Raw genomic sequence first — 115,343 nt, 5'->3', positions numbered from 1 at the left:
CGCTCGCCGATATGCGTCAGAATCTCTGGCGCTACGCCAGGGCCATTATCTCTGACGGTGAAGCTGCGGGCATGTAAGGTAACGTCGACGACGCTGCCCTGCGGACTGTAGCGAATCGCATTATCCAGCAGGTTACGCACTAACAGGCTTAAGAGTAGCGGCTGGCCGGTACGTATGACGTCATGGGCGTTAAGCTGTAAACGCACGTCGATATTCGCCTGCTGCGCCGGATGATAAATATCCATTACCGCGGACTGCAGCAGCTCTTCCAGCGAAATCTCCGCCACATCCTGCAAATTATTGAGCGAGTCGAGGCGCGATAATGTCAGTAGCTGATCGACCAGCCGCGTGGCGCGATCGATCCCCGCATGGAGCTGGGTCAGCGCTTTATCGCGTGAGAGCGGATCGTCGCCCGAGAGCTGCGCCACCTCGGTTTGTACTTTCAGCGCGGCCAGCGGGCTGCGCAATTCATGGGCAGCGTCGGAGGTAAATCGCCGTTCGCGCACCATCATGGAGTGGATGCGGCTAAAAAGCTGATTAAGCGCTTCGACCAGTGGGCGAACCTCGCTCGGTACGCCTTTGGCGTCGAGCGGCGTTTCCGATTCCGGCGACCGGAAGCGCAGCGCCTGCGCCAGTTTTTTCAACGGTCTGAGCTCGCGGTGAAGCAGGAGTAATAAAATCAGTAGCATGAAGGGAAGGGCGAGCAGCCACGGCGTTAATTGCGCCGCCACGATCGCCAGCGCCATATCTTCGCGGTAATCCCACTCCTGACCGACGACGATACGATACTTACCGTCCGCCGAGTTCAACCACAAAAAACGCCAGAGGTCGTTGTCATCCTTCAGATAGCCATTGTCGAAACCTTCCCGGCGATAGCGATACGGAATATCCTGGCCGTTGTCGCCATCATGCAGCAACATTTTGCCGTCAGCGGAAAAGATGGCGAATGCCAGCGCATCGTCATCGATATGCCCATGTTTTAATTTCTTTGGCGTATGCGCCATGCGCTGCGGGGCGTTGATCTCGTTAAGATCGAGGGTGCTAAGCCGTCTGGCGAACAACATCAACTGTGTGTCAAACAGCTCGTCGACATTATCCGTCGTCTTTCTCCAGGCCACAAAACTGGAAATTGCCCAAGTGATGGAGACCAGAATCAGAAAAATAAGCGTCAGCCTGACGCGCAGGCTGAGACGTTGCGTCAATTTCATGCGTCACCCAGGGTATAGCCGATGCCGTGTACGGTGCGAATAAATTCGCTGCCGAGCTTGCGGCGTAAATGATGAACATGGACTTCCACTGCATTGCTGGACACGTCGTCATCCCAGTTATACAGCTTCTCTTCAATAAGCTTGCGCGGCAGCACGCGACCTTTGTTGCGCAGTAAGAGTTCCAGCAACGCGAACTCTTTTGGTTTTAAGGCCAGCGGTTCGCCGGCAAGCGTCGCGACGAGATTGCCTGGATTGAGCGTCACCTGGCCGTGGCGCAATTCGCTACTGGCCTGACCGCTGGCGCGGCGTACCAGCGCCTCCAGACGGGCGGCGACCTCAATGAGCGCGAAAGGTTTACATAAATAGTCATCGGCGCCCAGACGTAGCCCCTCGACGCGCTCTGCTAACGCGTCGCGCGCCGTCAGGATCAGTACCGGTTCCTGTTTACCCTTTTCGCGCCATTCGCGCAAAATATCCCGTCCGTCCATTCCTGGCAGCGTCAAATCTAAAATAACCGCATCATAAGGCGCGCTGTAAAGCGCCTCTTTGCCCGGACGTCCCTCGGTAAACCAGTCGACGCTGAAACCCATTTTACTCAGGCCCGCTTTTATGCCATCGCCAATAAGTGTGTCATCTTCTACCAGTAAAATTCGCATCTGTTCTTCCTTGCGGTAACTCGCGTTGCCGTCAGTTAACCTTGTCGCCGCAGGCGATGTACAGAAAAAAAGATTCTTTTTTTGCCTTAAGAAGTTGTTAAGGATTACCTTATTAAATGGATCTGAAACGACATGAAAGGGAAAAGTAATCATGAAAAAATTAGCTGCAATCGTTGCCGTTATGGCACTGTGTTCTACCCCGGTTCTGGCGGCTCAGCAGGGCGGTTTCTCCGGCCCGTCGGCAACGCAAACGCAAGGCGGCGGATTTGTCGGCCCGAACGGCAGCAGCACGACGGTAGAGAGCGCTAAATCGCTGCGTGACGATGCGTGGGTAACGCTGCGCGGGAATATCGTCGAGCGCATTTCCGACGACCTGTATGTGTTTAAAGATGCGACCGGTACTATCAATGTGGATATTGACCACAAGCGCTGGAACGGCCTGACCGTAACCCCGCAGGATACCGTTGAAATTCAGGGCGAAGTGGATAAAGACTGGAACTCTGTCGAAATCGACGTAAAACAGATCTCTAAAGTTGCCAAATAAACTCCATCAGGGCCGCGCTCGCGGCCCTTTTCTTTGTGACTCAACGCGCCAGATAGGGTAGTATCTGCGGCAATATTGCCTGAGAGATACCGGGTATTATTCGGGCTAACAGTTGAGGAATCACAATCAATGAGCGATATGGCAGAGCGCCTTGCGCTACATGAATTTACGGAAAACGCCTACTTAAACTACTCCATGTACGTGATCATGGATCGTGCGTTGCCGTTTATTGGCGACGGCCTGAAGCCGGTACAGCGTCGCATCGTCTATGCGATGTCAGAGCTGGGGCTGAACGCCAGCGCTAAATTTAAAAAATCCGCCCGTACCGTCGGTGACGTACTGGGTAAGTATCATCCGCACGGCGACAGCGCCTGCTATGAAGCCATGGTGCTGATGGCGCAGCCGTTCTCTTACCGTTACCCGCTGGTCGACGGGCAGGGAAACTGGGGCGCGCCGGATGATCCGAAGTCATTCGCGGCAATGCGTTATACCGAATCTCGCCTGTCCAAATACGCCGAGCTGCTGTTAAGCGAACTCGGCCAGGGGACGGCGGACTGGGTGCCAAACTTCGACGGCACGATGCAGGAACCGAAAATGTTACCGGCGCGTCTGCCGAACATCCTGCTGAACGGCACCACCGGTATTGCGGTGGGCATGGCAACAGATATTCCGCCGCATAACCTGCGCGAAGTCGCGAAAGCGGCGATTACGCTGATTGAGCAGCCGAAAACGACGCTGGATCAGTTGCTGGATATCGTCCAGGGGCCGGATTACCCGACCGAAGCGGAGATCATTACCCCACGTGCGGAAATTCGTAAAATTTACGAAAACGGGCGGGGCTCTGTGCGTATGCGCGCGGTATGGACCAAAGAAGACGGCGCCGTGGTAATTTCCGCGCTGCCGCATCAGGTGTCTGGCGCGAAAGTGCTGGAGCAGATTGCTGCGCAGATGCGTAATAAAAAACTGCCGATGGTGGACGACCTGCGCGATGAATCGGATCACGAAAACCCGACGCGTTTAGTGATTGTCCCGCGCTCCAACCGTGTGGATATGGAACAGGTGATGAACCATCTGTTCGCCACCACCGATCTGGAAAAAAGCTACCGTATTAACCTGAACATGATCGGTCTGGATGGTCGTCCGGCGGTGAAAAACCTGCTGGAGATCCTCACCGAGTGGCTGGTGTTCCGCCGCGACACGGTGCGTCGTCGTCTGAACTATCGTCTGGAGAAAGTGCTTAAGCGCCTGCATATCCTCGAAGGTCTGCTGGTGGCGTTTCTCAACATCGACGAAGTGATTGAGATTATCCGTAACGAGGATGAGCCGAAACCCGCGCTGATGTCGCGTTTCGGCATCAGCGAAACCCAGGCGGAAGCGATTCTCGAACTGAAACTGCGTCATCTCGCCAAACTGGAAGAGATGAAAATTCGCGGTGAGCAGGACGAGCTGGAAAAAGAGCGGGACCAGTTGCAGGGCATTCTCGCGTCCGAACGCAAAATGAATACCTTGCTGAAAAAAGAGCTACAGGCAGATTCCGATGCCTATGGCGACGATCGCCGTTCTCCGCTGCGTGAGCGCGAAGAAGCTAAAGCGATGAGCGAACACGATATGCTGCCGTCCGAACCGGTGACTATCGTGCTGTCGCAGATGGGCTGGGTGCGCAGCGCCAAAGGTCATGATATTGATGCGCCGGGGCTTAACTATAAAGCGGGCGACAGCTTTAAAGCCGCGGTGAAAGGTAAGAGCAATCAACCGGTGGTGTTTATTGATACCACCGGTCGCAGCTATGCTATTGATCCCATTACGCTTCCGTCGGCGCGCGGGCAGGGCGAACCGCTGACCGGCAAACTCACGCTGCCGCCGGGGGCGACCGTAGAGCATATGCTGATGGAAGGCGATGACCAGAAACTGCTGATGGCGTCGGATGCGGGCTATGGCTTCGTTTGTACGTTTAACGATCTGGTTGCCCGTAACCGTGCCGGTAAAGCGTTGATTACACTGCCGGAAAATGCGCACGTCATGCCGCCGCTGGTGATTGAAGACGAGCACGATATGCTGCTGGCGATTACCCAGGCCGGACGGATGTTGATGTTCCCGGTTGACTCTCTGCCGCAGCTGTCGAAAGGCAAAGGGAATAAGATCATTAATATCCCCTCTGCGGAAGCGGCGAAAGGCGATGATGGACTGGCGCACCTGTACGTGCTGCCGCCACAAAGCACTCTGACTATCCATGTCGGGAAGCGCAAAATCAAACTGCGCCCTGAAGAGTTACAAAAGGTGGTCGGCGAACGCGGACGCCGTGGCACATTAATGCGCGGCCTGCAGCGTATCGATCGCATTGAGATTGATTCACCGCATCGCGTAAGTCATGGCGACAGCGAAGAGTAAGACAGGGGCACCCGTAGGCCGGACAAGGCATTTAAGCCGCCATCCAGCGCTCTGCCGTTGCCGGATGACGACGCAGTAGCGTCTTATCCGGCCTACGGTTTCAGATCGGATTAACATTAAAATTTCCCGTAAAACCGTTGTTTATTCGTGCATTGCGATTAACAATACGTTTTTCCAGAGAGCCACACTTACCAAAATCCTAACCTGAATTTCAGGTGACGTAGAATGCCGGGCTCTTAGGCCTTCAGAGGTTGTTATGCTATATATTTTTCGTCTTATTGTTACCGTTATTTACTCCATTCTGGTCTGTGTTTTCGGTTCTATTTACTGCCTTTTCAGCCCACGTAACCCAAAACACGTGGCGACGTTTGGACATATGTTCGGTCGTTTGGCCCCGCTGTTTGGCCTGAAAGTGGAGTGCCGCAAACCCGCCGACGCGGAAAGCTATGGCAATGCTATCTATATCGCTAACCACCAGAATAATTATGATATGGTCACGGCGTCGAATATTGTGCAGCCGCCAACGGTGACGGTGGGGAAAAAAAGCCTGCTTTGGATCCCGTTTTTTGGGCAACTGTACTGGCTGACCGGTAATCTGTTGATTGACCGTAATAACCGCGCCAAAGCGCATAGCACCATTGCGGCAGTGGTTAACCATTTTAAAAAGCGCCGTATTTCTATCTGGATGTTCCCTGAAGGTACGCGTAGCCGGGGACGCGGTCTGCTGCCGTTTAAAACCGGCGCGTTTCATGCGGCTATCGCGGCTGGTGTGCCGATCATTCCTGTCTGCGTTTCCAACACCTCTAACAAAGTCAATCTAAACCGCCTGAACAACGGACTGGTTATTGTGGAAATGCTGCCGCCAGTCGACGTCAGCGAATATGGTAAAGATCAGGTTCGCGAGCTGGCGGCCCACTGCCGTGCGTTAATGGAGCAAAAAATCGCGGAACTTGATAAAGAGGTTGCGGAACGTGAAGCGACCGGTAAGGTTTAAGCAGCCTTACTCTGTTATTGTAGAAATCATTTTTTCAGGCACAACTCTTTAGCCTGTTTTACATGGAGCTTATATGTCATTCAGTCGGCGTCAGTTTCTTCAGGCATCGGGAATCGCACTATGTGCAGGCGCGATTCCCTTCAGGGCGAATGCTGCCGGTCAGCAACAGCCGTTGCCTGTTCCGCCGTTGCTGGAGTCCCGTCGCGGGCAGCCGTTGTTTATGACGCTACAGCGAGCGCACTGGTCCTTTACGCAAGGCACGCGCGCGCCGGTCTGGGGAGTGAACGGTCGTTATCTGGGGCCGACAATCCGCGTCTGGAAAGGCGATGACGTTAAACTCATCTATAGCAACCGCCTGGCGGAAAATGTCTCCATGACGGTTGCTGGTTTACTGGTGCCGGGGCCGCTGATGGGGGGCCCGGCGCGTATGATGTCGCCGAACGCGGACTGGGCGCCGGTGTTGCCGATTCGTCAGAGCGCCGCCACGCTGTGGTATCACGCTAACACGCCTAACCGTACCGCGCAGCAGGTGTATAACGGCCTGGCCGGAATGTGGCTGGTCGAGGACGACATCAGTAAAACGCTGCCCATTCCGAACCATTACGGCGTGGATGATTTTCCCGTCATTATCCAGGATAAGCGGCTGGATAACTTTGGGACGCCGGAGTACAGCGAACCGGGAAGCGGTGGTTTTGTCGGCGATACGCTGCTGGTGAACGGCGCGCAAAGCCCCTATGTCGAAGTGTCCCGCGGCTGGGTGCGGTTACGGTTGTTGAACGCCTCGAACTCGCGGCGCTATCAGCTTCAGATGAGCGATGGCCGGGCGCTGCATGTGATTTCAGGCGATCAGGGCTTTTTACCTGCGCCGGTTTCCGTCAAACAGTTGTCACTGGCGCCCGGCGAGCGACGTGAAATCCTGGTTGATATGACCAACGGCGACGAAGTCTCGATCACCTGCGGGGAGGCGGCCAGTATAGTCGATCGGATTCGCGGTTTCTTTGAGCCTTCCAGTATTCTGGTTTCTACCCTGGTGCTGACGTTACGACCAACCGGATTGCTGCCGCTGGTGACCGATAATCTTCCGATGCGTCTGTTGCCGACGGAGATCATGAGCGGCGCGCCTGTCCGCAGCCGGGACATCAGTCTTGGTGACGATCCGGGGATTAACGGCCAACTATGGGATGTGAATCGCATTGATATTACGGCCCAACAAGGCACCTGGGAGCGCTGGACGGTACGCGCCGATATGCCGCAGTCGTTCCATATTGAGGGCGTCTCTTTCCTGATTCGTAACGTCAACGGCGCTATGCCGTTCCCGGAAGATAGAGGCTGGAAAGATACCGTCTGGGTGGATGGGCAAGTCGAACTGCTGGTCTACTACGGTCAGCCGTCCTGGCCGCACTTCCCGTTCTATTTCAATAGCCAGACGCTGGAAATGGCCGACCGCGGCTCGATTGGGCAAATGCTGGTGAATCCAGCGTCGTAAAGGCGGACCAGTGATATTCGATGATAATCAGTGAGGAGGGATGGCGGCTGCTGACGTTCTGGATGTTTACTGCAGGCGGCTATCTTATTCTGTTCTTCATTGTTATTTGCCTGGCTTTTTTGTTCCAAACGCCTCGTCGCGTGTTGCTGTGGATTGCTTGGCCACAGATTACGCTGGTTCTTTTGCTATGGTTTGCTGCGGGTGATGAAACGCTTTTCTTCCCGATTGGCGCAGGGTGGATACTGGGGCTTAGTTTATTGCTGGCGCTACTGTTTAGCCACCGATTACGCCAACCACACCACCTTTGGGCCGGGTGCCATGCGGTCGTATTGCTGCTGTTGTTAGCGCACATAGGGGATATTCTCGAGAGGCATCATCGGCGCGATGCCTATCAGGCACAGCAGGCGGCGGAAGAAACGCTGTTACAAAAAATCGATACGACCGATGACCGCTCTTTTTTAAATCATTTGATGTCGCAAGCAATGCAGTCGCAAAACGCATTTCCCCTTTTGATATTGCGGACGGAACTGAAAAAATTTGGTTGGTTTTGGCCATCGACCGGCTTAATCGTCCTGCCGTTGGGGCGTTTGCCTCCTGGTTTATTGGCGATTCTGTACAGGCAAAGCAATATCGGCATCAGCTCTTACAAAACAATCCATTATTGGACCTACTGAATCGTATTTTTAATGATAGTATGGCTGACGAACAAATTTTTCTGCAACAACAACTTTTGGCGCGAGATATTTGTACCAGTTTGATTAGCGTCGTGCCGGAATTATTGACGGACGAACTGTATGCGCAAGCCGTTGCCTTTGATAATAGCAACAAACCGAAACCTTTCTCATGGCAGTTTGAATTCGATGTATTTTATCATCAGAAAAAAATAACGGGCAATAATGAATTTGGGAAACGGATAGAATTTGTTGTTGATGATAATATCCACCGTGCTGGGCAATATATACAATCATCGTATTGGCTATAGTTATTAGTGCGTTTAGCTCGCTGTGTTATCAGAAAATAGAAACGAGAGATTTGAATTCGGTAGTGAGCATGGAAAGTAAGGGTGCTTTATGGTTGAATCATTTGCGTGGATGATGTGGGACTCAGTAATATTGATGAGCGCGTGGGGGATTTATGGCGTCGTATTATTGAGGTTAATTGTCGGTGCATTTGATTCTTTGCGCTATCGGCGGGTTTTCTTGCGTGTTGTTCTTCCGCAGGTGAGCGTTGTTTGTATATTGTGGGGAGGATTATTCTGGATCGATTCAAAAAATATTTATATCGTATATTTATTGATATTAGGATTGCTGCCCTCGATAATAATTGCTATTTTTTCTAGTCGAGAGTCTCCATTTTTTATTCTGGGAACTATCGTGTCCCATACTATTTTTTTGTTCGTTTTCGTTTATGTGATGGACGGCCCGCGATTATGGCATCACATTGGTGAAGACTGGAATAACTATAAAATTACCCGACTGTTTGAGCGCGCGAAGGGGGATGTTCAGGTTTTGCAGGATGCCTCTTGTTATCAATTGGCAAGTGTTTTGACGCTGGCTGCAGAACACCGCGATACACCGGAAAATTTATTGCGTTATCTGGCTAAAATACGAGGTATTTCGCCATTTTTGACAGCGGCAGAATCTTGCCCTGAAGCGGCGATCCCGAATGCCGAATTTCTTTATACGCCATTTGTTACCGCTCTTCGCCAACATAACGTACCGATAGTACGCTTTTTTAGCCAGCAACTGGTGGGCGAGACATCTTCCGCCAGAGAGAATCGCAACATTGTCGCTCGTAAAGAAAATCCACTGCTGACGCTTTATAAATCTAACTATATATCACAGTATCGCGAGCAGTACAGGCTAGAAATTAGTCATCTATTGCTGAATATTATGCCAGAACTGTTGAATGATGCTGTCTATATTTATCCCATTATCCAACGTAACACCGAGTTGGTTGCTTATTTTTGGCAGAAACATCCGCCCACTATTCCTCTACGCAGGCTCGAAGCGATGGTGTTGTTAGCCAAAACGGAACCGCTAATGAGCGAGGTAACCCATAATCCAGAAATATTGATCACACCGCCGATTGAGAGGTGGGATCGTGAAAACCTGCTCACTTTCATACTGAGCAATGGCAATCTGGTAATGATTCAGTCGCTTATTGATGCAAACGTAGTGGACTGGAAACGAGCAATGGAAGACGGAAATAATGAGCCTCTGCATCAGGCCATATTGCGACTGCGTGGTGGAGCGTTAGAGAACGCATTGCTGATACAGATCATTAAGGCGATGCAAGCGCAGAAAGCGTTATCCAACGAGCAAATCGCCCACTATCTTCCCTGGACACCGACGTTTCCTGCCGCTTTTTTACAGGCTGGGCTTTCCTGTGAGCAATTGCGTGAGGTGTTGAATGCTTCAGTGGCGGGGGGCGAACAAGCACGAAACGATACGCGGCAACGGCTGAATGCGCTATGTCCAGTCGCGAAGTGACTAAAGGAATAGTAAATGGATTATATTAATCGATGGCTTGGCTCTGAACTGCTGATGTTTTGTATTCTACCGTGGGGGTATGCCGCTGCGGTGGCATCACTGCTGATCCTGATGTTTTCCAAAAAACGCAGCCGACAGATTTTGCTGTGGGTATTACTACCACAGTGGGCAGTCGTGGTATTGCTGTTACTCACGTTGCAGTACACCCAGTTGTTGAGCCAAACAGGCACGGTATGGATGTTGATGCTCCTGTTGCCGATTCTGAGTTGGGCGGGCTTGCTGCCCGCGCTGCTGCTGGGAGCCTGGCTGCGCAAGCCGTGTGCCATATTGTGTTCATTGGGGTGCTGTGCCCGGTGATGCCGGAGCTGTGGCGTGCTATTAGCCATCAATGGCAACAGCAAAATATTGCGCAGTTGCTCAGACAGGTTCAGGCAGGCGACTTGGGTCAGTTAGAGAGCATTCATGATAACAGTATGTTGGAACAGACACTGGTTCAGGCGGTAAAAGCGCCAGGCATATCAGAAAAAAACTTGCGCGCTCTGACTGCACGTGTGGCATCGCCTTTTAGTGTTTCGCGGGAAGATGGCTATTTCGTCAATGCGCCATTTTTTGCAGCTTTTGAGAGTGGCAATATCACTGCGGTGCGTATTTTTAGCGAGCAGCTCACGGGCGACTCTCAGCAGGCGCAGGCAAATCGCACCATCGTACGGCAGCAAAATCCGTTGGAATATCTCCCCACGCCCCATTTTAAGCCTGAGGGATTTCGCCAGACTTTTTTTGAGATGGCCGACGTTCTACTACGGGTCATGCCCGATCTCCTCACCGATGAAGCCTATTCGGGGGCGATACAGCTTCAGGATAAAGAGACTCTGGCCTTTTTCTGGCAGCGGCGTGAAGCGCAAAATCCGCTGTATCGCGCATATTATTTCTTGTTGCAGGGGCAAACTAAAGCGCTGCTTGCCCAGATAAAACTGACGCCGCAGGTGCTGGGACAATCACTTTATCCGAATAAAAATCTGCTGGCGTCGCTGTTTAGTGATGCGGATGGCGAGACGCTGCGTGCGTTGGTGAAAGGGCAGATGCTGAACTGGCAGCACATCCCTCAGGATAAGTTGACGGACGGCTGGAATTTCCTGATTTCACGCACATTGCATACAGCCTCGAAAGAGGACGCGCTGCCGCCGGATATTCTGGCGGGGATACTGCAAAGTATGCAACAGCAACATACGGCGTTGCCGGAAGCCCTTATTGTAGCCAGCCTTGATTACCAGGATGAAATACATAGCCTGATGACTGCCTACCGGATGGCTTGGTTGGACTGTAACAAGCTTAACGCAATGATCGATAAGGTGTATCCACCAGAAGATACGCGGCGTACCAATGCGTGTATAAAATTAGCACAGCAGTGCGCCGATTTAGACTGATATGCCGTGCTCTGATAATTGAAATTACATTGATTGTTAATAGAAATACAGGGAGTGGTAAATAATGAAAAAATGTTTTTTATTTATATTTGTGTGCCTGTTTATCTTCTCAGCTAATGCGGAACTAAAATTCCGCCCTGAGTTCGAAAATAAAAAAATCTATTTTCAGGACAAGGTCACAGACTACACACTAAATGACTTTACCTTTTTCGGTGACAGTCGCGAACCCTTTTATGGCAGCGAAAACGATGATTATACCGCCACTGCAGATGAGTGGCTCGGATTTTACGCTGAGTTGCCCGACGTTCGAAAATGGCAGCGCGTGGTTCCTGACGATTTTTCTACGATGAGTGGCGCGCCGTGGTGTGATATCCAGTTTTTTGAACAAGAGAATGACCATTCGGTGATTACTGGAAGTGAACATATGCGCTGTATCGATTTTCTCGTGACGCCTAAAAGAAAAGGGCTCATTCCTATGGGGACAAAGGGAACGCTGATGGATTACGGCAGCTATCTTGCTTTCGCACCGCAGATAGAGCACATCACGCTGGAAGGCCGATTTCCTGAAGCCTCGCGGACCTGGCTTCCTGTAAGAAGCGTGCAAACCAGGGCAACCTCGATAGCCGATCTTAAAATTATGCTTAATGAGATTTATGCTCGCCACGGTTATATTTTCAGACCGGGCGGTGAGATGGATCGGTACTTCCGACAGCAGCCGTGGTATCGCCCACGCTATGCGAACGTTGATTACCTAATTACCAAGACAGAGCATCGTAATATCAAACTCCTCAAAGAGCTGCTTTCTCCTGAGTCACAGCGTAAAAAGGCGCTGTATATTCAGAACACAACCGATTTTTGTGAGGCGCTGAAAGCGAATAATATCAAATATGTCATGGACAATACGGCAGAATACCTTACGACTGGCGCAGATCAGCCAATCAATTTAGAAAAAGTATGGCAAAAATACAGAGACTTAATGATCAATGGCGGCGGAAACTGTCAACGCGATATCGAGAGCTATAAGCGCTACTCCTTTTTATACAGCGAACCTTTAGGTATTTATTACAATTCCACTTTTGAGTTTGATGAAAAGAAAGGGAAATATGTTCTCACTTATGTGAACTTTGATTCTTCCTGCAACAAAGAGGGTGACACGATTGAACTGGAAGGTATGATGGTCAAACGCGAGCACGTCATTGAAGATAACCAAGGCCAACACTCGGATAAAGATCTCGAATTAAAAACAATAAACCTTCAGTGTGTGGCAGGGGCCATGATGGACCAACCTGACTGGGATCGCTATGTCCAGCTCATTCTTCCTCCTGAAAAATACAATTATTATCAACGGTTTATAGGGGAGAGAATCACCCTGCGAGGGAAAGTCATGATTGCAGAATCCATGTATCATGTCACGCCGGTACTGTTGAATTTGCTCGAAGAACAAAATCCTATTATCAAAGTAGCAGATATGCCTGCTCGTCCATAAGTACGATAACCGGCGGGGCAGGCAATCGGCCCCGCTACAGAGTGCTGCCTCACCAATCAATTCGATTTCTCTTCCATTCCGGCTTATAATCCCCGACCTTTGATTATTTTTTTGCCAATTTTTTGGAAGCATTATGAGCGCTATCTCCCTGATCCAACCGGATCGCGACCTTTTCTCCTGGCCGCAGTACTGGGCCGCCTGCTTTGGGCCGGCGCCGTTTTTGCCGATGTCACGTGAAGAGATGGATCAACTTGGCTGGGATAGCTGCGACATCATTCTGGTAACCGGCGACGCCTATGTCGACCATCCGAGCTTCGGCATGGCGATTTGCGGTCGTATGCTGGAAGCGCAGGGCTTCCGCGTGGGGATCATCGCCCAGCCGGACTGGAACAGCAAAGACGACTTTATGCGTCTGGGTAAACCGAACCTGTTCTTCGGCGTGACCGCTGGCAACATGGACTCGATGATCAACCGTTACACCGCCGATCGTAAGCTGCGCCACGATGACGCCTACACCCCGGATAACGTCGCGGGCAAACGCCCGGACCGCGCCACGCTGGTCTATACCCAGCGTTGCAAAGAAGCATGGAAAGACGTCCCGGTGATCCTCGGCGGCATTGAGGCCAGTCTGCGTCGTACCGCGCATTACGACTACTGGTCTGATACTGTGCGTCGTTCAGTGTTAGTCGATTCCAAAGCCGACATGCTGATGTTTGGCAACGGCGAGCGTCCGCTGGTGGAAGTGGCGCACCGTCTGGCAATGGGCGAAACCATCGATCAGATTCGCGACGTGCGTAACACTGCGATTATGGTTAAAGAAGCTCTGCCTGGCTGGAGCGGCGTCGACTCCACTCGTCTGGACACGCCGGGTAAAATCGATCCAATTCCCCATCCCTATGGCGAGGATCTGCCGTGCGCGGATAACAAGCCGGTCGCGCCGAAAAAGCAGGAAGCTAAAGCGATTACCGTGCAGCCGCCGCGTCCGAAGCCGTGGGAAAAAACCTATATCCTGCTGCCATCCTTTGAAAAGGTGAAAGGCGACAAGGTGCTGTACGCCCATGCGTCGCGTATTCTGCATCACGAAACTAACCCTGGCTGCGCGCGGGCGCTGATGCAAAAACACGGCGACCGCTATGTCTGGATCAACCCACCCGCCATACCGCTCTCCACTGAAGAGATGGATAGCGTGTTTGCGCTGCCGTATCAGCGTGTGCCGCACCCGGCTTACGGCAATGCCCGTATTCCGGCCTATGAGATGATCCGCTTTTCGATCAATATCATGCGCGGCTGCTTTGGCGGCTGCTCTTTCTGCTCGATCACTGAACATGAAGGGCGCATCATTCAGAGCCGCTCGGAAGACTCTATCATCAACGAGATCGAAGCGATCCGCGACACGGTGCCGGGGTTTACCGGCGTGATCTCCGATCTGGGCGGTCCTACCGCGAACATGTATATGCTGCGCTGTAAGTCGCCGCGTGCGGAGCAGACCTGTCGTCGCCTGTCATGCGTCTATCCGGATATCTGTCCGCATATGGATACTGACCATACGCCGACGATCAATCTTTATCGCCGCGCCCGTGAGCTGAAAGGCATTAAGAAAATCTTAATTGCCTCCGGCGTGCGCTACGACATCGCTGTAGAAGATCCTCGCTACATTAAAGAGCTGGCAAGCCATCATGTGGGCGGCTATCTGAAGATTGCGCCGGAGCATACTGAAGAAGGTCCGTTGTCGAAAATGATGAAGCCGGGTATGGGCAGCTACGATCGCTTTAAAGAGTTATTTGACCTTTACTCTAAACAGGCCGGAAAAGAGCAGTATCTGATCCCGTATTTTATCTCCGCACATCCGGGCACGCGGGACGAGGATATGGTGAATCTGGCGCTGTGGCTCAAGCGCCACCGCTTCCGTCTGGATCAGGTGCAGAACTTCTACCCGTCGCCGTTGGCGAATTCGACCACCATGTATTACACCGGCAAAAACCCGCTGGGTAAAATTGGTTATAAGAGTGAAGATGTGGTGGTGCCGAAGGGAGACAGGCAACGTCGCCTGCATAAGGCACTGCTGCGTTATCACGATCCGGCGAACTGGCCGCTGATTCGCCAGGCGCTGGAAGCGATGGGGAAAAAGCATTTGATTGGCGGTCGCCGTGAGTGTCTGGTGCCTGCGCCGACCATTGAAGAGATGCGCGAAGCGCGTCGCCAGAACCGCAACACGCGCTCGGCGTTGACCAAACATACGCCAGTGGAACATCAGCGGCAGGGGCTTGCCGCTAATAAGAAGCGCGGGAAAGGCGCGGGGCGTTAATTACCTTTGAATCTGTTGCTTCTGGAAGCTAATATTTCCGGAAGTAACAGATATCTAAATATATTGTGTCGGTCTTTAGTAATTGCTAAATTACGGGGGGCTTTATATTTTATTTCAATGTTATTGATTGTATAAATTAATTATATATTACCTTAATGATTAAGGCATGATGCTTTTATACAGCCCCAGAGGAGGGGATATCATGGGTATGATTATTATTCCCTGTTTTATCGTAATTGCTATAATAGCTGTTGTTATATTCATAATGGCTATTAAAGCATGTAGTATGGAAAAACGTGAAGACAGGCAAATGACTCTTGCAGGGATAATTTTAATGGGTGTTATTGCCGCTATTCCTGGATGGTTTTTGTACGAAATATTTAGCCACGCGCCGTAATATTTAACCTACCAGGGTTGATATATTAAAATAGATAAGAAGTATATAATCTAAGGTATAATGCCTGATGGCGCAGCGCTTATCAGGTCTATGAATAGCACAGTTTTGTAGGCCGGATAAGGTGCTTACACCGCCATCCGGCAGAAGTGCTCCGTATTTATGCCTCACGAATTCTGGCCGCCAGCGCGGCCAGTTTTTCATCATCCGCCCGTTCATGATCGTGTGACGACAGATATCCTTCATACTGTTCGAAAAATTTATTCTGCCGCGATTCAATCGGTTTCCAGTGGGTTAAATCGCCAGTACCGTGCATGGGGCTTAATTTACTGTGCACATGGTCTACGCCGAAACCTTCGAAGAACATTCCCGTACGACTGACATCCGGGAAAGCCTTATCCAGTTTCTTAGCCACTTTTTGGGTCGCCAGCATCAGGTCCGCTAACGCCTGCGGTGGTAGATCGAACGCGTAGCTGGGGTAATGTTTTTTCGGGATCACTACGGTAAACCCATCGGTATTCGGAAAAATCGACAAAAAAGCCAGGTGATGCTCATCTTCCCAAACTTTATGACAAGGTGCTTTACCTTCAACTATTTGACAGAAAATGCAGGTCATTCCATTTCTCCGTTAACCGAGGGCTTATCGATGCGTTAAGCGTTTAATACAACCCTAACACTTTCCACCATGCGAGGCCGACTGTCAAAAAGACCGCCTGATTAAAGAGGCTGATAATAAATCCCGTTCGCCACCAGACGCCCGTCGGTACATAGCCGGCGCCAAAAAGAATGGGGCCGCGTGCGTGGGTATACTGCGTAAGAGAGCAGTACAGGCTGCTGGTAAACGCCAGCATAAGCGCCATCGGCGCTGCCGGTATATTCAGATGCAGACCGACACCCAGAAACACCGCATACAGCGCGGCGATTTGCGCGTTGCCGCTGGCGAAAAAATAGTGGGTATAAAAATAGGCTGCGTTAAGCAGCAGCAGGATGATTATCCAACTGGTTCCATGCATCGTACTGCCGATGCTGTCGCCAATCAGGTTGCCAAACCAGCTGGTGAATCCTAGTTTCTTCAACTGGTTAGCCATCATCAGCAGCGCGGCAAACCAAATCAACGTATCCCAGGCGCCTTTTTCGCTTTTAACGTCTTCCCAGGTGAGCACGCCGCTCAGTAATAAAATCGAGAGACCGACAAAAGAGGCCGTCGTGGCATCCACGCCGAGCGTATTGCCAAAAATCCATAGCACCAGCAACACGCCGACGGTTGCCAGCATGAGCCACTCGCCGCGCGTCATACTGCCCATTTGCGCCAGCTCTTTGCGCGCCAAATCCGGCGCATCCGGCGTATGTTTAATTTCCGGACGCGTCAGCCAGTAGACCAGCAGCGGGACGATAAGAAAAGAGACCAGGCAAGGCAGGAGAGCGGCGATAAACCAGCTTCCCCAGCTCAACGTAACGCCGGCGTTCGCCGCCAGTTTTACCGCCAGCAGGTTACCCGTATAACCGGTCATAAACAGTGCGGCGGTGACGTCGTTAACATTGCCAATACAGGTGATCAGAAAGGTGCCGATTTTGCTGCGAGACTCATCTTCCGGATGTGAATCAAAGCTGCGCGCCAGCGAGTCGGCGATCGGGTAAATCACGCCGCCGCAGCGCGCGGTGTTACTGGGCATCGCGGGGGAGAGGATCAGATCGGCAAACGCCAGGCCATAAGCCAGGCCCAGCGTTCGTTTACCTAACAGACGGATCATTTGTAGGGCGATACGCCGACCCAGCCCGGTTTTGATAAACCCACGGGCAATCATAAAGGCGACGACGATAAGCCAGATCAACGAACTGTTAAGCTCGCTCAAGGCCGTGGTAATCGCGCCGCTGGCCGTTTTGTCGCCGGCAGCATAGGCGAGCGCAAAGACGGTGATGCCGATAATACCGACCGCGCCAATAGGCAGCACTTTCGCCACGATAGAGGCGATCGTCGCGACAAAAATAATCGCGGAATGCCAGGCCGGCGCGCTTAACCCGGAAGGGGGCGTTAGCTGCCACAGTCCGGCGGCGATAACCAGAATAAGAATGAATGGGAGCCATTTGACGCCCTGAGATTTTTTTTCCGCCACAATCACACATCCATAAATATTTTATATACATTAAGTAAATTGATAATAATCATGAATAAATATTCACAAAATCAGAATAATTCTGCACTTGTGTGTGGGGGAAATATACTGTTAAATGCGCGTAATTGTTTCTTAATATTTCGAAATGAAAAAAAGCCCGACGACATCGTCGGGCATGGCGTGCGATAAATCCGGCTTAACCGCCGAACTGATCCGGATCGGGGCCGAGGCGTTTGCCTTGATCCAGTTTTGCGATCTCGCCTAATTCATCTTTATCGAGACGGAAATCCCAGACAGCAAAGTTTTCCGCGATACGGGAAGGGGTGACGGATTTCGGAATGACGACCAGCCCGCAGTCCAGATGCCAGCGAATAACAATCTGGGCGGGCGTTTTGCCGTATTTATCCGCCAGTTCGCGAATCACTTTCTGATCGAATACGCCTTCGCCGCCCTGCGCCAGCGGGCTCCAGGACTCGGTCTGGATTTTATGCGTCGCATTCCACGCATGTAGCTGGCGCTGTTGCATCAAGGGGTGAAGCTCGATCTGGTTGATCACAGGGGTAACGCCGGTTTCATCGATCAGACGCTGGAGGTGATGGATCTGAAAGTTACAGACCCCGATACTCTTTACCAGCCCCTCTTTTTGCAGCGCGATCATGCCTTTCCAGGCGTCGACATAGTGATCGATAGCCGGTACGGGCCAGTGCATCAGATAGAGATCGAGATAATCAAGCTGCAGTTTTTTCAGGCTCTCCTGCAGGGCTTCGCGGGGACGTTTTTGATCGTCATTCCACAACTTGGTGGTGATAAACAGCTCTTCCCGCGCTACGCTCGCTGCTTTTAGCGCTTTGCCGACGCCTTCTTCATTCTGATATGCTGTGGCGGTATCAATCGATCGATAGCCCACCTCCAGCGCTTTATGAATCGCCGCGATCACCTCTTCATTGCTTGCTTTCCAGACTCCCAGCCCAAGTTGTGGCATTACGTTGCCATCCTGTAGCCTGATAATGGTTGGATTAGCCATGATGTGTTCCTCTTTTAATTGGCTCGCCGGAGTCGGGTCCGGCGAGACTAAGTGACTTAAGTCTGGACGAAATGGCCAAAAACGAAAGTCAGAGGCGAAAAAACCTTAGCGCGCCGCTTCATAAATCCGACGGCTGACATCCAGCGTAATATCCTGATTTTCACCTAAATTTGTGCATCCATGCGCCTCAAGTTTAGCCAGTAGCGCCGGAATAGTGCTGCCATCCAGACCGTAATCGGACAGACGGGTAGGCACGCCCATCTGTTCAAAGAAACGGCGGGTGGCGGCAATGGCGGCATCAATACGCTCGTCGTCGGAACCGTCGGTGATATTCCATACACGTTCAGCATATTGCAGGAGTTTTGCGCGTTTAACGTCTCGTTTTTCGTTCCATAGCGCAGGCAGAATGATAGCCAGCGTCTGGGCATGATCGAGACCGTGCATCGCGGTAAGCTCATGGCCCAGCATATGCGTCGCCCAGTCCTGCGGAACACCAGCGCCAATCAGGCCATTTAACGCCTGAGTAGCGGCCCACATCACGTTAGCGCGGACGTCATAGTTTTCAGGCTCTTGCAGCGCTTTGGGACCTTCTTCGATCAGTGTGAGTAAAATACCTTCGGCGAAACGATCCTGAATTTTGCCGTTAACCGGGTAAGTGACGTACTGCTCAACGGTATGGACGAAAGCATCCACGACGCCGTTCGCAACCTGGCGCGGCGGCAATGTATAGGTGTAGACCGGGTCCAGTACGGCAAACACCGGTTGCACGAACGAGGAGTGGAAGGCTTGTTTGTCGCCAGTGGTTTTACGGGAAATGACTGCGCCGGCGTTCGATTCTGAGCCGGTTGCCGGTAGGGTCAGCACAGACCCCATCGGGATTGCGCTACGAATCTCAGTACCGCCGGTTTCCAGAATGTGCCACGGATCGACGCCGTCCGTATATTGCGCCGCTGCGGCGATAAATTTGGTGCCGTCCAGTACGGAACCGCCGCCAACGGCCAGCAGAAAGGTAATATTTTCGTCGCGCACAAGCTGCACGGCCTTCATCAGCGTTTCATAGGACGGGTTCGGTTCAATACCGCCAAACTCCCGAACATCCAGTCCTTTTAACGCTTCCTGAACTTGCGCCAGTACGCCGGTCTTTTTCACGCTACCGCCGCCATAGGTAATCAGCACGCGGGCGTCCTGCGGGATCTGATCGCGGAGATCGACGATAGCGCCTTTACCAAACAGAATGCGGGTAGGGGTATGTAATTTGAAATTGTTCATTGCTCATTCCCTTATGTGGGTAAAAAGAGGGCAGGCGGCTGTCTGCCTGATGGCCATCATTGTGGTCTTGTGAGGGATGTCTCTCAATGCACATTTCTGCCAATGTTTTGCCTATTTCTCCAGAATGCTGGAGAAAATCGCTAAAAATGCGCACAATCCAGCGGAGTGGATTTGATGAAAAAATGGCGCGTTATGAATCGTGAAGCAATTTGCTTACAGTTGGCTGATAAAATTAATCATTTAAAAAATAATGATAAAATAATCAGCGAGCAGCTGGCGGGCATTCGTCTGTTGTATGGTGTTGAACCGGGGCCGCGCACGCCGGTCATGTATCAGCCTGGCATCATATTTCTCTTTTCCGGTCATAAAATTGGCTATATTAACAAGCGCAAGTTTCGTTATGACGCTAATGAATATCTCTTACTGACCGTGCCGCTCCCTTTTGAATGCGAGACCTGGGCGACGCCCGAGGTACCGCTGGCCGGTATTCGGCTCGACATTGATGTGCTGCAACTGCAAGAGTTGCTCATGGACATTGGCGAAGATGAGCGTTTCCAGTTGCCGATGGCGGCCAGTGGGATTAACTCCGCCACGCTGTCGGACGAGATTTTATGTGCGGTGGAAAGATTGCTGGATGTGATGGAGCGCCCGCTGGATGCGCGGATTCTGGGAAAACAGATTATTCGCGAAATTCTTTATCATGTGCTGATGGGACCGCGCGGCGGGGCGCTGCTTGCACTGGTTAGTCGCCAGACGCACTTTAGCCTGATCAGTCGCGTACTTAAACAGATCGAAATGAAATACACCGAGAACCTGAATGTTGAGCAACTGGCGGCAGAAGCGAACATGAGCGTGTCGGCGTTTCACCATAATTTTAAGGCGGTCACCAGCACCTCGCCGTTGCAGTATTTAAAAAGCTACCGACTGCATAAAGCGCGAATGATGATGATTCACGACGGTATGAAGGCCAGCGCCGCGGCGATGCGGGTCGGCTATGAGAGCGCATCGCAGTTTAGCCGGGAGTTTAAACGTTATTTTGGCGTTACGCCGGGCGAAGATGCGGCAAGAATGCGGACAATGCAAGGGAGCTAAGTGGGGCATCCCGCCACGGGTCAACGAAGCGTAACCGGGCCATCCTGGCCGATTATGGATACGTCAGGCGTTACAGTATTTCTTTTTAATCACCACGACCAGCGTACCTAACACTCCGGCGACCAGTAGCGCGACGGGAAGGATCATTAAAAATGTCATTACCTGGTCTTCATGGCGCTTAACAAACGGGATCATACTGAGCGCGTAGCCGAAGCTGGTCACGACAGTCACCCACAGCAGGCCGCTTAACCAGTTAAAAAACTGAAACCGGCGGTTGGACAGGCCGGAAATACCCGCCATTGTTGGCAGCAGCGTGCGGACAAACGCCAGAAAGCGCCCGGCAAGCAACGCTAACAAACCGTGACGGTCAAACATGCAGGTAGCGCGCTGATGATATTTTGCCGGAAGCTGCGCCAGCCAGCCTTTGACGGTACGCGTATTACCGAGCCAGCGTCCCTGGATATAACTTAGCCAGCAGCCGAGACTGGCCGCGGTGGTGAGAATGCCAATCGTCGGCAAAAAATGCATTACATCCTGGGCGATCAACGCGCCTGCCAGCAGCAGCAGACTATCGCCGGGTAAGAATGACGCTGGCAGCAGACCGTTTTCTAAAAATAGCGTGGCGAACATGACAAAGTAGACGACGCTAACAACGTGTGGATTCGCCAGCGCGGCAAAATCATGTTGCCAGAGCGCAGCGATAATATCTTGAATGACAGCCATGAACTTTCCTGTGGAACAGCATTTACGCTTTTATCTGCCTATTGTACTCCTGAATCGTCCGGGATGCCTTGATCCCGGACGCAACAAACGCAGACTTTTCCACGGAAATTGTCTGCATATATGTCCATCCCCGGCAACTTTACACAATTCTGGCGAAGCCGGCGGCTAAATCAGCGATCAAATCATCAACACTCTCTAAACCAATATGCACCCGAACCAGCGTACCGGTAAAATCTACGCCGCCTGCGGGACGAATCGCGGCGATCTGTTCCGGCTGATTAGCAATAATCAGCGATTCGTAGCCTCCCCAGGAGTAGGCCATACTGAACAGCGAAAAGTTATCCAGATAGGCTGATAATTCTGCCTCGGTCAGCTTTTTATTGAGCACAAAGGAGAACAGACCGCTGCTGCCTGTAAAGTCTCGTTTCCAGAACGCATGACCTTTGCTACCCGGCAGGGCCGGATGATTAACGCGCGCGACCTGAGGATGGTTCGCCAGCCATGCGGCGATTTTGAGGCTGCTTTCTTGATGCTGGCGCAGTCGGACGCCGAGCGTGCGCAAACCGCGGCTGGTCATATAAGCCGTGTCGGCGTCGAGCATTTGCCCCATCAGATAGGCGTTTTCCCGCAATTGTTCCCAGCAACGCGCATTTGCAACGGCAGTACCGACCATCGCATCAGAATGACCAATCAGATACTTAGTGCCCGCCTGGATAGAGATATCAATATCGAACTCCAGAGCTTTGAACAGAACGCCAGCCGCCCAGGTATTATCAATCATGATGACGGCTTCTGGCGCGACGCGTCTGACCGCACTGACAATGGTCGGAATATCATGTACCTCCATGGTAATGGAACCGGGGGATTCCAGAAATACGACTTTCGTGTTCGGCTGAATATGTTGCGTGATATCAGCGCCGATGAGCGGGTCGAACCAGCTTGTCGTCACGCCCAGTTTGCCGAGAATTTTGCTGCAGAAATCCTGGCTGGGTTCATAGGCTGTGTTGGTCATCAGGATGTGGTCGCCCTGCTCAACGAACGCCAGAATGGTGTTGGCGACCGCCGCCGCGCCGCACGGGAAGAGCGCGCATCCGGCGCCGCCTTCCAGTTCACACATGGCTTCCTGGAGCGAAAAGTGGGTCAGCGTTCCCCGGCGTCCGTAAAATAATTCGCCGTTGGCGCGATTGCGGGTAGCGTGTTTTTTGGCCTCGACGGTGTCAAACACCAGTGAAGAAGCGCGTTGAATCACACTATTCACTGAGCCAAGCGTGTATTTTTTGCTGCGTCCTGCGTTTACCAGTTTGGTATCCAACTGTTTATCCGTCATGTTGCGTTTCCTGATTTTAACCGTCTGGATGTCTAAACTAGCATGAATATAACCATCTGCACCCTGGCGACGTGTGATACAGATGAAAATTTTGCCAAAATAAAAACAGGTGGCTTTTTTAATGCGTAAGCGCAAAGAAAAAGCAGTAAAGGTGCGGCAGTATGTAAATAGTAATGAGAACGACTATCAATTCGACGTCGTTTTGATATTATTATGCTCAGATTTTGTGATTTGCGTCCTGGAGATACAGAGTGGGTAATAATTTGATGCAGACGGATCTCTCCGTCTGGGGTATGTATCAGCACGCCGATATTGTCGTGAAGTGCGTGATGATTGGTCTGATTCTGGCGTCAGTCGTCACCTGGGCTATCTTCTTCAGTAAAAGTGTTGAATTTTTCACTCAAAAGCGCCGCTTAAAGCGCGAACAACTGCAATTAGCCGATGCGCGCTCTTTAGATCAGGCTTCCGACATTGCGGCAGGTTTCAGCGCAAAAAGCCTCAGCGCACAGCTCATCAATGAAGCGCAGAATGAACTGGAACTCTCTCAGGGCAGCGAAGATAACGAAGGGATTAAAGAACGTACCGGCTTTCGTCTGGAACGTCGCGTCGCGGCAGTTGGCCGCTACATGGGACGAGGCAACGGTTATCTGGCGACGATCGGTGCCATTTCCCCCTTCGTCGGGTTGTTTGGCACCGTATGGGGCATTATGAATAGCTTCATCGGTATTGCGCAAACGCAGACCACCAACCTGGCGGTGGTCGCTCCTGGTATTGCGGAAGCGCTGCTGGCGACGGCGATTGGGCTGGTGGCTGCGATCCCGGCGGTTGTCATTTACAACATCTTCGCACGTCAGATAGGCAGTTACAAAGCGACGCTGGGCGACGTGGCGGCGCAGGTATTGCTGCTGCAAAGCCGCGATCTCGATCTGAATGCGAGCGCCAGTGCGCAGCCGGTACGCGCCGCGCAGAAATTACGGGTAGGGTAATGCGTCATGGCAATGCGTCTTAACGAGAACCTGGATGACAACGGCGAAATGCATGAAATCAACGTGACGCCGTTTATCGATGTCATGTTGGTTCTGCTGATTATCTTTATGGTGGCTGCGCCGCTGGCGACGGTGGACGTCAAGGTGAATCTGCCCGCTTCTACCAGTACGCCACAGCCGCGCCCGGAAAAACCGGTTTATCTGTCGGTGAAAGCGGATAACACCATGTTTATCGGTAACGATCCGGTGACGGATGATACGATGATTGCCGAGCTAACGGCCCTGACGGAAGGGAAAAAGGATACTACGATTTTCTTCCGCGCGGATAAAACCGTAGAGTATGAAACCCTGATGAAAGTGATGGATATGCTGCATCAGGCGGGCTATCTCAAGATTGGTCTGGTCGGCGAAGAGACCCCGAAAGCGAAATAAGTATTCTGCTGACGCTGTAGGCCGGGTAAGGCGAAGTCGCCACCCGGCTTTTTTATTGCCTAAGATGGCGCCTTGCTTAACAGAAGTGCGCCATCTTAATCGACTTCATGCGTTAGCCTAAATGTTCCCCGCCGCACACGCCGTGCACTTCTGCGGTAACGTAACTGGATTCCTGGCTTGCCAGATAGACATACACCGGTGCCAGCTCTGCCGGTTGGCCGGCCCGCTTCATTGGCGTCTGCTGACCAAACTGCGGAATTTTATCCTGGGTTTGACCGCCGGAAATTTGCAGCGCTGTCCAGATAGGGCCAGGCGCGACAATATTCACACGAATTCCTTTTTCCGCCACCTGTTTCGCCAGGCCACGGCTGTAATTGAGGATTGCCGCCTTGGTTGCCGCATAATCCAGCAGGTGCGGACTGGGCTGATACGCCTGGATAGACGACGTTGTGATAATACTGGCGCCTTTTGGCAGCAGCGGAATCGCTTCCTGGGTTATCCAGAACAGAGCAAAAACGTTAACGGCGAAGGTTTGCTGAAATTGCTCGCTGGTCAGATCTTTTATCTCCGGGATTGCCGTCTGTTTACCGGCCACCAGCGCCAGAATGTCCAGCCCGCCCAGCGCTTCACGCGCCTTATGGACCAGCGAACGGGCGAAAGATTCGTCGCTAAGATCGCCTGGCAATAACACCGCTTTACGGCCGCACTCCTCAATCAGCGCTTTAACCTGCTGGGCGTCCTCTTCTTCCGCTGGCAGATAGTTGATCGCGACATCTGCGCCTTCACGCGCGTAAGCGATAGCGGCAGCACGCCCAATCCCGGAGTCGCCCCCTGTCACCAGCGCCTTACGATCTTTAAGGCGACCACTGCCGACATAACTTTTTTCACCACAGTCAGGAACAGGCGTCATTTTCGCCTGGACGCCGGGCGCCGGCTGTTTTTGCTTAGGATACTCGCCGGTGTAATACTGCGTGGTAGGGTCGTATAGATGAGACATTGAGCTTCTCCCTTCAGGTTGAACACCCTTTAAGCGTAGACACTTTTACTACCGTAAGAGGGAGAATCAGAACGATCCTTATGCTTCGCCCGTATTCACAACAGAGTTAACTAGCCATGAAGGTTATTTTTCTTGCCGTGCGACGGTGGTGACGTTGCGCGTCCGGTAGTCGCCATCGGAAAGCTTACGCGTCAGACGTAAGGTTGCCGTCTCGCGAGCCAGCAGATGCTGCCAGTCACTTTCAAGACGAGACATAATTTTGTCTCGTAATTCAGGATGCTGCTCGATAATGGCATTGATGGTCGCGCCATAAATCTCCTCTTTGACCTGTAACGCATACATCTCCCGTCGGTTTTGCCACTTCAGGCGTACTAACGCCGCCGGTATGGATACCACCTCCTGCGTTACCTTTTCCAGGGTGGCATTTTTACTGGCGATTAGCGCTGCAAGATTTTGCTTTAAGATAAATTCATCACTTTTATGGTTGTCTAAAGCCAAATAAACGTTATTGTCTTCAACTTCTTTCATCTTTATCTTCCAGTGAATAAAATAGCGGCATATTGGTTTCGCGAGTGATTAAATTAAGCCAAATGGCATTGCCTTTTTCATTTATCATTGCGGTTTTATCCGCCAGTATTTTACTTAGCATTTGGGCATCAATATCGCCTTCTGCCTGTAGTGCGTTTATCAGGCGGGCAAACGTTTCAATTTTAGCCACACAATACAGACGTTCTTTAATATGACGGTCGCGTTCTTCAAATAATACGTTTCTGTGTTGCCCGGCAGCGTTAGCGCTAATTAAAATATCGGGCTCGTAATCGCTGAGTTTTGTCTTTCCCTTAGGCAAATTTTTACTGTTTTCTGTGGCTTCAGGGGGCGGCGATGACAGGCGAAAATGAGAGGAAACCAGATGCTCAGGAAGCATGACTAAATATCCTTTACGATCAGTGGCATACTATTTTTAATAGTGTAGGTTTCGTTGACAATAACATGGTGTAATTTTAAAATCAAAAAAAATGGAGCCTGCTATGAACAGTATTTTTTATTCTGTTATTATATTGCTATTACTGACCGGCGCGATACTCTTCCTGATGTGGGAGGTTAATAAAAAACGTCCTGGTGGAAAAATCGTAAATTTAAATCAAACTGAACCCATGACAAAGGAAGAGGGCGAAGATCATTTTTCAGTATTAATGAATTCGATAACGCCGGTATGGTACTGGCGCGTTAACCATGAATATATCGATTTCCTTCATGCAACGATAAAACGAATGACAATGACTGAGTTGAATGAAACGCCTGGATTATTTGACGCACAGCGTCGTTGCAGCGACCTTAACTCTGCCGTTTATAAGTATTACGACAATATTAAGAAGCGTTGTCTGAACGGAGAAAGGGTGCCGTATTCGGATTTGGACGTCCTGAATTTACGTCAGTGTTTTCGGGAGTTCAGTCTTGAGGCCTACCCGGCATTGGTCGCGCTGGTATGGCCGGAATATCAGCGCCCACAGGTTAAACCGGATGAGATTTAACTGGCATGTTGATCTGATGTTGCATGGTTGAGATATACTGTTGCTGGTTTTAGTTACCTGACAGGTCCCTATGGAACGCTTTCTTGAAAATGTAATGTATGCGTCTCGCTGGCTGCTCGCGCCGGTGTATTTTGGCCTCTCTTTGGCGCTGATCGCTTTAGCGCTAAAATTTTTCCAGGAAATTCTACACGTTCTGCCGAACGTTTTTGCCCTGGCGGAAGCCGATCTGATCCTGGTGCTGTTATCGCTGGTTGATATGACGCTGGTTGGCGGATTGCTGGTAATGGTCATGTTCTCCGGGTATGAAAACTTTGTCTCTCAGCTGGATATCTCTGCGGGCAAGGAGAAGCTGAACTGGCTGGGGAAAATGGATGCGACGTCGCTAAAAAATAAGGTGGCGGCATCGATAGTCGCTATCTCTTCCATTCACCTGTTACGCGTGTTTATGGACGCGAAAAACGTCCCGGATAACAAATTAATGTGGTATGTCATCATCCATCTGACCTTTGTCCTGTCGGCATTCGTGATGGGCTATCTGGACAGATTGACGCGGCATAACCATTGAGCCGCCGTCAACGGCGGGGCAGTCGGGCAAAGGATACTGAGCCCGGCTGTAAAACAGCACTTCTTTAATGGCGGATAACCGTCTCCCTGCAGCCTTACGCAATATTTTTACTACATCTATTCATTTACCCAGTAATAAGACTAAAAGATTTTCTCTGCGTTCACAGATATATAACATCTGCGGGTACGTGAACGGCGATAACTGTAAAAAAATGGAGAATGCATTATATATTCTCCGCGCCTTGCCGATAACGAGAGTGCGTCATCGTCTGATGACTAATCTCTTATATTCAGCAAGGAAATTCATATGCGTTTGCTGCAAAACTTTACTATTCGTATGGTCATGCTGACGATACTGGGACTTTTTTGTCTACTCTGGTCGGGGGTGGGGTTATACAGCGTCCATGCTTTATCCGAAGTTTCGGAAGGAAATGATATTGACCGGCATCTTGTGCGGCAAATGACGGTGCTAAGCCAGGGTAACGATCAATATTTCCGCTTTGTTACCCGCCTTAGCCGCGCGATGGATGTAAAAATCGGCGGCGGCACGCCCGATTTTGCGCCCGCCCGGCAGTCGCTCGAGAATATGCGTCAGAAGCTGGAGGAGATGAAAGCGCTATCGCCGGGGCCGATGAACCCTGATATCTCAAGGGAGGTCTTGTCCAACTGGCAGGCCTTGCTGGAGAAAGGCGTCGTTCCTCAAATGCAACTGGCGCAGCAAGGATCGCTGACCGCCTGGAGCGAACATGCCAGTACGGTCACGCCCGCACTCAGTCGCGCGTTCGGTGCCAGCGCGGAACGGTTTAGTCATGAAGCTGGCGCCATGCTGGATAACACACGTGTGATGGTCGATGGTAAAACCTATACCATCCGCATCCTGCTTATCACGGCGGTGATTCTGGGCATTGCTATCCTGATTTTTACCGATCGCTATCTGGTTGCAATGATGGTGAAACCGCTGGAGCGCATCCGTCAGCAATTTCAGCGCATCGCGCAAGGCGATCTTAGCCAGCCGATTGAAGCGTTGGGGCGTAACTGCGTAGGCCGGTTGGTGCCGCTACTGCGCGCGATGCAGGACAGTTTACGCGAAGCCGTGAGTACGATCCGCGCCGGAAGCGACAATATCTGGCGCGGCGCGACGGAAATTTCTACCGGTAATAACGATCTCTCTTCCCGAACGGAAGAACAGGCCGCTGCGCTGGAAGAGACGGCCGCCAGCATGGAACAGCTTACCGCAACGGTGAAAATGAACGCCGAACACGCTCGCCAGGCGAGTCAGCTTGCGGATGCCGCCTCGCTAACGGCAGGAAAAGGCGGTGAACTGGTTTCCGATGTGGTAGAAACAATGAACGGTATTTCCGCCAGTTCGCAGCAGATCGCCGAAATTACTACCGTGATTAATAGTATTGCTTTCCAGACCAATATTCTGGCCTTGAACGCAGCGGTAGAAGCGGCCAGAGCGGGCGAGCAGGGACGCGGCTTCGCGGTGGTCGCCGGTGAGGTACGTAACCTGGCCAGCCGCAGCGCGGGGGCGGCGAAAGAAATTGAAGCCTTAATTGGCGAATCGGTACGTCGCGTAGCGCAGGGCGCGCAGTTGGTCCAGGAGACCGGCGCGACGATGGAAGCCATCCTGCGCGGCGTCACGGAAGTGACGACGATTATGAAACAGATCGCATCCGCCTCCGAAGATCAGAGTAAAGGTATCTCTCAGGTTGGCGTGGCGATCACGCAAATGGATAGCGTTACGCAACAAAACGCCGCGCTGGTTGAGCAGGTTTCCGCGGCGGCGGCGGCGCTGGAACGGCAGACGGAGGATTTGCAACGCTCCGTACAGCAGTTCCGGCTTTCCGCTAGTGAGCCGCAACAACGCGTAACGGCGAAAGCGGCGCCTGGCGTTCAGAGAATGGCGTCGGCTCCCGCACAGTCTACTGATGAATGGGTTTCTTTCTGATGTGAAGCAAAAAAGCGCGTAATGCGCTGGTCTTCATTTAATCAATCGCTATATAATTTATTATATAGCGATTGAGGAGGTCAGATGAATAATCATTTTGGGAAAGGCTTAATGGCCGGGTTGCACGCGCCATATGCATATAGCGCGCATCATGCGGTGAATTTCTGTTCTGAGTATAAACGTGGCTTTGTATTAGGTTTTACACACCGTATGTTCGAAAAGACCGGCGATCGTCAACTTAGCGCGTGGGAGGCCGGAATTCTGACGCGTCGCTATGGTCTGGATAAAGAAATGGTGATGGATTTCTTTAAAGAGAATCATTCCGGGATGGCGGTTCGCTTCTTTATGGCCGGTTATCGACTCGAAGGTTGATCCAACAGGGGTATTATCTTGCTTTAATTAATTACACTATCGCCTCTTCCCTTCGTTTTACTGTTCCGTCGAAGTATTATGGCGCACATAACCATAAAAAAAGTGTGGTAAATGGCGTACCGATCGCAATAACTTCTTCGCGAACAGTGCAAAATAAAAGCCAGGTCTTCGTAACGGAATAACTATAAAATGACTGGAGATAATACTCTCATCACTTCTCACGGCATTAACCGTCGTGATTTCATGAAGCTTTGTGCAGCACTGGCCGCTACTATGGGGCTCAGTAGCAAAGCCGCCGCAGAAATGGCAGAATCGGTATCCAATCCACAGCGTCCGCCCGTTATCTGGATTGGCGCTCAGGAGTGTACCGGTTGTACCGAATCACTGCTTCGTGCTACACACCCAACCGTTGAAAACCTCGTTCTGGAGACCATCTCTCTGGAATACCACGAGGTACTTTCCGCCGCATTCGGTCACCAGGTCGAAGAAAACAAACATAACGCTCTGGAGAAGTATAAAGGGCAATATGTTCTGGTGGTGGATGGTTCTATCCCACTAAAAGATAACGGTATCTACTGCATGGTTGCCGGCGAGCCGATCGTGGATCACATCCGCAAAGCCGCCGACGGCGCAGCCGCGATTATCGCTATCGGTTCCTGCTCGGCATGGGGCGGCGTTGCTGCGGCTGGCGTAAACCCAACCGGCGCTGTCAGTCTGCAGGAAGTCTTACCGGGCAAAACGGTTATCAATATTCCAGGTTGTCCGCCAAACCCGCATAACTTCCTGGCGACCGTCGCGCATATCATCACTTACGGCACGCCGCCGAAGCTGGATACGAAAAATCGTCCAACCTTTGCCTATGGCCGTCTGATTCATGAGCATTGCGAACGTCGTCCACACTTCGACGCAGGCCGTTTTGCCAAAGAATTTGGCGACGAAGGCCACCGTCAGGGCTGGTGTCTCTACCATCTTGGCTGTAAAGGGCCGGAAACCTGGGGCAACTGTTCTACGTTACAGTTCTGTGACGTTGGCGGCGTTTGGCCAGTGGCGATCGGTCATCCTTGCTATGGCTGTAACGAAGAAGGTATCGGCTTCCATAAGGGCATTCACCAGCTTGCTCATGTCGAAAACCAAACTCCGCGTTCAGAGAAACCTGACGTCAATATGAAAGAAGGCGGCAATATCTCTGCGGGCGCTGTCGGTCTGCTTGGCGGCGTAGTCGGTCTGGTTGCCGGCGTCAGCGTGATGGCGGTACGTGAACTGGGGCGTCAGCAAAAGAAAGATAACGCTGACTCACGGGGAGAATAACCGTGAACAGACGTGACTTTATTAAAGCAGCCTCCGGTGGAGCATTGCTGTTGGGCGCCGCGCCGTCTGTCAGCCATGCGGCTGCAGAAAACCGTCCGCCGATTCCAGGTTCGCTGGGCATGCTGTATGACTCCACTCTGTGCGTGGGCTGTCAGGCCTGCGTCACAAAGTGTCAGGATATCAACTTCCCGGCGCGTAACCCGGAAGGGGAGCAGACCTGGTCGAACAACGACAAACTGTCGCCGTATACCAATAACATTATCCAGGTATGGCGTAGCGGCACGGGCGTGAACAAAGATCAGGAAGAGAACGGCTATGCCTACATCAAGAAACAGTGTATGCACTGCGTCGATCCTAACTGCGTTTCCGTTTGTCCGGTGTCGGCGCTGAAAAAAGATCCGAAAACCGGCATCGTCCACTATGACAAAGATGTCTGCACCGGCTGCCGTTACTGTATGGTCGCCTGTCCGTACAACGTACCTAAGTACGACTACAACAACCCGTTTGGCGCGCTTCACAAGTGTGAGTTGTGTAACCAGAAAGGCGTTGAGCGTCTGGATAAAGGCGGTTTGCCTGGATGCGTGGAAGTTTGTCCGGCAGGGGCCGTCATTTTCGGTACTCGTGAAGAGCTGATGGCGGAAGCGAAAAAACGTCTGGCCCTCAAACCAGGCAGTGAATATCACTATCCGCGCCAGACGTTGAAAACGGACGACACCTATCTACATACGGTGCCTAAATACTACCCACACCTCTACGGTGAAAAAGAGGGCGGTGGTACTCAGGTGCTGGTGCTGACAGGCGTTCCTTATGAAGATCTGGATCTGCCGAAGCTGGATGACCTTTCAACCGGAGCGCGCTCCGAGCATGTTCAACACACGCTTTATAAAGGCATGATACTACCCCTGGCTGCGCTGGCGGGCTTAACCGTGCTGGTTCGTCGTAATAGCAAAAACGACCATCACGATGGAGGAGACGATCATGAGTCATGATCCAAAACCGCTGGGCGGAAAAATCATCAGTAAACCGGTCATTATTTTTGGACCGTTAATCGTCCTGTGTATGCTCCTTATCGTGAAGCGTCTGGTCTTCGGGTTGGGCTCCGTTTCCGACCTGAACGGCGGTTTCCCGTGGGGCGTCTGGATTGCCTTTGACCTGTTGATCGGCACCGGCTTTGCCTGCGGCGGTTGGGCGTTGGCATGGGCGGTGTATGTCTTTAACCGTGGACAATACCATCCGTTAGTGCGCCCGGCATTGCTGGCAAGCTTGTTTGGTTACTCGCTGGGCGGCCTGTCGATCACTATCGACGTCGGTCGTTACTGGAACCTGCCGTACTTCTACATTCCAGGTCACTTCAACGTGAACTCGGTACTGTTTGAGACGGCGGTCTGTATGACCATCTACATCGGCGTGATGGCGCTGGAGTTTGCGCCTGCCCTGTTTGAGCGTCTGGGCTGGAAAGTGTCGCTCAAGCGTCTGAATAAGGTGATGTTCTTTATTATCGCGCTGGGCGCGCTGCTGCCGACGATGCACCAGTCCTCAATGGGGTCATTGATGATCTCGGCGGGCTATAAAGTGCATCCGCTATGGCAAAGCTATGAAATGTTGCCGCTGTTCTCGGTTCTGACCGCGTTTATCATGGGCTTCTCCATTGTCATATTTGAGGGCTCGCTGGTTCAGGCAGGCCTGAAAGGAAACGGTCCGGATGAGAAAAATTTGTTTGTTAAGCTGACGAATACCATCAGCGTGCTGCTGGCGATTTTCGTCGTCCTGCGCTTTGGCGAACTGATTTATCGCGACAAGCTGTCCTATGCGTTTGCCGGCGATTTTTACTCCGCTATGTTCTGGATTGAAGTCGTCCTGATGGTCTTCCCGTTAGTGGTGCTGCGTGTGGCGAAACTGCGTAATGACTCTCGTATGCTGTACCTGTCGGCGCTGAGCGCGCTGTTGGGCTGCGCGACGTGGCGTCTGACCTATTCGCTGGTGGCATTCAACCCGGGTGGCGGCTACCACTACTTCCCAACCTGGGAAGAATTGTTGATTTCTATTGGTTTTGTGGCCATTGAGATTTGTGCATACATCGTACTCATTCGTCTACTGCCGATACTTCCTCCTTTAAAACAAAACGATCATAATCGTCATGAGGCGAGCAAAGCATGAGCCAGAGAATTACTATTGATCCGGTAACCCGTATTGAGGGTCATTTACGCATTGACTGCGAAATTGAGAACGGCGTCGTATCCAAAGCATGGGCGTCCGGCACCATGTGGCGCGGTATGGAAGAGATCGTGAAGAACCGCGATCCGCGCGATGCGTGGATGATTGTGCAGCGTATTTGCGGCGTTTGTACGACAACTCACGCGATCTCCTCCGTTCGTGCGGCAGAAAGCGCGCTGAATATTGATGTTCCCGTCAACGCGCAGTATATCCGTAATATTATTCTGGCGGCGCATACCACCCATGACCACATTGTCCATTTCTACCAGCTCTCTGCGCTGGACTGGGTGGACATTACCTCTGCGCTGAAAGCCGATCCGGAAAAAGCCTCCGCGATGCTGGATGGTGTGTCGAGCTGGCACCTGAACAGCGCGCAAGAGTTCACGAAAGTTCAGAACAAGATCAAGGATCTTGTCGCCAGCGGTCAGTTAGGTATTTTCGCCAACGGCTACTGGGGGCACCCGGCAATGCAGTTACCGCCGGAGGTCAACCTGATTGCGGTCGCCCACTATCTGCAGGCGCTGGAATGTCAGCGTGACGCTAACCGCGTGGTGGCGTTGCTGGGCGGTAAATCGCCGCATATCCAGAACCTGGCGGTCGGTGGGGTGGCGAACCCGATCAATCTCGACAGCATCGGTACGTTGAACCTTGAACGTCTGATGTACATCAAATCGTTTATCGATAAGCTGAGCGATTTTGTCGAGCAGGTGTATAAAGTGGATACCGCAGTCATCGCGGCCTACTATCCGGAATGGCTGGAGCGTGGCAAAGGTGCGGTGAACTACCTGAGCGCGCCGGAATTCCCGACCGACGGTAAAAACGGCAGTTTCTTGTTCCCGGGCGGTTACATTACCAATGCCGATCTGTCGACATACCGTCCGATCACCTCTCACTCCGACGAGTTCCTGATTAAAGGTATTCAGGAGAGCGCGAAGCACGCCTGGTATAAAGATGAAGCGCCGCAGGCGCCGTGGGAAGGCACTACGATCCCGGCTTACGACGGTTGGTCGGATGACGGTAAATACTCATGGGTCAAGTCGCCGACATTCTACGGCAAAACCGTCGAAGTCGGGCCGCTGGCGAACATGCTGTGTAAACTGGCTGCAGGCCGTGAATCCACGCAGACCAAACTCAATGAAATCATTGCGCTTTATCAGAAGCTGACCGGCAAAACGCTGGAAATGGCGCAACTTCACTCTACGCTGGGTCGTATCATCGGGCGTACCGTTCACTGTTGTGAACTGCAAAACGTATTGCAGGATCAATACAATGCGCTGATTGTAAATATCGGCAAAGGCGATTACACCACGTTTGTGAAGCCGAACATTCCGGCGACGGGCGAGTTCAAAGGCGTGGGCTTCCTGGAGGCGCCGCGCGGTATGCTGTCTCACTGGATGGTGATTAAAGACGGCATTATCAGTAATTATCAGGCGGTGGTGCCATCGACCTGGAACTCAGGTCCGCGTAACTTCAACGATGACGTGGGGCCGTACGAACAGTCGCTGGTCGGTACGCCGATCGCCGATCCGGCGAAGCCGCTGGAAGTGGTACGTACCATCCACTCCTTCGACCCTTGCATGGCGTGCGCGGTACACGTGGTGGACGCCGATGGCAATGAAGTGGTCTCGGTGAAGGTTTTGTAATGCGGATATTAGTCTTAGGGGTCGGCAATATTTTGCTGACCGATGAAGCCATCGGGGTACGTATTGTTGAAGCGTTAGAGCAACGATACACCCTGCCGGATTTTGTTGAGATTCTGGATGGCGGTACGGCGGGAATGGAACTTCTTGGCGATATGGCGAATCGTGATCATTTGATCATTGCCGACGCCATCGTGTCGAAAAAGAACGCGCCGGGAACCATTATGGTACTGCGCGACGATGAAGTTCCGGCGCTGTTCACCAACAAAATCTCCCCCCATCAGCTTGGACTGGCCGACGTATTGTCGGCCCTCCGCTTTACCGGCGAGTTTCCGAAGAAACTGACCCTGGTCGGCGTTATTCCACAGTCGCTGGAACCGCACATCGGCTTAACGCCAACCGTCGAGGCGATGATTGAACCTGCGCTTGAGCAGGTTCTTGCTGCGCTGCGTGAATCCGGCGTCGAAGCAATTCCTAAGGAGACGGCGCATGTCTGAAACGTTTTCCGGATTCGACACGGCGCCCGTCGCCCGGGTTCAGGCGGCGTTTGAAGAGATAGCCCATCGTTCGATGCACGATCTTTCGTTTCTGCATCCGACTATGCCTGTGCATGTCTCTGATTTTACGTTGTTTGAAGGACAATGGACGGGCACGGTAATTACGCCGTGGATGTTAAGCGCATTAATCTTCCCTGGCCCGGACCAGATCTGGCCCGGGCGTACCGTCGGTGAAAAACTCGGTCTGCAACTGCCTTATGGCACGATGACCTTTACCGTTGGCGAACTGGAAGGCGTTTCGCAATATCTTGCCTGCTCGTTGATGTCGCCGCTTTCCCGTAGCCTGTCGCCGGAAGAGGGCGTCCGGCTGGCGGATGACTGCGCGCGGATGCTGTTATCCCTGCCGGTAAGCAATCCTGATGCACCGCAGACAAGCCGGCGTGCGTTGCTGTTTGGCCGTCGGAGCTGTGAGAATGCATGAGCTGTCTCTTTGCCAAAGCGCCGTTGAAATTATTCAGCAGCAGGCAGAACAGCACGGCGTGGCGCGCGTCACCGGCGTATGGCTGGAGATAGGCGCGCTTTCGTGCGTTGAAGAGCGCGCGGTTCGTTTCAGCTTTGACATCGCCTGCCAGGGGACTTTAGCGCAAGGGTGCGAATTGCACATCGACTACAGACCGGCCCAGGCCTGGTGCTGGGATTGCAGTCAGGTGGTGGAAATTCTCAGGCATGACGCGCAATGTCCGCATTGTCATGGCGATCGCCTGCGGGTGGATACCGGCGATTCGTTGAAAGTAAAAAGTATTGAGGTCGAATAACCCGCATTTTATTCCAGGTGGTTAATTATGTGTATTGGCGTCCCCGGTCAGGTGCTGGCCGTCGGAGATGATATTCACCAGCTTGCGCAGGTGGAAGTGTGTGGCATCAAACGTGATGTCAATATTGCTCTGATTTGTGAAGGTAAGCCAGCCGAGCTGATAGGGCAATGGGTATTGGTACACGTTGGTTTTGCGATGAGCATCATTGACGAAGACGAAGCGAAAGCCACGTTAGATGCGCTGCGCCGCATGGAGTACGACATCACCAGCGCGTGATCCCTTAATCACCTCTATTATATCGCTCTACAATCGTTGTATAATTATTTATATATCGATTGTGGGGCGAAACCTATGAATAAATTTTTGCGCCAGCTCTCTCTGCTGGCGTTGCTTTTTTGCTGGTCGTTAATGTCACAGGCGGCGCGTACTTTTACCGATCAAATTGGCCGCCAGGTCACGGTTCCCGACACCGTCGACAGAGTGGTGGTGCTCCAGCATCAAACGCTCAATCTCCTTGTACAGATGAATGCCACTGACAAAATCGTTGGGGTCATGGCGAACTGGAAACAGCAATTAGGCGACGGCTATGCGCGTCTGGCGCCGGAACTGGCGCAAAAAGCCTCGCTGGGCGATCTAACGCACGTTGATCCTGAAAAACTGGTGGCGCTGCGCCCGCAGGTGGTGTTTGTCACGAATTACGCTCCACAGGAGATGATCGACAAGATCAGCCGTCTTGGCATTCCGGTGGTGGCGATTTCGCTGCGCCATGATGTTGTTGGCGAGCAGGCTAAAATGAACCCGACCCTGGCCGATGAAGAGCAGGCTTACAACCGCGGGCTGCGTGAAGGAATAACGCTGATTGGCGATATCGTCAATAAACCGCAGGAGGCGAAAGCGCTGATTGAGGCGATGGATAAAGGTCGCAAAATGGTCAGCGACCGTTTGCAGTCGGTTCCTGAAAATGAGCGGGTTCGCGCCTATATGGCGAATCCGGAGCTGACCACCTACGGTTCCGGTAAATATACCGGTCTGATGATGGCCCATGCGGAGGCGCTGAATGTAGCGGCATCCTCGGTGAAAGGCTTTAAGCAGGTGACAATGGAGCAGGTGATCGCCTGGGATCCACAGGTGATCTTTGTCCAGAATCGCTATCCAAAGGTCGTCAATGAGATCCTGCACAATCCCCAGTGGCAGGTCATTGACGCGGTGAAGCATCATCGGGTTTACCTGATGCCGGATTATGCCAAAGCCTGGGGATATCCGATGCCGGAGGCGGTGGGAATCGGCGAACTGTGGATGGCGAAAAAACTCTATCCGGAAAAATTCCACGATATTGACATGCAAAAGGCCGCTAACGACTGGTATCAACGTTTTTACCGTACTGACTATCAGGGCGTACAGTGATGCGAATACTGGCTGCGGGGAGCTTGCGTGTCGTCTGGCCGCAGCTAATGGCGGCGTTTCAGGCGGATGCGGTATGTGATTTCGGTCCGGCGGGGTTGTTACGTGAACGCATCGAAGCGGGCGAAGCGTGCGACTTTTTTGCTTCGGCGAACCTGGCGCATCCGCAGGCGCTGCTGGAAAGCGGGCGGGCGCTGCGGGTCGCGCCTTTTACGACGAACCGTTTGTGTCTGAGCGTGCGGGCACAGGCGATGCGTGAAGGCGAGGACTGGCTGTCGCTGTTAACCCGGCGGGATCTGCGGATCGGCACCTCAACAGCAGGTTGCGATCCTTCCGGCGATTATACGCAACAGCTTTTTTCGCGGATGGGCAAGGAAGGCGAAGCGGTCCGAAAACGCGCGGTAGCGCTGGTTGGCGGCAGGCAGACTTTGCCGTTACCGGCGGGCCGGCTGGCGGCGGAATGGCTCATCAATCATGATTACACCGATATCTTTATCGGCTATGCCAGCTATGCTCCCAGGCTACGGCTGGTTAATTCGCTGCGAGTGGTTGATATCCCGGAACCTTATAATCCCGTGGCTGAATATGGCTTTGCCTGCCTGAGCGAGCAGGGAAAAACGCTTGCCGACTTTTTACTATCAGCACGGGCGAGGTCGATTCTCATGCAACATGGGTTTAGTGAAGCGCCGCATATGACACGCTCGCAGAACTGATAAGCGAAGCGTCAGCAGGGAATACCATGCCGGATGACGACATTACTACCCCATCCGGCATTATGGTTTAACTTTGACGTTTATCTTCGGTATGGTTTTCGAAGTCGCTGGCGTCATGGCGTTCGTGAAGCTGTTCGTTCAATGGGCCGTTGGTCCGGTTGACAATGCGCCCCCGCTTTACCGCCGGACGTTCGGCTACCTGTTTCGCCCAGCGTTGTACGTTTTGATAACTTCCGGCATCCAGAAACTCCGCTGCATCATAGACATTCCCCAGCACCACGTTGCCGAACCACGGCCAGATGGCCATATCGGCAATAGTGTACTCTTCTCCCGCGACATACGGGTGATGAGCTAACTGCTTATCCAGCACGTCCAGCAGACGCTTGGCTTCCATGGTGAAGCGATTAATGGCGTACTCAATTTTTACCGGCGCATAATGATAGAAATGACCGAAACCGCCACCGAGGAACGGCGCCGCGCCCTGTAGCCAGAACAACCAGTTAAGGGTTTCTGTGCGCTTAGCCAGATCCTGCGGCAGGAAATGGCCAAACTTATCCGCCAGATAAACAAGAATTGCGCCCGACTCAAAAACTCGAATCGGCGGGTTGTGTGAGTTATCGCGCAGCGCCGGGATTTTTGAGTTCGGATTGATGTCAACAAAGCCGCTGGAGAACTGATCGCCCTCGCCGATGCGAATCAACCAGGCGTCATATTCGGCGCCGGTCACGCCCAGCGCCAGGAGCTCTTCCAGCATAATGGTCACTTTCTGGCCGTTAGGCGTCCCCAGCGAATAAAGCTGTAACGGATGTTTGCCGACGGGCAGCGTTTTGTCGTGCGTCGGGCCGGAAACCGGGCGATTAATGTTAGCGAACGCGCCGCCGCCGGATTTATCCCACGTCCAGACTTTTGCGGGTTGATAAGTATTATCTGCCATATTGACCTGCCTTCACAGTGGTGGTGTTGAAGCAGTGTAGCAGCTTGCTAACCGGACATTTAACCGATTGGGACATTCCGGCGAGTGAAATTTTAACCTTCTGGCCTCAGTGTGCCTTATTGAGGTGTATGATTATGTCGACCTCTGTCCGGTTAGTGTCACAGAGCAGACAATCAGAGCGAAATTACGCCAGGCTGCTCAGGCGGTCTTGTTTTGAGGTAAGTGCATGAGCAAAGGAACCACCAGTCAGGATGCCCCCTTCGGGACATTATTGGGTTACGCCCCCGGCGGCGTAGCGATCTACTCTTCAGATTACAATTCCCTCGATCCGTGGGACGACGACGACGCAGCTTTTCGTAGCTACATCGACGATGAATACATGGGGCATAAATGGCAGTGCGTGGAATTTGCCCGCCGTTTTCTCTTTCTGAATTATGGCGTTGTTTTTACTGACGTCGGCATGGCCTGGGAAATCTTCTCGCTGCGTTTTCTGCGCGAGGTCGTGAATGACAATATTTTGCCTTTGCAGGCCTTCCCGAACGGTTCGCCGCGCGCGCCGGAGGCCGGGGCGCTGCTCATCTGGCAAAAGGGCGGCGAGTTTAACGAAACCGGGCACGTCGCGATTATCACCCAACTCCTGGATAACAAAATTCGTATTGCTGAGCAAAACGTTATCCACACGCCATTGCCGCCAGGGCAGCAGTGGACTCGCGAACTGGAAATGGTCGTAGAAAACGGGTGTTACACCCTGCGCGACACCTTTGATGACACGACGATTTTAGGCTGGATGATCCAGACCGACGACACGCAATACAGTTTGTCACAGCCTGACATCGCGAATCAGTCGCTGGCGATTCGCGGCGCAAGACTGCCAGAGAAAGGTCAGTTTGACGGTCAGTGGTTGGATGAGCGCGATCCGTTACAAAAAGCCTATGTACAGGCGAACGGACACGTTATCAATCAGGACCCGTACCAGTATTTTACCATCACCGAGAGCGCTGAACAGGAGCTTATCAAAGCGACCAATGAGTTGCATTTGATGTACCTGCACGCCACGGACAAAGTTTTAAAAGACGATAATCTGCTGGCGCTATTCGATATCCCCAAAATTCTTTGGCCGCGCCTGCGTCTCTCCTGGCAGCGCCGTCGTCACCATATGATCACCGGTCGTATGGATTTCTGCATGGATGAACGCGGGCTGAAAGTCTATGAATACAATGCCGATTCCGCATCATGCCATACCGAAGCGGGATTAATTCTCGAAAAATGGGCTGAGCAGGGCTATACCGGTAAAGGGCATAACCCGGCAGAGGGCTTAATTAACGAGCTGGCAGGCGCCTGGAAACACAGTAAAGCGCGTCCTTTCGTCCATATCATGCAGGATGATGATATCGAGGAGGACTATCACGCGCAGTTTATGCAGCAGGCGCTGCATCAGGCCGGCTTCGCGAGCAAAATTCTCCGCGGGCTGGGCGAGTTGCGCTGGGATGACGCCGGGCAGTTGATCGATGGCGACGGACGGCTGGTGAATTGTGTCTGGAAAACCTGGGCGTGGGAAACGGCGATGGAGCAGATACGCGAAGTCAGCGAGACGGAGTACGCCGCAGTGCCTATTCGTACCGGGCACCCGGAAAATGAAGTCCGGCTGATTGATGTATTACTGCGCCCGGAAGTGTTGGTGTTTGAACCGCTGTGGACGGTGATCCCGGGTAACAAAGCGATCCTGCCCATCCTGTGGTCGCTCTTCCCACATCATCGCTATTTGCTCGACACGGATTTTACCGTTAACGATGAGCTGGTGCAGACCGGCTATGCGGTAAAACCGATTGCCGGACGTTGCGGTAGTAATATTGATTTGGTGAGTCATCAGGAAGAACTCCTGGATAAAACCAGTGGCAAGTTCGCCACGCAGAAAAATATCTATCAGCAGTTGTGGTGCCTGCCGAAGGTCGCCGGGAAGTATATTCAGGTCTGTACGTTTACCGTGGGCGGTAACTACGGCGGTACGTGCCTGCGCGGCGATGATTCATTAGTCATTAAAAAAGAGAGCGATATTGAACCGTTAATCGTCATCAAAGCGTAACGGGGTCATTCTCGTCGGGATATCGGCGTTGGTGCCGATATCCCGCCTGTTGTGTTTACCAGCGAACGGCTGTCAGCCTGACATTTACTGGTAACATATGAGAAATAATATCACAAATTATTCTTAACTTTTCTGACGCAGGCGGTGACGCTCGCCGCGTTGGCGCATCCGTTTCCTGATTTTCGACTACTCGATACTTTTTGCGGCTGGTTACGCCGCCCCTATCCCTTTGGATTTAGGTCATGCCTGTTTGGTTGGTAAACGGACAGCATAATATATTGATGAGTCCAAATGATATTATTGGTCATATAAAAAGTTTACGTTAGGTTATTTTTCTATTGCAAAAATTTGCGTTTAAACCCTGTCTGCAATCTTCGGGCTGAGATATAGATACACCTAAGTAAATGCAGTTAATTATTATTCAACTATTATTGTCAGCCTTGTAAATAATATTTCCGTATAAAGTGAAGCGACTTCCATTATGACTATTAATAGTATTGTTGAATAGTTTGCTCTGTAATTATTTAAGTTTAGTGGACGTTTTGTCTTATTCTGGTGAACGTATGGTTATGGCAGATGACAGCCGATTTTTCATTATGTTAGCATGAGTTGATAATACTTTATCCAGGCATAGATCAGGATGTCCACATATAATAAGGAGAATGGTATATGTTTAAAAAAGTATTAGGCTTGCGCCACTGGAATAATAATGTTGTAAAAATACCGCCGCCAGCAGAATCTGGCGCTAATGCGTCTGACGTGGTGGTGGATACTCCTGAGCCTTATGAGCGGATATTGTGTCAAAAAATTCTGATGGGGATCTCGACGATCGATATCATTCGTAATGCCATCATTAAGTCCTGTGAGCAGCTCAACATTGAAAAAGAACGCATTAATGAACTTAACGAACAGAATGATAAAGCCAGAAGTTCATTAAAATCGCTCGTGGAATTTATCACCGAAATTGGCACGACTTCATCGGATATTGGCTGTCGTATGGGCGACTTAAATACCTCCTTAACGCAAATTAATGCGTGTATTAAAGAGATACAGAAGATCGCTAACCAGACCAATTTGATAGCGATTAACTCCGCGATCGAGGCCGCGCGCGTAGGGGATGCCGGGCGTGGTTTTAGCGTTATTTCGAAAGAGGTGAAAAACCTGTCCGAAGATGTTAAACACAGTTCGAAAAGCGTCAGTACGTTAACCTCTGTAATCAAAGATAATACGGCCAGAGTGAGTGAGGTGCTGGATAACCAACAGCCGGTTATTGATAATATTACGACTAACATAAATCAAATTGTGGAGTCTATTGGCATCGTCATCGATAAATCGCTGAGCATGAAATCGGTCATGCAGTACATCTCTACGGTGCAGTTTTTGAATATTGTCAAAGTTGACCATGTTATCTGGAAAATGGAAGTCTACAAATTACTCTTAAATAAAGACATAAACAGTAAAATAACGATGCACGATCAGTGTCGGCTGGGGAAATGGTACTATGGTTTCGAAGGGCAGCAGTTTAGCAATTACTACAGTTTCCGTAGTCTGGAAGCGCCGCATAAAGAGGTGCATACCGCTGGTCACTCTGCGCTGAACTATTTTGCCGCAGGCGATATGAATGCGATGTCGCAAGAACTTGACAGAATGGAGCGATCCAGTAATGAGGTGGTTAACCAGCTGGAAATGCTGGCTGTCGATTTGTTAAAAGAAACCACACTGTGAAGTCATGAGTTATTACCGTATAACCAACAGGAGCCATCATCAACAGGACTGATGTATCGCACTTTCTGCACTGGAGTTATTCCGGACAGAGAAAAGAAGCATGACGCAGAAGATGGCTGTGTTTGTTCACCCGAATCACTTACCTTAGTAAGTGATTCGGGATTAATCAGCAACCTCTTTGCTTTTTATCGGCGGCCAGACTTTGGCTGGAAAAGTGCGTTACTGCTAAATTTCTCACTCTCTTACCGCCTTCCTGCCCCTCGGAATACCTGAAACCTGTGCTCACAGATTAATAGCGATTATTTAATCGTGAAATAACGTTGGGCATTATTGAAGCAGATATCCTGAACCATACGGCTTAGCATCGCTTCATCATCAGGAATCTCTCCGTCCTGCGCCCACTGTCCCAGCAGGTTACAGAGAATACGACGGAAATATTCATGTCGCGTATAAGAAAGGAAACTGCGGGAGTCGGTCAGCATCCCGACAAACTGACTTAACAGGCCCATTTGCGACAGTTGCTCCAATTGGCGCAGCATCCCGTCTTTCTGATCGTTAAACCACCAGCCGGAACCAAACTGCACTTTTCCGGCAATTCCCGGCCCCTGGAAGTTACCGATCATGGTCGCCAGGACTTCGTTATCACGTGGGTTCAGGCAATAGAGGATAGTCTTGGGCAGTTCATTGGTCACATCCATACTGTCGAGCAAACGGGAGAGCGCCCAGCTAATGTTATTATCGCCAATGGAGTCAAAGCCGGTATCCGGCCCCAGCAGGCGGAACATACGGGTATTATTATTACGGATCGCGCCAATATGTAGCTGCATCACCCAGCCGCGCGCGGCGTACTGACGGCCCAGCCAGACCAGCACCGCCGTGGTAAACTGGGCGATCTCAAGTTCGCTCAACGTTTCGCCAGCCAGACGTTTGCCCAGAATGGCGTCAAGCTGCGCGTCGTCGGGCACCGGCGCAAATCGCAGCGTTTCAATGCCATGATCGGACGCGCGACAGCCGCAGGCGGCGAAATGGTCGAGACGGCGAGTGAGCGCCTGACGTAAATCGTCGAAACGGGTAATGCTGACATCTGCCGCCGCTTCCAGTTTCCTCAGGTAATCGACAAAGCCGTCCAGTTCGATTTTGAAAACTTTGTCGGGGCGCCAGCTTGGCGCGACTTCAATATCAATGCTGTCGTCGGCGGCTATCTGGCGGTGATATTCCAGAGAATCTATCGGGTCGTCGGTGGTTCCGACCATCCGCACATTCATCTGCTGCATAATACCGCGCGCGGAAAAGGCCGGCGTCGCCAGTTTCTCATTACACTGCGTCCAGATACTTTCCGCGGTATCCGGTCCGAACAGCGTACCTGTAATGCCAAATGGACGGCGTAGTTCAAGGTGCGTCCAGTGATACAGCGGATTGCCCAGCGTTTTTGGTACGGTATTGGCCCAGGCCATATATTTTTCATAATCGCTGGTCTCTTTGCCGGTGATCAGCGACTCATCCACGCCTGCGCTTCGTAGCGCTCGCCATTTATAGTGGTCGCCTTCCAGCCAGATCTGACCGAGGTTATCGAAACGGCGATCGTCGGCGATTTCCTGCGGACTTAAATGGCAGTGGAAGTCATAAATCGGCATGGGCGCGGCGTATTTATGGTACAGCGTGCGGGCAATGTCGTTTTTAAGTAGAAAATCTTCAGTCATAAACGTAGCCATGATTTATCTCCTTACTTAGCCAGCGCTTCTACCGTGGCTTTCGCGCCGTTCTGCAATAGCTGTTGGTAAGCGTCGGTAACGGCTTGCACAAATTCGTGGTTCTTCGGCAGGTCGCTGCCAAAGATAGATTCGATGGCCAGTAGCCCGCGAACGCGTTCTTCCGGCGTCTGATATTGCTGATGAATCGCCTGATACTGCGCGAGCAGCGGATCGACGACATCAATGGTTTTACCTTGTTCATCGACACCGCCGACGTAACGCATCCATCCGGCGACGCCCAGCGTCAGGTGGCGATAGTCATCGCCCTGTTGTAAGTGCAGACGTACCGGGTCCAACAAACGCTGCGGCAGTTTCTGACTGCCATCCATCGCGATCTGCCAGGTGCGGTGTTTCAACGAGGGGTTAGTGAAACGCGCAATCAACAAATTCGCATACCCTTCCAGATCGGTGCCTTCCGGCATTGACAACGTCGGCGCTTGTTCATCAAGCATCAGCGCCAGCGCCGCGCGACGGTAAGCCGGGTTGGTCATGGTATCGGCGATAGTGTCATACCCGCCGAGATAACCCAGATAGGCGAGGAAAGAGTGACTGCCGTTAAGCATACGCAGCTTCATCATCTCAAACGGTACGACGTCTGCAACGAATTGCGCGCCGACGGTGTCCCAGTCCGGGCGACCATTCACAAAGTTATCTTCGATGACCCACTGGCGGAAGGGTTCGCAGGCGATAGCGCAGGGATCATAAACCCCTAACTGGTCGGCAACCAGTTGTAGCGTCTCTTCGGTCGCCGCCGGAACAATGCGGTCAACCATGGTACAGGGGAAGGTCACATTGTCGGCAATCCATGCGGCGAGGGCGGCATCGCGAGCTTTTGCCAGACCGAGGACGGCAGCCTTCGCGACGTGACCATTCTCGCGCACGTTATCACACGACAGCACGGTAAAAGCTTTCAGTCCTTGCTCCCGGCGCATGTTTAGCGCTTCGACAATATAGCCAATGGCGGATTTAGGCTGCTGTGGATGGGCAAGATCGTTTTGGATCAGCGGGTTATTGACATCAAGCTCGCCGCTGGCGGGGTCGGTGCAGTAGCCTTTTTCGGTCACGGTTAAGGAGACGATGGCGGTTTCCGGGCGCGCCATTGCCGCCAGAATCCCTGCATGACCGTCGAATTCAGGGTGTAGCGCTTCTTTCATTGAACCGATAATTTTCAGTTCGGTACTTTCTGCGCCGCGTTCTGCAACGGTGTACAGCAGATTTTGCGCTTTCAGGTTCGCGATCAGCCGCGCGTCGTTACCCGGCATCAGGTTCACTTCACAAATGCCCCAGTCGCTGTCGCTCTTTTCCAGTAAATGATGGGTAAAGAGCGCCTGGTGCGCGCGGTGAAACGCCCCGCAGCCCAGATGCACAATACGGGATACCAGACGTGATTTGTCCCAGTTTGGGCGGGCGACGGAAACCTGGGCGGTGGCGATATTCTGTTCCATTGCAAACTCCTGTCATTCGACGTCTTCGCCCGCGATCTCCGGGGCGAGGCATGTTGCTATTGCATTGAGTAGGGGAAATCGCATGACGCGTCGCGCCATGCGAAAGAAGGTTATTTGCTAAAGAAAGCGCGCTGGATAGCCAGTTCGACGCCGCGGACTTCCGCAAGCCCTTTCAGACGGCCAATGGCGGAATAACCCGGATTCGTTTTCTTCTTCAGATCGTCCAGCATCTGATGACCGTGGTCCGGACGCATCGGGATCAGATCGTCGCTACCTTCGGCTTTACGACGGTGCTCTTCTTCCACAATCGCTTTAACGACTTCATACATATCCACATCGCCGTGCAAATGGGCGGCCTCGTGGAAGGTCTTCGGATTCTCTTCGCGCAGCGTAGAACGCAGATGCGTAAAGTAGATGCGCGGACCAAATTGCTTGATCATATCAACCAGATCGTTGTCGGCGCGCACGCCGTAAGATCCGGTACACATGGTGAAGCCGTTCGCCATGCTATTAACGGTTTCCACCATCCATTGCATATCTTCAATGGTAGAGACAATGCGCGGCAGGCCGAGAATAGGGCGCGGCGGATCGTCAGGGTGAACGGCCATACGCACGCCAACCTCGTCGGCAACCGGAATAATGGCTTTCAGGAAATAGGCAAAATGTTCACGCAGTTTTGCTTTATCAATATCTTTATACGTCGCCAGGTGTTGACGGAACTGCTCCAGCGTATAGCCTTCTTCCGCGCCAGGTAAACCGGCAATAATGTTGCGGGTCAGACGTGCTTTGTCTTCCTCGCTCATGGTGGCGAAACGCCGCTCTGCCTGAGCAATCTCTTCTGCCGTATAGTCGGCTTCTGCTCCCGGACGCTTCAGGATGTGCAGTTCGAACGCGGCGAATTCAATCTGGTCAAAACGCAACGCTTTGGAACCATCCGGTAATACGTATTCCAGATCCGTACGTGTCCAGTCCAGCACCGGCATAAAGTTATAACAAACCGTATAGATACCGCATTGCGCCAGGTTACGTAGCGTTTGCTGGTAGTTTTTGATCCATAAATCGTACTGACCGGTGTGGGTTTTGATGTCTTCGTGGATAGGTACGCTCTCTACCACAGACCACTCCAGACCCGCCTCTTCAACGATTGCTTTACGTTTCTGGATCTCGTCTACCGACCAAATTTCTCCATTCGGGATATGGTGTAACGCCGTTACCACGCCGGTTGCGCCAGCCTGGCGTACATCTGACAGCGTTACCGGGTCGTTAGGTCCGTACCAGCGCCAGGTTTGTTTCATATCTCGTTTCCTCTTCTTGCGATAACGTCTTCGTGGTTGACCCATTGCCAGCCAACATCGAAACGTGCTTTGTAAACCCGTTCAGGCTCCTAAATTCAACCAAAAATTTTCTCATGTCAACCTTATTGTCTAAATTGGCTAACCAAATCACAAATATCATCATTCACGGTCTGCCAATTTTATTTATTTGATCTGTGTCAATTTTTGCTGGGTGAAAAGCATTCACCATTCAACTTGAAATGAGTTGATGTATTTATTTCAAGAATACTAAGTGCGGGAGTTGCCGCCAGATTTTGACCGGTCCGGATGAGAAAATATTGATTGGTCAACCAATTTTTGTGATTTCAGTTTTCCCGCTACAGGTCAGACGGCGCGGAGCTAATGTTTTTTAACGAGGCTTTATCATGAAGATGACAAAATTAAGATGGTGGATTATCGGCCTGGTCTGCGTAGGGACCATCGTAAACTACCTGTCCCGTAGCTCGCTTAGCGTTGCGGCGCCAGCGATGATGAAAGAACTCCATTTTGATGAGCAACAATATTCCTGGGTGGTGAGCGCCTTCCAGCTTTGTTACACCATTGCGCAGCCGATCACCGGCTATTTGATGGATGTCATCGGACTGAAAATCGGCTTCTTTATCTTTGCCTTGTTGTGGTCGCTGATCAACATGGCGCACGCGCTGGCCGGCGGCTGGATAAGCCTGGCATTTCTGCGTGGTCTGATGGGGCTGACCGAAGCGTCGGCGATTCCGGCCGGGATTAAAGCCAGCGCCGAATGGTTCCCGACGAAAGAACGTGGTATTGCGGGGGGGCTGTTTAATATCGGTACTTCGATTGGCGCGATGCTGGCGCCGCCGCTGGTGGTCTGGGCGATGCTGACCTTTGCTGATAGCGGCATCGGTACTGAAATGGCGTTTGTGATTACCGGTGGGATCGGCGTGCTGTTCGCCATCACCTGGTTCCTGATTTATAACTCGCCAAATAAACACCCGTGGATCACCCACAAAGAGCTGCGTTATATCGAAGACGGCCAGGAAAGCTATCTCCAGGACGATAACAAAAAACCGGCCGTTAAAGAGATCGTTAAAAAGCGTAACTTCTGGGCGTTGGCGATTACCCGTTTTCTGGCTGACCCGGCATGGGGAACGCTGAGTTTCTGGATGCCGCTGTATCTGATTAACGTGATGCATCTGCCGTTAAAAGAGATCGCCATGTTTGCCTGGTTGCCGTTCCTGGCGGCGGACTTTGGCTGCGTTGCAGGCGGTTTCCTGGCGAAGTTCTTCATGGAAAAGATGCACATGACCACGATCAATGCGCGTCGTTGTAGCTTTACCATCGGCGCTGTTTTGATGATTTCGATCGGTTTTGTCAGCATTACGACTAACCCGTATGTCGCCATTGCATTGATGAGTATTGGCGGTTTTGCGCACCAGACGCTGTCTACCGTCGTGATTACCATGAGCGCTGACCTGTTCAAGAAAAATGAGGTCGCGACGGTTGCCGGTCTGGCAGGATCTGCGGCGTGGATGGGACAGTTAAGCTTCAACCTGTTTATGGGGGCGTTGGTCGCTATTATCGGTTACGGCCCGTTCTTCATTGCACTCAGTCTGTTCGATATTATCGGCGCCATCATCCTGTGGGTACTGATTAAAGATCCGGAAAAGCACCACCCGCCAATGACGGAACAGCCGCTGGCGTCTCACCGCTAAAGCTGTCTCGGTTTCACAGGCCTGATAAGCGAAAGCGCTACCGGCCTCTAACGGCCACCTTCGGGTGGCCGTCTTCATCTTACCTGAGCATAAAATCATACTGGATGCTCATTTTCACATCCCAGTAATTCAAGCGATCGCCCAGCGCGCTACCGTCGCGTTTTTCGCGCCCTTTGTCAGCGGCAAGAAAAATGTTCATGCCCTCTAGCGACCCCTCTTCAATACGATAATTTATGGCTCCCAGCAGACCCACCCCCTTAATTTGAACAGCGCGCTGGCTGGACTCATAACCGCGCGTGACGACAGGCGCGAATGTCATGGTGAGCTGTGGCGTAACACGGTAATTAACGCCCGCCTGCCAGGACTGCATGCCTTCCCGGTTGCGATCGAGGCTTAAAGAGAAGGGATAACCAATATCGGTATCGACTACTGCGCCGTTCATGGCGTGTTGCAGATAGCCGCCACTGGCAAACAGGCTGCCCCAGGGGGCGCTCCAGGTAAACTGAGCGCTAACCAACCTGGTCTCATTAGGCTGGGTGGATGAACGACTTAGCCCCTCCAGCCGGGCGTAAAAACCGAGCAGCTCGCCTTTCAGGGCATAACCATCGTCTAGTGGTATCCGTTTTTCAAAGATACCCTGTACCTGACGGGAGACATCGTTTTGCTGCGAGCCGCCTATGGAATAGCGGCTGCTCTCGTCGTGCCAGCTGGCGGCGAAAAATGCGCGTGGACGATGATGATCATATTGACCCGTTTTACTGTTGTAGACGCCTTCATTGCGAATACCGGTCGTTGAGTCTGTCCACTGAAAAACGCGGGTACGCCACATTGCCCAGAACTCTACATTTGGCGTCAGCGCCAGGTAGCCCAGCGCGCCTTCGGAAGCGGTCGGTAGCGTGCGTTGTGAGCTGCTGGCGATGAGTGGAATTCGCCAGGGGAGGCTGCCATAACTATAATCGGTGCCAAAACGACCTATTTTTAAGCGGCTATTTTCTGTTGGCTTTATTTTTATTGCGCCAAGCACATAGCCGAAACTCTCGTGTCCGTCTAAGTACCAGCGTGTACTCATATTATCGCGAGCACCGAGTTTATAAACATAATACGCGCTACCCTCGACGCCGATCCGTTGTGAATAATAGCTGCTATTAAAATCAATTAACCCACCCTGAACCCAGGCATAAATATCTCTGCCTGCGCCCGCGCTGGGCTTATCAGCTCTTCGTAACTCATTTTTCAGTCTAAAACGTAAGGCGGACTCATCATCAGAAATTTGTAGGGCCAGGGCAGAAGGACAGGCCGCGACTACTGCTATTGGAATAGCCGCTATCTTCGCGAATTTTTTCATTGTTTAACCTGTTGTATATTATTGTTATCGAAAAGCTATTTATTAAAATCTTTAATAAGTTGTTGCTGTGACTGTTTTCGTTTATCTATCTCCTGAACAATCTCCTTAAATTTATTATCCGTTAATGGGTAAAACCAAATAATAATAAAAGCCAGTAACATAAAGCCGCACGGTATGAGCGATATAGACATCCGGATACCGGTAATGACTTCCGGCGTCTGCGTCTGATTGGCGATATAGCCACTTAACCCAAGAATAAAGGCCGGAATAGAACCGCCGATAGCCTGGCCGCATTTACGGGTAAAAGAAAATAGCGAGTAAGTCAGACCTTCTATGCGCACGCCCGTGAGATATTCGCCGTACTCCACGGTATCCGCCTCCAGCGCCCACATTACCGTCATGGTGATCCCCTGGCCAATAGCGGCAATCGCCAGAGCGGTTAAGGCCACGGGCACTGAATGGTCAGACATATAAAAGAAAAGCAAATACCCAAGGGTGCCCATTAAGGCGCCCGCCAGGAAGGTATTCTTCTTACCTATCTTCGCCACCAGACGGGGAACCAGAGGTGCTGACGCCACAGAACCTACCAGCATTTGTACCAGCACGATAACCGAGAAAAGGGCGGTATCATTCAAAACATAGCGTACATAGAACAGTGACGATGCGCTGACGGCGAAGGTCGAGATCAGAATGCATAGCGCGCCGGTACAAAGCATCATTAGCGGGCGGTTCTGTTTAAGCGTTTGCAGACTGATTTTTAACGACGGCTGCGCGACGATACGCACCACGTTTTCGCGGGTAGATTTAAAACAGATGAAATACAGCGCCATACCGGCAATGGCCAGGATAATGGTCCAGAAGAGGTAGACCGACGCCATTTCTGTCGGGCTGGAATGAGTAATACGCGGCCCGATCAGGAAGGCCAGACAGACAAACGTTAGCGAGGCCGCAATACTGCGCGCCGCGCCGAGACGGGCGCGCGAACGCGGTTCCTGAGTCATTGCCGTCGCCAGCGATCCATAGGGAATATTGACCATGCTATAGCAGAACCCAAGTCCCATATAGGTGAGATATGCGTAAATAACTTTGTTGCTATGACTCCACTCTGCCGGGACGCAGAATACCAGTACGCTAAACAGCATTAACGGCGCCGATCCGAACAGCAGGAACGGGCGAAATTTCCCCCAGCGGGTATTTACACTATCTACTATGCGTCCCGCCACCACATCGGCGAAGGCGTCAAATATTCGTACCAGTAAGAGCATCGTACCGGCAGCGGCGGCACCGACGCCTGCGACGTCGGTGTAATAACTTAGCAGGAACAGCGCCCCCATGGCGAAGGCGAAATTATTGGCAACATCACCCAGGCTGTAGCCTACGATAACGCGCCAGGAAAGCGGCTGGTTCATGATTTCTCTCCCTGCTGTGGCTTTTCGCCGAAGGTCATACCGGTCCAGCGTTTTTGCAGTATAAAGGCCGCCGATTTTGGTCTTCTGTCGCGGGTAAAAATCCCTTTTCGATTACCGCCGACGCGCATAATGCCCTGTGAAGTCGCGAAATCGGCAAAGTTCCAGACCTGCTCGCCGACAACGGCGCTAACGCGATCGAATACTCGGTGATACATCTCCAGCCAGGCGCACTGGTACTCTTCGCTCCACATGTCGCTGTACATCGAATGCAGCCCTGCCAGCGTATCGACACCATATTCCGTCATGATGATGGGGCGGTGGAGTTTCTCCTGCCAGGCCAGTAACTCTTTCTCCAGCACTTTTTCTGCTTTCGCAAGATCGCCGCTTTGTACATACCAACCGTAATAGCGGTTCAGGCACACCACATCGAAGAGGTCGGTGATGGTGTCGGTTTCCACATCGCAAAACATGACGTTCACGCAGGTTATAGGGCGGGTCGGGTCCAGTTCGCGCGTGGCCTGCGCCAGTGGCGCAAAATAGTCTCTGGCGCCTTCTGGACGGGTATCCGGCTCATTCGCGATACTCCACATCACCACGCTGGGATGGTTTTTATCGCGGGCGATCAATTCCTGAATAGCCTTGAGATGCGCCCGCTGTGTTTCATCATTGACGCCTTCCTCGCTGTATAGCGCCTTCGGTTTTTCGCAGGAATCAAAGCCGATACCTAAAGAGAGATTGAAACCAACAGCTGCTGTTTCATCAATGACGACAATGCCATGCTCGTCCGCCCAGTCGAGCATCTCTTCGGCGTAAGGATAGTGCGACGTGCGATAAGAGTTGGCGCCAATCCACGACATTAGCGCGTGATCGTGTACCATCAGCACGTTATCAAATCCTTTCCCTCGTAGATCGGCATCTTCATGGCGACCGAAGCCGGTAAAATAAAAAGGTTTATGATTTATCAGAAACTGTTCGCCTTTTACCGCTACGCTACGGATTCCTACCCGAAGCGGATAGTCATCACGTTCGTCCTGATGCTGTGCGATAACCCGCAGCTCGTACAGATATCCTTCGCCCGGTTGCCATAATCGTGGCGCTGCTATCTGTAATTCGCCCTTTGCCCCTTCGCCGTAGGCGACAATATGCTGCCCGGCATCCCGCAGTTCTACGCGTACTTCACCGTTGGCCTCCACCCGCCAGCTCAGTGTGGCCCGGGAGAGATCGTTCGCGACCTCCGTCGTCACCGTAATATCCTGAACAAACGTTTTTGGTGTGGTGTAGAGCATGACGCTACGGTGGATACCGGCGTAATTAAAGAAATCATGGAAGTATGATTGCTGCCTTTTCCCCGTTTCATCACGGGTCACCACCCCCGGAGGGATAGTCTGCCAGCTCAGCTCGTTATTGACGCATACTGTGATACGTATGCTCTCTCCGGCTGCCGCCAGGTGGCTGATATCCGCTTCGAAAGGTGTATAGCCTCCCTGGTGTTCCATCACGGCGTGGTCATTTACCCATACCTTTCCATAATGCGTGACGGCATCAAAACGTAGAACGATGCGTTGATGCTCCCAGCCTTTGGGGATGCGGACGTTGAGCTGATACCAGACATTGCCGACATAGTTGCGGATCTCTGCATCGGCAAACTGATCGTTATAACTACCCGGTACGGCGATAGCGCGGCTTTGGGGGAGCGGTTGTCGCCACCATTGTTGCGCGATACCGCAATCGTCTGCATCCGTGCAAAACGACCACAGTCCATCAAGTTTTTTGATTTCGCGGCTCTGGGTTTCTACGGGACGTAACATTGTTCACTCCTTAATCCTGATGAATTTTCATTGGTCAACCAGCAATAAAACAAGTTAACCAGTTGTCTGAGGCAATAGTTATCACGCAGCGATCGAGAGGGAAAATGCAGAAAGGAAGGATCTTAAGGCGGATCAAAAAAAACAGGATTGCAACCTGATTTTTGTTTCTTTTGTCACATAAAACCATTTTCATCCGTTGACATATGGCAAAAAATGTTCAATCGAACGTTCGTTCTACTGTTTTTTATACAGGAAGTGAGGGGGAGGGGGCGGGAGGGATATCATGAGGATCAAAGAAAATAGGATGAAGAGTAGGCGCCTGAAGTGCGCCCGGGTACACTGCCACCACGCAGAGTGAAAAATGGGTCAACGTAATGGAGAATAAACTTACCGAATCACTACCGACGCGGATGCGAATTTTACGCGCCGCCAGGCAGTGTTTTGCTGAAAACGGTTTTCACAGTACATCAATGAAAACGATCTGTAAGGCCAGCGACATGAGCCCCGGCACACTCTATCATCACTTCCCCTCTAAAGAGGCCCTGATTGAAGCCATTATTTTAGAAGATCAGGAAAGAGCACTAACCCATTTTCGTGAGCCGCTGGAGGGCGTTGGGCTGGTGGATTATCTGGTGGAGTCAACTATTGCCGTCACGCGTGAAGACTGCGCGCAGCGGGCGTTGGTCGTAGAGATTATGGCTGAAGGGATGCGTAATCCTCAGGTCGCGGAAATGCTAACCAATAAATACCACACTATTATCGCCTCGCTGGTTGCACGTTTTAACGATGCGCAGGCGAAGGGGGAAATTGGCGCCGATGTGGATAAAGAAATGGCGGCAAGGCTATTATTAGCTACCACGTATGGTGTTTTATCGGATAGCAGCTCTGCTGAGAATGCCCGGCACGTCAGTTTTGCGACGACGTTAAGAACTATGTTAACCGGGCTACTAAAATGCAACTCTGCAAGCTAGTGTCGGTAAAAATACGCGTTCGTTTTATACGAGCGCGTTATCATTTAGTTTGCCTGATTATTTTTAGATGATGAAAATAATATTGTGGTAAGGGTTATTGTTTTTCGCCTGGATTTTTATCGACTCTCTGTCTCGCTGCGATCATCGATAAAGTCCCCTTTATGTAAATAAAGCTTCAATGCTTCTACTCTTTTCTCCATATATTTTGCGTAGCTTCACAAAAAATAACCTGATGTCGTAATGCCCACTCCCTAATATTCTCCATGCGCTATACGTTAATTTAAGTTTAAATTTCATGCCGGGGATATCACGATGTCACGTAATTTTACTGTTTCAGCCTGTCAGTATATTGTTACTGAAATAAACACTTTTGAAGATTTCATAACAAAGGTAAGGATACTTCTTAATAAAAGTCAGGGAGCTGATGTCGTTATCTTCCCGGAGCTATTTACCATTGAGCTATTTACACTATTGAAAAAATGGCAAGAAAGACCCATTTCACACCTTACTTTAATTGATCAGTTCACGGATGCCTATAAGCAGCTTTTTCAACAGGAAGCGAAAGAAAGAGGACAGTTCATTATTGCTGGCTCTCATCTGGAGCAGACCGGAGCAGATCGCTATGAGAATGTTGCGCATATATGGGGACCCGATGGCGAACATTATGCTCACAGTAAGACGCATATCTTTCCGGCTGAACGGGGTTGGTATACTCAGGAAGGCGATAAAATGGCTGTTTTTCAACTGCCATTTGCAAAGGTGGGTTTTAATATTTGTTATGAAGCAGAAATACCGGAGTGTGCCGCGACGCTGGTGGAACAGGGTGTGGAGTTAATTTTAACGCCTTCCGCTACGTTTACTGAACAGGGATTTTGGCGAGTCAGGCATTGTTGCCACGCACGTTGTATTGAAAATCAAATTTATCTTGTTCACTGTTGCCTGGGCGGAAACCCGGGTGGACCACTGCCAGGCTGCTGGGCCCGAAGTTCAATTTTAAGCCCCTGTGATGTCGTGTGGAAAAATCCACAAGGTATTATCGCAGAGGCGCACGTCAATCAAGAGGATGTCATTTCAGGAGAAATTAACCTCGATGTTCTATATGAAAATAGACTTGGGGGGGCAGCAACAACGTTCAAGGACAGACGCAGAAAAGCAGGCATATATAATATCTGGCCATCACACATTAAATAACAGAATGTGTCCCTTCTATGTATTAGCTGGAGGTCGTTATGGGATATTTAAAATTACCTGAGGGTAAAAGGATTGCGGTCAATCTTGGTGTCGATGTAGATGCTCAGTCTTTATGGCTGGGCGGATTTAATCGACCGTCGCCATCCTTTATGTCACGAGGAGAGTTTGGTGCACAAGTTGGCGTACCAAGGCTTCTGAAATTGTTCAAAGAAAATAATATCAAAACCACCTTTTTTATTCCCGGACACACTGTAGACACCTTCCCGGAAATCAGTAAAGCGATTTTTGATGCCGGGCATGAAATCGCTCACCATGGCTACTATCATGAAAATCCGACGCTGGTGAATCGTGATACAGAGCGCCGACTTATGGATCTGGCGTTCGCCTGTTATAAAAGACATTTCGGCATACGTCCTGTGGGATACCGTTCTCCCTATTGGGATTATAGCGAGAATACGCTGGATCTTCTGGAGGAAGCCGGTTTTCTCTATGACAGTAGCCTGATGGCGAGAGATCTTGTGCCTTACCATCCTCAACGTTGGCAGGTGAATTGGGAGACGGGAAATATCGCAGGCCCGGCCAGCGCGATTCTGGAAATTCCTGTTAGCTGGTATCTGGATGATTTTCCCGCACTGGCGTATACCGGCAACCAGGAGGGGATGAGCGATACTGACGGTGTTCTGCGACGCTGGAAGGATATTTTTACCTATGCTTATAACCATCAGGAAAACGGTTTATATGCGATGGCCCTTCATCCGCAGATAATCGGTCATGGGCATCATATGATGATGTTGTCACGCTTGATTGAACATATTAAAGGGCATGATGGCGTATGGTTTGCAACCTGTGAAGAGATAGCCAGTGTCTGGGTGGATGACGAAGAGGATCGACAAAAAATGCTCCGTCCTGATGTTCGTGGCGTAGCGCCGGTTCCGGATGATTATGGCTGGCCAGGCAAATGATATCACCTCATGACAATGTTAATATCAGTCGGGTAACGGATTACCCGGGCAGAAGTTACCTGTTTGCCCGCTCGTTAATGCATATTGTCCATCAGAAAGGGAGACTATCCCGGGACGTATAAAATCTTTTTTATTTCGGTCAAAACGTTAATCAACGAGAATAGTTTGTTTTTTGATTTAAATCATTTTTTAGTGTTCACAGGAAAATAAGCAAATAACATTTATAATGTGAGTATTAAGAAAAATAAAATTTCCATAGTGATTAATTTTTATTTAACGCTTTGATTTTTAGTGTTTTTGTATGTGTTAATTGATGTAAATCAATTTGGGGTTTTTTATTAAATAAGTAAAAATTAAGTTGATATTTGCTTTTTGATGTGTTTTTTATATATAGCTGATTATTATTCTGAAATGTCAATTTTTGAATAATGACGCTGTGATACCGGCACCAGGGATACTTTGCGATAAAAGGGATTGAATATGGCAGAGAGCGTTCAGTATAACCTCAATTGTATTTGGCCACAGCGGGCCAAAACCCTCTATTGCATTGCAACCAGCGGAATAACGTTTATCAGACGTGGGTAAACGTTGGTAAAATCCCTGCAAACCTGGCGCTTTTCACGCTGTGTTTTTTGGTAGTTGCGCTTTTAATAAGAGTCACAAGCGTTGGCTGCTGGTATTCGTCTGGCTGCTGAACTGCCACCTGATCAACAAGGAGATAAATCATGGATGCGATTTTTTTAAAGCTCGACAATATCAAAGGCGAAAGCCAGGTTGAAGGCTTTGAAGATCAGATAGAGATCATGTCTTATAGCCACAATGTGGCAATGCAGGTAAATAACGATGTTAGCCTCACTGAGCGGACTTCCGGGCGTGCGCATGTTGGTGAAATGTCGCTCACCAAATTTGTCGACCTCGCCACGCCTGTGCTCAATGAGTACTGCTGTAGCGGGAGGCTAATTAGAACCGCGGTGCTGACGTTGTGCCGCAATGACGACGGCAAAATGCGGTCGCTTATCGTTTATACCCTGACAAACGTGCTGATATCACAACTCAGTGTTAGCGGCGGCGCCGGCGGTAAGCCGGTGGAAACGATGTCGCTGAACTTCACGAAAATCGAATGGCAAATCACTGCCGAGAAATCAGACGGCGCTCAACAGGAGTCCAGAACGTCAGTATGGGATCTGGCGATGGACCAGATAGGGAAATGATGATGACGCCAACCATTCCGGTCGCGCTATTCGACAGGCTCTTGGTTGAGGGGATAAGCCCACATGAATTGGTACGCCGCAAGTTAATGTGTTTATTCAACTCTTGCGCTGTGGCAGGTGGCGAGACATTACCGCCGCTGCTCACTCGGGGTATGCCGGAATGGCACGAGGTGAATGTGGGTGACAAACGGGTTCTCAACTGGTTTTGCCGTGAGCTTCGCGCTGCTATTTTACGTTATGAACCGAGCATCAACATGCTGAAAGTCAGTGTAAAAGATGCCCATCATCAGACGCTGGCGTTGTCTTTGGAAGCGATGTTACAGGATGAGTCTGAACCGTTAAGACTGGAGATAGCCTACTCTAACGGTAGATGGCGCTAGTAATGCAGAAAAGAACGCCGGGCCGGGCGTTTTACATTACCCCAAAAGCAATAAAACGCAGCGAGCGAACCTGATAATCAGGCAGGCAGTCCACCTTTCGGTATGGTTGATCTGCCTGCATCATTTTCAGGATGGTTAATAACGGACCATGACAGATTTAAGTTCGGTATAGTCATCAATAAACGCGCTACCAAATTCACGACCAATGCCCGATCCTTTCATCCCTCCAAAGGGTACCGCAGGATCGAGGAAGGTATGCATATTGACCCACACCATGCCAGCATCAATATCTTCAGCGTAGCGTAATGCCTTAGACATATTTTCCGACCACACACTTGCTGCAAGGCCAAATGGCGAAGCGTTGATATGCGAAAGCGCCTCTTTTTCATTCTGATAACCGATAAAGCTACAGACAGGGCCAAAGGTCTCCTCGTGCATCAGCGTACTGTTTTTACTACGCACTTTTACCGCCGTCGGCTGTAAAAAGTACCCTTCGCCGGGTAAAGTTTCACCGCCGTAAACAATGGTATCCCCTTCTTCCCGTGCGAGTTGAATCAGACGCAGCACTTTTTCAAGCTGAACCTGATTCGCCAGCGGGCCCATCACCGTTTTTTCATCTAAAGGCGAGCCGGGCACGATCTCCGATAACCGTTGCCTGAGGAGCGTCATGACCGTATCCAGTTTTTCCTGGGGCAGATAAAAACGCTCTGCGGCAGCACAAATCTGTCCTTGATTCAGATAACCGGCTTCAAGAATACCGTTGACCATGGCTTGTGCCGAGAGATCATTGAGAAACAGCGCCGCATTTTTCCCTCCCAGTTCGAGGGTAACGCGTTTTCCTGACGATGTTGCCGAACGCCGGACTTTCTCACCTGTCGCGACTGACCCGGTGAAACTCACTTTGGCGCAATCTGGATGCGCGATCAGCTGTTGCGCTATCTCACCGCCAGCACCGTTTACCACGTTAATTACGCCATCAGGGAAACCTGCCTCTTTAGCCAGTTCAGCGACTCGCAGCAGTGTCAGCGGGGTATATTCACTTGGTTTAATGACGATGGTGCAGCCACATACCAGCGCTGCGGCCAGCTTCCAGATAGCAATCATAATTGAGAAATTCCACGGCACAATACCGACGACCACGCCAATGGGTTGGCGTTGGGTAAACGCTGTGTATCTCTCTTCTCCCATTGATGGCAGGGAGACATTCAGCGTTTCACCGGTTATTTTTCCTGCCCAACCGGCAAAGTAACGCAGGAAAGCCACTGACTGATCGAGTTCAAGACCGCGCGACAGCAGAATCGTTTTACCTGAACAGACGCTTTCCAGCTGAGCTAACTCTTCACGATGAGCGGCAAGAGTATCAGCCAGTTTCAGCAGTAATGCGCCGCGTTGTAACGTTGGCATTTTACGCCAGACATCAAACGCCCGTCTGGCGCTCTGCATGGCCTCTTCTGCCTGCGCAGGGGTTGCCGACACAACGTCGGCGATGATTTTGCCGGTGGCTGGGTTAGTGACCGAAAAGTTCGTGCCGTTTCCGGCCTGACGTTCACCTGCAATAAATTGTCCGTGTCGTTGGCGTAAAAAAGTCGTTACTTCGGCAAGTAATGTCACATCGCTCATCAGAAGTGCCTGTAGGTCAGGAATGTACGTTTTTCCATCCCAACATACTTTTTCGGAGCTGAATATCGTTCCAAAGAACGTCATTCTTCCGGACGATATTTTGTAAAACGTTACCGTGCTGTGATAGCGGTCTTAGTCAAGCGTGATGACAAGGTAACGCGATGAATACAAAAATCGATGCGTTGAATTACTACGGCGCGACGAAAAAATACCCGTTGCATTTTCCTGCTCTGCAAGAGGATATTGATGCCGATGTGGTGATCATTGGCGGTGGCTTTTCAGGCATCAATACCGCGCTGGAACTGGCGGAGCAGGGGATCACTAATGTTGTCGTTCTGGAAGCCCGTCATCTTGGGTATGGCGGCACCGGACGAAACGGCGGTCAGGTGATGGCCGGTATAGGTCACGACATCGAAGCCGTTAAAAAATATGTAGGCGCAGCGGGAATGGAGACGCTGTTTAAAATCTCGAACCTCGGCGCAGGTATTATTCGGGAGCGAATTCGTAAATACCATATTGATGCTGATTTTGTCCCCGGATATGGTTATCTGGCCTACAACCAGCGGCAGTTAAAAACGCTGCAACAATGGGAAAAAGAATTCAAAGCCGCTACGCCGGAAGACGATATTGAACTCTATACCGGTAAAGACGTGCAGCAGGTTATCGGTTCCGACGTCTACTGCGGTGTTCTCAAGCATATGGGGGGAGGGCATGTCCACTCGCTGAATTTATTGCTGGGCTCCGCTCAGGCTGCGAATTCGCTGGGGGTGAAGCTATTCGAATATTCACCTGTGGTTGAGGTCAGTTACGGTAAAACTGTGCGGGTACGTACTGCGATGGGCAGCGTAAAAGCAGCCAAATTGCTGTGGGCCTGTGATAGTTTTCTCAATAATCTGGAACCAGAAATTTATAAGAAAACGCTGGTTACTTATTCTTATCAGGTCTCTACAGAACCTCTCTCCAGCGAGCTTGTTGAGCGGATCAGTCCCTTGCGCGGGGCTTTTAGCGATATCCGCCCGGTGATAAATTACTACCGTCTCACAAAAGAAAACCGTCTGCTGTTTGGCAGCGCCACAAGGTTTCTTGAATATACCCCGCACGATTTTGCTGCCTGGAACCGCACTCTGATGACGGAGGTCTTCCCTTATTTAAAAGACGTTAAAATCGATTTTGCCTGGGGCGGACCGATGGCCTGTAGCGCGAATCTGTTTCCGCAGATTGGCACGCTTCGTGAACACAATAATGTTTTTTATGTTCAGGGTTATTCCGGATTTGGTGTCACGCCTTCCCATATTGTATGCAAAATCCTGGCCGAAGGAATAAATGGCGGTTCCGAGCGGTATCGTCTGATGAGTAGCATTCCCCACGCGACAATTTATGGTCGCGACAGTCTACGTCTATTACTGGTCAGTGCGGGAAAACTGATACATCAAACAGCCGGTTTCTGGAAAGGCCGGAATTAACCAGGAGAACATTAATGTACGCTTTTAAACTCAATCAACCTGTTCCTGAATTACAGCCAGTCGGGAGTGTCAGCCTATTGGGGGCGTTGCCAACAGAAGGCGATCCTCAGGTTGCCGTTGCGATGATTTACGGTAAACCTGAGGATGTATTTACCTGTGGACTGTTTTCATCGACCCGCGGCGGTTTCACGATGATTTATCCCTTTACCGAGCACGCAACCGTGCTGGAAGGGGAAGTGGAACTCACTGTTGCGGGTCAGGAACCGATACGTTTTTCACCAGGCGATAGTTGGTTTGTTGAACAGGGAACCGAAGTGGCATGGAAAGTTTTAACGCCCCGTTTTGTAAAACATTATCTGGCAAACGTTGAAAGCCACAAACAGGGTTGAATCCTTTAATTGTTCGTCAGTAGCGTTGGCATCACTGGGGAGAATAACGCGCTCCCCACTTGCTATTAGCGCATGCGGGGACGGCGTCACAACGTTATTTACCGTTATCCCTCTTCAGGACGATACCTGTTAGATGCGCTGCCTGCCATAAATAAGCGTTATTCCGGAGCGGTAATTTATTGTTGTAATAATAGTGAAGAGGTTGACCATGTTTAAAAACAGACTTGCCAGCCATCTTGAACGTGGCGTTATTGGTTTCCCCACGACGCTTGCCAGCTCCGTCGGGCTGATTATGGCAAGCCCGGTGATCCTGACCGTGACCAGTGGTTTTGGCTCAGGGGGAGATACCTTTGCCCTTGCGGTATTACTGGCATTTATTATGATGCAAGCGCAGATTACCACCTTTGCCGAAGCGGCAACGCTTATTCCCACAACTGGCTCCGTCTACGACTATATTTCCTGCGGAATGGGGCGTTTTTTCGCTATCACCGGTGCGCTTTGCGCTTACCTGATCGTACACATTTTTGCCGGCACGGCAGAAACGATTCTCGCTGGCGTCATGGCGCTGGTGAACTTTGAGTCTGTTAGCGAACACGTGGCCATGCAGCACAATACCTGGATGGTTGGCGTCGGCATGGTAGTGGTTTTCGGGTTACTGAATGCCATTGGTGTTGAAGTATTTGGCAAGGTGGAAGTATTTCTTACTTTCGGTATGTGGACTACCCTGACCATCTTCGGTTTATGCGGGATCCTGTTATCCCCGGTCACTCATCATTCTGGGTGGTTTGGCGCACCGCTTGATGTCAGTAATCTTTCTGGTCTGTTTGGTTATATTGGCATGGCGATGTTTATGTTCGTCGGTTGTGAACTGGTAACGCCAATGGCGCCGGAAATTAAAAAAGCGCATCGTACGATTCCCAGAGCGATGGCGCTTGGCCTTTTAGCGGTGGCAGGTTGTATGTTCCTCTATGGCGCTGCGATTAACCGGCAGGTAAATAATGTGGTTGTCGATGCGGCAAACCATATCTTTTTACTGGATACGCCGATGGCTATTCCGGCCTTCGCCAATCGTGTCATGGGACATGTCGGGCAATACTGGCTGGGCGTGGGGTTGTTGTTAGCGGGATGTGCGACGATTAATACGCTGATGGCGGCAGTACCGCGTATTATATACGGCATGGCGCTGGACGGCGCTTTGCCGCGGTTTCTGACCTGGTTGCACCCCCGCTTTAAAACACCGGTCATCGCCATCGCTTTCGGTGTTGCGATCCCCTGTTTACATGCCTGGTATCTGAACGGTGATATCGACCACATTGTTCCGCTGATCCTCGCTGCGGTCTGCGCCTGGGGGGTAGCTTATCTGCTGGTAACGTTATCGGTCGTTATCTTACGTATTCGGCGCCCCGATTTGCCACGCGCTTACCGGGCCCCCTGGTTCCCCTTACCTCAGATTATTTCGAGCGTGGGTATTATTATCGCCATTATTAATATCGCACCTCCAGGAATGAACAGTCGGGATGTACTTATACCATTCGGTATTATGCTTGGATTGACTGCCGCCTATGCCTTATTCTGGACATTATGTGTGCAACGGGTTAATCCTTTCCTCCCACTTCCGGTAGAAGAGGTCGTGGAACGGGCGATGGGCAATTATGAAAAGCGAAACAATGAAGAGATGACGCCAGATGTCCTCCGTCCCCTGGTTTAAGAGCACATTAATGAACATGGTGTTACGTGATTTGAGCGGCTGGCGTTGTGAAAAATTGACCGAACATAGCGCCGTGCTGCATCTGAATGCATTTACCCAGGTTATCTGCCATGTTCAGCAAAAACGATTATTCATGGCCAGTATTCACAGTTGTGAATTCAGGGTGAAAGGCACAATCAATTATCCTTTGCAGGGCAAAATTCGCGTTCATCAGCCCGGATGGCTGAAACGTTATCCCGTCATTTTTACTGGCAGCAAAAGTACCGCCGGGCTGATTAACTATCTTAATCGTTTCCCCAATTTACAACAGGCACTGAGTGAACTGGATTATCGTCGGTTTACGCTGGTTTTACATCATAAGGAATGGTATTGCAGCATTGAGCTATGGGCTGCTAGCGAAGTGGTTTGTAAAATGCCGCCGCTGCGCCGTTATCTGCGGCTTGAGCGGCACCAGCGTGTTCTTCTGCTTAGTGTGATAAATATGATCAATCAGGCCATGAATCAATGGCTGCAACAGGATACCGACGCCAGATAATATGACATTTTATTGAGGCATCAGCTCAGAGAATGGTATTAATTCAGGCATATATGACACATGGGGAAAAGACCCGCACTTGACGCGGGGTAAAAAGAACGCTTTCACATATTCAGTGAATGTTGTACCGAGGACATTCTGGTTCGGGAAACCAGTTCCGTGCGATTTATCACTTCTGTTTTAGCAAAAATATTGCGTAAATGCGTTTTCACTGTTGAGAGAGATATATTCAACTGACGGGCAATCAATTTGTTACTGGCCCCTTCGCAGACCATTCCCACAATTTCACGCTCTTTTGCGGTCAATATTGACGCCAGATTGTTGTCTTCCTGAAGAGAATCATGAATTGCCAGTCCCAGTAATGGTTGTACTGCCTGGGCTCGCAAACGCTCTTCGCTGGAAAAAGGTATATCGCGCATTAATGAAATGCCCGCGATAATACGATGGCCCCGACGAATAAAGATCTCAATCATGTCGCACACATGATTAGGTAGCATAAATTCATGATAATAATGGCGATGACGGGCACAGATACCGGGCGTCATCGTCGCTACGGTAACAACCTGTTGGCCGAACCGGGAAGGCGATAGCGGGTCTAATGGTTGAAAATGCTCCAGATATTGTTGGTGTGTGCTATTAGAAATGTTATGTAAAACATAGGCCTCTGGCTTTAAATAAGCATTAACACGATAAAAAACCGCCGACGATAGAGGAATGAGTTGCGCAATGCTCTGTAAGCAATGGAGAGTGATCCCGTCATTATGGCCAGTAGTTGATAAGGCTGACATGTTATCTCCTTCCATCCGGATGAGCGTGCCGGGACGCAGTAAAATAGTGGTATGTTGAAACATACAATTTACATTCGGTTAACACAATCATTCACATGTTAATAATGTGACGCGTGTTACGGTATTTTTTATAACTATTTGAAATAAAATAGTTTTAATTTAAATCCTGTTTGGTTTTCTAAAAAATAATTAAAAATTATTAATATAATTTTTTTCTGTCGCGGTTGACTCATCTCCTGAAAATGCCGTGGGTTCTCGTCCTTCAGGACGATATTCTTTTGAGATGCCTGTTCTATGATTTTCTGTAATAGCGCAGGTTAACAGAGACTTAATTTCTGGTTCAGACAGGATTTGCTAAATAATGTTTCAATAGCGTCATGCGCTATGCAGAAAACCGGTGTATCAATAGATACAGCCCGCTTTCGGCATTCTGCCCGCAGCACCAGACGGACGCTATTGCGAAATGTGAGTAATGTCTCCGCATCAGAAATGATAATTACAGGACAGAATAATGTTGAATCTCAACACATTACGGCAACAACAAATCCCCGTAATGACTGAATATTGCGCGCAGATACCCTTTCATATTCTGGCAAAACCCATAGGCCCTGCGTGTAATCTGGCCTGCCGCTATTGTTATTACCCACAGGGCGAAACGCCCGTAGAAAAAATGAATGAATCAACGCTGGAGGTTTTTATTTGTCGCTATATTGCGGCGCAACCTGCCAGTGCGCGTGAAATTAATTTTGTCTGGCAAGGCGGTGAACCGCTTTTAGCCGGAATCGGTTTTTATAAAAAGGTAATAGCGCTTCAACAACGATATGCGCCTGACGGCGAGACGATCAGTAATAGTCTGCAAACGAACGCGACGTTGTTAAACGATGCTTGGTGTCGTCTGTTTCGCGACAATAATTTTACTATTGGCATCAGTCTTGAGGGCAGTGAAGACTTGCAAAATTACCATCGTCCGGGCAAACGCGGCGAGTCCAGTTATCCGGCGGTGTTGCGGGGAATCACATTGTTACAACACTATCGAGTCGATTTTAACGTACTGATTGTCGTGCATGATGACATGGCTCACCATGCGGCAGCCATCTACGATCATGTTGTTAGCCTTGGCGCTCGTTATCTGCAATTTCAGCCACTGATGAACGAAGGCAACGCCCTACAGCAACGTTACCAATTGAGTGCGGATAACTGGGGACGTTTCATGATTGATATCTGGCGTCAATGGCGCAAACGCGGCGATATGGGGCGGGTCTTTGTGATCAACATTGAACAGGCATGGGCACAATATTTTACGCATATCAGCGCCACCTGTGTCCATTCCGCCCGCTGCGGCACGAATCTGGTCATGGAGCCGGACGGCAAACTCTATGCCTGCGATCATCTGATTAATAGCCAGCATTACCTGGGACAGCTTTCTAATAATATGTTAGCGCCAGCCGTAGATACCGCAACCCGGCTTCCCTTTGGTATTAAGAAAAGCCAGCGCCGGGAGTGTCAACGGTGTTCTGTGAAAATAGTCTGCCAGGGAGGCTGCCCCGCACATATCAACAGTGCCGGCTACAACCGACTTTGTAGCGGCTATTACTCTTTTTTCACGGAGATTCTGGCTCCGCTACGCGCCTGGCCCCGGAATCTGAATGGACTGAAAGCCTGGCGTGCTGACGTTATGGGTAGATTTTCGGGCTGATGGTCCCTCTTGCCGCATTTGCTCGCCGTTCTTGTACAACATCCGTAGTCTGAAATGGGGAATAAGCCGTGAAAAAACAAGTAACACTTGCCACACTCAGCATTATCTTCTCCGGTACGGCGCACAGTACGCAAAACGAACGTCCTGATATTATTGTGATTATCGCTGATGATATGGGATATTCTGATATCACTCCCTTCGGTGGGGAAATCCCAACGCCTAATTTGCAGGCGATGGCTGAGAACGGCGTGCGGATGAGTCAATATTACACGTCTCCCATGTCTGCTCCCGCCCGTGCGATGCTATTAACCGGGAACACCAGTCAGCAAGCGGGTATAGGCGGTATGTGGTGGTATGAAAATACCATAGGTAAGGAAGGCTATGAATTGCGCCTGACTGATCGGGTGACGACCATGGCTGAACGCTTTAAAGATGCTGGTTACAATACGCTGATGGCGGGTAAATGGCATCTTGGTTTTACGCCAGGCTCGACGCCAAAAGATCGGGGCTTTCGTCATTCTTTCGCCTTGATGGGGGGAGGCGCCAGTCACTTTGATGATGCCGTGCCGCTGGGAACCGTGGAGATATTTCATACCTATTATACCCGTGACAATCAGCGCATTTCACTGCCCTCCAGTTTTTACTCCAGCGAAGCCTATGCCAGCCAGATTAATCGCTGGATCAGCGAGACGCCACGGGAACAACCTATCTTCGCGTGGTTGGCCTTTACTGCGCCACATGATCCTCTGCAGGCGCCGGATGAATGGATTAGTCGTTTTAAAAATCAGTATGAACAGGGCTATGCAGACGTCTATCGTCAGCGTATTGCTCGTTTGAAGAAACTGGGTTTCCTGCGTGATGACATACCTCTGCCAGGACTGGAACTTGATAAAGAATGGCAGGCGATGACCCCGGAACAGCAGAAATATACGGCGAAGGTGATGCAGGTTTACGCTGCTATGATCGCCAATATGGATGCACAGATTGGTACCGTTATTGAGACGTTAAAAAAGACCGGGCGCGATAAAAACACGATTCTGGTCTTCTTAAGTGATAATGGGGTGAATCCGGCAGAGGGCTTTCACTATGAATCTGAACCGGATTTTTGGAAGCAATTCGATAATCGTTACGAAAATATTGGTCGTAAAAATTCATTTATCTCTTATGGTCCCCACTGGGCTGATGTCAGCAATGCGCCTTATGGTCGCTATCACAAAACGACCAGCGGTCAGGGGGGAATTAATACCAGTTTTATGATTTCCGGTCCTGGTATCATCCATAATGGCGCCATAGATAACGCCACAATGGCGGCGTATGATGTCGCGCCCACGCTCTATGAATTTGCAGGTATTGATGTCAGTAAATCATTATCTGAAAGACCGACACTGCCAATGATCGGCGTGAGTTTTAAACGCTATCTGACCGGTGAAAGTCTGCACGCGCCTCGCACACAATATGGTGTTGAACTCCATAATCAGGCGGCCTGGATAGATGGGGAATGGAAATTGCGTCGTCTTGTCACAGTATTCCCACAGGCGGGTAATGCGCCATGGGAATTATTCAACCTGCAACGTGACCCCCTGGAAACGCATAATCTCGCAGCAGATTATGTGGATAAAGTGAAAATACTGAGCAGTGCATATGAGGCATTTGCAAAACAGACAATGGTGCTTTATGCCAAAGGCAAGCTTATCGATTATGTGGGTATCGACAGTAAAACCGGGCGTTATCTGGCTGTCGATCCACAGACATTGCAGCCAGTTCCTGCTCCGTTAGCGATTCCTTTAGACACAAAATCGGACCAATAATTATTGGTTACGTTTCAAATGATTATTCAACGCTCACGTAACTGCATTCAGCCAGTGACTTTCAGGATGAAGTTTCTCAGCGTTGGCGATGTATCGCCGCGCCGGTATGCCAGAGCCAACTTTGCGACGGGCATCTGGTCTGCAACGGGGCGGTATACTACTCCCTTGACATTAACCTGTCTCATTGAATCTGGAACCATCGACACGCCCATCTCTGCCGACACAAGGTTAATGACTGACGAAATTTGCGGCACGAGTTGACCAATTTTCGGTTCAAAGCCCGCTTTACCGCAGGCCTCGATCACTACGTCATAAAGCGACAGGCCGATTTCACGTGGGAAGAGTAAAAAAAACTCATCTTTGAGAATCGAGAGTGCAATCTGTTTACACGCCGCAGCAGGATGCGTTTCTGCCAGCACAATAACCATTGGCTCTTCAGACAGTAACCTGAGCTGGAACCGTTCATTGCCTGTAAAACCGGGTCTCAGAAAGGCAACATCCAGCGATCCTTCATTCAATTCATCAGCCAGTTGGGTTGTATTTCCTTCCTCAAGCTGCAAACGAACGTCAGGATAAGCCCGCTTGAAAGTACGGATTGCGCCGGGCACCACACTGTTAAATGCCGCAGAGGCAGTAAAACCCACCCTTAACACGCCCGACTCCCCCCTGGCGACACGCTGCGCCGCCAGCACGGCTCTTGTCGCGGTAGCAGGCATCCCTTTAACAACATCATAAAATGCTTTTCCAGCCTCGGTTAATTCCGCGCCATGAGGCACTCTCCGGAATAGCTGCGCTCCCAGCTCTCTTTCCAGATCCTTAATCTGTTGGCTTAGCGGCGGCTGACCTATGCCTAATTTTGTCGCAGCCCGCGTGAAATGCCGCTCTTCAGCGACGGCGAGAAAATAGCGAATATGGCGCAGTTCCATCCTCATCTCCAAAAGCAATTAAGAATGGCACCATCATATATTGGAAGAATGAAACCAGCGAGCGCATAGTGAGGTTAACAGGAGGTGCAATATGCCCGATATTTCTCATACACCGACACGTAGCTGGCTTTTTACCCCAGCAATTCGACCAGAACGTTTCATAAAAGCAGTTGAAAGTGCGGCGGACATTTCTATTATCGATCTTGAAGATTCCGTCACCCCGAATGACAAGGCGCAGGCCCGGAAAATTGCGATGCAGTTCCTTTCATCCCGACCAAACTCATCGCTGAAAATAGCATTAAGAATTAATGGAATGAATACTCATGCTGGCATTGAAGACCTGCATATGTTACTGGAATGCCGTTTTTTTCCTGATTACATTATTCTTCCGAAAACAGAGTCAGCCGCGCACCTGCAAATCGTGGATAGTCTTATCATGATGGCTGGTTCTGATACTCGCCTTATTGGCATTATTGAGTCAGTTGTTGGGCTTAATGCCGTAGAGTCTATTGCGGACGCCACCCCCAGACTCTGCGGGTTGATGTTTGGCGCCGCAGATATGGCGGCTGACATTGGCGCCACACCCGCCTGGGAGCCTCTTGCGCTGGCGCGGGCCAGAATAGTGGCTGCCTGCGCTATGAAAGGGCTTCTTGCAATAGATGCTCCCTTCTTTGATATAGGCGATTTTTCAGGTCTGAAAGAGGAAACGCTGCAGGCGCTCAGTTTTGGTTTTTCTGCAAAATCGGCTATTCACCCCGCTCAGATTAGTGTAATCAACGCCGCATTTACTCCTACAACGGCAGAAATTAATCATGCTCGTGCAGTACTGACAGAGAATGCCAAAGGCGTCGGGATCGTTAGCGGCATGATGATAGATGCAGCCGTTGCCCGTCAGGCCCGGAGATTACTCGCCCGGGCAGGGATCTTTTCCTGATTTTATTAACAGAGGAATTGATTATGAACACGTTATTACCCGCTTATAAAACCATTAGCGAGGGGCGCTACCGAGAAATTTCGGGTCTTTACTGGGAGGATTTTCATCCCGGTGATGTTTTTGAACATCGTCCCGGCCGGACGGTACTGGACGCCGATAATGTGTGGTTTACCCTGCTCACTCTCAATGTGCAGCCGGTCCATTTCGATTCGGCTTACGCCAGCAAAACGGAATGGAAAAAGTTACTGGTTGATTCAACATTCACTCTGGCGCTTTTAACCGGTATGAGCGTGCGTACTGTCAGCGCCAGGGTCGTGGCCAATCTTGGCTGGGATAAGGTACAAGCCGTCCATCCGGTTTTCGCAGGGGATACACTTTATGCTGAAAGCACTGTACTCAGCAAACGCCTGTCAAATAGTCGCCCGGGACAAGGCATCGTTACCGTTCGGACATGTGGCATTAATCAGAATGGTGTAGAGGTCATGCGCTTCGAACGAACAATGTTAGTTTATTGCTGTGGATGTTCGCCTGAAGAAGACGCCGCTTATTGAGAAATCGCCCTGAGGTTTAGAGTCATGATGAATGTTAATGCAGCGTATGCCGAAAAATGCGTGACGCCTGACGAGGCGGTTACTTTAATTACCTCCGGCAGTCACCTCTCTATGGGAATGTTTGCAGCAGAGCCTCCAGCTTTGCTGAATGCGCTGGCAAAGCGAGCGAAAAGGGGAGAAATCAACGATCTGCGGGTTTACTGTTATGAAACAGCCAGCATTGCCGGGAACACTATTTTCCGTTATGAGCTAAGTGACTATATTCATCTCTACAGTATGTTTATTACCGGTATTGAACGGGCTTTAATACGTCAGGGGATTGAGAGTTCCGGGCGAAAAATAGTTAACTATGTACCTTCAAATTTTCATCAGGCGACGCGATTACTGGCTGATGATATTGGTATTGATACCTTTATTCACACCGTGTCCCCTATGGATAAGTATGGCTATTTTAATTTTGGAACTGGAAACGATTATTCCACCCGGATTGCGAGGACAGCTAAAAAGCTTATTGTCGAAGTTAACAAATATATGCCGCGCGTTCATGGAGAAGGTGCTGCAATCCATATTTCAGAAATTGACGCCATTGTTGAAAACCATGTCCCTTTAATTGAACTACCAATACGTACTGCCGTAGCCGAAGATATTGCTATCAGTCAGATTATCGCCTCTCTTGTGCCAGATGGCGCTTGTCTCCAGATGGGGGTCGGCGCATTACCGGAGCTCATCTGTAATGCGCTCAAGGAACATAATGATCTGGGGGTCCATACAGAGGCGCTGAATCCGGGGTTGGTAAGTTTGATTCAACAAGGCGTCGTTACCAACCAGCGTAAAAATATCGACCGGGGAATGTCTGTATTTACTTTTGCTATGGGACAAAAGGATATGTATGACTATCTCAACGACAACCCCTCTTTTTTTAGTCGGCCTGTCGATTATGTTAACGATCCGGGGATCATTGCGCAAAATGAGAATGTTGTCTCCATTAACGCTACCTTACAAATCGATCTCACTGGTGCCTGTAACTCTGAATATTTGCTTGGACACCAGTACAGTGCTTCAGGAGGGCAATTGGATTTTGTCAGAGGCGCATATGCATCTAAAGGAGGTCGTTCCATTATTACGACCCGCTCAACGGCCGCGAATGATACGATTTCTCGTATTGTTCCCCGCCTTGAGGGGCCTGTAACAACCCCACGAACGGATACGCACTGGATAGTCACTGAATTTGGCTCCGTAAACCTGAAGGGGCTCTCTTCAACCGAGCGTGCGCTCAGGATCATTGAATTGGCGCATCCCAATTTTCGGCAGCAACTTAGAGTAGATGCAAGAAAAATGCATCTGATTTAAAAGTAGGTTAATGCTATTTTTTAATGTAGCATCCCCAAAATATAAACATCATGAGTCTATTCAAATGATAATTGACAGAATTGATCACCTTGTATTAACGGTATCTGATATATCAACCACAATAAGATTCTACGAAGAGGTACTTGGTTTTTCTGCGGTAACATTTAAACAAAACAGAAAAGCGTTAATATTTGGAGCGCAAAAAATTAACCTCCATCAGCAAGAAATGGAGTTTGAACCAAAAGCGAGTAAACCAACGCCGGGATCTGCCGATTTATGTTTTATTACATCGACACCGATAAATGATGTTGTGTCTGAGATCTTACAGGCAGGCATTCCCATTGTTGAAGGCCCGGTTGAGAGAACTGGAGCCACAGGCGAGATAATGTCTATCTACATCAGGGACCCTGATGGAAACTTAATTGAAATTTCGCAGTATGTTTAATGTTAAAACTTACTATTACTGCCTTTATTATGATCACGCATCCGTTTATATTAGTCTAATGGAGATCATATGGCAATAATTTCTGGAAAGAGTCTATGTTCAAACTTATTGACTTGAAGACATCGAGGAATTCATAAGGAAGCATAAAAAAGGAAAGGTGGTGCCCGGACTCGGAATCGAACCAAGGACACGGGGATTTTCAATCCCCTGCTCTACCGACTGAGCTATCCGGGCAACGAGGCGCATTAAACCGTAATCGCCTCGCTTCGTCAACGAAATTTCTTCAAATCAACGTAGACTGCACAATCTATCACCACTTTGTTGTTATTGCACGCAGAATCAGGCAAAAAACATCGCCCATGCGGCGGAGATCGGCATCGCCAGCAACAGCGCCGGGAGCATGTTCACTACCGGAAACATTTTGATTCCACATACACGCAAGCCGGTCGCCACCAGCAGCAGTCCGCCCACGGCGCTAAAGTCGCCCATCATTGCCGGCGTAGTCAGTGGAAGAATGAGGGTGGCGCAGGCGGCAAGCGTTAACTGGATAATCAACATCGGCGCGCAAATCGCCGAAACGGCGATGCCAAGCGAACAGGCGAAAATAATGGCAGTGAAAAAATCCAGAAAAGATTTAGCGATCAAAATGTTTGGATCGCCGGTCATCCCTTCATGCATCGCGCCGAAAATACCGGTGCCGCTGGCGCAAAAAAGTACAATGATAGCGACGTAACTTTGAATAAATGAGTCGTGTGTCGGCTTCTTACCCGATGCCATAAATAATTGTTGGATTTTCGCGACTGCGCCATTAATGCCTTTTTCCAGCAAACAAAACTCGCCGATAAGCGCGCCGACCAGTGTCGCCAGCACCATCACCGGAAGATTAGCGCACTTCATCACCAGCAGAATGCCAATACCCAGAGAGCACAGACCAAAAATAGACGTCATTGAGACGCGAATCCGTTCTGGCAGACGCTGACTTAACAGCGCGCCAATAACGCCGCCGAATAAAATTGCGCCAGCGTTAATAAAAGGTCCAATTACCACAATGACTCCTGTTATTTGTCTTTCAAATTGCCTTATTATCACGCGATTAAGCTGTTAATAGCTTGATTATCTGTGACGTATAGAGCGCTGATTTTACCTTGCGCCGTCTGGTGAAAGGTGCCATGATTGCGCGAAATTTCTCCTGCCAGCATGGGGCTCGCCGGGATGAACATAGCGCCTTTATATTGTTTTCACTGTCGCCTGACTGCGCGAGGTTTGCCCCTTTCTTTCCTTTTTTTTGTCGTCCCCGCTATGCGGTGAGGGCAGCGCACGCTCACTGCAGGACAACAGTAAAATCAGAAACAGTCTGTTTTTACTGATGTCTGGCGGTCGGAGCTGGTATCCAGTTTGACCCGGCATCTCGTTGGGCAAGGCATCGGGCCTTGTCCGGGGTTACTCTACTCCCGAAACGGGTATTTGCGCTTATGAAATCAATGAATATTGCCGCCAGCGGTGAACTCATCCCCCGTCTCTCCACCCACCGAAACGTAGTGGCGCTGGACAGTACCGACTTTACCGATGTGGCCGCAGTCGTCATTACCACTGCCGACAGCCGTAGCGGTATTCTGGCGTTGCTTAAACGCACCGGTTTTCACCTGCCGGTGTTTATGCTTGCGGATGAACCCGTTAGCGCGCCTGTCGGCGTTACGGCGGTAATAGGCGGGAACGCGCAGGAATGGCTGGAGCTGGAAAACGCTGCCTGTCGCTACGAAGCGGAACTTCTGCCGCCCTTTTATGGCACCCTGACCCAGTATGTCGACATGGGGAATAGTACCTTTGCTTGCCCGGGGCACCAGCATGGCGAATTTTTTAGAAAACATCCCGCAGGCCGCCATTTTTATGACTTTTTTGGTGAAAACCTGTTTCGTGCGGATATGTGTAACGCCGATGTGAAACTTGGCGATCTGCTAATACATGAAGGTTCTGCCAAACACGCGCAGAAATTTGCGGCAAAAGTGTTTAATGCGGATAAAACCTACTTTGTGCTGAATGGGACTTCGGCGGCGAATAAAGTGGTCACCAACGCCCTGCTGACGCGCGGCGATCTGGTGCTGTTTGATCGTAATAATCACAAATCCAACCACCACGGCGCCCTGATTCAGGCCGGGGCGACGCCGGTCTATCTTGAAGCGGCGCGCAACCCGTTTGGTTTTATCGGTGGTATTGATGCGCACTGTTTTGATGAAACGTACCTGCGCGACCAGATTCGTGACGTGATGCCGGAAAGCGCCGATGCATCGCGTCCATTCCGCCTGGCGATCATTCAGCTGGGTACCTATGACGGCACTATTTACAATGCCCGTCAGGTGGTGGATAAAATCGGGCATCTCTGCGATTACATTCTGTTTGACTCCGCGTGGGTAGGCTATGAGCAGTTTATCAATATGATGGCGGATACCTCGCCGTTGCGGCTGGAGCTTAATGAAAACGACCCTGGGATCTTTGTGACCCAATCGGTACATAAGCAACAGGCGGGGTTCTCACAAACCTCGCAGATCCACAAAAAAGATAACCATATTCGCGGCCAGGCGCGTTTTTGCCCGCACAAACGCCTGAACAACGCCTTCATGTTGCACGCCTCGACCAGTCCGTTCTACCCGCTGTTTGCGGCGCTGGATATCAATGCCAAAATCCACGAAGGGGAGAGCGGTCGCCGCCTGTGGGCGGAGTGCGTTGCGCTGGGCATTGATGCGCGTAAAGCCATTCTCGCCCGTTGCAAACTGCTTCAGCCCTTTATCCCACTGGTTGTTGACGGCAAGCCGTGGCAGGCATATCCGACGGAGACCATTGCCAGCAATCGTCGTTTCTTCAGTTTTGAGCCCGGGGCGAAATGGCATGGCTTTGAGGGTTATGCGGATGACCAGTATTTTGTCGACCCCTGTAAACTGTTACTGACCACGCCAGGTATTGATGCCGATAGTGGGCAGTACACCGAATTCGGCATCCCGGCGACCATTCTCGCCCACTATCTGCGTGAGAACGGTATTGTGCCTGAGAAGTGCGATCTCAACTCGATTCTGTTCTTGCTGACACCCGCTGAGAGCGAAGAGAAACTGGCGCGGCTGGTCGCGATGCTGGCGCAATTTGAACGGCACATTGAAGACGATACGCCGCTTGCGGATGTATTGCCGACGGTTTTTCAGAAATACCCGGTGCGCTACCGCGATTACACCCTGCGTGAGCTATGTCAGGAGATGCACAACCTGTACGTTAGCTTTGACGTTAAGGATCTGCAAAAAGCGATGTTCCGCAAAGAAAGCCTGCCGCATGTGGCGATGAACCCACAGGACGCCAACAGCGCCTTTATTCGCGGCGATGTAGAGCTGGTGCGTATCAGCGAGGCGGACGGGCGTATTGCTGCCGAGGGGGCATTGCCATACCCGCCGGGCGTACTGTGCGTGGTGCCGGGGGAGATTTGGGGCGGCGCGGCGCAGCGTTATTTTTTGGCGCTGGAAGAGGGCATCAATCTGTTGCCCGGTTTTTCGCCTGAATTGCAGGGGGTATATAGCGAGACTGATGCCGATGGAATTCAACGCTTGTACGGATATGTTTTAAAGTAACGTTGCCTGCAGGCCGGATAAGGCATTTACGCCTTATCCGACCTGCGAAACAGGGCAAGAATTAATGTGCAACGGGTTGCGAACTTGCCGGAACGCGAACGTGTTTGTATTTGAACAAGGCTACGAACGCAAAGGCCAGCACCAGCGAGTAGCCTGCGAAGATGAGCCACACGGTCTGCCAGTCGGTAATGCCGTTTTGAGTGTAATACTCCACCACTTTACCGCTCACAATGCCGCCCAGGATACAGCCGAAGCCGTTGGTCATCATCAGGAACATCCCCTGCGCGCTGGCGCGGATTTCCGGGCGTACTTCTTTTTCGACAAACACCGAGCCAGAAATGTTGAAGAAATCGAAGGCGCAGCCGTACACAATCATCGACAGTACCAGCAGAACGGTACCGAACGGCGTCGGGTCGCCATAAGCGAACAGGCCGAAACGCAGCATCCACGCCACAATACTGATAAGCATAACGTTCTTAATACCATAACGGCTCAGGAAGAACGGAATGGTCAGGATGAATAACGTTTCAGAAATCTGCGAAATCGACATCATCACCGAGGCGTGCTGCACGATAAAGCTACTGGCGAATAGCGGATCTTTATCAAAGCTATGCAGGAAGGTGTTGCCAAACATGTTGGTGATCTGCAGTTCCGCGCCCAGCATCATGGAGAAGATGAAGAAAATCGCCATCCGCTTATTTTTAAACAGCGCAAAAGCGTCAAGGCCCAGCATTGATGTCCAGCTCTGGTTTTTCTGTTGGTTCGCCACCGGAATGTGCGGCAGGGTAAAGGTAAACAGTACCAGCAAAACGGAAAGCGTCGCGCCGATATAAAGCTGCATATGGCTCAGCTCGAAACCGGAGAAACTCACGCCCCACATCGCCAGAATAAAGCCAATGGTGCCCCAGATACGGATAGGCGGGAAGTCAGTCACAATATCCATGCCGGCAGACTGCAGGCGGTAATACGATATTGTATTGATCAAGCCCAACGTCGGCATATAGGCCAGCGAGTTAAGCAGGATCACAAAGAACATCGCCCCAGGCGTAGTGACTTCCGCGGCCATGAATAGCGTGATGGCGCCGACGACATGACACAGGGCATAGACCCATTTCGCGCTCAGCCATTTGTCAGCCACAATGCCTAGCAAGGTCGGCATAAAGACAGCGGCAATCCCCAGTGAACTATAAACTGCGCCAATAGATGCGCCGTCAAATTTTAAGGTGACGAACATATACGAGCCCAGGGTAGTGAGCCAGCTTCCCCACAGACAGAACTGCAGAAAAGAGAGTATTTTAAGCTGCAGCTTAAGATTCATGTTAATTTCCTCACACCTGAGAGCGGATGAATGTTTTAAAAGGCACATTTGCCGTTGTGATTTGGTGTGATTCTATCAATGAGAGGCGGGCTTTTTTTGTTACCTGTGACAAATATTTGCAAACAATTTCTGATTGCAAAGCAAAAGAGTGACGGAGTTAACACTTTTACCTTTCCCGCCTCTGTCATTTGCTGGCCAGAGGCGGGATGCGATGGTTTATCGGCGGCGATACGATCGCTGGGCGGAATTCACCTTGTACAGATAGCGGCGCGACTCCGCAGATGGATGTCGGGTGGTTAATATCTGGTACACATCCCCCGGCGACATGCGGTTAATCATATTCGCGGCCTGAATCTTATCGTTCGAGAATACGCGTAATACGCTGCCTGCGCCGCCATTGTAGGCGGTAATGACCGCATAGCGCCGCGACGTCGGATTCTCAATACCGCTCAGATAGACATTATTCAACATTGCCAGATACGCTGTGCCGGTATCGATATTGCTGGCGGGGTCGAACAGGAAGTTACGGCTTGGCGTGCCGGACTTACCCTGAGAACGGAAAACATCTTTCCCGGCGCTGTGTTGCACCACCTGCATCAGGCCCAGCGCATCCGCGTGGCTGACCGCATACGGGTTAAACGAGGACTCCGTTTGCATAATCGCCAGAATCAGCGACTCGTCAACGCCGTATTTACGGGAGGCCTGGCGTACCATGCCAATGTATTTATGCGCGCGTTTATCAAGGTGGTTCGGCACCAGATTAATGGTGACGCTGTAAATAATACGCAGGCCGTTACTGCGGCTTTTGAGCCGCGTTTTCAGCAAGTAATCCGCGAATGTCGTGGCGCGGCCTTCCCAGCGAATAGGCTGGCCAGTATTGTCGAGGACCTGACCATACAGGAAGGGTTCTTTAGAAATTTTTATGTCATCGACATCGGAGTAAAGATCGACGGAGGTTGGGTCGTCGCCCATGAGCAACGTTTTAATAATGGCCCGGCGCAGATGTGCGGTAGGTTCCGTCCCGGCGATGGTTTCAACGGTAATGGTCCCATCATCAAAGTTGATGTGGCTACGGGTCTGGAACTGATCGGTATATTTGACGTAGTCTTTCGGCCCGGCGATCAGGACTTCCTTATATCCCCACAGATTTTCAATATTGTTGGCAAATTGCCCCATCAAAATATCAAAGCCGTTGGTATCCTTGACCCAGGCTTCATTATACGTCTCGCCTTTTTTGGTCGAACTGGAGCAGGAGATGAGCAACGGCGCAATAACAGCAAGCGCGAGTAATTTTTTCATCATTCCGGGAGTGCATGTTGTGTTGTCGTTATGCCATGTTGCCGGGCAGCGGCGCTAAGAGCTTATCCGGCATAACTCACAGGCCGAATAAGCGCAGCCTCATTCAGCAACGGGCCTATTTTTTATCTTCCGGCGTATAACCTTCGATATGAACGTCTTTGCCTTCGAACAGGAAGCTCACCATCTCCTGTTCCAGCAGCTTACGGTGCTCGGCGTTCATCATGTTGAGCTTTTTCTCGTTAATCAACATGGTCTGCTTATGCTGCCACTGCGCCCACGCGTCCTTAGAGATCTCGTTATAGATACGTTTTCCCAGTTCGCCAGGGTAGAGCTGAAAATCTTGCCCTTCAGCGTCGCGTTGCAGGTAAGTACAAAAAATCGTTCTGCTCATAAGTCATCCTCTTCATCGACCGGGGCGTTAAACTGGCGCTCCGGTACGTAACTGCTGTAACAAGCGCTCCACGGGGGCCGCCAGTCCGACTGACGGCGGTTGCGCTAAGTTATACCAGAGCGCGCTGCCTTCATCCATGCAGGCGTCCAGTGACGACACGGGAAGCCACATAGGCACAATATCCAGGTGGAAATGGCTAAATGTGTGGCGAAACGCGTTAAGCTGGGTCAAATTATCAGCGTTAACATGCCGTTGCGCCAGCCATTCACGTAATTCATCTTCGCTGGCGAACTGCGGGAAGCAGTAGAGTCCGCCCCATAAACCGCTGGGAGGGCGCTGCGCCAGGAAAATCTCCTGATTATGCTGTAACAATAAAAAGTAACCCGTCCGCTCCGGTAACGTCTGTTTCGGTTTCTTGCCCGGATAGCGTGACCAGCTTTCATGCGCAGCGGCGATACAACCGTTTTGCAGCGGACACAGGGTGCACTTTGGCTTTGAACGCGTACAAACCATCGCGCCCAGATCCATCATCGCCTGATTAAAACGCTCCACGCCGCGTGCGGGCGTCACTTGCTCGCTCAACGTCCACAGCGTATTCTCCACCTCTTTTTTTCCAGGCCAGCCGCTAACAGCATAACAGCGAGCCAGCACACGTTTAACGTTTCCATCAAGAATCGGATAATGTTTACCTAACGCGAGGGAGAGAATCGCGCCGGCGGTTGAACGCCCGACGCCGGGTAGCGCGGCGATTTCGGCAAAAGTTTGCGGGAATTCTCCACCGTGAAGCGTCGCCACCTGTTGCGCCGCTTTATGCAAATTACGCGCGCGGGCGTAATAGCCGAGCCCGGTCCATAAATGGAGCACTTCATCCAGCGGCGCATTCGCTAAATCCGTCACCGTGGGAAAGCGCGCCATAAATCGCTCAAAGTAAGGAATCACCGTCGTCACCTGCGTTTGTTGCAACATGACTTCCGAGAGCCATACTTTGTAAGGCGTCTTGTTAATTTGCCAGGGCAGCGTTTTCCGCCCGTATTTGTCGTACCAGTCCAGAACCTGGGCTGAAAATTGAGACGCTTGCATGGAAACTCATTCATTATTGCCGGGGGCAAGATTGCAGCACAGAGGCCGCAGGGTGTAAACCGGAACTTTCCGCAGTGCGCTTCATGCTTGCATCCGGCAACTAACTTTGGATAATGCCCGTTTTCAGAACTCAAACACAGCAGACTACACTTTTATGAAAAACGACGTCATTTCACCGGAATTTGATGAAAACGGTCGCCCGCTGCGCCGTATTCGTAGTTTTGTTCGTCGCCAGGGGCGACTGACAAAGGGGCAAGAACACGCGCTGGAAAACTACTGGCCGGTGATGGGCGTCGAGTTCAGCGAAGCGCCGGTAGATTTCGCCACGTTGTTTGGTCGCGAAGCGCCGGTGACGCTGGAGATTGGTTTTGGCATGGGGGCGTCTCTCGTGGCGATGGCGAAAGCGCGCCCGGAGCAGAATTTCCTCGGCATTGAAGTGCATTCGCCCGGCGTCGGCGCATGTCTGGCGTCCGCTCATGAAGAGGGCGTTGAAAACCTGCGCGTCATGTGCCACGACGCGGTAGAAGTGTTGCATAAAATGATTCCTGACAATTCTTTATCGATGGTTCAGCTCTTTTTCCCTGACCCGTGGCATAAAGCGCGTCATAATAAACGCCGTATCGTTCAGGTGCCGTTTGCTGAACTGGTATTGAGCAAGCTGAAATTGGGCGGCGTTTTCCATATGGCGACCGACTGGGAAGCGTATGCGGAACACATGCTTGAAGTCATGTCTTCTATCGACGGGTACAAAAATCTGTCAGAGAGCAATGATTATGTACCGCGCCCGGAATCGCGCCCGGTAACGAAATTTGAACAACGTGGCCATCGTCTTGGTCATGGCGTATGGGACTTAATGTTCGAGAGGGTGAAATAATGGCAAAGAACCGTAGTCGTCGTCTGCGTAAAAAAATGCACATTGACGAATTCCAGGAATTAGGATTTTCGGTGGCATGGCGTTTTCCGGAAGGTACATCTGAAGAGCAGATCGATAAGACTGTCGATGACTTTATTAATGACGTTATTGAGCCTAATAAACTGGCGTTTGACGGCAGCGGCTACCTGGCCTGGGAAGGGCTGATTTGTATGCAGGAAATCGGTAAATGTACCGAAGAACATCAGGCGATTGTGCGTAAGTGGCTGGAAGCGCGCAACCTTGAAGAAGTCCGAACCAGCGAACTTTTCGACGTTTGGTGGGACTAATGAGTACAGGGTCGGCAAATGCCGGCCCGCTTTGTCTTGAGGGAAAGTTATGATGCGCAAAACGCTGCTGGCGGCAGTGCTAACGTTGACGGCGATGGCCGCTCATGCAGATTACAAATGCAGTGTCACGCCGCGTGACGATGTGATCCTGAGTCCACAAACGGTGCAGGTGAAAGGTGAAAACGGCAACCTGGTGATCACGCCGGACGGCAATGTGATGTACAACGGTAAGCAGTACACCCTTAGCGCCGCGCAGCGCGAGCAGGCGAAAGATTACCAGGCGGAACTACGAAGCGCGCTGCCGTGGATTGATGAGGGTGCCCGATCGCGCGTCGAAAAAGGCCGCGTGGCGCTGGATAAAATCATCGCTAAAGAGGTGGGCGAAAGCAGCAACATGCGTAGCCGTCTGACGAAGCTTGATGCGCAATTAAAAGCGCAAATGAACCGCATTATCGAACATCGTACGGACGGCCTGACGTTCCACTATAAGGCTATTGACCAGGTGCGTGCCGACGGTCAGCAGTTGGTGAATCAGGCGATGGGCGGTATTTTGCAGGACAGCATTAACGAAATGGGCGCCAAAGCGGTGCTTAAAGGCGGCGGCAATCCTTTACAGGGCGTGATGGGCAGTCTCGGTGGTTTGCAAACCGCTATCCAGAATGAATGGAAAAACCAGGAGAAAGGTTTCCAGCAGTTTGGCAAAGATGTCTGTAGCCGCGTAGTAACCTTAGAAGATAGCCGCAAAACGCTGGTTGGCAGCCTGAAGTAATCTTTCCTTTTTAAACAATGGCGTAGATCGTATCTGCGCCTTTTTATTCTGTTTTTTCCTGCATTTTGTTATCCATCTCTAAAAAATACTCTCTGTTGGATATATATCGCTGGTTAATCGTATGACATCACATTATTCGTCTGCAATATAGGGATAATGCGACCAGTTGACATAACTGGAGATATAACATGGAGTTTTTCAGGAAAACGGCATTAGCTGCTCTGGTAATGGGTTTCAGCGGCGCAGCGTTCGCTTTACCGAATATCACCATCTTAGCGACCGGCGGAACGATCGCTGGTGGCGGTGATTCAGCAACAAAATCAAATTATACGGCAGGTAAAGTTGGCGTCGAAAATCTGGTGGATGCCGTTCCTCAATTGAAGGACATTGCGGTAGTGAAAGGCGAGCAGGTCGTTAACATTGGCTCGCAGGATATGAACGATGAAGTCTGGCTCACGCTGGCGAAAAAAATCAATACCGAGTGCGACAGCACCGACGGTTTCGTGATCACCCACGGTACTGATACGATGGAAGAAACCGCTTATTTCCTCGATCTGACCGTGAAATGCAATAAACCGGTGGTACTGGTCGGCGCGATGCGTCCTTCCACGTCAATGAGCGCAGATGGCCCGTTCAACCTCTATAATGCGGTAGTAACAGCGGCTGATAAACAGTCTGCCAATCGCGGCGTGCTGGTGGTAATGAATGATACCGTGATGGACGGACGCGACGTCACTAAGACCAATACGACTGACGTGGCGACGTTTAAAGCGGTTAACTACGGCCCGCTGGGTTATATCCACAACGGTAAAATTGACTACCAGCGTACGCCAGAGCGTAAACATACCACCTCCACCCCGTTCGACGTGTCGAAGCTGACCGCATTGCCGAAAGTCGGTATCGTTTATAACTATGCGAATGCGTCCGATCTGCCGGCAAAAGCGCTGGTAGACGCGGGTTATGACGGGATCGTGAGCGCAGGCGTGGGTAACGGCAACCTGTATAAAACGGTCTTTGATACCCTGGCGACCGCCGCGCACAACGGTACGGTAGTGGTGCGTTCTTCACGTGTGCCGACTGGCGCAACCACGCAGGATGCGGAAGTTGACGATGCAAAATACGGCTTTGTCGCCTCCGGCACGCTGAACCCGCAAAAAGCGCGTGTCTTACTGCAACTGGCGTTAACCCAGACTAAAGATCCAAAACAGATCCAGACGATGTTCAATCAGTATTAAAGATAATGCCCCGGTCGGAAGGCCGGGGCTATCTTTGGAAGACCTCTCGCACAATCAACACTATTATCTTGCTAATTATCATCCTGGTTATGATAATCGTGGGCGTCATGTCTCTGGACGGGAGGTCCACAAGTGGTTCGACAATGGATTGCTGGCGCAGCGCTGTTTGCCCTGATTTCAGGCTATAGTTGGGCAGAGGTTGCTCAACCCTCCGATAACATCTTAAAAGAACAGTTTAGTAAGCAGTACCACGGCATACTTAAACTGGATTCCATTACCTTAAAAAATCTTGATTCGAGGGGCAATCAGGCCACCTGGTCTGCCGAAGGGGATATTTCTTCCCGTGAAGATATCTATACCGGCGTTGGTATGGCGGCGGATTATTATTTTGTTGAAAAAACCTGGACCAAAGATCGTCCCGTTAAATTTTCTGCCATGTTGACCAGCAAAGGGACGCCAGCCTCTGGCTGGACGGTGAGCTATTACTCATTACAAATGGCAGCCAGCGATCAGGGCCGGGCTATTGACGACATTAAAACGAATGATAAATACCTGATCGTCAACAGTGATGACTTTAACTATCGGTTTGGCAACATTGAAGCCTCCTGGCGTGCGCAGAAAGCGTCGATCCCCGGTCTTGAAAAACAACTCTCTGCCCTGGATAAGAAAATAGCGGTAGCTAAAAAAGAAGCGGACGCATATTGGGGAAAAGGCGCTGATGGGAAACCGTTGACCCGCGCCGAGGCGTTTAAAAAGACGTTAAAAGAGCGCGATGATTATGTAAAAGCCAACGATAGCAGCGTATATGCCGAGAAATACGAAAAAGAGGTCTATCAACCGGTATTAGACGCGTGCCGTAAGCAGAGTGAGCCGTGCAATGAAGCGGCTATTCAGCAGAAAAGAGATTTAGACATACACGAGCAACGGCGGCAGGTATTTTTGAAATCAGAAGAGCTGCGTCGAAAAGCGCAGAATGACTGGATAACGTTAGAGAAAGGACAATATCCGCTGAATATAGCGGTACAGAAACTTCAGATGCAACAGAGTGATATCCGCATGAAAATCATGGATATTAATGACGGTTACGAGCGCTGGAAAAAAGATACGGACGATTTGCGTCGTAAAGGGGTTATTAAATAATGCGCTTGCCGGCGGCGCATTAACCGCCACAGGTCGGTAAGCGTCGCGCCATCAGGTATTTTACCCGCTGGCGCGACAGGCTTATCCTTGTTATTCCGCGAGAAACAACTCAAGAAGAGAGTTTAAAAACAGTTTACCGTGCCGGGTAATCTGCCAGTATTGCTCGCATTCGGTCAGGTAGCCCTGGGCAATAGCCTCGTCGATTGGCTGACGAATAACCGCTTCCGTAAGCCCGGTATAGGCGACAAATTCGGCGCGAGGCGCGCGCTCCAGCAACCGAAAACGATTCATAAAGAACTCAAAGGGTTTATCGTCATCACTCACGTCACGCTGGCTTTCCAGGTAACGTCCCTGCATATAACCGCGTGGGTGACGGGTTTTGGTGGTGCGCAGGATCCTGCCGCCCGGGAAGGTGACTTTACCGTGGGCGCCGCAGCCAATCCCCAGATAGTCGCCAAAGCGCCAGTAGTTCAGATTATGCTGGCACTGATAACCGGGTTTGGCATAGGCCGACGTTTCGTATTGCTGATAGCCCGCGGCGGTTAATAACTGGTGGCCCTGCTCAAAGATATCCCACAGAGCGTCATCGTCCGGTAAAACCGGCGGACGCGAACCGAACAGAGTGTTGGGTTCAATCGTCAATTGATACCATGAGAGATGCGGCGGATTAAGCGCAATCGCCTGTCGCAAATCATTCAGCGCCTCTTCCAGCGTTTGGTCCGGCAATCCATGCATCAAGTCGAGGTTAAAGCTGCGTAGCCCAAGCCCATTTGCCAGTCTTGCTGCCCGCATCGCCTCTTGTGGACCGTGAATACGGCCAAGACGTTTCAGCTTAGGCTCACTAAAGCTCTGCACGCCAATGGAGATCCGGTTTACGCCGGCGCGCTGATAGTCGATGAAGCGGTCGGCTTCGACCGTGCCGGGGTTCGCTTCCATGGTAATTTCCGCATCCGCCGCCAGATTCAGGCGCGCACGCACGCCGTCCAGCAGCGTTTGCATCGCCGGCCCGGAAAGCAGGCTTGGCGTACCGCCGCCAATAAAAATGGTCTTTACTTCACGCCCTTGCGCCCAGGCGACGTCGGCATCCAGATCGCTTAACAGATGCTGGACGTAGTCGTCATGCGGCACCTCGCCCTTCAACGCATGGGAATTGAAGTCGCAATATGGACATTTTTGTACACACCAGGGAATATGAATATAAAGACTGAGCGGCGGTAGTTTAGCCATTGCGTAACGCATCCAGCAGTAGCTTGAGCGCTTGTCCACGGTGGGAAATCGCGCTTTTTTCTTCACGGGTCAGTTCTGCGGCGGTTTTGCCTTCAGACGGTACGAAGAAAATGGGATCATAGCCAAATCCGCCATTTCCGGCCGCCTGGCGAGTAATAACGCCAGGCCAGCTACCGTGACAGACTATCGGTGTGGGATCTTCGGCATGACGCAAATAAACCAGTACACAATGGAATCGCGCCTGGCGTTTGTCGTCCGGAACATCCCGTAGAGTATGCAGCAGTTTTTCCAGGTTTTGCTGATCTGTCGCGTTTTCGCCAGAATAGCGCGCGGAATAGATACCCGGCGCGCCGCCTAAAACGTCAACGGCCAGACCGGAGTCATCGGCAATGGCGGGCAGACCGGTCATTTTAGCGGCATGGCGCGCTTTGAGAATCGCGTTTTCAATAAACGTCAGGCCGGTTTCTTCCGCGGAATCGACGCCCAGTTCCGTTTGCGCTACCACATCAAGCCCAAAATCGCTTAACAGCGACGCGAGCTCGCGCACTTTACCGGCGTTACCGGTTGCGAGAACAACTTTTTGCATGGGATACCTACTCAGTTAACGCCGCAATTTCCGGCGGGATCTGTTGCGGGTGAATAATTTTTACCTGTTTGTGACGGCCCAGCTCGCCTTTTTCGATGACGATCTGACTTTTCGCCACGCGAAACTGTTTACCGAGAAACTTGATCAGATGGCTGTTTGCCTGACCGTCAACCGGCGGGGCGGTAATGGCGACTTTCACCTCGTCGCCATGTAAGCCCACAATACTGTCGCGGCTGGCTTTCGGCTGAATATAAAGCCGTAACACCAGACCGTCTTCGCAGCGAGTCACAGCACTCATAGCGCCATCCACAGCCCCGGCAGCAACATGTTGCCTGTCGCTTGTAAGACTTCAGCGATCCCCATATTAACGACATACAGCAGCAGCACCAGAACCATCGGCGAGAAGTCGATGCCGCCCATTGCAGGCAGTATACGGCGAATCGGGCTGAGCAGCGGCTCGGCAAGCTGAATCAATACATATTCAATCGGGCTACGACCCTGGCTCACCCAGCTCATGATAGCCATGACCAGCAGCACCCAGAAGATCAGCAGGCCGATTGTTTTAAGCAAGATAAGCACCGCGGCAATCCAGATAATCGCCTGAAACGTAATGACCTTAAACAGCACTATCGCCTTAATAACGCTAAGAATAAACGCCACCAGCAGGGAAGCGCTGTCAATCGGCCCCATTGGCGGGATAATACGACGCAGCGGTCCGATGATGGGCTGCGTAATTTTCACCACGAACTGGGAGAAAGGGTTGTAAAAGTCACAGCGGGCCCACTGCATCCACACGCGCAATAATAGCACCATGGTATACAGCTCAATTACCGTTGAGAGCAGGAAGGTCAACGTATTCATGGCGTTCCTCAGTTTTCCTTAATTTTTTGTGTAATCACGAGCACCAAAGATAGCGGTGCCGATGCGCACCATTGTGCTACCTGCCGCAATCGCGGCTTCCATATCGTCGCTCATACCCAGAGATAAGGTATCAACGTCAGGGTAGCGCGCTTTCAGCCCGGCAAATGCTACAGCCATTTGACGTGCGACTTCAAACTGCCTTACATAATCTGACTCTGGCGCCGGGATCGCCATCAGTCCGCGAAGCCTCAGACGCGGCAGTGTAGCCACCGCAGCGGCCAGCTCATCCAGTTCCGCCAGCGGAATGCCTGATTTGCTGTTTTCATCGCTGATATTAATTTGGATCAGAACATTTAGCGCTGGCAGATTATCCGGACGCTGTTCGCTCAGGCGCGAGGCGATACGCAGGCGATCGATGGTATGACACCAGTCAAAATGCTCGGCCACCAGCCGACTTTTGTTGGACTGTAAAGGGCCAATAAAGTGCCAGTGCAGGCCTTCCACTTTCGCTTCCTGAAAGTGGCGGATTTTTTCCACCCCCTCTTGTACATAATTTTCACCAAATGCCCGTTGTCCGGCGGCAATGGCTTCTGCGATGTCGCTCGCAGGTTTGGTTTTACTCACTGCAAGCAACGTAACTTCTTCTGAAGAGCGGCCGCAACGCGTCGCCGCGGCGGAGATTTTGTCCCGGATGTATGCCAGGTTATGCGCGATATCGTTCATTTTCCGAGGATGTTTATATGAATATGGAAGAAATTGTGACGCTTAGTGTAAAGCATAACGTCTCGGATCTACACCTGTGTAACGCCTGGCCTGCGCGATGGCGCAAACAAGGACGCATGGAGAACGCGCCTTTTACCGCGCCTGATGTCGACAGGCTTCTGCTTGATTGGCTTAATGATGCGCAACAATATCAGTGGCGAACGCACGGCCAGCTTGATTTCGCCGTCTCGCTGTCTGGCACGCGGCGCCTGCGCGCCAGTGCGTTCACACATCAACAGGGAACGTCGCTGGCGCTACGGCTATTGCCCGAGCGTTGTCCTGATCTGGCGGAAATCCAGACGCCGCCGATAGTACCCGCACTGCTTGCCAGCGAGAACGGACTGATTCTGGTCACTGGCGCTACTGGCTGCGGGAAGTCCACCACGCTGGCGGCGATGGTGGGATATCTTAATCAACATGCCGATAAACATATCCTGACGCTGGAAGATCCTATTGAATACCGTTACACCAGCAAGCGTTGCCTGATACAGCAGCGGGAAATCGGCCAGCATTGCGCCACTTTTGCCGCCGGGCTGCGCGCGGCGTTACGTGAAGATCCCGATGTCATTTTACTGGGAGAGCTGCGTGACAGCGAGACCATTCGCCTGGCGCTGACGGCGGCGGAAACGGGGCATCTGGTACTGGCAACCCTGCATACTCGCGGTGCGGCGCAGGCGGTGGAAAGATTAGTGGATAGTTTTCCGGCGCAGGAAAAAGAACCGATACGCAGTCAACTGGCGGGTAGTCTGCGCGCCGTACTATCACAAAAACTGGAGGTCGACAGACAGGATGGGCGCGTGGCGTTGTTTGAATTACTGATTAATACGCCAGCCACAGGGAATTTGATCCGTGAAGGCAAACTCCATCAGTTGGCCCACGTGATACAAACCGGGCAGCAGCAGGGGATGATGACATTCGCCCAGAGCGCGCAATGGCGTCAGGCGCAGGGACGGCTGTAGCGAAGATGGCGGCGTAGGGGGGGAGGAAAGTGTTGACTGGCGCGGTGGATTGAACGGTATACAGGCTTGTATCCTGGCGAACCGGCGTTAAAATCGCAGCTTTGTTAAAACCACAGCGAAGCCATTTAACGATGTCATCACAACCGAATCAAAGCCTGATAGATGGCATTCGCTGTCTGCAATATCTGGTTTCCAGCGACCGTGCTATCGGATGTCGCGAGCTTGCCCGGCTGATGGATATTAATACCACGCGCGTTAATCGCCTGTTAATGACGATGGCCTCTATTGGACTCACGATGCAGGATGAGCACCGACGCTATTTACCCGGGCCAGGCATTCATGCTTTGGCAGCGCAGGCGATTCGTGGTTCAGCGCTGTTCTCCCATGCGTTGCCTATCCTTGAACGCCATGCGCCCAAAGACATCGTGGTGGCATTAGGCGTGCTATGGGAAGACCAGATTATCTATATTTATCACTCTACGCCGGGTTCGCAGGGAAGTCAGGCGCTGGCGGGGTTTCGCATGTGCCCGGCCTGGCAGTCGGTAACAGGAGTGGCGTTACTGGCGGCAGAAAGCGATGAGGCGCTAATGCAGCGTTTTACTCCGGAGCAGTGGCGTAATCTGGCGCCGCATGTGGCGCAGCAGCGCCAGCGGGGATACGTGCTGTGGCATCACGCTGATGGTGAAGTTTCTATGGCGCAACCGCTAGGCAAGCACGCCGCAGCGCTGGCCTTTGCGGGAATGTGGCGGATTGATGAGGCGGAGGCGGTTGCGCGTTTACAGGCGTTGAAGGCATTAAACCAGCGTATTGCCCAGCAAGCCTGGCAACCGTGACCGCGTTATCCGCCTGCTGACAAAAACGGCTTTAATACCCCTGTTCAAAATAGCTTTCGAGGATAATCACGGCGGAGGCCGAGTCCACTTTGCCTTTGTTCAGCGCGCGATACCCACCTCGTTCAAACAGACCGGAGCGTGCTTCAACGGTGCTGAGTCGTTCATCGTGCAGCGTGACAGTTACCCCGAAACGCCCATGAATACGGTTGGCGAATTTACGGGCGCGCGCCGTCAGCGGCTGTTCAGTGCCATCCATATTGAGCGGTAGCCCGACAATAATTTCGTCCGGCTGCCACTCTTTCAGCAAACGTTCAATGAGCGTCCAGTCGGGCGTGCCGTCCTGTGCTTTGATTGCCGGAAGCGGACGGGCGGTGCCGGTAATGCGTTGTCCTATTGCAACGCCGATGCTTTTTGTGCCGAAGTCAAAGGCCAGTAAGGTGCCGCTCATCAGGCGTGCCCCGCAACGCCAGGCATGGTCAGAATATCAATGCCAATAAGTTTTGCCGCTTCGCGCCAGCGCTCGGCAATGGGCGTTTTGAACAAAATATTGAGATCGGCGGGCGCGGTAAGCCAGGCGTTATCAAGCAACTCTTGTTCAAGCTGGCCTTTATCCCAGGAGGCGTAGCCCAGCGCGACCAGTACATCGGAAGGCTGTTGTTGGGTACCTAACGTTTCCAGCACATCGCGGGAGGTGGTAATCACGGTATTGTCTGAGATACGAATGCTGGAGGCGAAACGTGACGGCGGAGTATGGAGAATAAATCCGCGATCTTCCGCCAGCGGGCCGCCGAGCATCACGGCTTTATCAAGACGAATTGACGAATCGCGCGGTTCCGGCGTAATTTTTAGTTTTTCCAGAATCCCTTCAATTTGCAGATTTTCCAAAGGCTTATTAACAATAATCCCCATAGCGCCGTCCTGGTTGTGCTCGCAAATATACACCACGGAACGGCGGAAAATCGGGTCCTGGAGCGCAGGCATGGCAATAAGAAAGTGATGCTGTAAATTCATTGTCAGAGGTTCTGTTTCCTGGTTCAAAAAAACGACAGCGTTCAGTATGTGGGGAAAGCGGACGGTTGTCACTCATATAAGCCGTCTTTTGCCAAAGGACGGCTGCCTTATCGGGCAATAGATTGCCGGATGGCGATGCTGATGCGCCGCCTTATCCGACCGGGGCGGCGTGATTGCTCAGGCCCGGTAAGCGCACGCCACCGGGCAATAAACCTTTACTTCGCCAGACGCGCTTCGATGGCGTCCATCAACATCCCGGTGATAGAGATCGGATATTCCGCTTCAATTTCACGCACGCAGGTTGGGCTGGTCACGTTAATTTCCGTTAAGCGGTCGCCGATAATATCCAGACCGACGAAAATAAGCCCTTTGGCTTTAAGCGTCGGCCCAACGCGGCGGGCGATTTCCCAGTCGCTTTCGCTCAACGGACGGGGTTCGCCGCGACCACCAGCCGCCAGGTTGCCGCGGGTTTCGCCGCCCTGCGGAATACGCGCCAGGCAGTAAGGCACCGGCTCGCCGTCGACGACCAGGACGCGCTTATCGCCATCTTTGATAGCGGGCAAATAGTTCTGCGCCATGCAGTAGCGGTTGCCCAGCTCGGTCAGCGTTTCGGCAATAACGCCTATGTTAGGATCGCCTTCCTTAACGCGGAAAATGGACGCGCCGCCCATACCGTCCAGCGGTTTCATAATGATATCGCCGTGCTTTTCCCAAAACGCTTTGAGCTGCGCTTTATTGCGCGTTACCAGCGTTTCCGGCGTCAGATCGGCAAACCAGGCGGTATACAGTTTTTCATTACAGTCGCGCAGGCTTTGCGGTTTGTTGACGATAAGCGTCCCTTCTTCTTCAGCGCGTTCCAGAATATAGGTCGCATAAATAAACTCGGTATCAAACGGCGGATCTTTGCGCATCAAAATGACGTCCAGATCGGCGAGTTTAATCTCCTGCTCGCTGCCGAACTCGTACCATTTATCGTAATTTTGCTCCACGCTCAACGTTCGCGTGCGGGCGCGGGCTTCGCCGTTAATCAGATAAAGGTCGGCCATCTCCATATAATGAAGTTCATAACCACGACGTTGGGCTTCCAGCAGCATAGCGAAACTGGTGTCTTTCTTGATGTTGATGTGTGCGATGGGGTCCATCACGATGCCGAGCTTGATCATTATTTTCTCCGTTAACGCTTCATCCTAAGTCGCCAAAACGCACCTGTAGCGCGGTAATGGCGGTGAGCGCGGTTGTCTCAGTACGCAGAACGCGAGGTCCTAACAGAATATCAGTAAACTGATAGCGCGCGGTCATCGCGATTTCGTCCGCCGACAGCCCGCCTTCCGGGCCGATCAGCAGTCGGACGCGTTCAACCGGCAGCGGCAGAGTGTTGATGCTGGCATGGGCGCGCGGATGAAGATTGAGCTTCAGCCCGGAATCTTGCTCGGCGCACCAGGCCTCCAGCGCCATCGGCGGGCGAATTTCCGGCACCCGGTTACGCCCGCATTGTTCGCAGGCGGCGATGGCGATCTTTTGCCACTGCTGGCGCTTTTTGTTCAGACGTTCATTATCCAGTTTAACGCCGCAGCGCTCAGAGAACAGTGGCGTAATGAGGCTTACACCCAGTTCGATCGATTTCTGGATAGTAAATTCCATTTTTTCACCGCGCGACATCACCTGGCCCAGATGGATATGCAGCGGCGATTCACGATCGTCGATTTCGCCTTTCATCACTTGCACTTCAACGCTTTTCTTACTGGCGCTAATGATTTCAGCATCGAATACCTGATTACTGCCGTCAAACAGCTGTAACGCTTGTCCCGGTCCCATGCGCAGTACACGACCAATATGGTTGGCCGCATCTTCGCATAACGAAATCTGCGTACCGGACGTCAACAATTCAGGGTGATAAATGCGGGGAATACGCATAATAAAAAAATCCGCGTCATGGCCCCGGCGTTTGGCTATCCAGGGCATGGGTTAACAAGAATCCCGCTAGTGTAGGTTAGCTCTTTCGCGCCTGGCAAGCGCGTTGCACATAGGGATTATGATTACCCTGGACCTTCGCGATACGCGCATCGCGCTCGCACTCCCAGGCGGTAACGGGGTACTGCTTATCCCAGACGTTAAAAAGCTGCGTTTGTTGGCGGGAAAGTTTCAGTTGGTATTGGTCGCGCATATAAAAATAAGTGCGGGCGATTGCGCCACGGGCGCGGGCGGGCGGCTCGGCGATTTTCGCTTTAAAATCCACTTTCATGGCGCATTGCCCGTACTGGCCTTCGCCGCCGTTCCACTGGCTATACATAAAGTTGCCGCGATCGCCATTCACTTCGCCAATGGCGGGCTGCAGGTTATGCATATCGCTTTCCATTTTGCGGTAGACCGGATCTTTAGCGCAGTTTTTTCGCCCGCCGTCCTGCCAGCACTGGCGCTGATGACCGAATTGCCAGGCGGGGACAACGTGCTCCCACTCAATGCGTCTGGCGCGATTCTCGTTTTTACGCACCTTATAGCCGCAGGACTCCAGGTCTACGACGCCTTTTTTACCCTGCCAGCGGATTTGGCACCCGCAGTAAAAGCTGCCGGGCGCGTCGGCATTGACTTTGACGCTCGCCGCTTTGGCCTGAGAAAAATTGTTAATGCCATCGGCCAATGCCTGGCCTGAAAACGCTGCGGCCAGCAACGCAGCGGCAAAAGAAAAATTACGGTACATTGCACACTCCATAGCAAAACGAGCCCGCAACGTAACGAAAGTTGTGTCTGTATGCAATCAGTCCGCTCAGGAAAGTTCCCGGACGTTTCGGGAACTACCCGGCGACCAGTGGTTCGCCGCAGTGAACGCAACGATAAACCGCTTCGCCGCGTACTACCCGATTATGACGGCGGACGGTGAGTTGATGTTGCTGGCATTGGCAATGGTAGGGAAAGGTATTGCGCCGTACGGATTGCAGAGCAAATTGATGAGTACGTCTGGCCGGAACGCCCAGCACGCTTTCCATCATCCACTTCCATTCCTTGCCATGCGGAGCCTTGCGTCCGAAGTGCTTCCACACCAACAGATGCGCCAGTTCATGCGGCACGACCTCTGCAATAAAGGTGTCGATGTTTTCCAGCAGTAACACCGGGTTGAGGCGGATTTCGTAGCTCTCCAGCCAGGCGGTGCCCGCCGAGGTGCCGCGTTGCGTATACACCAGTTTCGGCTCCGGATAATGTCTATCGAGCTTGAGGTTCGCCTGGGCGAGATTTTCCCGCAGACGACGCATCACGGCCTGCTGGATAGCGATAGGGAGACGAGGGGCTTTCATAGCGGCAGAGAATAGTGCGACGGAAGAGGGACTGCAAGAAAAACGCTTCCTCCTGTGGCAGGAGGAAGCGTGGAGGGATTAGTCGTGGGCGCCGATTTCGCGCAGTTTACGACCTTTCATCAGGTTACGTTCAATGTGTTCCAGCGAAACGTGTTTGGTTTCCGGCACCAGCCACAGGGTCAGCAGGATAAACAGCACGTTCAGGCCAGCGTAGACCCAGAAGGTGTTGGCGTTACCCAGATTGTTCAGCATGGTCAGGAACGTTGCGCCGACGATCATATTGGCGATCCAGTTGGTCGCGGTGGAGCAGGTGATGCCGAAATCGCGGCCTTTCAGCGGTTGGATTTCGGAGCACAGTACCCAAATCAGCGGACCAGCGCTCATCGCAAATCCAATGATGAACATCAGCAGCATAGCGATAGCGAAGTATTGCGCAGACGGCGAATGGATGCCGATGTGCATCATCGTACCCAGAATCCCCATACCAATCGCCATGACCAGGAAGCCCAGCGTCAGGGTAGGTTTGCGACCCCAGCGGTCAACCAGGCCGATAGCGATGAAGGTTGCCAGGACGTTAGTCAGACCAACAATAACGGTGCCCCACATCTGCTCCGTGGTATTTGTGTACCCCGCCAGCTCGAAGATTTTCGGCGCGTAATACATGATGACGTTCATCCCGGTAAATTGCTGCATTACCTGCAACAAAATGCCAAGAAACACGGCGCGGCGGAAGTTGCTGTTCTCTTTGAACAGCGCCCAACCGCTCTGTTTAACCTGCAAACTTTCGCGAATTTCATCAAGCTCACGTTTTGCTTCCGCACTGGTGTCACGCAGGCGCAACAGGACGCGTTCAGCATCATGGAAGCGGCGTTTCGCCGCAAACCAGCGCGGGCTGTCCGGCAGGAAGAAGACGCCGATCAGCAGCAGAATGGCTGGGATGATGATCACGCCGAGCATCCAGCGCCATGCGCCGCTGTAGCTGAACGCGGTATCGGACAGATAAGCGCCCAGAATCCCGATGGTGATCATGAGTTGGTACATTGAGATCATACTGCCGCGAATTTTTTCCGGCGCGATCTCGGACAGGTACAACGGTGCGGTGTAGGAAGCGACGCCGACGGCCAGACCCAGCAGCACGCGAGAAATAATCAGGACTTCAACGTTAGGCGCCGCAGCGGAGAACAGCGAACCGGCGACGAACAGGATAGCGCCGATCATCAGGCTTTTTTTACGACCCAGCTTAAAGGAGAGCCAGCCGCTGCCGACAGCGCCGACGGCCGCGCCAAACATCATGGAGCTGACCACCCATTCCTGAGTGTGTGCGGTAATCTGAAACTCGTCGGTAATGAAGGGTAAAGCACCGGCGATAACGCCGATATCCAGGCCAAAAAGTAATCCTGCCAGGGCTGCAAGAAAGCAGACAAAAAATGTCATGGCCTTGTTGGAACGCCCTTGTTTTTTATTGTCAGGCATTATGCCCTCCGGTTGGGTTAGCAATTTTATCGATGTTAAGAGTAGGTGAGTACGCCGTAAAAAGATGTGAGGCTAATCACAATGGTGTAATCGTTTACACTACTATTTATCTCGGTGATTATTTAATTATCTGAAAAATAATAGTTTTAATAATCTTATAACCATATCAATCGCCTGGTATTCAGACAAAGTTGAAAAATTATGTAATATTTTCATCGCAGAATTAGCATACCGATAGTGATGCGGTCAGTTCTTAATGAAAATGAATGTAACCGCTTTCATGATGACTGAAACTGAATGATAAAAAGTGTAGTCGAAGAAACGAAAGGGGAGAGTGGATTGTGCTGCGCATCACAAAAAGGTCAGTATAAATACACGCTGGAACATCTGATAACGTTGCGTGTATCAGCAATGATAAAGGCCAGCAGGGCGCTGGCCTTGATAAGTACGGTATGGTTTACCTGACTGAAAAACAGCGTCAGGCGCGGGCGATTATTTCAGACCGGCAGCATCGCGCAGCAGTTGCGCTTTGTCGGTTTTTTCCCATGGGAAGTTTTCGCGACCGAAGTGGCCGTAAGCCGCAGTTTCTTTGTAGATCGGGTGCAGCAGATCCAGCATCTGAATCAAGCCGTACGGGCGCAGGTCGAAGAATTCGCGCACCAGCAGAATCAACTGTTCAGCAGGCACTTTTTCAGTACCGAACGTTTCCACCATGATGGACGTCGGCTCCGCTACGCCGATAGCGTAGGAGACCTGGATTTCACAGCGATCCGCCAGACCTGCCGCCACGATGTTTTTCGCGACATAACGCGCAGCGTAAGCTGCAGAACGGTCAACTTTAGACGGATCTTTACCGGAGAAGGCGCCGCCGCCGTGACGCGCCATACCGCCGTAGGTATCAACGATGATCTTACGACCGGTCAGACCACAATCGCCCATCGGGCCGCCGATAACAAAACGCCCGGTTGGGTTGATAAAAAACTTAGTGGACGTATTTAACCATTCAGACGGCAGAATGGGTTTGATGATCTCTTCCATCACCGCTTCTTGCAGCGATTTTTGGTCGATATCTTCTGCGTGCTGCGTAGAGAGAACCACGGCGTCGATACCGACGATTTTGCCGTCGTCATACTGGAAAGTGACCTGGCTTTTTGCATCCGGACGCAACCATGGCAGGGTGCCATTTTTACGCACTTCAGCCTGACGCTGTACCAGACGGTGCGCGTAGGTGATTGGCGCAGGCATCAGTACGTCGGTCTCATTTGTCGCGTAGCCAAACATCAGGCCCTGGTCGCCCGCGCCTTGTTCCAGCGGGTCTGCGCGGTCAACGCCCTGGTTGATATCCGGAGACTGTTTGCCAATTGCGCTCAGTACCGCGCAAGAGTTGGCGTCAAAGCCCATGTCGGAATGCACATAGCCAATTTCGCGCACCGTATTACGGGTGATCTCTTCGATATCGACCCAGGCGCTGGTGGTGATCTCACCGCCAACTAAAACCATGCCGGTTTTAACGTAGGTTTCACAGGCGACGCGTGCTTTCGGATCCTGTTGCAGGATAGCATCCAACACGGCATCAGAGATTTGGTCTGCGATTTTGTCAGGATGCCCTTCTGATACGGACTCAGACGTAAAAAGGTGTTTTGCCATATTTAATTTCACCTAAGGAGAATTTAGTTAGCTCAAACTGTTGTGCGGAATAGTCATGACAGAAGATTCTACCATGAGTCTGAAGGTCACTGACACTGGCAGTCTGAGTGTTAATCAGTATGGATGGATTAACATCTGGACGGCTATTTTAGGTCACTTCTTCGCCCAATTTCCAGCTTTTTTTGAAGGCCGTCGCAATGTCGGTCAAAATCAGGCGGTAAACGTTTCTGATAATGCTGACATTATGCGCATTTATGCTTTGCTTTTTTTCTGCGTTCTGGGTATAAAACGCGACGCGCGGCTCATACAAAAGCACACGACGTTTTCTTCGTGTCGCCACTTCCAGCCGGGTTAAAACGTTGCTTTGGCTTGTGGGTTCGTCTTACGAGGCGGCCGTGGAGGTGATACGAGATAATGAACCGTTGTATTCTGCTGAATTTGTCGCATCGTTCTGGTGCGCGCATGTCCCCCGCAATCTGCATCTCTGCTTTGCATACCTGCCGATGTTATACCCATCTCGGCGCTTCTCAGGATTCCAGAGCCGGCATGGCGCTGAAGACTGAACAAGGGCGCTCTTGTTAACGCAAGAGTTTTCTCGTGGTTTCGCCGAACCGTTATCTGTGAGTTCGGTTACGTGTTTACAATGATATGAAAAAGAAACCGGTCGCGCAGGCGGAGCATCAGCGCTATCTGCTGGAAAATCCGCTTGTCTATGGGTTGTTATCGCGTCTTCGGATTGCGATAGTGGTCAACTGTTTTACACTTGCTAATAAAAATTGAGGTTCGCTATGTCTGACGACATGTCTATGGGTTCGCCTTCGTCAGCAGGCGAACAGGGTGTACTACGCTCCATGCAGGAGGTTGCAATGAGCTCCCAGGAAGCCAGCAAGATGCTGCGCACTTACAATATTGCCTGGTGGGGCAATAACTACTACGACGTCAACGAGCTGGGCCATATTAGCGTATGCCCCGATCCCGACGTACCGGAAGCGCGTGTCGATCTTGCCAAACTGGTGAAAGCGCGCGAAGCGCAAGGCCAGCGTCTGCCGGCGCTGTTCTGCTTCCCGCAGATCCTGCAACACCGTTTGCGTTCAATTAACGCGGCGTTTAAGCGTGCGCGTGAATCTTACGGTTATAACGGCGACTACTTCCTCGTTTATCCGATTAAGGTCAATCAGCATCGCCGCGTGATCGAGTCCCTTATCCATTCCGGTGAACCGTTGGGGCTGGAAGCGGGGTCGAAAGCGGAATTGATGGCGGTGCTGGCGCATGCCGGCATGACCCGTAGCGTGATCGTCTGTAATGGTTATAAAGACCGTGAATACATTCGGCTGGCGCTGATTGGCGAGAAGATGGGCCATAAGGTTTATCTGGTCATCGAAAAGATGTCTGAAATCGCGATTGTGCTGGAAGAAGCCGAGCGCCTGAACGTGGTTCCTCGTCTGGGCGTGCGTGCGCGTCTGGCCTCTCAGGGATCCGGTAAGTGGCAATCCTCCGGTGGCGAAAAATCAAAATTCGGCCTGGCGGCGACGCAGGTGCTGCAACTGGTGGAGACCCTGCGTGACGCCGGGCGCCTGGACAGTCTGCAACTGTTGCACTTCCACCTGGGATCGCAGATGGCGAACATTCGCGATATCGCGACCGGCGTGCGCGAGTCCGCGCGTTTCTATGTTGAGCTGCATAAGCTGGGCGTTAATATTCAGTGCTTCGACGTGGGCGGCGGTCTGGGCGTGGATTATGAAGGTACCCGCTCGCAGTCCGACTGTTCGGTGAACTATGGCCTGAACGAATATGCCAATAACATCATCTGGGCGATTGGCGATGCCTGCGAAGAGCATGGTTTACCGCATCCGACGGTGATTACCGAGTCTGGCCGCGCCGTCACTGCGCACCATACGGTACTGGTCTCTAACATTATCGGCGTGGAGCGTAACGAATACACGGATCCGACTGCCCCTGCTGAAGATGCGCCGCGCGCGCTACAAAATCTGTGGGAAACCTGGCAGGAGATGCATAAGCCCGGCACTCGCCGCTCGCTGCGTGAATGGCTGCATGATAGCCAAATGGATCTGCACGATATTCATATCGGCTACTCTTCCGGCGCGTTTAGTTTGCAGGAGCGCGCCTGGGCGGAACAACTTTATCTCAGCATGTGCCATGAAGTGCAGAAGCAACTGGACCCGCAAAACCGTGCGCATCGTCCGATTATCGACGAACTGCAAGAGCGAATGGCGGACAAAATGTACGTCAACTTCTCGCTGTTCCAGTCAATGCCGGACGCGTGGGGAATCGATCAGCTCTTCCCGGTGCTGCCGCTGGAAGGGTTAGATCAGGTACCGGAACGTCGTGCCGTGCTGCTGGATATAACCTGTGATTCCGATGGCGCTATTGACCACTATATCGATGGCGACGGTATCGCCACGACGATGCCGATGCCGGAATACGATCCAGAGAATCCGCCGATGCTCGGCTTCTTTATGGTCGGCGCCTATCAGGAGATCCTCGGTAACATGCACAACCTGTTTGGCGATACTGAAGCGGTTGACGTGTTTGTCTTCCCGGATGGTAGCGTCGAGGTTGAGCTGTCGGACGAAGGCGATACCGTTGCGGATATGCTGCAATATGTGCAACTGGATCCGAAAACGCTGTTAACGCATTTCCGCGACCAGGTAAAACAGACGGATCTGGACGATGCGTTGCAGCAGCAGTTCCTTGAGGAATTTGAAGCGGGACTGTACGGTTATACTTATCTTGAAGATGAGTAGCCGTTGATGCCCGGTGGCGCTGCGCTTACCGGGCCTACGAATGCAGGCTGGATAAGGTAAAGCCGCCACCCGGCAGAATGCTATACTCACTTGAACCCGTATGAATTAACGGCGATAATTCGCCGCAATAGCGATTTACAAATCAATCCCTTCCTCGTCGGGTTTAACGACGCGGAGGGGATTTTTTTTCATCTGTTTTAATGCAACGACTCTAAAAGAGGTCAGGACATGAGCACCTTAGGTCATCAGTACGATAACTCACTGGTTTCTAATGCGTTTGGTTTTTTACGTCTGCCAATGAACTTCCAGCCGTATGACAGCGATGCCGACTGGGTGATCACTGGCGTACCGTTTGATATGGCAACGTCCGGTCGCGCTGGCGGCCGTCATGGCCCGGCGGCGATCCGTCAGGTGTCGACCAACCTCGCCTGGGAACATCACCGTTTTCCGTGGAATTTTGACATGCGCGAGCGCCTGAACGTCGTGGACTGCGGCGATTTGGTGTATGCGTTTGGCGATGCCCGTGAAATGAGCGAAAAATTACAGGCGCACGCTGAAAAACTGCTGTCTGCAGGCAAGCGTATGCTCTCTTTCGGCGGCGACCACTTCGTCACGCTGCCGCTGCTGCGCGCCCACGCGAAACATTTTGGCAAAATGGCGCTGGTACATTTTGACGCGCATACCGATACCTACGCTAACGGCTGCGAATTCGATCACGGCACGATGTTCTACACCGCGCCGAAAGAAGGCCTGATCGATCCGCATCATTCGGTACAGATCGGTATTCGCACTGAGTTTGACAAAGACAATGGCTTTACCGTGCTGGATGCCTGCCAGGTCAACGATCGCGGCGTGGATGATATTCTCGCTCAGGTGAAACAGATCGTCGGCGATATGCCGGTCTATCTGACCTTTGATATCGACTGTTTGGACCCGGCGTTTGCGCCTGGCACCGGTACGCCGGTGATCGGTGGTTTGACCTCCGATCGCGCCATTAAGCTGGTACGCGGTCTGAAAGATCTGAACATTGTCGGTATGGATGTAGTGGAAGTCGCGCCGGCTTACGATCAGTCAGAGATCACCGCTCTGGCGGCCGCGACGCTGGCATTAGAAATGCTCTATATCCAGGCGGCGAAGAAGGGCGAGTAAGTTGTTTTGCCGGATGGCGCTGCGCTTATCCGGCCTACAGCTGATTGATGCTTGTAGGCCAGATAAGGCGTTCACGCCGCCATCCGGCACTGTTCGGGGGTTATTTGATCCCGTCCGCGCTCATACGATCGCGCACATGCTGTGCGCGTGCGGCGGACGCCGGGTGATCGTCGAACATTGAGCTTTGACGACCCGCTTCCAGTTTTGCCAGTTTCTCAAAGCTGGTAGCGAGTCCTGCCGGACTGATACCGCGTTTGCGCAACAGATCGTAAGAATAATCATCCGCTTCGGACTCCTGACGCTGAGAGAACTGCGAGTTCACCAGTTTTTCGCCAAGATCGCCAAGCTGTGATTGCGACAGGCTGCCGACAACTCCTCCTGCCGATGCCGCCGCGACGCGCACGGCGTTAGTGCCCAGCGCGACCTGCATCCCTTTCTTTACATGACCCAGCGCGACATGGCCCATTTCATGGCCGATCACGGCTTCAACTTCGTTGTCGGTCATCATATCCATCAGTCCGCTGTAGACGCGGATACAACCGTTCGCCATGGCAAACGCGTTGACGTCTTTCGTCTCGTAAACCTTATAGTTCACCGGCTGGCCGTTAATGTTATCCCCCAGCGCGGCGGCAATTTTTGTCAGTCGTTTAGCGTATTCGCTGCTCGCCGGCGCGATTTTCGCTTTGCTGTCGAGCTCTTGACAGGATTGATCGCTCAGCGCTTTTACCTGCGCATCGCTTAACGTATAGGCCTGAAAAGCTTCAGCGCCCGAAGAAAGCAGTCCATTAGAGTCCATATTCTGGCAACCGGTCAGCACCGTCGCCATGCCCAAAGCAAGCAGTAAAGCGCGAATTTTCATTTTTCTCTTCCATACGAATTAATATTATTTTGAAATGCGCCCGTTGCAGATGAATTAGCGCCTGGGTTAAGTATAAAGAAAAGCATGGCAGGCAAGTTAGCTAATTGCGCAACATACGAGCACGATCCGGAGATTTCTGAAGCGGTAAAAGGATGTTCCATGTACATGACGCGCGGCTTGGGGTAAATTGTTGGCAAATTTTCCGGCGTAGCCCAAAACGCGCTGTCGTCAAGTCGTTACGGGCATGGCCTTTCAACATCCGATCTGGAGTCAAAATGTCCTCACGTAAAGAGCTTGCCAATGCTATTCGTGCGCTGAGCATGGACGCAGTACAGAAAGCCAAATCCGGTCACCCGGGTGCCCCGATGGGTATGGCTGACATTGCCGAAGTCCTGTGGCGTGATTTCCTGAACCACAACCCGACCAACCCGTCCTGGGCCGACCGCGACCGCTTTGTGCTGTCCAATGGCCACGGCTCAATGCTGATTTACAGTCTGCTGCACCTTACCGGCTATGACCTGCCGATGTCCGAACTGCAGAATTTCCGTCAGCTACATTCAAAAACCCCTGGTCATCCGGAAGTGGGCTACACCGCTGGTGTTGAAACCACTACTGGCCCGCTGGGTCAGGGTATTGCCAACGCCGTCGGGATGGCGATTGCCGAGAAAACTCTGGCGGCGCAGTTTAACCGTCCTGGCCACGACATCGTTGACCACTTCACCTACGTCTTTATGGGCGACGGCTGCATGATGGAAGGCATTTCTCACGAAGTGTGCTCTCTGGCTGGTACTCTGAAACTGGGCAAACTGATCGCGTTCTATGATGACAACGGTATCTCTATCGATGGTCACGTTGAAGGCTGGTTCACCGATGATACCGCGAAACGTTTTGAAGCCTACGGTTGGCACGTTATCCGTGGCATTGACGGCCACGATGCCGACGCCATTAAACGCGCCACGGAAGAAGCTCGCGCCGTGACTGACAAACCGTCCCTGCTGATGTGCAAAACCATCATCGGTTTCGGTTCGCCGAACAAACAGGGTACCCACGATTCCCACGGCGCGCCGCTGGGCGACGCGGAAATCGCGCTGACCCGCGAACAGTTGGGCTGGAAATACGCGCCGTTCGAAATCCCGTCTGAAATCTACGCCCAGTGGGATGCGAAAGAAGCCGGCCAGGCGAAAGAATCCGCATGGAACGAGAAATTCGCGGCTTATGAGAAAGCCTTCCCGCAGGAAGCTGCTGAATTCACCCGTCGTATGAAAGGCGACATGCCGGCTGACTTCGATGCGAAAGCGAATGAATTCATCGCTAAACTGCAGGCTAACCCGGCGAAAATCGCCAGCCGCAAAGCGTCCCAGAATGCCATCGAAGCCTTCGGTCCGCTGTTGCCGGAATTCCTCGGCGGCTCTGCAGACCTGGCACCGTCTAACCTGACCCTGTGGTCCGGTTCTAAGGCTATCAACGAAGACGCGGCGGGTAACTACATTCACTACGGTGTGCGCGAATTCGGTATGACCGCTATCGCCAACGGTATCGCCCTGCACGGCGGTTTCCTGCCGTACACCTCCACCTTCCTGATGTTCGTCGAATATGCCCGTAACGCAGTGCGTATGGCAGCGTTGATGAAACAGCGTCAGGTGATGGTGTACACCCACGACTCCATCGGTCTGGGCGAAGATGGCCCGACGCACCAGCCGGTCGAGCAGGTGGCAAGCCTGCGCGTAACGCCGAACATGTCCACATGGCGTCCGTGCGACCAGGTGGAATCCGCGGTGGCGTGGAAATATGGCGTAGAGCGCCAGGATGGCCCAACCGCGCTGATCCTCTCCCGTCAGAACCTGGCGCAGCAGGAACGTACTGAAGAGCAACTGGCGAATATCGCCCGCGGTGGTTACGTACTGAAAGATTGTGCGGGCCAGCCGCAGATTATCTTCATTGCGACCGGTTCAGAAGTTGAGCTGGCGGTTGCCGCTTACGAAAAACTGACTGCCGAAGGCGTGAAGGCGCGCGTGGTTTCCATGCCGTCCACCGACGCGTTCGACAAACAGGATGCGGCTTACCGTGAATCCGTGCTGCCGAAGGCGGTCTCTGCGCGTGTGGCGATTGAAGCGGGTATCGCTGACTACTGGTTCAAATACGTCGGCCTGAACGGCGCTATTGTCGGGATGACCACCTTCGGTGAATCCGCCCCGGCAGAGCTGCTGTTTGAAGAGTTTGGCTTCACGGTGGACAACGTGATCGCCAAAGCGAAAGCGCTGCTGTAATCCTTAATACGGCATGAAACGGGTCGCTTCGGCGACCCATTTTTTTAGATACATTTATTTTATCGCTAACAAGGCTTTATTTGTGATTTTTATCACAATTTTGATATTTTATTATTTATTGAATTTGCAATTAACATCACAAAATGAAGCTTGCTTTTTATTTTTATAATTATAACAAGTTGTTTTATAGATAAATTATAATCATGTCATTTTAAGCGCTCGCTTTTTCGCCTGGATTGATTTCATTTTGCCGCCCGCGTATTTTATTTTTAACGACAAGTTGTACCCTAAAAATAAAATAAGGATAGTTTATGCGGTTAATAGATTATTTTCCTGAAGCATCTATTACAATAAGGCCATTGGCACAAAATTGGCAGGAAGCTGTTGATTTTTCCATGTCATCTCTTTTGGCTAATCGTTATATAAATGAAAATTATATTCAGGCTATCAAAGATTCAACAATCAGTAATGGTCCTTACTATATTCTGGCACCTGGGGTCGCGATGCCTCATGCTCGCCCCGAATGCGGCGCGTTAAAAACCGGGATGTCATTAACATTGCTCAGGCAGGATGTGCAGTTTACCGACGAGGATGACGGCATAAAATTATTAATCGGCCTGTCAGCAGCAGATTCAGATTCACATATTGGCGCTATCCAGGCGTTAAGCGAACTATTATGTGAAGAGGATGTTTTAGCGGCGTTATTAGCTGCGAAATCAGAAAAAGAGCTGGCGGATATTATAGCTCGCGCATAATTATTCTCTCCTTTACAGGATATTAATATGGAACACAAGTCTGCTCGTGCAAAGGTCCAGGCTTTTGGGGGATTTTTGACCGCGATGGTCATTCCCAATATCGGCGCTTTTATTGCCTGGGGTTTTATCACTGCATTATTTATTCCAACCGGGTGGATGCCAAACGAGCATTTCGCCAAAATTGTCGGCCCGATGATTACCTATTTACTGCCGGTAATGATTGGTTCTACCGGTGGACATTTGGTCGGTGGAAAGCGTGGCGCCGTGATGGGGGGAATTGGCACCATTGGCGTTATCATCGGCGCTGATATCCCCATGTTTCTTGGCTCAATGATTATGGGGCCTCTCGGCGGTCTGGTCATTAAATATATTGATCGGTTGCTGGAAAAGCGGATTCCCGCCGGTTTTGAGATGGTGATTAATAACTTCTCGCTGGGTATCGCCGGGATGATTTTGTGCCTGCTGGGTTTTGAAGTGATTGGTCCGGCGGTACTTATTGCCAATAACTTTGTGAAGGAGTGTATTGAATCATTGGTACATGCGGGCTATCTGCCGCTGTTGTCTTTAATCAATGAACCGGCAAAAATCCTCTTTTTGAACAATGCCATCGATCAGGGCGTTTATTATCCGTTGGGAATGCAACAGGCGTCGGAAACCGGAAAATCCATTTTCTTTATGGTGGCCTCTAACCCGGGGCCTGGCTTAGGTTTGCTGCTTGCCTTTACGCTATTTGGCAAAGGAATGGCAAAGAAATCTGCGCCTGGCGCCATGATTATCCATTTCCTCGGGGGGATTCATGAGCTCTATTTCCCCTATGTGCTGATGAAGCCATTAACACTCATCGCCATGATTGCCGGCGGGATGAGCGGAACATGGGTGTTTAACCTGCTGGATGGCGGCCTGGTTGCAGGGCCAAGCCCGGGGTCAATTTTCGCTTACCTGGCGCTGACGCCGAAAGGTTCTTTCCTTGCTACGATTGCTGGCGTAACGGCGGGAACGGCAGTGACCTTTATTATCACCGCTTTCATTTTGAAAATGGAAAAAAGTAGCGAAGCCGACAGCGAAGATACTTTTAGTGATTCCGCTAAAGCGGTGAAAGCCATGAAGCAAGAAGGCAAATTTTCATATCGCGACGTGAAACGTATCGCCTTTGTCTGCGATGCGGGGATGGGCTCCAGCGCAATGGGCGCCACAACGTTCCGCCGACGTCTGGAAAAGGCGGGCCTGACTATCGACGTTAAACATTACGCTATCGAAAATGTACCGGATGATGCCGATATTATCGTTACCCACGCCAGCCTTGAAGGACGTGTTAAGCGAGTCAGCGATAAGCCCTTAATACTTATTAAAAACTATATTGGCGATCCGTGCCTTGATGATTTATTTAACCATTTGACATCGAATTAATATTTCAGGTTTCTGGAGTAAATATGAAAACGAAAGTAGCTGCTATATATGGCAAGCGGGATGTCCGTATCCGTGAGTTTGAATTACCCGACATTACGGAGAATGAACTGCTCGTAAGCGTAATTTCCGACAGCGTATGTCTCTCTACCTGGAAAGCCGCTTTATTAGGCAGTGAACATAAACGAGTGCCAGATGATCTGGAAAATCATCCAGTCATTACGGGGCATGAATGTGCTGGAATTATCGTCGAAGTAGGAAAAAATCTGACTGATAAATATAAAAAAGGACAGCGTTTTGTTTTACAACCGGCGATGGGCCTGCCGAGCGGTTATTCTGCTGGCTACAGTTACGAATATTTTGGTGGTAACGCCACGTACATGATAATCCCGGAAGTAGCGATTAATCTGGGCTGTGTTTTACCGTATCACGGCTCATATTTTGCCGCGGCATCGCTGGCGGAACCGATGTGCTGCATTATTGGCGCTTATAACGCCAATTACCATACAACACCTTATGTTTATGAACATCGGATGGGAGTCAAACCCGGCGGTAATATCGCGCTCCTGGCCTGTGCCGGACCGATGGGCATTGGTGCGATTGATTATGCCATTAACGGCGGGATCCAGCCGGCGCGAGTTGTGGTGGTCGATATCGATGAAGCCCGCCTGGCGCAGGCTAAAAAACTGCTGCCGGTCAAACAGGCCGCTGAGAAGGGCATTGAGCTTATCTATGTGAATACCGCGGGCATGGCTGATCCTGCTGCGCAACTTCGGACATTAACCGATGGCGCAGGATTTGATGATGTCTTTGTTTATGCCGCCGTTCCGTCCGTCGTTGAAATGGCTGACGATCTTCTCGCCGAAGACGGTTGCCTGAATTTCTTTGCCGGGCCGACAGATAGCCAGTTCAAGGTACCGTTTAATTTCTACAATGTGCATTACAACAGTACCCATGTCGTAGGGACATCCGGCGGCTCCACGGAGGATATGAAAGAGGCTATTACGTTAAGCGCAACAGGACAGCTTCAGCCTTCATTCATGGTGACGCATATTGGTGGGCTGGATGCAGTACCGGACACCGTACTCAACCTGCCGGATATTCCCGGCGGTAAGAAGCTTATCTATAACGGCGTCACCATGCCGCTGACGGCGATTACTGATTTCGCCGAAAAAGGAAAAACGGATCCGTTGTTCAGGGAGCTGGCGCGTCTGGTTGAAGAGACGCACGGCATCTGGAACGAAAAAGCGGAAAGATACCTGCTGGCGCAATTTGGCGTGGATATCGGGGAGGCGGCATGATGTCTCTGGCATGGCCGCTATTTCGCATTACGGAGCAGGCAGCACTGGCTGCCTGGCCGCAAACGGGATGCGGCGATAAGAACAGAATTGATGGGCTGGCTGTTACCGCGATGCGACAGGCATTGAATGATATCGCCATCCGTGGGCGGATCGTCATCGGCGAGGGGGAAATCGATCATGCGCCCATGCTGTGGATTGGCGAGGAGGTGGGTAACGGCGAGGGGCCGGAGGTGGATATCGCCGTCGATCCTATAGAAGGCACCCGAATGGTCGCCATGGGACAAAGTAATGCGCTGGCCGTCATGGCGTTTGCGCCCCGGGGCAGCTTGTTACATGCGCCCGATATGTATATGAAAAAGCTGGTTGTAAATCGGCAGGCGAAAGGCGTGATCAATCTGGCGTTATCGTTAACCGATAACCTGCGAAATGTCGCCAGGGCGCTAAATAAGCCGCTGGAGGATCTGCGTATGGTCACGTTAGATAAACCGCGGCTGAAACCGGCCATTACACAGGCGACGCAACTTGGGGTTAAGGTATTCGCTCTCCCCGATGGTGATGTGGCGGCCAGCGTCCTGACCTGTTTGCAGGATAACCCTTATGATCTGATGTATACCATTGGCGGCGCGCCTGAAGGCGTAATTTCCGCCTGTGCGGTAAAAGCGCTGGGCGGTGATATGCAGGCGGAGCTACTCGACTTTTGTGAAGCGAAAGGGGACAACGCTGACAACCGCCTGGTGGCGCAACAGGAGCGTCAACGCTGCGAAGAAATGGGCGTTGCGGTTAACCGTGTCTACTCCCTTGACGAGCTGGCTGCCGGTAACGACATTCTCTTTAGCGCGACGGGCGTTACGGGCGGCGATCTGGTTAACGGGATCCAACGGGTTGCGAACGGTGTGCGCACGCAAACTTTACTGATCGGTAGCGCAGATCGAACGTGTAATATTATAGACTCTCTGCATTCATGGTGACTTATCCCCGTCATTCTTCACGTTGCAAGTACGTTGGCGACGCGCGTTCACACCAGTCACTTACTCATGTAAGCTCCTGGTGGTTCTCTCTCTTGCCGCTTGTCTGCAACTCGAATTATTTAGGGTATATACTCTGGGCTTTTCAGGATGAAGGACGGTGGCAAGTCCACGCCCACCTGTAGCTTGAAAGACGATGAGTATATCGGGACACAAATGACGACGCTGACAGAAGACGATGTGCTTGAGCAACTGGATGCTCAAAATAATTTACTTTCGTTTATGACGACGGCACATAACATTTTGCTCCAGGGCATTAAGCGCTTTCTGCCGTCGCTGTTTGTCGATAATGATGAAGAAATTGTGGAATATGCAGTGAAGCCGTTACTCGCTCAAAGCGGGCCGCTTGACGATATCGACGTTGCATTACGTCTGATTTATGCGCTGGGGAAAATGGATAAATGGCTCTACGCTGACATCACCCATTTTTCTCAGTTTTATCAGTACCTGCATGAACAGGACGCGATTCCCGGTTTTGCCGACGACATTACCTGGGACTTCATCAGTAACGTTAACTGTATTACCCGTAATGCGCCCTTATATGGCGCGCTGGAGTCGATGAAGTTTGCCGACTTCGCCGCGTGGTCTGAGGTGCGTTTTACCGGTATGGTCAAAACGGCGATGGCGCTGGCGGTAACGACAATTTTAAAGGAATTAACGCCGTGAAAATCGCATTAACGGTTAATGGGCTGCACGTTGAAGCACATTATCATGATGATGAAATAGAGAAGGTTCACAAGCCCTTACTGCAACAACTGGCTAAAATACATGCCGCTAAACCTGAGCGCCGTACCATCGTTTTTCTTAGCGCGCCGCCCGGCACAGGCAAATCCACGCTGACCACCTTCTGGGAATATCTCTCTCGTCAGGATGCTGGCCTGCCGGAAATTCAAACGCTTCCCATGGATGGCTTTCATTACTATAACCGCTGGCTGGAGGCGCATCATTTACGTGCCTGTAAAGGCGTGCCGGAAACCTTTGACGTTGATAAGCTGGCGGAAAATCTGCGTCTGGTGCGGGCTGGCGAAGCGACCTGGCCGCAGTACGACCGACAGCGGCACGACCCGGTGGAACACGCTGTTATGGTCACGGCGCCGATCGTGATTGTGGAAGGAAACTGGCTCCTGCGGGATGACGACAGATGGCGCGCGTTAGCGGAGTTTTGCGATTTCTCATTATTTATTCGCGCCCCGGCGGAAACCTTACGCGCCCGGTTGATTGGACGTAAACTGGCGGGAGGATTATCACAGGCGGAGGCGGAAACCTTTTATGAACGCACCGACGGCCCAAATGTGCGCCGGGTGCTGGAAAGTAGCCTGCCAGCCGATCTCATGCTGGAAATGACCTCTACGGGCGAATATCGGATGGCGTGTCCTTAATGATGTTACGCGGCGTTATCGCGCCATTATGCAGCCGTACCACCCGTGAAAAATGACGCCGGGTAAACGCAGCGTCATGGCTAATCGCCACGACGCTGGTTCCCCGTGCCCGGCATGTCGCCAGCCAGTGTTCAAATACGGTTAGCCAGTGGGCGTCAAAATCCCGGCTGGGTTCATCCAGCAATAGCACAGGCGGCGCCATCGCCTCCAGACTGGCGACCGCCACCATCCGGCGCTGCGCGGCGTGCAGATCGAGCGGGTGCGCCTCGGCGACGTCCGTTAGCTGACATAACCGCAGCGCGGCCTGCGTGCGCCGTGAAATTTCCTCCGCCGATAAGCGTTGTAGTTTCAGCCCAAAAGCGACCTCTTGCGCGACATTGCTGTGGAAAATCTGGTTTTCCGCTTCCTGAAAGAGTACGCCGATAGCGGCGGCGCGTTGACGATTTTTAAGCTGCGAAATCGGCTCTCCATTAAGCGTTACCGAGCCGGAAGTGGGGGAAAGCAGGCCGGACATAATCCGTAACAGCGTTGATTTTCCCGCGCCGTTATCGCCGGTCAACGCCAGCCATTCGCCGTCCTGAAGTTCAAGCGAGATAGCGTGCAGACAGTCAGCTGCGGCATTCGGCCAGCGATAAGCGACCTGATTTAACGTCAACATAATGGGGTTAGCGCTCCGTCACGCAATTGCCATACCCGCTGGCATCGCGTCAGAAAAGGAAAATGATTACGCTCAAAAAGCACAATGAGAGAATGACGTTCCAGCGCCCACTGTTGTAACCGTTCCAGTAGCGTCCCGGTGGCCGCTGACGTCAGCCGACTGAAGGCTTCATCAAGAACTAATAGCCTGGGCTGCATGGCAAGCGCGCTGGCAATCACTACCCGCTGCGTTTCGCCGCCGGAGAGCGTGCCGGGATGGCGATGGCGTAACGACTGGCAGTTTGTCAGGGTCAGCGCCTCGTCAATGCGCCGTAGAATTTCCGCTTCATGGAGGCCGAGATTCTCCGGGCCAAACGCCACCTCTTCCTCTACGCTAAAGGTACAGCCGGAAAGCTGTAAATATGGCGATTGCTGCACCAACTGGATGGTGGGCGACTGTTCTACCAGCGGGAGCCGCCCGATAGGGACGCCAAGCAGTAAGCCTGTGCCGTCAATATCGCCGGGAAGATAATCCGGATACCAGCCAGCCATCAGTTGCGCCAGCGTACTTTTTCCGCTGCCGTTATCGCCGACTATTGCCACTATTCCGGGTGTTGAATAGTGGAAATCAAAACATGCCGGCGGGCGTGTCGCATCGGACGGAAGATAACGAAACTGCTCTAACGTAACCATATCCATACTCCCGCTTCCGCCAGTATTAGCAGTACCATGCCATACCGCGCAACCCGTTGTAACACGCTATCTTTCGGCGCCCACAGCGTGGTTCGGGCTCGATGCAGCCGAAACCCCCGCATATCCAACGCCGCGCCGCGTATTGTCAGATCGTTAAGCGCATTTTGCGTAAGCGGCACGATCAGCGCTGGCATCGCCCGTAGCCGCTGATACCAGCCTTCATCCAGCGGTACGCCGCGCGCGCGCTGGGCTTCATGAACAATCGTCAGTTGTCGTTTGAGCTGTTCGACGACCAGCAGCGGGCCAGCGAACAGGTAAGCGATGCCGGGTGGCAGACGTGAAGCGAACAGGGCGCGAATAAACCGCTGAACCGGCACATACTGCATCCATAGCTGCGACGTCGACACGATCGCCAGCAGGCGTAGCCATAGCGTAACGGCATATATCCAGCGCTGCGGATCGCGAGGCTGCCCGCTTATCCATTCCGTTAGCCAACCGCCATGTACCAGCCATAGCCCAAACCCTAAAGACAGCATCAGCCAGGCGACATACTTCGCCCGCCGCCGCGTTGATTTCAGCGCCAGCAGACAGAGGAAGGCCGCCGCGCTATAAACCGGGAGCACGGTTTGCGCAGGGAGTAGCAGCGTGGTGCAGGCCGCCAGCGCCCATAAGGTTAACGAGGTAAACGGATGCATTTAGCGTACGGCTGACATCGCAGGAAAATGCCGTGTCGTACGTAACGGTAGCTGACGCAGCAGCACCCAAACGATGATCGCCGTCAGAATTTTATCGACCAGATTAGCGCCTATGACGGTAATCGCGACCGACTCTACCAGGTTTTGGCCCATTGAATGCATCCAGGCGACGAATAAATCAGCGCCGCTGCCGGTAACGCCGCCAAAAAGCGCGGTACGAAGCGGTACGGCGACCAGCGTCACCGCTAACGTAATGACGACGCCGCTGACGACCACTTTGGGCAGGGTACGAAACCAGCCTGCGCGCGCCAGCCACCCGGCGACCAGACCGATAACCATCGCTACCGGGGCAAACGCGGCAGCGATAGGGTCGGTAAGAAGCCCCCACAGCAAGTTGGTCAGAAGCCCAGTCAACATGCCGATGAACGGCCCTAACAGCACCGCACTAATTAAGGTGCCGATCGAGTCGAGAAAAATAGGCAGCTTCAACATGCTAATAAGCTGTCCGCCAATCATATTGATGGCAATAGCGATGACAATCAGCACCAGAGACTGGCTGGAAAACGGGCGACGCGTCATAAAGTACCTCTTAAAGAGTCGTCAATTAACGGGAAGAAATATGCAGTTCGTCATAACCGGAAATGGCGCACGGTTGACGGCTGAACGTCAGCGCTGGTAGTTCGCCGATAACCAGTTCCAGCGTGGTACGCACGGTACACCCTGGCATCATATGGCCGCCGAGCATGGCTCCGTAGGGATCTGATACCGCGAGATGTAGATGCTCGCCGGTCAATTCAAGCGTGCCGTTTAGCGAGATAACTTCAAACGTGCCGGTGAGCGATGTGGTCGCCTCTTGCCCGGCATAACGCAGCGCAACATCGGCCAGACTGCCGGTACACCCTGCAATCCAGCCGGCATGTAATTGGTTCTGTTGCACAAAGGCGTGTAATTGGGAAAACACTTCCTGGCCGGGAAGCAGACGAAGCGCGTAAAAGCGCGCTGTAGAGGCATTGTGGTGAGATACAGTCATCGTTACAGGACTCCGAGACTCGGACGTGGCGCTGATAATATAGACGCTGGCGGCAGCGCTTTCTGATATAAATCAGTATTTGTGACGCGGCGATGAAAAGATCTGACGGATGTACTGGTGATTCTTAAATATGGAATAAATTGCAGCGTAAGCGGCCATGAAATGTGATGCAGGTCAGATAACTGTCTTCTTCGACTGGACAAACATTCCTTTTATTCCCCGTTTCGCTTATTCTAGCTGAAGCGTTTCAGTTAATTAAATGTTCGACAATTAACCAATCAGTCGCAGTTTGCGACAGGTGAGGTTTTACTCGACGATGAGCTGCATTACTCTGTCAGCCTCATCTGAATCGGGATAGCCTTGCAGGAGACCTATGACCGTACGCATAGCGATTAATGGCTTTGGTCGCATCGGGCGTAACGTGGTTCGTGCTTTGTATGAATCCGGACGTCGGGCGGAAATTACCGTGGTGGCCATCAACGAGCTGGCGGATGCCGCAGGCATGGCGCATTTGTTGAAATACGATACCAGCCACGGGCGTTTTGCATGGGAGGTTCGCCACGAGCGCGAGCAGCTTTTTGTCGGCGACGATGTCATTCGTATTCTGCATGAACGAACGCTGGCGGATCTGCCGTGGCGCGAACTGGGCGTGGATATCGTGTTGGATTGTACGGGCGTATATGGCAACCGGGAGCATGGCGAGGCGCATATTGCCGCTGGCGCGAAGAAAGTGCTCTTTTCTCATCCGGGCAGCAACGATCTTGACGCCACCGTCGTTTTTGGCGTGAACCAGAACCAACTGCGTGCGGAACATCGTATTGTCTCAAACGCGTCCTGTACCACGAATTGCATAATTCCCGTCATTAAATTGTTGGATGATGCTTACGGCATCGAGTCTGGTACCGTCACGACGATCCACTCCGCGATGAACGATCAGCAGGTGATCGACGCGTATCACTCCGATCTACGGCGCACGCGCGCGGCCAGCCAGTCGATTATCCCGGTAGATACGAAACTGGCGGCAGGCATTACGCGTATATTCCCGCAGTTTAACGATCGTTTTGAGGCAATTGCCGTGCGCGTTCCAACCATTAATGTGACGGCGATCGATTTAAGCGTAACGGTGAAAAAACCAGTAAAAGCCAGTGAAGTCAACCAGTTGCTGCAAAAAGCAGCACAAGGTGCATTTCATGGTATAGTTGACTATACGGAATCACCGTTGGTCTCGATAGATTTTAACCACGACCCGCACAGCGCCATTGTTGATGGCACGCAAACCCGGGTCAGTGGCGCCCACCTGATCAAGACGCTGGTCTGGTGCGATAATGAATGGGGCTTTGCTAACCGGATGCTCGACACCACGTTAGCGATGGCCGCAGTTGGTTTCAGGCTCGACGCGTCAGCGTCGACAAAACTTTAAGCATCATTGAGAGGATTCACCATGTCTGTAATTAAGATGACCGATCTGGATCTGGCCGGGAAACGCGTTTTTATCCGTGCGGATCTGAACGTACCTGTTAAAGAAGGGAAAGTGACCAGCGACGCGCGTATCCGCGCCTCTCTGCCGACCATCGAACTGGCTCTGAAACAGGGCGCGAAAGTGATGGTAACTTCCCACCTGGGTCGTCCTACCGAAGGCGAGTACAACGAAGAATTCTCTCTGCTGCCGGTTGTTAACTACCTGAAAGACAAACTGTCTAACCCGGTTCGCCTGGTCAAAGATTACCTGGACGGCGTCGACGTGGCCGAAGGTGAGCTGGTGGTTCTGGAAAACGTTCGCTTTAACAAAGGCGAAAAGAAAGACGACGAAGCGCTGTCTAAAAAATATGCCGCCCTGTGTGACGTATTCGTGATGGACGCCTTTGGTACTGCGCACCGCGCGCAGGCTTCTACCCACGGTATCGGCAAATTTGCTG

The 115,343-nt window shown here is 51.6% G+C and carries 113 protein-coding genes, 1 tRNA gene and 1 pseudogene (2 of these 115 cut by a window edge); 69 read left to right on the top strand and 46 right to left on the bottom strand.

Going from position 1 to position 115,343, the window contains the following annotated elements:
* Positions 1–1,208, bottom strand: partial view of a quorum sensing histidine kinase QseC gene (qseC, locus tag J4645_RS12250; protein WP_000779332.1) — the 5' portion only. The gene continues 142 nt to the left of window position 1, outside the view; the window shows 1,208 of its 1,350 coding nt (coding positions 1–1,208); the start codon lies at positions 1,206–1,208; the stop codon falls past the left edge of the window.
* Entirely contained in the window at positions 1,205–1,864 is a 660-nt protein-coding gene (gene qseB, locus J4645_RS12245; RefSeq protein WP_001221574.1) for a quorum sensing response regulator transcription factor QseB, read from the bottom strand. The genes qseC and qseB overlap by 4 nt, the downstream gene beginning before the upstream one ends.
* A gap of 151 nt (positions 1,865–2,015) precedes the next feature.
* On the opposite strand from qseB, the gene J4645_RS12240 reads away from it, so the two are divergent.
* From J4645_RS12240 to J4645_RS12195, 12 genes are all read left to right on the top strand, one after another.
* Positions 2,016–2,408: a YgiW/YdeI family stress tolerance OB fold protein gene (locus J4645_RS12240; protein WP_000731553.1), complete on the top strand. Its 393-nt coding sequence runs from the start codon at positions 2,016–2,018 to the stop codon at positions 2,406–2,408.
* Positions 2,409–2,537: 129 nt separating this feature from the next.
* Entirely contained in the window at positions 2,538–4,796 is a 2,259-nt protein-coding gene (gene parC / locus J4645_RS12235; RefSeq protein ID WP_001281857.1) for a DNA topoisomerase IV subunit A, read from the top strand.
* A 256-nt stretch (positions 4,797–5,052) separates the two neighbouring features.
* The gene (gene plsC, locus J4645_RS12230) at positions 5,053–5,790 is read left to right on the top strand and encodes a 1-acylglycerol-3-phosphate O-acyltransferase (RefSeq protein ID WP_000965733.1); all 738 of its coding nucleotides are present in this window, start codon (positions 5,053–5,055) and stop codon (positions 5,788–5,790) included.
* Positions 5,791–5,863: 73 nt separating this feature from the next.
* Complete coding sequence (gene ftsP / locus J4645_RS12225) at positions 5,864–7,276, top strand: cell division protein FtsP (protein ID WP_000010650.1); 1,413 nt, start codon at positions 5,864–5,866, stop codon at positions 7,274–7,276.
* Between the two features lie 20 nt (positions 7,277–7,296).
* Entirely contained in the window at positions 7,297–7,950 is a 654-nt protein-coding gene (locus tag J4645_RS12220; protein ID WP_024147042.1) for a hypothetical protein, read from the top strand.
* A gap of 20 nt (positions 7,951–7,970) precedes the next feature.
* The gene (locus J4645_RS22250; protein ID WP_133184835.1) at positions 7,971–8,258 is read left to right on the top strand and encodes a hypothetical protein; all 288 of its coding nucleotides are present in this window, start codon (positions 7,971–7,973) and stop codon (positions 8,256–8,258) included.
* Between the two features lie 604 nt (positions 8,259–8,862).
* Positions 8,863–9,768, top strand: coding sequence for a hypothetical protein (locus tag J4645_RS22410; RefSeq protein WP_223202024.1), 906 nt, complete (start codon positions 8,863–8,865; stop codon positions 9,766–9,768).
* A gap of 15 nt (positions 9,769–9,783) precedes the next feature.
* Positions 9,784–10,125: a hypothetical protein gene (locus J4645_RS22245; protein WP_223195475.1), complete on the top strand. Its 342-nt coding sequence runs from the start codon at positions 9,784–9,786 to the stop codon at positions 10,123–10,125.
* Positions 10,098–11,192 (top strand): hypothetical protein, encoded by a 1,095-nt coding sequence (locus tag J4645_RS12210; RefSeq protein ID WP_223195474.1) that lies wholly within the window; start codon positions 10,098–10,100, stop codon positions 11,190–11,192. The genes J4645_RS22245 and J4645_RS12210 overlap by 28 nt, the downstream gene beginning before the upstream one ends.
* Before the next feature lie 64 nt (positions 11,193–11,256).
* A complete protein-coding gene (locus J4645_RS12205; protein WP_023214423.1) occupies positions 11,257–12,678 on the top strand; it encodes a DUF4459 domain-containing protein in 1,422 nt (473 codons plus the stop codon).
* A gap of 133 nt (positions 12,679–12,811) precedes the next feature.
* Positions 12,812–14,983 carry a YgiQ family radical SAM protein gene (locus J4645_RS12200; RefSeq protein ID WP_001274472.1) on the top strand — a complete coding sequence of 724 codons (2,172 nt, stop codon included), beginning with the start codon at positions 12,812–12,814 and terminating at the stop codon, positions 14,981–14,983.
* 202 nt (positions 14,984–15,185) lie between these two features.
* A complete protein-coding gene (locus J4645_RS12195; RefSeq protein WP_000525384.1) occupies positions 15,186–15,380 on the top strand; it encodes a hypothetical protein in 195 nt (64 codons plus the stop codon).
* Positions 15,381–15,537: 157 nt separating this feature from the next.
* Here the strand turns inward: J4645_RS12195 and J4645_RS12190 are convergent, their stop codons facing one another.
* From J4645_RS12190 to yqhD, 4 genes and pseudogenes are all read right to left on the bottom strand, one after another.
* Positions 15,538–15,993, bottom strand: coding sequence for an HIT family protein (locus J4645_RS12190; protein ID WP_000128242.1), 456 nt, complete (start codon positions 15,991–15,993; stop codon positions 15,538–15,540).
* Positions 15,994–16,036: 43 nt separating this feature from the next.
* Positions 16,037–17,522 (bottom strand): annotated as a pseudogene (locus J4645_RS12185) (DASS family sodium-coupled anion symporter).
* Between the two features lie 165 nt (positions 17,523–17,687).
* The gene (gene dkgA / locus J4645_RS12180) at positions 17,688–18,515 is read right to left on the bottom strand and encodes a 2,5-didehydrogluconate reductase DkgA (RefSeq protein ID WP_000013100.1); all 828 of its coding nucleotides are present in this window, start codon (positions 18,513–18,515) and stop codon (positions 17,688–17,690) included.
* A gap of 105 nt (positions 18,516–18,620) precedes the next feature.
* Positions 18,621–19,784, bottom strand: coding sequence for an alcohol dehydrogenase (gene yqhD / locus J4645_RS12175; protein WP_001058722.1), 1,164 nt, complete (start codon positions 19,782–19,784; stop codon positions 18,621–18,623).
* Positions 19,785–19,976: 192 nt separating this feature from the next.
* Here yqhD and J4645_RS12170 point away from each other — a divergent pair, with 192 nt between their 5' ends.
* Complete coding sequence (locus J4645_RS12170; RefSeq protein WP_024133738.1) at positions 19,977–20,876, top strand: AraC family transcriptional regulator; 900 nt, start codon at positions 19,977–19,979, stop codon at positions 20,874–20,876.
* A 63-nt stretch (positions 20,877–20,939) separates the two neighbouring features.
* On the opposite strand, the gene yghB is transcribed toward J4645_RS12170, so the two are convergent.
* The gene (gene yghB, locus J4645_RS12165) at positions 20,940–21,599 is read right to left on the bottom strand and encodes a DedA family general envelope maintenance protein YghB (RefSeq protein WP_023214422.1); all 660 of its coding nucleotides are present in this window, start codon (positions 21,597–21,599) and stop codon (positions 20,940–20,942) included.
* 139 nt (positions 21,600–21,738) lie between these two features.
* Positions 21,739–22,926, bottom strand: a complete 1,188-nt coding sequence (metC, locus tag J4645_RS12160) for a cystathionine beta-lyase (protein WP_000130270.1) — start codon at positions 22,924–22,926, stop codon at positions 21,739–21,741.
* A 251-nt stretch (positions 22,927–23,177) separates the two neighbouring features.
* Here metC and exbB point away from each other — a divergent pair, with 251 nt between their 5' ends.
* Complete coding sequence (exbB, locus tag J4645_RS12155) at positions 23,178–23,912, top strand: tol-pal system-associated acyl-CoA thioesterase (RefSeq protein ID WP_000527859.1); 735 nt, start codon at positions 23,178–23,180, stop codon at positions 23,910–23,912.
* Between the two features lie 6 nt (positions 23,913–23,918).
* Complete coding sequence (exbD, locus tag J4645_RS12150) at positions 23,919–24,344, top strand: TonB system transport protein ExbD (protein ID WP_001527939.1); 426 nt, start codon at positions 23,919–23,921, stop codon at positions 24,342–24,344.
* 112 nt (positions 24,345–24,456) lie between these two features.
* Here the strand turns inward: exbD and J4645_RS12145 are convergent, their stop codons facing one another.
* From J4645_RS12145 to J4645_RS12135, 3 genes are all read right to left on the bottom strand, one after another.
* The gene (locus J4645_RS12145; protein WP_000019032.1) at positions 24,457–25,341 is read right to left on the bottom strand and encodes an SDR family oxidoreductase; all 885 of its coding nucleotides are present in this window, start codon (positions 25,339–25,341) and stop codon (positions 24,457–24,459) included.
* Positions 25,342–25,464: 123 nt separating this feature from the next.
* Positions 25,465–25,869 (bottom strand): hypothetical protein, encoded by a 405-nt coding sequence (locus J4645_RS12140; protein WP_000665657.1) that lies wholly within the window; start codon positions 25,867–25,869, stop codon positions 25,465–25,467.
* Positions 25,856–26,266 (bottom strand): hypothetical protein, encoded by a 411-nt coding sequence (locus J4645_RS12135; RefSeq protein ID WP_000936443.1) that lies wholly within the window; start codon positions 26,264–26,266, stop codon positions 25,856–25,858. The genes J4645_RS12140 and J4645_RS12135 overlap by 14 nt, the downstream gene beginning before the upstream one ends.
* A gap of 103 nt (positions 26,267–26,369) precedes the next feature.
* Between J4645_RS12135 and J4645_RS12130 the strand changes: the two genes are divergently transcribed.
* The 14 genes from J4645_RS12130 to J4645_RS12065 all read left to right on the top strand — a co-directional run bounded on the left by J4645_RS12130 (position 26,370) and on the right by J4645_RS12065 (position 38,348).
* On the top strand, positions 26,370–26,873 hold the full coding sequence (locus J4645_RS12130) for a hypothetical protein (RefSeq protein WP_001635594.1): 504 nt from the start codon (positions 26,370–26,372) through the stop codon (positions 26,871–26,873).
* 70 nt (positions 26,874–26,943) lie between these two features.
* Positions 26,944–27,438 carry a TIGR00645 family protein gene (locus J4645_RS12125; RefSeq protein WP_000439335.1) on the top strand — a complete coding sequence of 165 codons (495 nt, stop codon included), beginning with the start codon at positions 26,944–26,946 and terminating at the stop codon, positions 27,436–27,438.
* 306 nt (positions 27,439–27,744) lie between these two features.
* Positions 27,745–29,388, top strand: coding sequence for a methyl-accepting chemotaxis protein (locus tag J4645_RS12120; protein WP_023138731.1), 1,644 nt, complete (start codon positions 27,745–27,747; stop codon positions 29,386–29,388).
* A gap of 84 nt (positions 29,389–29,472) precedes the next feature.
* A complete protein-coding gene (locus J4645_RS12115) occupies positions 29,473–29,760 on the top strand; it encodes a DUF2623 family protein (protein ID WP_001059119.1) in 288 nt (95 codons plus the stop codon).
* Positions 29,761–29,949: 189 nt separating this feature from the next.
* The gene (gene hybO / locus J4645_RS12110; RefSeq protein ID WP_000145431.1) at positions 29,950–31,068 is read left to right on the top strand and encodes a hydrogenase 2 small subunit; all 1,119 of its coding nucleotides are present in this window, start codon (positions 29,950–29,952) and stop codon (positions 31,066–31,068) included.
* Positions 31,069–31,070: 2 nt separating this feature from the next.
* The gene (gene hybA, locus J4645_RS12105; RefSeq protein ID WP_001081721.1) at positions 31,071–32,057 is read left to right on the top strand and encodes a hydrogenase 2 operon protein HybA; all 987 of its coding nucleotides are present in this window, start codon (positions 31,071–31,073) and stop codon (positions 32,055–32,057) included.
* Positions 32,047–33,225, top strand: a complete 1,179-nt coding sequence (gene hybB, locus J4645_RS12100) for a Ni/Fe-hydrogenase cytochrome b subunit (protein WP_000017678.1) — start codon at positions 32,047–32,049, stop codon at positions 33,223–33,225. Before hybA ends, hybB begins: the two co-directional genes overlap by 11 nt.
* Entirely contained in the window at positions 33,222–34,925 is a 1,704-nt protein-coding gene (hybC, locus tag J4645_RS12095) for a hydrogenase 2 large subunit (RefSeq protein ID WP_000083045.1), read from the top strand. The genes hybB and hybC overlap by 4 nt, the downstream gene beginning before the upstream one ends.
* Positions 34,925–35,419, top strand: coding sequence for a HyaD/HybD family hydrogenase maturation endopeptidase (locus tag J4645_RS12090; protein ID WP_001221960.1), 495 nt, complete (start codon positions 34,925–34,927; stop codon positions 35,417–35,419). The genes hybC and J4645_RS12090 overlap by 1 nt, the downstream gene beginning before the upstream one ends.
* Positions 35,412–35,900: a hydrogenase-2 assembly chaperone gene (gene hybE / locus J4645_RS12085; RefSeq protein ID WP_000004951.1), complete on the top strand. Its 489-nt coding sequence runs from the start codon at positions 35,412–35,414 to the stop codon at positions 35,898–35,900. Before J4645_RS12090 ends, hybE begins: the two co-directional genes overlap by 8 nt.
* The gene (hypA, locus tag J4645_RS12080) at positions 35,893–36,234 is read left to right on the top strand and encodes a hydrogenase maturation nickel metallochaperone HypA (RefSeq protein WP_000544945.1); all 342 of its coding nucleotides are present in this window, start codon (positions 35,893–35,895) and stop codon (positions 36,232–36,234) included. The genes hybE and hypA overlap by 8 nt, the downstream gene beginning before the upstream one ends.
* Positions 36,235–36,261: 27 nt before the next feature.
* A complete protein-coding gene (gene hybG / locus J4645_RS12075) occupies positions 36,262–36,510 on the top strand; it encodes a hydrogenase maturation factor HybG (RefSeq protein WP_000334890.1) in 249 nt (82 codons plus the stop codon).
* A 75-nt stretch (positions 36,511–36,585) separates the two neighbouring features.
* Complete coding sequence (locus J4645_RS12070; protein ID WP_023136687.1) at positions 36,586–37,638, top strand: ABC transporter substrate-binding protein; 1,053 nt, start codon at positions 36,586–36,588, stop codon at positions 37,636–37,638.
* Positions 37,638–38,348 (top strand): molybdate ABC transporter substrate-binding protein, encoded by a 711-nt coding sequence (locus J4645_RS12065; protein WP_023136686.1) that lies wholly within the window; start codon positions 37,638–37,640, stop codon positions 38,346–38,348. Before J4645_RS12070 ends, J4645_RS12065 begins: the two co-directional genes overlap by 1 nt.
* A 67-nt stretch (positions 38,349–38,415) precedes the next feature.
* Here the strand turns inward: J4645_RS12065 and yghU are convergent, their stop codons facing one another.
* On the bottom strand, positions 38,416–39,282 hold the full coding sequence (yghU, locus tag J4645_RS12060) for a glutathione-dependent disulfide-bond oxidoreductase (RefSeq protein WP_000774852.1): 867 nt from the start codon (positions 39,280–39,282) through the stop codon (positions 38,416–38,418).
* 226 nt (positions 39,283–39,508) lie between these two features.
* Between yghU and gss the strand changes: the two genes are divergently transcribed.
* Positions 39,509–41,365, top strand: a complete 1,857-nt coding sequence (gene gss / locus J4645_RS12055; protein WP_000033690.1) for a bifunctional glutathionylspermidine amidase/synthase — start codon at positions 39,509–39,511, stop codon at positions 41,363–41,365.
* A 669-nt stretch (positions 41,366–42,034) separates the two neighbouring features.
* Positions 42,035–43,090, top strand: coding sequence for a methyl-accepting chemotaxis protein (locus J4645_RS12050; protein ID WP_000475253.1), 1,056 nt, complete (start codon positions 42,035–42,037; stop codon positions 43,088–43,090).
* 299 nt (positions 43,091–43,389) lie between these two features.
* Here J4645_RS12050 and uxaC read toward each other — a convergent pair whose 3' ends face one another.
* From uxaC to uxuA, 3 genes are all read right to left on the bottom strand, one after another.
* Positions 43,390–44,802 carry a glucuronate isomerase gene (uxaC, locus tag J4645_RS12045; protein ID WP_000190182.1) on the bottom strand — a complete coding sequence of 471 codons (1,413 nt, stop codon included), beginning with the start codon at positions 44,800–44,802 and terminating at the stop codon, positions 43,390–43,392.
* A gap of 11 nt (positions 44,803–44,813) precedes the next feature.
* Positions 44,814–46,286, bottom strand: coding sequence for a fructuronate reductase (locus tag J4645_RS12040; protein ID WP_000437125.1), 1,473 nt, complete (start codon positions 46,284–46,286; stop codon positions 44,814–44,816).
* A 110-nt stretch (positions 46,287–46,396) separates the two neighbouring features.
* Positions 46,397–47,581, bottom strand: a complete 1,185-nt coding sequence (gene uxuA, locus J4645_RS12035; RefSeq protein WP_000815491.1) for a mannonate dehydratase — start codon at positions 47,579–47,581, stop codon at positions 46,397–46,399.
* Between the two features lie 404 nt (positions 47,582–47,985).
* Here uxuA and J4645_RS12030 point away from each other — a divergent pair, with 404 nt between their 5' ends.
* Positions 47,986–49,290, top strand: coding sequence for an MFS transporter (locus tag J4645_RS12030; protein WP_000784371.1), 1,305 nt, complete (start codon positions 47,986–47,988; stop codon positions 49,288–49,290).
* Positions 49,291–49,369: 79 nt separating this feature from the next.
* Here the strand turns inward: J4645_RS12030 and uidC are convergent, their stop codons facing one another.
* The 3 genes from uidC to uidA are packed head-to-tail and all read right to left on the bottom strand — an operon-like array spanning position 49,370 to position 53,852.
* Positions 49,370–50,635 carry a glucuronide uptake porin UidC gene (gene uidC, locus J4645_RS12025; protein ID WP_000712677.1) on the bottom strand — a complete coding sequence of 422 codons (1,266 nt, stop codon included), beginning with the start codon at positions 50,633–50,635 and terminating at the stop codon, positions 49,370–49,372.
* Positions 50,636–50,670: 35 nt separating this feature from the next.
* Complete coding sequence (gene uidB, locus J4645_RS12020; protein WP_001075549.1) at positions 50,671–52,044, bottom strand: glucuronide transporter; 1,374 nt, start codon at positions 52,042–52,044, stop codon at positions 50,671–50,673.
* Positions 52,041–53,852, bottom strand: a complete 1,812-nt coding sequence (gene uidA / locus J4645_RS12015; RefSeq protein WP_000945953.1) for a beta-glucuronidase — start codon at positions 53,850–53,852, stop codon at positions 52,041–52,043. The genes uidB and uidA overlap by 4 nt, the downstream gene beginning before the upstream one ends.
* Positions 53,853–54,226: 374 nt before the next feature.
* Between uidA and J4645_RS12010 the strand changes: the two genes are divergently transcribed.
* The 5 genes from J4645_RS12010 (at position 54,227) to iraD (ending at position 58,567) form a co-directional block, all read left to right on the top strand.
* Complete coding sequence (locus J4645_RS12010) at positions 54,227–54,823, top strand: TetR/AcrR family transcriptional regulator (protein WP_000428463.1); 597 nt, start codon at positions 54,227–54,229, stop codon at positions 54,821–54,823.
* A 312-nt stretch (positions 54,824–55,135) separates the two neighbouring features.
* Complete coding sequence (locus tag J4645_RS12005; RefSeq protein WP_000089257.1) at positions 55,136–56,014, top strand: carbon-nitrogen hydrolase family protein; 879 nt, start codon at positions 55,136–55,138, stop codon at positions 56,012–56,014.
* A gap of 38 nt (positions 56,015–56,052) precedes the next feature.
* Positions 56,053–56,976 (top strand): polysaccharide deacetylase, encoded by a 924-nt coding sequence (locus J4645_RS12000; protein WP_000540892.1) that lies wholly within the window; start codon positions 56,053–56,055, stop codon positions 56,974–56,976.
* A 725-nt stretch (positions 56,977–57,701) separates the two neighbouring features.
* Positions 57,702–58,187, top strand: a complete 486-nt coding sequence (locus J4645_RS11995; RefSeq protein ID WP_000338753.1) for an Hcp family type VI secretion system effector — start codon at positions 57,702–57,704, stop codon at positions 58,185–58,187.
* The gene (gene iraD, locus J4645_RS11990; RefSeq protein ID WP_001543513.1) at positions 58,187–58,567 is read left to right on the top strand and encodes an anti-adapter protein IraD; all 381 of its coding nucleotides are present in this window, start codon (positions 58,187–58,189) and stop codon (positions 58,565–58,567) included. The genes J4645_RS11995 and iraD overlap by 1 nt, the downstream gene beginning before the upstream one ends.
* Positions 58,568–58,702: 135 nt before the next feature.
* On the opposite strand, the gene J4645_RS11985 is transcribed toward iraD, so the two are convergent.
* Positions 58,703–60,187, bottom strand: coding sequence for an NAD-dependent phenylacetaldehyde dehydrogenase (locus J4645_RS11985; protein WP_001286383.1), 1,485 nt, complete (start codon positions 60,185–60,187; stop codon positions 58,703–58,705).
* A 161-nt stretch (positions 60,188–60,348) separates the two neighbouring features.
* Here J4645_RS11985 and J4645_RS11980 point away from each other — a divergent pair, with 161 nt between their 5' ends.
* The 4 genes from J4645_RS11980 (at position 60,349) to J4645_RS11965 (ending at position 64,282) form a co-directional block, all read left to right on the top strand.
* A complete protein-coding gene (locus J4645_RS11980; protein ID WP_001608015.1) occupies positions 60,349–61,650 on the top strand; it encodes an FAD-binding oxidoreductase in 1,302 nt (433 codons plus the stop codon).
* A 14-nt stretch (positions 61,651–61,664) separates the two neighbouring features.
* Positions 61,665–62,039, top strand: a complete 375-nt coding sequence (locus J4645_RS11975; protein ID WP_001608014.1) for a cupin domain-containing protein — start codon at positions 61,665–61,667, stop codon at positions 62,037–62,039.
* Between the two features lie 208 nt (positions 62,040–62,247).
* Entirely contained in the window at positions 62,248–63,747 is a 1,500-nt protein-coding gene (locus J4645_RS11970) for an APC family permease (protein WP_000475960.1), read from the top strand.
* Positions 63,725–64,282: a DUF3156 family protein gene (locus J4645_RS11965; RefSeq protein ID WP_000100109.1), complete on the top strand. Its 558-nt coding sequence runs from the start codon at positions 63,725–63,727 to the stop codon at positions 64,280–64,282. Before J4645_RS11970 ends, J4645_RS11965 begins: the two co-directional genes overlap by 23 nt.
* Before the next feature lie 104 nt (positions 64,283–64,386).
* Here the strand turns inward: J4645_RS11965 and J4645_RS11960 are convergent, their stop codons facing one another.
* The gene (locus tag J4645_RS11960; protein ID WP_001275364.1) at positions 64,387–65,070 is read right to left on the bottom strand and encodes a LuxR family transcriptional regulator; all 684 of its coding nucleotides are present in this window, start codon (positions 65,068–65,070) and stop codon (positions 64,387–64,389) included.
* A gap of 511 nt (positions 65,071–65,581) precedes the next feature.
* Here J4645_RS11960 and J4645_RS11955 point away from each other — a divergent pair.
* Both J4645_RS11955 and J4645_RS11950 read left to right on the top strand, forming a co-directional pair.
* Positions 65,582–66,766 (top strand): anaerobic sulfatase maturase, encoded by a 1,185-nt coding sequence (locus J4645_RS11955; protein WP_023214420.1) that lies wholly within the window; start codon positions 65,582–65,584, stop codon positions 66,764–66,766.
* A 68-nt stretch (positions 66,767–66,834) separates the two neighbouring features.
* Entirely contained in the window at positions 66,835–68,574 is a 1,740-nt protein-coding gene (locus tag J4645_RS11950) for an arylsulfatase (protein WP_000745171.1), read from the top strand.
* 47 nt (positions 68,575–68,621) lie between these two features.
* Here J4645_RS11950 and ripR read toward each other — a convergent pair whose 3' ends face one another.
* Positions 68,622–69,500: an itaconate degradation transcriptional regulator RipR gene (gene ripR / locus J4645_RS11945; protein WP_023214419.1), complete on the bottom strand. Its 879-nt coding sequence runs from the start codon at positions 69,498–69,500 to the stop codon at positions 68,622–68,624.
* A gap of 91 nt (positions 69,501–69,591) precedes the next feature.
* On the opposite strand from ripR, the gene ripC reads away from it, so the two are divergent.
* The 4 genes from ripC to J4645_RS11925 all read left to right on the top strand — a co-directional run bounded on the left by ripC (position 69,592) and on the right by J4645_RS11925 (position 72,780).
* Positions 69,592–70,434: an itaconate degradation C-C-lyase RipC gene (ripC, locus tag J4645_RS11940; RefSeq protein WP_001112897.1), complete on the top strand. Its 843-nt coding sequence runs from the start codon at positions 69,592–69,594 to the stop codon at positions 70,432–70,434.
* Positions 70,435–70,457: 23 nt separating this feature from the next.
* Positions 70,458–70,985, top strand: coding sequence for a (R)-specific enoyl-CoA hydratase RipB/Ich (gene ripB / locus J4645_RS11935; protein WP_023214418.1), 528 nt, complete (start codon positions 70,458–70,460; stop codon positions 70,983–70,985).
* Between the two features lie 24 nt (positions 70,986–71,009).
* Positions 71,010–72,335, top strand: coding sequence for an itaconate CoA-transferase RipA/Ict (ripA, locus tag J4645_RS11930; protein ID WP_023214417.1), 1,326 nt, complete (start codon positions 71,010–71,012; stop codon positions 72,333–72,335).
* A 64-nt stretch (positions 72,336–72,399) separates the two neighbouring features.
* A complete protein-coding gene (locus J4645_RS11925; RefSeq protein ID WP_023376743.1) occupies positions 72,400–72,780 on the top strand; it encodes a VOC family protein in 381 nt (126 codons plus the stop codon).
* A gap of 158 nt (positions 72,781–72,938) precedes the next feature.
* On the opposite strand, the gene J4645_RS11920 is transcribed toward J4645_RS11925, so the two are convergent.
* Positions 72,939–73,014: transfer RNA gene (locus J4645_RS11920), tRNA-Phe, on the bottom strand.
* Between the two features lie 105 nt (positions 73,015–73,119).
* Positions 73,120–73,827, bottom strand: coding sequence for a DUF554 domain-containing protein (locus tag J4645_RS11915; protein WP_000234466.1), 708 nt, complete (start codon positions 73,825–73,827; stop codon positions 73,120–73,122).
* A gap of 425 nt (positions 73,828–74,252) precedes the next feature.
* On the opposite strand from J4645_RS11915, the gene J4645_RS11910 reads away from it, so the two are divergent.
* Positions 74,253–76,388 carry an ornithine decarboxylase gene (locus J4645_RS11910; protein ID WP_023207650.1) on the top strand — a complete coding sequence of 712 codons (2,136 nt, stop codon included), beginning with the start codon at positions 74,253–74,255 and terminating at the stop codon, positions 76,386–76,388.
* Positions 76,389–76,449: 61 nt separating this feature from the next.
* On the opposite strand, the gene J4645_RS11905 is transcribed toward J4645_RS11910, so the two are convergent.
* The 4 genes from J4645_RS11905 to mutY all read right to left on the bottom strand — a co-directional run bounded on the left by J4645_RS11905 (position 76,450) and on the right by mutY (position 80,476).
* Positions 76,450–77,706, bottom strand: coding sequence for a nucleoside permease (locus tag J4645_RS11905; protein ID WP_001049804.1), 1,257 nt, complete (start codon positions 77,704–77,706; stop codon positions 76,450–76,452).
* 216 nt (positions 77,707–77,922) lie between these two features.
* Complete coding sequence (mltC, locus tag J4645_RS11900) at positions 77,923–79,008, bottom strand: membrane-bound lytic murein transglycosylase MltC (protein ID WP_000976289.1); 1,086 nt, start codon at positions 79,006–79,008, stop codon at positions 77,923–77,925.
* 112 nt (positions 79,009–79,120) lie between these two features.
* A complete protein-coding gene (locus J4645_RS11895; protein WP_000091706.1) occupies positions 79,121–79,396 on the bottom strand; it encodes an oxidative damage protection protein in 276 nt (91 codons plus the stop codon).
* Between the two features lie 27 nt (positions 79,397–79,423).
* A complete protein-coding gene (gene mutY / locus J4645_RS11890; protein WP_001148959.1) occupies positions 79,424–80,476 on the bottom strand; it encodes an A/G-specific adenine glycosylase in 1,053 nt (350 codons plus the stop codon).
* Between the two features lie 154 nt (positions 80,477–80,630).
* Here mutY and trmB point away from each other — a divergent pair, with 154 nt between their 5' ends.
* The 5 genes from trmB (at position 80,631) to J4645_RS11865 (ending at position 84,820) form a co-directional block, all read left to right on the top strand.
* On the top strand, positions 80,631–81,350 hold the full coding sequence (trmB, locus tag J4645_RS11885; RefSeq protein WP_000786890.1) for a tRNA (guanosine(46)-N7)-methyltransferase TrmB: 720 nt from the start codon (positions 80,631–80,633) through the stop codon (positions 81,348–81,350).
* A complete protein-coding gene (locus tag J4645_RS11880; RefSeq protein ID WP_001107559.1) occupies positions 81,350–81,676 on the top strand; it encodes a YggL family protein in 327 nt (108 codons plus the stop codon). Before trmB ends, J4645_RS11880 begins: the two co-directional genes overlap by 1 nt.
* 49 nt (positions 81,677–81,725) lie before the next feature.
* On the top strand, positions 81,726–82,445 hold the full coding sequence (locus tag J4645_RS11875; RefSeq protein ID WP_208208978.1) for a DUF2884 domain-containing protein: 720 nt from the start codon (positions 81,726–81,728) through the stop codon (positions 82,443–82,445).
* Positions 82,446–82,633: 188 nt separating this feature from the next.
* A complete protein-coding gene (ansB, locus tag J4645_RS11870) occupies positions 82,634–83,680 on the top strand; it encodes an L-asparaginase 2 (protein ID WP_000394189.1) in 1,047 nt (348 codons plus the stop codon).
* Positions 83,681–83,812: 132 nt separating this feature from the next.
* Positions 83,813–84,820: a DUF1202 domain-containing protein gene (locus J4645_RS11865; RefSeq protein ID WP_208208976.1), complete on the top strand. Its 1,008-nt coding sequence runs from the start codon at positions 83,813–83,815 to the stop codon at positions 84,818–84,820.
* Between the two features lie 90 nt (positions 84,821–84,910).
* On the opposite strand, the gene hemW is transcribed toward J4645_RS11865, so the two are convergent.
* From hemW to J4645_RS11840, 5 genes are read right to left on the bottom strand one after another with little or no spacing between them, the layout of a single operon-like run.
* A complete protein-coding gene (hemW, locus tag J4645_RS11860) occupies positions 84,911–86,047 on the bottom strand; it encodes a radical SAM family heme chaperone HemW (protein ID WP_023214414.1) in 1,137 nt (378 codons plus the stop codon).
* The gene (locus J4645_RS11855) at positions 86,040–86,633 is read right to left on the bottom strand and encodes an XTP/dITP diphosphatase (protein WP_001174769.1); all 594 of its coding nucleotides are present in this window, start codon (positions 86,631–86,633) and stop codon (positions 86,040–86,042) included. Before J4645_RS11855 ends, hemW begins: the two co-directional genes overlap by 8 nt.
* 7 nt (positions 86,634–86,640) lie before the next feature.
* Positions 86,641–86,931, bottom strand: coding sequence for a DUF167 family protein YggU (gene yggU / locus J4645_RS11850; protein WP_001277203.1), 291 nt, complete (start codon positions 86,929–86,931; stop codon positions 86,641–86,643).
* Positions 86,928–87,494 carry a YggT family protein gene (locus J4645_RS11845; protein WP_001094848.1) on the bottom strand — a complete coding sequence of 189 codons (567 nt, stop codon included), beginning with the start codon at positions 87,492–87,494 and terminating at the stop codon, positions 86,928–86,930. Before J4645_RS11845 ends, yggU begins: the two co-directional genes overlap by 4 nt.
* A gap of 18 nt (positions 87,495–87,512) precedes the next feature.
* A complete protein-coding gene (locus J4645_RS11840; RefSeq protein WP_000997812.1) occupies positions 87,513–88,217 on the bottom strand; it encodes a YggS family pyridoxal phosphate-dependent enzyme in 705 nt (234 codons plus the stop codon).
* A gap of 17 nt (positions 88,218–88,234) precedes the next feature.
* On the opposite strand from J4645_RS11840, the gene J4645_RS11835 reads away from it, so the two are divergent.
* Positions 88,235–89,215: a type IV pilus twitching motility protein PilT gene (locus tag J4645_RS11835; protein WP_001055645.1), complete on the top strand. Its 981-nt coding sequence runs from the start codon at positions 88,235–88,237 to the stop codon at positions 89,213–89,215.
* Between the two features lie 131 nt (positions 89,216–89,346).
* Positions 89,347–90,048 carry an IclR family transcriptional regulator gene (locus J4645_RS11830; RefSeq protein ID WP_023214413.1) on the top strand — a complete coding sequence of 234 codons (702 nt, stop codon included), beginning with the start codon at positions 89,347–89,349 and terminating at the stop codon, positions 90,046–90,048.
* 31 nt (positions 90,049–90,079) lie between these two features.
* Here the strand turns inward: J4645_RS11830 and ruvX are convergent, their stop codons facing one another.
* From ruvX to metK, 8 genes are all read right to left on the bottom strand, one after another.
* Positions 90,080–90,496, bottom strand: a complete 417-nt coding sequence (gene ruvX / locus J4645_RS11825) for a Holliday junction resolvase RuvX (RefSeq protein WP_000017096.1) — start codon at positions 90,494–90,496, stop codon at positions 90,080–90,082.
* Positions 90,496–91,059 carry a YqgE/AlgH family protein gene (locus tag J4645_RS11820; protein ID WP_001053173.1) on the bottom strand — a complete coding sequence of 188 codons (564 nt, stop codon included), beginning with the start codon at positions 91,057–91,059 and terminating at the stop codon, positions 90,496–90,498. The genes ruvX and J4645_RS11820 overlap by 1 nt, the downstream gene beginning before the upstream one ends.
* A 215-nt stretch (positions 91,060–91,274) precedes the next feature.
* Entirely contained in the window at positions 91,275–92,222 is a 948-nt protein-coding gene (gene gshB, locus J4645_RS11815; RefSeq protein WP_000593248.1) for a glutathione synthase, read from the bottom strand.
* A 19-nt stretch (positions 92,223–92,241) separates the two neighbouring features.
* Complete coding sequence (gene rsmE, locus J4645_RS11810; protein WP_001222488.1) at positions 92,242–92,973, bottom strand: 16S rRNA (uracil(1498)-N(3))-methyltransferase; 732 nt, start codon at positions 92,971–92,973, stop codon at positions 92,242–92,244.
* Positions 92,974–93,049: 76 nt separating this feature from the next.
* On the bottom strand, positions 93,050–93,757 hold the full coding sequence (gene endA / locus J4645_RS11805) for a deoxyribonuclease I (protein WP_000286123.1): 708 nt from the start codon (positions 93,755–93,757) through the stop codon (positions 93,050–93,052).
* Positions 93,758–93,851: 94 nt separating this feature from the next.
* On the bottom strand, positions 93,852–94,349 hold the full coding sequence (locus tag J4645_RS11800) for a SprT family zinc-dependent metalloprotease (protein WP_023214412.1): 498 nt from the start codon (positions 94,347–94,349) through the stop codon (positions 93,852–93,854).
* A 78-nt stretch (positions 94,350–94,427) separates the two neighbouring features.
* On the bottom strand, positions 94,428–95,822 hold the full coding sequence (gene galP / locus J4645_RS11795; RefSeq protein WP_001113171.1) for a galactose/proton symporter: 1,395 nt from the start codon (positions 95,820–95,822) through the stop codon (positions 94,428–94,430).
* Between the two features lie 492 nt (positions 95,823–96,314).
* Complete coding sequence (metK, locus tag J4645_RS11790; RefSeq protein ID WP_001062140.1) at positions 96,315–97,469, bottom strand: methionine adenosyltransferase; 1,155 nt, start codon at positions 97,467–97,469, stop codon at positions 96,315–96,317.
* 55 nt (positions 97,470–97,524) lie between these two features.
* Between metK and J4645_RS11785 the strand changes: the two genes are divergently transcribed.
* From J4645_RS11785 to speB, 5 genes are all read left to right on the top strand, one after another.
* Positions 97,525–97,824, top strand: coding sequence for a hypothetical protein (locus J4645_RS11785; protein ID WP_001543499.1), 300 nt, complete (start codon positions 97,525–97,527; stop codon positions 97,822–97,824).
* A gap of 59 nt (positions 97,825–97,883) precedes the next feature.
* Positions 97,884–98,051 carry a hypothetical protein gene (locus tag J4645_RS22345; protein WP_269467147.1) on the top strand — a complete coding sequence of 56 codons (168 nt, stop codon included), beginning with the start codon at positions 97,884–97,886 and terminating at the stop codon, positions 98,049–98,051.
* 66 nt (positions 98,052–98,117) lie between these two features.
* On the top strand, positions 98,118–98,249 hold the full coding sequence (yqgB, locus tag J4645_RS11775) for an acid stress response protein YqgB (RefSeq protein ID WP_000729109.1): 132 nt from the start codon (positions 98,118–98,120) through the stop codon (positions 98,247–98,249).
* An 8-nt stretch (positions 98,250–98,257) separates the two neighbouring features.
* The gene (gene speA, locus J4645_RS11770; protein WP_001278580.1) at positions 98,258–100,234 is read left to right on the top strand and encodes a biosynthetic arginine decarboxylase; all 1,977 of its coding nucleotides are present in this window, start codon (positions 98,258–98,260) and stop codon (positions 100,232–100,234) included.
* Between the two features lie 228 nt (positions 100,235–100,462).
* Positions 100,463–101,383, top strand: a complete 921-nt coding sequence (gene speB, locus J4645_RS11765) for an agmatinase (RefSeq protein ID WP_000105550.1) — start codon at positions 100,463–100,465, stop codon at positions 101,381–101,383.
* A 100-nt stretch (positions 101,384–101,483) separates the two neighbouring features.
* Here speB and J4645_RS11760 read toward each other — a convergent pair whose 3' ends face one another.
* Positions 101,484–102,242, bottom strand: coding sequence for a M48 family metallopeptidase (locus J4645_RS11760; protein ID WP_000701825.1), 759 nt, complete (start codon positions 102,240–102,242; stop codon positions 101,484–101,486).
* A 275-nt stretch (positions 102,243–102,517) separates the two neighbouring features.
* Between J4645_RS11760 and tkt the strand changes: the two genes are divergently transcribed.
* The 7 genes from tkt (at position 102,518) to J4645_RS11725 (ending at position 110,373) form a co-directional block, all read left to right on the top strand.
* Positions 102,518–104,509 (top strand): transketolase, encoded by a 1,992-nt coding sequence (tkt, locus tag J4645_RS11755; protein ID WP_000098648.1) that lies wholly within the window; start codon positions 102,518–102,520, stop codon positions 104,507–104,509.
* 311 nt (positions 104,510–104,820) lie between these two features.
* The gene (gene cmtB, locus J4645_RS11750) at positions 104,821–105,264 is read left to right on the top strand and encodes a PTS mannitol transporter subunit IIA (protein ID WP_001518319.1); all 444 of its coding nucleotides are present in this window, start codon (positions 104,821–104,823) and stop codon (positions 105,262–105,264) included.
* Positions 105,265–105,291: 27 nt separating this feature from the next.
* On the top strand, positions 105,292–106,671 hold the full coding sequence (locus J4645_RS11745; protein ID WP_000400411.1) for a PTS mannitol transporter subunit IICB: 1,380 nt from the start codon (positions 105,292–105,294) through the stop codon (positions 106,669–106,671).
* Positions 106,672–106,694: 23 nt separating this feature from the next.
* The gene (locus tag J4645_RS11740) at positions 106,695–107,969 is read left to right on the top strand and encodes a zinc-binding dehydrogenase (RefSeq protein ID WP_000853171.1); all 1,275 of its coding nucleotides are present in this window, start codon (positions 106,695–106,697) and stop codon (positions 107,967–107,969) included.
* The gene (gene glpX / locus J4645_RS11735; RefSeq protein WP_001519647.1) at positions 107,966–108,937 is read left to right on the top strand and encodes a class II fructose-bisphosphatase; all 972 of its coding nucleotides are present in this window, start codon (positions 107,966–107,968) and stop codon (positions 108,935–108,937) included. The genes J4645_RS11740 and glpX overlap by 4 nt, the downstream gene beginning before the upstream one ends.
* A 213-nt stretch (positions 108,938–109,150) precedes the next feature.
* Positions 109,151–109,660, top strand: a complete 510-nt coding sequence (locus J4645_RS11730) for an MltR family transcriptional regulator (protein WP_000209974.1) — start codon at positions 109,151–109,153, stop codon at positions 109,658–109,660.
* On the top strand, positions 109,657–110,373 hold the full coding sequence (locus tag J4645_RS11725) for a nucleoside/nucleotide kinase family protein (RefSeq protein ID WP_023214410.1): 717 nt from the start codon (positions 109,657–109,659) through the stop codon (positions 110,371–110,373). Before J4645_RS11730 ends, J4645_RS11725 begins: the two co-directional genes overlap by 4 nt.
* Here the strand turns inward: J4645_RS11725 and J4645_RS11720 are convergent.
* From J4645_RS11720 to J4645_RS11700, 5 genes are read right to left on the bottom strand one after another with little or no spacing between them, the layout of a single operon-like run.
* Positions 110,342–111,031, bottom strand: coding sequence for an ATP-binding cassette domain-containing protein (locus tag J4645_RS11720; RefSeq protein WP_000956933.1), 690 nt, complete (start codon positions 111,029–111,031; stop codon positions 110,342–110,344). The two genes, J4645_RS11725 and J4645_RS11720, sit on opposite strands and share 32 nt — an antisense overlap.
* Positions 111,025–111,702, bottom strand: a complete 678-nt coding sequence (locus tag J4645_RS11715; protein WP_001517914.1) for an energy-coupling factor ABC transporter ATP-binding protein — start codon at positions 111,700–111,702, stop codon at positions 111,025–111,027. Before J4645_RS11715 ends, J4645_RS11720 begins: the two co-directional genes overlap by 7 nt.
* Positions 111,690–112,397: an energy-coupling factor transporter transmembrane component T gene (locus tag J4645_RS11710; protein ID WP_000553264.1), complete on the bottom strand. Its 708-nt coding sequence runs from the start codon at positions 112,395–112,397 to the stop codon at positions 111,690–111,692. Before J4645_RS11710 ends, J4645_RS11715 begins: the two co-directional genes overlap by 13 nt.
* The gene (locus tag J4645_RS11705) at positions 112,398–112,976 is read right to left on the bottom strand and encodes an ECF transporter S component (RefSeq protein WP_023214409.1); all 579 of its coding nucleotides are present in this window, start codon (positions 112,974–112,976) and stop codon (positions 112,398–112,400) included.
* 25 nt (positions 112,977–113,001) lie between these two features.
* Positions 113,002–113,427 carry a PPC domain-containing DNA-binding protein gene (locus tag J4645_RS11700; protein WP_023214408.1) on the bottom strand — a complete coding sequence of 142 codons (426 nt, stop codon included), beginning with the start codon at positions 113,425–113,427 and terminating at the stop codon, positions 113,002–113,004.
* A 373-nt stretch (positions 113,428–113,800) separates the two neighbouring features.
* On the opposite strand from J4645_RS11700, the gene epd reads away from it, so the two are divergent.
* Both epd and pgk read left to right on the top strand, forming a co-directional pair.
* Positions 113,801–114,847, top strand: coding sequence for an erythrose-4-phosphate dehydrogenase (epd, locus tag J4645_RS11695; protein WP_000218329.1), 1,047 nt, complete (start codon positions 113,801–113,803; stop codon positions 114,845–114,847).
* 21 nt (positions 114,848–114,868) lie between these two features.
* Positions 114,869–115,343, top strand: the 5' end (the start) of a protein-coding gene (gene pgk, locus J4645_RS11690) for a phosphoglycerate kinase (protein WP_000111274.1). 689 nt of this gene lie beyond the right edge of the window; only the first 475 of its 1,164 coding nucleotides appear in the window; its start codon is at positions 114,869–114,871; its stop codon lies off the right edge, out of view.

The sequence above is a fragment of the Salmonella sp. 32082101201600294FB01SM01 genome, from assembly GCF_017572865.1.
Taxonomy (GTDB): Bacteria; Pseudomonadota; Gammaproteobacteria; order Enterobacterales; family Enterobacteriaceae; genus Salmonella; species Salmonella enterica.
Note: the sequence above shows the minus strand (reverse complement) of the source record. Positions and strands in the feature narration are given on the sequence as shown.

What these genes read in the sequence shown, in the direction of transcription:
- qseB (WP_001221574.1), bottom strand. Translation starts at nt 1,864, where the DNA reads ATGCGAATTTTACTGGTAGAAGATGACACACTTATTGGCGATGGCATA.
- J4645_RS12240 (WP_000731553.1), top strand. Translation starts at nt 2,016, where the DNA reads ATGAAAAAATTAGCTGCAATCGTTGCCGTTATGGCACTGTGTTCTACC.
- parC (WP_001281857.1), top strand. Translation starts at nt 2,538, where the DNA reads ATGAGCGATATGGCAGAGCGCCTTGCGCTACATGAATTTACGGAAAAC.
- plsC (WP_000965733.1), top strand. Translation starts at nt 5,053, where the DNA reads ATGCTATATATTTTTCGTCTTATTGTTACCGTTATTTACTCCATTCTG.
- ftsP (WP_000010650.1), top strand. Translation starts at nt 5,864, where the DNA reads ATGTCATTCAGTCGGCGTCAGTTTCTTCAGGCATCGGGAATCGCACTA.
- J4645_RS12220 (WP_024147042.1), top strand. Translation starts at nt 7,297, where the DNA reads ATGATAATCAGTGAGGAGGGATGGCGGCTGCTGACGTTCTGGATGTTT.
- J4645_RS22250 (WP_133184835.1), top strand. Translation starts at nt 7,971, where the DNA reads ATGGCTGACGAACAAATTTTTCTGCAACAACAACTTTTGGCGCGAGAT.
- J4645_RS22245 (WP_223195475.1), top strand. Translation starts at nt 9,784, where the DNA reads ATGGATTATATTAATCGATGGCTTGGCTCTGAACTGCTGATGTTTTGT.
- J4645_RS12205 (WP_023214423.1), top strand. Translation starts at nt 11,257, where the DNA reads ATGAAAAAATGTTTTTTATTTATATTTGTGTGCCTGTTTATCTTCTCA.
- J4645_RS12200 (WP_001274472.1), top strand. Translation starts at nt 12,812, where the DNA reads ATGAGCGCTATCTCCCTGATCCAACCGGATCGCGACCTTTTCTCCTGG.
- J4645_RS12195 (WP_000525384.1), top strand. Translation starts at nt 15,186, where the DNA reads ATGGGTATGATTATTATTCCCTGTTTTATCGTAATTGCTATAATAGCT.
- J4645_RS12190 (WP_000128242.1), bottom strand. Translation starts at nt 15,993, where the DNA reads ATGACCTGCATTTTCTGTCAAATAGTTGAAGGTAAAGCACCTTGTCAT.
- dkgA (WP_000013100.1), bottom strand. Translation starts at nt 18,515, where the DNA reads ATGGCTAATCCAACCATTATCAGGCTACAGGATGGCAACGTAATGCCA.
- yqhD (WP_001058722.1), bottom strand. Translation starts at nt 19,784, where the DNA reads ATGAACAATTTCAAATTACATACCCCTACCCGCATTCTGTTTGGTAAA.
- J4645_RS12170 (WP_024133738.1), top strand. Translation starts at nt 19,977, where the DNA reads ATGAATCGTGAAGCAATTTGCTTACAGTTGGCTGATAAAATTAATCAT.
- yghB (WP_023214422.1), bottom strand. Translation starts at nt 21,599, where the DNA reads ATGGCTGTCATTCAAGATATTATCGCTGCGCTCTGGCAACATGATTTT.
- metC (WP_000130270.1), bottom strand. Translation starts at nt 22,926, where the DNA reads ATGACGGATAAACAGTTGGATACCAAACTGGTAAACGCAGGACGCAGC.
- exbD (WP_001527939.1), top strand. Translation starts at nt 23,919, where the DNA reads ATGGCAATGCGTCTTAACGAGAACCTGGATGACAACGGCGAAATGCAT.
- J4645_RS12145 (WP_000019032.1), bottom strand. Translation starts at nt 25,341, where the DNA reads ATGTCTCATCTATACGACCCTACCACGCAGTATTACACCGGCGAGTAT.
- J4645_RS12140 (WP_000665657.1), bottom strand. Translation starts at nt 25,869, where the DNA reads ATGAAAGAAGTTGAAGACAATAACGTTTATTTGGCTTTAGACAACCAT.
- J4645_RS12135 (WP_000936443.1), bottom strand. Translation starts at nt 26,266, where the DNA reads ATGCTTCCTGAGCATCTGGTTTCCTCTCATTTTCGCCTGTCATCGCCG.
- J4645_RS12130 (WP_001635594.1), top strand. Translation starts at nt 26,370, where the DNA reads ATGAACAGTATTTTTTATTCTGTTATTATATTGCTATTACTGACCGGC.
- J4645_RS12125 (WP_000439335.1), top strand. Translation starts at nt 26,944, where the DNA reads ATGGAACGCTTTCTTGAAAATGTAATGTATGCGTCTCGCTGGCTGCTC.
- J4645_RS12120 (WP_023138731.1), top strand. Translation starts at nt 27,745, where the DNA reads ATGCGTTTGCTGCAAAACTTTACTATTCGTATGGTCATGCTGACGATA.
- J4645_RS12115 (WP_001059119.1), top strand. Translation starts at nt 29,473, where the DNA reads ATGAATAATCATTTTGGGAAAGGCTTAATGGCCGGGTTGCACGCGCCA.
- hybO (WP_000145431.1), top strand. Translation starts at nt 29,950, where the DNA reads ATGACTGGAGATAATACTCTCATCACTTCTCACGGCATTAACCGTCGT.
- hybB (WP_000017678.1), top strand. Translation starts at nt 32,047, where the DNA reads ATGAGTCATGATCCAAAACCGCTGGGCGGAAAAATCATCAGTAAACCG.
- hybC (WP_000083045.1), top strand. Translation starts at nt 33,222, where the DNA reads ATGAGCCAGAGAATTACTATTGATCCGGTAACCCGTATTGAGGGTCAT.
- J4645_RS12090 (WP_001221960.1), top strand. Translation starts at nt 34,925, where the DNA reads ATGCGGATATTAGTCTTAGGGGTCGGCAATATTTTGCTGACCGATGAA.
- hybE (WP_000004951.1), top strand. Translation starts at nt 35,412, where the DNA reads ATGTCTGAAACGTTTTCCGGATTCGACACGGCGCCCGTCGCCCGGGTT.
- hypA (WP_000544945.1), top strand. Translation starts at nt 35,893, where the DNA reads ATGCATGAGCTGTCTCTTTGCCAAAGCGCCGTTGAAATTATTCAGCAG.
- hybG (WP_000334890.1), top strand. Translation starts at nt 36,262, where the DNA reads ATGTGTATTGGCGTCCCCGGTCAGGTGCTGGCCGTCGGAGATGATATT.
- J4645_RS12070 (WP_023136687.1), top strand. Translation starts at nt 36,586, where the DNA reads ATGAATAAATTTTTGCGCCAGCTCTCTCTGCTGGCGTTGCTTTTTTGC.
- J4645_RS12065 (WP_023136686.1), top strand. Translation starts at nt 37,638, where the DNA reads ATGCGAATACTGGCTGCGGGGAGCTTGCGTGTCGTCTGGCCGCAGCTA.
- yghU (WP_000774852.1), bottom strand. Translation starts at nt 39,282, where the DNA reads ATGGCAGATAATACTTATCAACCCGCAAAAGTCTGGACGTGGGATAAA.
- gss (WP_000033690.1), top strand. Translation starts at nt 39,509, where the DNA reads ATGAGCAAAGGAACCACCAGTCAGGATGCCCCCTTCGGGACATTATTG.
- J4645_RS12050 (WP_000475253.1), top strand. Translation starts at nt 42,035, where the DNA reads ATGTTTAAAAAAGTATTAGGCTTGCGCCACTGGAATAATAATGTTGTA.
- uxaC (WP_000190182.1), bottom strand. Translation starts at nt 44,802, where the DNA reads ATGGCTACGTTTATGACTGAAGATTTTCTACTTAAAAACGACATTGCC.
- J4645_RS12040 (WP_000437125.1), bottom strand. Translation starts at nt 46,286, where the DNA reads ATGGAACAGAATATCGCCACCGCCCAGGTTTCCGTCGCCCGCCCAAAC.
- uxuA (WP_000815491.1), bottom strand. Translation starts at nt 47,581, where the DNA reads ATGAAACAAACCTGGCGCTGGTACGGACCTAACGACCCGGTAACGCTG.
- J4645_RS12030 (WP_000784371.1), top strand. Translation starts at nt 47,986, where the DNA reads ATGAAGATGACAAAATTAAGATGGTGGATTATCGGCCTGGTCTGCGTA.
- uidC (WP_000712677.1), bottom strand. Translation starts at nt 50,635, where the DNA reads ATGAAAAAATTCGCGAAGATAGCGGCTATTCCAATAGCAGTAGTCGCG.
- uidB (WP_001075549.1), bottom strand. Translation starts at nt 52,044, where the DNA reads ATGAACCAGCCGCTTTCCTGGCGCGTTATCGTAGGCTACAGCCTGGGT.
- uidA (WP_000945953.1), bottom strand. Translation starts at nt 53,852, where the DNA reads ATGTTACGTCCCGTAGAAACCCAGAGCCGCGAAATCAAAAAACTTGAT.
- J4645_RS12010 (WP_000428463.1), top strand. Translation starts at nt 54,227, where the DNA reads ATGGAGAATAAACTTACCGAATCACTACCGACGCGGATGCGAATTTTA.
- J4645_RS12005 (WP_000089257.1), top strand. Translation starts at nt 55,136, where the DNA reads ATGTCACGTAATTTTACTGTTTCAGCCTGTCAGTATATTGTTACTGAA.
- J4645_RS12000 (WP_000540892.1), top strand. Translation starts at nt 56,053, where the DNA reads ATGGGATATTTAAAATTACCTGAGGGTAAAAGGATTGCGGTCAATCTT.
- J4645_RS11995 (WP_000338753.1), top strand. Translation starts at nt 57,702, where the DNA reads ATGGATGCGATTTTTTTAAAGCTCGACAATATCAAAGGCGAAAGCCAG.
- iraD (WP_001543513.1), top strand. Translation starts at nt 58,187, where the DNA reads ATGATGACGCCAACCATTCCGGTCGCGCTATTCGACAGGCTCTTGGTT.
- J4645_RS11985 (WP_001286383.1), bottom strand. Translation starts at nt 60,187, where the DNA reads ATGAGCGATGTGACATTACTTGCCGAAGTAACGACTTTTTTACGCCAA.
- J4645_RS11980 (WP_001608015.1), top strand. Translation starts at nt 60,349, where the DNA reads ATGAATACAAAAATCGATGCGTTGAATTACTACGGCGCGACGAAAAAA.
- J4645_RS11975 (WP_001608014.1), top strand. Translation starts at nt 61,665, where the DNA reads ATGTACGCTTTTAAACTCAATCAACCTGTTCCTGAATTACAGCCAGTC.
- J4645_RS11970 (WP_000475960.1), top strand. Translation starts at nt 62,248, where the DNA reads ATGTTTAAAAACAGACTTGCCAGCCATCTTGAACGTGGCGTTATTGGT.
- J4645_RS11965 (WP_000100109.1), top strand. Translation starts at nt 63,725, where the DNA reads ATGTCCTCCGTCCCCTGGTTTAAGAGCACATTAATGAACATGGTGTTA.
- J4645_RS11960 (WP_001275364.1), bottom strand. Translation starts at nt 65,070, where the DNA reads ATGTCAGCCTTATCAACTACTGGCCATAATGACGGGATCACTCTCCAT.
- J4645_RS11955 (WP_023214420.1), top strand. Translation starts at nt 65,582, where the DNA reads ATGTTGAATCTCAACACATTACGGCAACAACAAATCCCCGTAATGACT.
- ripR (WP_023214419.1), bottom strand. Translation starts at nt 69,500, where the DNA reads ATGGAACTGCGCCATATTCGCTATTTTCTCGCCGTCGCTGAAGAGCGG.
- ripC (WP_001112897.1), top strand. Translation starts at nt 69,592, where the DNA reads ATGCCCGATATTTCTCATACACCGACACGTAGCTGGCTTTTTACCCCA.
- ripB (WP_023214418.1), top strand. Translation starts at nt 70,458, where the DNA reads ATGAACACGTTATTACCCGCTTATAAAACCATTAGCGAGGGGCGCTAC.
- ripA (WP_023214417.1), top strand. Translation starts at nt 71,010, where the DNA reads ATGATGAATGTTAATGCAGCGTATGCCGAAAAATGCGTGACGCCTGAC.
- J4645_RS11925 (WP_023376743.1), top strand. Translation starts at nt 72,400, where the DNA reads ATGATAATTGACAGAATTGATCACCTTGTATTAACGGTATCTGATATA.
- J4645_RS11910 (WP_023207650.1), top strand. Translation starts at nt 74,253, where the DNA reads ATGAAATCAATGAATATTGCCGCCAGCGGTGAACTCATCCCCCGTCTC.
- J4645_RS11905 (WP_001049804.1), bottom strand. Translation starts at nt 77,706, where the DNA reads ATGAATCTTAAGCTGCAGCTTAAAATACTCTCTTTTCTGCAGTTCTGT.
- mltC (WP_000976289.1), bottom strand. Translation starts at nt 79,008, where the DNA reads ATGATGAAAAAATTACTCGCGCTTGCTGTTATTGCGCCGTTGCTCATC.
- J4645_RS11895 (WP_000091706.1), bottom strand. Translation starts at nt 79,396, where the DNA reads ATGAGCAGAACGATTTTTTGTACTTACCTGCAACGCGACGCTGAAGGG.
- mutY (WP_001148959.1), bottom strand. Translation starts at nt 80,476, where the DNA reads ATGCAAGCGTCTCAATTTTCAGCCCAGGTTCTGGACTGGTACGACAAA.
- trmB (WP_000786890.1), top strand. Translation starts at nt 80,631, where the DNA reads ATGAAAAACGACGTCATTTCACCGGAATTTGATGAAAACGGTCGCCCG.
- J4645_RS11880 (WP_001107559.1), top strand. Translation starts at nt 81,350, where the DNA reads ATGGCAAAGAACCGTAGTCGTCGTCTGCGTAAAAAAATGCACATTGAC.
- J4645_RS11875 (WP_208208978.1), top strand. Translation starts at nt 81,726, where the DNA reads ATGATGCGCAAAACGCTGCTGGCGGCAGTGCTAACGTTGACGGCGATG.
- ansB (WP_000394189.1), top strand. Translation starts at nt 82,634, where the DNA reads ATGGAGTTTTTCAGGAAAACGGCATTAGCTGCTCTGGTAATGGGTTTC.
- hemW (WP_023214414.1), bottom strand. Translation starts at nt 86,047, where the DNA reads ATGGCTAAACTACCGCCGCTCAGTCTTTATATTCATATTCCCTGGTGT.
- J4645_RS11855 (WP_001174769.1), bottom strand. Translation starts at nt 86,633, where the DNA reads ATGCAAAAAGTTGTTCTCGCAACCGGTAACGCCGGTAAAGTGCGCGAG.
- yggU (WP_001277203.1), bottom strand. Translation starts at nt 86,931, where the DNA reads ATGAGTGCTGTGACTCGCTGCGAAGACGGTCTGGTGTTACGGCTTTAT.
- J4645_RS11845 (WP_001094848.1), bottom strand. Translation starts at nt 87,494, where the DNA reads ATGAATACGTTGACCTTCCTGCTCTCAACGGTAATTGAGCTGTATACC.
- J4645_RS11840 (WP_000997812.1), bottom strand. Translation starts at nt 88,217, where the DNA reads ATGAACGATATCGCGCATAACCTGGCATACATCCGGGACAAAATCTCC.
- J4645_RS11835 (WP_001055645.1), top strand. Translation starts at nt 88,235, where the DNA reads ATGAATATGGAAGAAATTGTGACGCTTAGTGTAAAGCATAACGTCTCG.
- J4645_RS11830 (WP_023214413.1), top strand. Translation starts at nt 89,347, where the DNA reads ATGTCATCACAACCGAATCAAAGCCTGATAGATGGCATTCGCTGTCTG.
- ruvX (WP_000017096.1), bottom strand. Translation starts at nt 90,496, where the DNA reads ATGAGCGGCACCTTACTGGCCTTTGACTTCGGCACAAAAAGCATCGGC.
- J4645_RS11820 (WP_001053173.1), bottom strand. Translation starts at nt 91,059, where the DNA reads ATGAATTTACAGCATCACTTTCTTATTGCCATGCCTGCGCTCCAGGAC.
- gshB (WP_000593248.1), bottom strand. Translation starts at nt 92,222, where the DNA reads ATGATCAAGCTCGGCATCGTGATGGACCCCATCGCACACATCAACATC.
- rsmE (WP_001222488.1), bottom strand. Translation starts at nt 92,973, where the DNA reads ATGCGTATTCCCCGCATTTATCACCCTGAATTGTTGACGTCCGGTACG.
- endA (WP_000286123.1), bottom strand. Translation starts at nt 93,757, where the DNA reads ATGTACCGTAATTTTTCTTTTGCCGCTGCGTTGCTGGCCGCAGCGTTT.
- J4645_RS11800 (WP_023214412.1), bottom strand. Translation starts at nt 94,349, where the DNA reads ATGAAAGCCCCTCGTCTCCCTATCGCTATCCAGCAGGCCGTGATGCGT.
- galP (WP_001113171.1), bottom strand. Translation starts at nt 95,822, where the DNA reads ATGCCTGACAATAAAAAACAAGGGCGTTCCAACAAGGCCATGACATTT.
- metK (WP_001062140.1), bottom strand. Translation starts at nt 97,469, where the DNA reads ATGGCAAAACACCTTTTTACGTCTGAGTCCGTATCAGAAGGGCATCCT.
- J4645_RS11785 (WP_001543499.1), top strand. Translation starts at nt 97,525, where the DNA reads ATGACAGAAGATTCTACCATGAGTCTGAAGGTCACTGACACTGGCAGT.
- J4645_RS22345 (WP_269467147.1), top strand. Translation starts at nt 97,884, where the DNA reads ATGAACCGTTGTATTCTGCTGAATTTGTCGCATCGTTCTGGTGCGCGC.
- yqgB (WP_000729109.1), top strand. Translation starts at nt 98,118, where the DNA reads ATGAAAAAGAAACCGGTCGCGCAGGCGGAGCATCAGCGCTATCTGCTG.
- speA (WP_001278580.1), top strand. Translation starts at nt 98,258, where the DNA reads ATGTCTGACGACATGTCTATGGGTTCGCCTTCGTCAGCAGGCGAACAG.
- speB (WP_000105550.1), top strand. Translation starts at nt 100,463, where the DNA reads ATGAGCACCTTAGGTCATCAGTACGATAACTCACTGGTTTCTAATGCG.
- J4645_RS11760 (WP_000701825.1), bottom strand. Translation starts at nt 102,242, where the DNA reads ATGAAAATTCGCGCTTTACTGCTTGCTTTGGGCATGGCGACGGTGCTG.
- tkt (WP_000098648.1), top strand. Translation starts at nt 102,518, where the DNA reads ATGTCCTCACGTAAAGAGCTTGCCAATGCTATTCGTGCGCTGAGCATG.
- cmtB (WP_001518319.1), top strand. Translation starts at nt 104,821, where the DNA reads ATGCGGTTAATAGATTATTTTCCTGAAGCATCTATTACAATAAGGCCA.
- J4645_RS11745 (WP_000400411.1), top strand. Translation starts at nt 105,292, where the DNA reads ATGGAACACAAGTCTGCTCGTGCAAAGGTCCAGGCTTTTGGGGGATTT.
- J4645_RS11740 (WP_000853171.1), top strand. Translation starts at nt 106,695, where the DNA reads ATGAAAACGAAAGTAGCTGCTATATATGGCAAGCGGGATGTCCGTATC.
- glpX (WP_001519647.1), top strand. Translation starts at nt 107,966, where the DNA reads ATGATGTCTCTGGCATGGCCGCTATTTCGCATTACGGAGCAGGCAGCA.
- J4645_RS11730 (WP_000209974.1), top strand. Translation starts at nt 109,151, where the DNA reads ATGACGACGCTGACAGAAGACGATGTGCTTGAGCAACTGGATGCTCAA.
- J4645_RS11720 (WP_000956933.1), bottom strand. Translation starts at nt 111,031, where the DNA reads ATGTTGACGTTAAATCAGGTCGCTTATCGCTGGCCGAATGCCGCAGCT.
- J4645_RS11715 (WP_001517914.1), bottom strand. Translation starts at nt 111,702, where the DNA reads ATGGTTACGTTAGAGCAGTTTCGTTATCTTCCGTCCGATGCGACACGC.
- J4645_RS11710 (WP_000553264.1), bottom strand. Translation starts at nt 112,397, where the DNA reads ATGCATCCGTTTACCTCGTTAACCTTATGGGCGCTGGCGGCCTGCACC.
- J4645_RS11705 (WP_023214409.1), bottom strand. Translation starts at nt 112,976, where the DNA reads ATGACGCGTCGCCCGTTTTCCAGCCAGTCTCTGGTGCTGATTGTCATC.
- J4645_RS11700 (WP_023214408.1), bottom strand. Translation starts at nt 113,427, where the DNA reads ATGACTGTATCTCACCACAATGCCTCTACAGCGCGCTTTTACGCGCTT.
- epd (WP_000218329.1), top strand. Translation starts at nt 113,801, where the DNA reads ATGACCGTACGCATAGCGATTAATGGCTTTGGTCGCATCGGGCGTAAC.